The organism is Streptomyces sp. NPDC051064, assembly GCF_044455985.1.
GTDB lineage: Bacteria > Actinomycetota > Actinomycetes > Streptomycetales > Streptomycetaceae > Streptomyces.
This window is the reverse complement of the sequence record NZ_JBITFK010000010.1, coordinates 110,328-222,752: the sequence shown is the minus strand read 5'-3', so window position 1 is coordinate 222,752 and position 112,425 is coordinate 110,328. Positions and strand designations below refer to the sequence as shown.

General features: G+C 70.1%; 103 protein-coding genes, 3 tRNA genes and 6 pseudogenes (2 of these 112 running past the window's edge). 46 read left to right on the top strand and 66 right to left on the bottom strand.

Going from position 1 to position 112,425, the window contains the following annotated elements; genetic code table 11:
• From ACIBCU_RS31795 to ACIBCU_RS31765, 7 genes are all read left to right on the top strand, one after another.
• A protein-coding gene (locus tag ACIBCU_RS31795) for a hypothetical protein (protein ID WP_399235659.1) crosses the window boundary here: on the top strand, positions 1–797 show its 3' portion. The gene continues 67 nt to the left of window position 1, outside the view; only the last 797 of its 864 coding nucleotides appear in the window; its start codon lies off the left edge, out of view; it ends in the stop codon at positions 795–797.
• A gap of 15 nt (positions 798–812) precedes the next feature.
• Positions 813–884, top strand: a tRNA-Gln gene (locus ACIBCU_RS31790).
• Between the two features lie 107 nt (positions 885–991).
• On the top strand, positions 992–2,440 hold the full coding sequence (gene glmU / locus ACIBCU_RS31785; protein WP_399235656.1) for a bifunctional UDP-N-acetylglucosamine diphosphorylase/glucosamine-1-phosphate N-acetyltransferase GlmU: 1,449 nt from the start codon (positions 992–994) through the stop codon (positions 2,438–2,440).
• A 120-nt stretch (positions 2,441–2,560) separates the two neighbouring features.
• Positions 2,561–3,538 (top strand): ribose-phosphate diphosphokinase, encoded by a 978-nt coding sequence (locus ACIBCU_RS31780; protein WP_099177314.1) that lies wholly within the window; start codon positions 2,561–2,563, stop codon positions 3,536–3,538.
• A 199-nt stretch (positions 3,539–3,737) separates the two neighbouring features.
• Positions 3,738–4,316 (top strand): 50S ribosomal protein L25/general stress protein Ctc, encoded by a 579-nt coding sequence (locus ACIBCU_RS31775; protein WP_362927829.1) that lies wholly within the window; start codon positions 3,738–3,740, stop codon positions 4,314–4,316.
• A 114-nt stretch (positions 4,317–4,430) separates the two neighbouring features.
• Positions 4,431–5,024 carry an aminoacyl-tRNA hydrolase gene (gene pth, locus ACIBCU_RS31770; RefSeq protein ID WP_399235652.1) on the top strand — a complete coding sequence of 198 codons (594 nt, stop codon included), beginning with the start codon at positions 4,431–4,433 and terminating at the stop codon, positions 5,022–5,024.
• Positions 5,025–5,099: 75 nt separating this feature from the next.
• Positions 5,100–5,570 (top strand): hypothetical protein, encoded by a 471-nt coding sequence (locus ACIBCU_RS31765; RefSeq protein WP_362927831.1) that lies wholly within the window; start codon positions 5,100–5,102, stop codon positions 5,568–5,570.
• 24 nt (positions 5,571–5,594) lie between these two features.
• On the opposite strand, the gene ppc is transcribed toward ACIBCU_RS31765, so the two are convergent.
• Positions 5,595–8,324: a phosphoenolpyruvate carboxylase gene (gene ppc / locus ACIBCU_RS31760; RefSeq protein ID WP_399235650.1), complete on the bottom strand. Its 2,730-nt coding sequence runs from the start codon at positions 8,322–8,324 to the stop codon at positions 5,595–5,597.
• Between the two features lie 327 nt (positions 8,325–8,651).
• On the opposite strand from ppc, the gene ACIBCU_RS31755 reads away from it, so the two are divergent.
• From ACIBCU_RS31755 to ACIBCU_RS31745, 3 genes are all read left to right on the top strand, one after another.
• The gene (locus tag ACIBCU_RS31755) at positions 8,652–9,638 is read left to right on the top strand and encodes a fatty acid desaturase (RefSeq protein WP_362927833.1); all 987 of its coding nucleotides are present in this window, start codon (positions 8,652–8,654) and stop codon (positions 9,636–9,638) included.
• Positions 9,635–10,321 (top strand): TetR/AcrR family transcriptional regulator, encoded by a 687-nt coding sequence (locus ACIBCU_RS31750; RefSeq protein ID WP_362927834.1) that lies wholly within the window; start codon positions 9,635–9,637, stop codon positions 10,319–10,321. The genes ACIBCU_RS31755 and ACIBCU_RS31750 overlap by 4 nt, the downstream gene beginning before the upstream one ends.
• 100 nt (positions 10,322–10,421) lie before the next feature.
• On the top strand, positions 10,422–10,862 hold the full coding sequence (locus ACIBCU_RS31745) for a Uma2 family endonuclease (RefSeq protein ID WP_399235648.1): 441 nt from the start codon (positions 10,422–10,424) through the stop codon (positions 10,860–10,862).
• Positions 10,863–10,866: 4 nt separating this feature from the next.
• Here the strand turns inward: ACIBCU_RS31745 and ACIBCU_RS31740 are convergent, their stop codons facing one another.
• Entirely contained in the window at positions 10,867–11,664 is a 798-nt protein-coding gene (locus ACIBCU_RS31740) for a trans-aconitate 2-methyltransferase (RefSeq protein ID WP_399235646.1), read from the bottom strand.
• 88 nt (positions 11,665–11,752) lie between these two features.
• Here ACIBCU_RS31740 and ACIBCU_RS31735 point away from each other — a divergent pair, with 88 nt between their 5' ends.
• Positions 11,753–12,250 (top strand): MarR family transcriptional regulator, encoded by a 498-nt coding sequence (locus ACIBCU_RS31735; RefSeq protein WP_362927836.1) that lies wholly within the window; start codon positions 11,753–11,755, stop codon positions 12,248–12,250.
• Here ACIBCU_RS31735 and ACIBCU_RS31730 read toward each other — a convergent pair.
• The 4 genes from ACIBCU_RS31730 to galT all read right to left on the bottom strand — a co-directional run bounded on the left by ACIBCU_RS31730 (position 12,209) and on the right by galT (position 16,598).
• Entirely contained in the window at positions 12,209–13,015 is an 807-nt protein-coding gene (locus ACIBCU_RS31730; RefSeq protein WP_362927837.1) for a response regulator transcription factor, read from the bottom strand. The two genes, ACIBCU_RS31735 and ACIBCU_RS31730, sit on opposite strands and share 42 nt — an antisense overlap.
• Before the next feature lie 390 nt (positions 13,016–13,405).
• Positions 13,406–14,581, bottom strand: a complete 1,176-nt coding sequence (gene galK, locus ACIBCU_RS31725) for a galactokinase (RefSeq protein ID WP_399235643.1) — start codon at positions 14,579–14,581, stop codon at positions 13,406–13,408.
• Positions 14,578–15,558 (bottom strand): UDP-glucose 4-epimerase GalE, encoded by a 981-nt coding sequence (gene galE / locus ACIBCU_RS31720; RefSeq protein WP_399235641.1) that lies wholly within the window; start codon positions 15,556–15,558, stop codon positions 14,578–14,580. The genes galK and galE overlap by 4 nt, the downstream gene beginning before the upstream one ends.
• A complete protein-coding gene (galT, locus tag ACIBCU_RS31715) occupies positions 15,555–16,598 on the bottom strand; it encodes a galactose-1-phosphate uridylyltransferase (RefSeq protein WP_399235639.1) in 1,044 nt (347 codons plus the stop codon). Before galT ends, galE begins: the two co-directional genes overlap by 4 nt.
• Before the next feature lie 238 nt (positions 16,599–16,836).
• On the opposite strand from galT, the gene ACIBCU_RS31710 reads away from it, so the two are divergent.
• Both ACIBCU_RS31710 and ACIBCU_RS31705 read left to right on the top strand, forming a co-directional pair.
• Positions 16,837–18,507 carry a sodium:solute symporter family protein gene (locus ACIBCU_RS31710; RefSeq protein WP_362927841.1) on the top strand — a complete coding sequence of 557 codons (1,671 nt, stop codon included), beginning with the start codon at positions 16,837–16,839 and terminating at the stop codon, positions 18,505–18,507.
• Positions 18,508–18,522: 15 nt separating this feature from the next.
• A complete protein-coding gene (locus ACIBCU_RS31705) occupies positions 18,523–18,810 on the top strand; it encodes a hypothetical protein (RefSeq protein WP_362927842.1) in 288 nt (95 codons plus the stop codon).
• Between the two features lie 35 nt (positions 18,811–18,845).
• Here ACIBCU_RS31705 and ACIBCU_RS31700 read toward each other — a convergent pair whose 3' ends face one another.
• The 6 genes from ACIBCU_RS31700 to ACIBCU_RS31675 all read right to left on the bottom strand — a co-directional run bounded on the left by ACIBCU_RS31700 (position 18,846) and on the right by ACIBCU_RS31675 (position 27,982).
• Positions 18,846–19,541, bottom strand: coding sequence for a LuxR C-terminal-related transcriptional regulator (locus ACIBCU_RS31700; RefSeq protein ID WP_362928011.1), 696 nt, complete (start codon positions 19,539–19,541; stop codon positions 18,846–18,848).
• 248 nt (positions 19,542–19,789) lie between these two features.
• A complete protein-coding gene (locus tag ACIBCU_RS31695; protein ID WP_399235636.1) occupies positions 19,790–21,628 on the bottom strand; it encodes a PQQ-binding-like beta-propeller repeat protein in 1,839 nt (612 codons plus the stop codon).
• A 58-nt stretch (positions 21,629–21,686) separates the two neighbouring features.
• Positions 21,687–23,552 (bottom strand): PQQ-binding-like beta-propeller repeat protein, encoded by a 1,866-nt coding sequence (locus ACIBCU_RS31690; RefSeq protein WP_399235634.1) that lies wholly within the window; start codon positions 23,550–23,552, stop codon positions 21,687–21,689.
• Positions 23,553–23,862: 310 nt separating this feature from the next.
• The gene (locus ACIBCU_RS31685; protein ID WP_399235632.1) at positions 23,863–24,153 is read right to left on the bottom strand and encodes a hypothetical protein; all 291 of its coding nucleotides are present in this window, start codon (positions 24,151–24,153) and stop codon (positions 23,863–23,865) included.
• Between the two features lie 273 nt (positions 24,154–24,426).
• Entirely contained in the window at positions 24,427–25,923 is a 1,497-nt protein-coding gene (locus tag ACIBCU_RS31680; protein ID WP_399235630.1) for a PQQ-binding-like beta-propeller repeat protein, read from the bottom strand.
• A 241-nt stretch (positions 25,924–26,164) separates the two neighbouring features.
• A complete protein-coding gene (locus tag ACIBCU_RS31675; RefSeq protein WP_362927847.1) occupies positions 26,165–27,982 on the bottom strand; it encodes an ABC-F family ATP-binding cassette domain-containing protein in 1,818 nt (605 codons plus the stop codon).
• 147 nt (positions 27,983–28,129) lie between these two features.
• Here ACIBCU_RS31675 and ACIBCU_RS31670 point away from each other — a divergent pair, with 147 nt between their 5' ends.
• Positions 28,130–28,780 (top strand): lipoprotein, encoded by a 651-nt coding sequence (locus ACIBCU_RS31670; RefSeq protein ID WP_399235628.1) that lies wholly within the window; start codon positions 28,130–28,132, stop codon positions 28,778–28,780.
• Between the two features lie 14 nt (positions 28,781–28,794).
• Here the strand turns inward: ACIBCU_RS31670 and ACIBCU_RS31665 are convergent, their stop codons facing one another.
• The 7 genes from ACIBCU_RS31665 to rsmI form a co-directional block, all read right to left on the bottom strand.
• Complete coding sequence (locus ACIBCU_RS31665) at positions 28,795–30,108, bottom strand: acyltransferase (protein WP_362927849.1); 1,314 nt, start codon at positions 30,106–30,108, stop codon at positions 28,795–28,797.
• Between the two features lie 73 nt (positions 30,109–30,181).
• Positions 30,182–31,081 (bottom strand): 4-(cytidine 5'-diphospho)-2-C-methyl-D-erythritol kinase, encoded by a 900-nt coding sequence (locus ACIBCU_RS31660; protein WP_362927850.1) that lies wholly within the window; start codon positions 31,079–31,081, stop codon positions 30,182–30,184.
• Positions 31,078–31,950 (bottom strand): 16S rRNA (adenine(1518)-N(6)/adenine(1519)-N(6))-dimethyltransferase RsmA, encoded by an 873-nt coding sequence (gene rsmA / locus ACIBCU_RS31655; protein ID WP_104786588.1) that lies wholly within the window; start codon positions 31,948–31,950, stop codon positions 31,078–31,080. Before rsmA ends, ACIBCU_RS31660 begins: the two co-directional genes overlap by 4 nt.
• Positions 31,951–31,959: 9 nt before the next feature.
• A complete protein-coding gene (locus tag ACIBCU_RS31650; protein ID WP_399235625.1) occupies positions 31,960–32,541 on the bottom strand; it encodes a ubiquitin-like domain-containing protein in 582 nt (193 codons plus the stop codon).
• A 116-nt stretch (positions 32,542–32,657) separates the two neighbouring features.
• Positions 32,658–33,524 (bottom strand): TatD family hydrolase, encoded by an 867-nt coding sequence (locus ACIBCU_RS31645; RefSeq protein ID WP_362927852.1) that lies wholly within the window; start codon positions 33,522–33,524, stop codon positions 32,658–32,660.
• A gap of 31 nt (positions 33,525–33,555) precedes the next feature.
• Positions 33,556–33,951 carry a hypothetical protein gene (locus tag ACIBCU_RS31640; protein ID WP_362927853.1) on the bottom strand — a complete coding sequence of 132 codons (396 nt, stop codon included), beginning with the start codon at positions 33,949–33,951 and terminating at the stop codon, positions 33,556–33,558.
• Between the two features lie 172 nt (positions 33,952–34,123).
• Positions 34,124–35,020 (bottom strand): 16S rRNA (cytidine(1402)-2'-O)-methyltransferase, encoded by an 897-nt coding sequence (gene rsmI, locus ACIBCU_RS31635; protein ID WP_399235622.1) that lies wholly within the window; start codon positions 35,018–35,020, stop codon positions 34,124–34,126.
• 53 nt (positions 35,021–35,073) lie between these two features.
• On the opposite strand from rsmI, the gene ACIBCU_RS31630 reads away from it, so the two are divergent.
• Both ACIBCU_RS31630 and ACIBCU_RS31625 read left to right on the top strand, forming a co-directional pair.
• The gene (locus ACIBCU_RS31630) at positions 35,074–36,840 is read left to right on the top strand and encodes a dolichyl-phosphate-mannose--protein mannosyltransferase (RefSeq protein ID WP_399235620.1); all 1,767 of its coding nucleotides are present in this window, start codon (positions 35,074–35,076) and stop codon (positions 36,838–36,840) included.
• Between the two features lie 69 nt (positions 36,841–36,909).
• Complete coding sequence (locus ACIBCU_RS31625) at positions 36,910–38,124, top strand: TetR/AcrR family transcriptional regulator (RefSeq protein WP_399235617.1); 1,215 nt, start codon at positions 36,910–36,912, stop codon at positions 38,122–38,124.
• Positions 38,125–38,205: 81 nt separating this feature from the next.
• Here the strand turns inward: ACIBCU_RS31625 and ACIBCU_RS31620 are convergent, their stop codons facing one another.
• Positions 38,206–39,414 (bottom strand): oxygenase MpaB family protein, encoded by a 1,209-nt coding sequence (locus ACIBCU_RS31620; protein WP_362927857.1) that lies wholly within the window; start codon positions 39,412–39,414, stop codon positions 38,206–38,208.
• Between the two features lie 336 nt (positions 39,415–39,750).
• Between ACIBCU_RS31620 and ACIBCU_RS31615 the strand changes: the two genes are divergently transcribed.
• The 3 genes from ACIBCU_RS31615 (at position 39,751) to ACIBCU_RS31605 (ending at position 42,896) form a co-directional block, all read left to right on the top strand.
• Positions 39,751–41,385, top strand: a complete 1,635-nt coding sequence (locus ACIBCU_RS31615) for a penicillin-binding transpeptidase domain-containing protein (protein ID WP_399235613.1) — start codon at positions 39,751–39,753, stop codon at positions 41,383–41,385.
• 153 nt (positions 41,386–41,538) lie between these two features.
• A complete protein-coding gene (locus ACIBCU_RS31610) occupies positions 41,539–42,048 on the top strand; it encodes a YbaK/EbsC family protein (protein WP_399235610.1) in 510 nt (169 codons plus the stop codon).
• A complete protein-coding gene (locus tag ACIBCU_RS31605; protein ID WP_399235608.1) occupies positions 42,045–42,896 on the top strand; it encodes an EamA family transporter in 852 nt (283 codons plus the stop codon). Before ACIBCU_RS31610 ends, ACIBCU_RS31605 begins: the two co-directional genes overlap by 4 nt.
• Positions 42,897–42,913: 17 nt before the next feature.
• Here the strand turns inward: ACIBCU_RS31605 and ACIBCU_RS31600 are convergent, their stop codons facing one another.
• The 5 genes from ACIBCU_RS31600 to ACIBCU_RS31580 all read right to left on the bottom strand — a co-directional run bounded on the left by ACIBCU_RS31600 (position 42,914) and on the right by ACIBCU_RS31580 (position 47,531).
• Complete coding sequence (locus ACIBCU_RS31600) at positions 42,914–43,708, bottom strand: SDR family NAD(P)-dependent oxidoreductase (protein WP_399235606.1); 795 nt, start codon at positions 43,706–43,708, stop codon at positions 42,914–42,916.
• Positions 43,705–44,865, bottom strand: a complete 1,161-nt coding sequence (locus ACIBCU_RS31595) for a serine hydrolase domain-containing protein (protein WP_399235783.1) — start codon at positions 44,863–44,865, stop codon at positions 43,705–43,707. Before ACIBCU_RS31595 ends, ACIBCU_RS31600 begins: the two co-directional genes overlap by 4 nt.
• Positions 44,866–44,942: 77 nt before the next feature.
• Positions 44,943–45,713: an energy-coupling factor ABC transporter ATP-binding protein gene (locus tag ACIBCU_RS31590; RefSeq protein ID WP_399235603.1), complete on the bottom strand. Its 771-nt coding sequence runs from the start codon at positions 45,711–45,713 to the stop codon at positions 44,943–44,945.
• Positions 45,710–46,471, bottom strand: coding sequence for a cobalt ECF transporter T component CbiQ (gene cbiQ, locus ACIBCU_RS31585; protein WP_362927863.1), 762 nt, complete (start codon positions 46,469–46,471; stop codon positions 45,710–45,712). The genes ACIBCU_RS31590 and cbiQ overlap by 4 nt, the downstream gene beginning before the upstream one ends.
• 1 nt (position 46,472) lies before the next feature.
• Positions 46,473–47,531: an energy-coupling factor ABC transporter permease gene (locus tag ACIBCU_RS31580; RefSeq protein ID WP_399235601.1), complete on the bottom strand. Its 1,059-nt coding sequence runs from the start codon at positions 47,529–47,531 to the stop codon at positions 46,473–46,475.
• Between the two features lie 177 nt (positions 47,532–47,708).
• Here ACIBCU_RS31580 and ACIBCU_RS31575 point away from each other — a divergent pair, with 177 nt between their 5' ends.
• Entirely contained in the window at positions 47,709–48,068 is a 360-nt protein-coding gene (locus ACIBCU_RS31575; protein WP_399235599.1) for an SsgA family sporulation/cell division regulator, read from the top strand.
• 124 nt (positions 48,069–48,192) lie between these two features.
• On the opposite strand, the gene ACIBCU_RS31570 is transcribed toward ACIBCU_RS31575, so the two are convergent.
• Complete coding sequence (locus ACIBCU_RS31570) at positions 48,193–50,409, bottom strand: MMPL family transporter (RefSeq protein WP_399235597.1); 2,217 nt, start codon at positions 50,407–50,409, stop codon at positions 48,193–48,195.
• Positions 50,410–50,527: 118 nt separating this feature from the next.
• The gene (locus ACIBCU_RS31565) at positions 50,528–51,100 is read right to left on the bottom strand and encodes a TetR/AcrR family transcriptional regulator (protein WP_362927867.1); all 573 of its coding nucleotides are present in this window, start codon (positions 51,098–51,100) and stop codon (positions 50,528–50,530) included.
• A 178-nt stretch (positions 51,101–51,278) separates the two neighbouring features.
• Here ACIBCU_RS31565 and ACIBCU_RS31560 point away from each other — a divergent pair, with 178 nt between their 5' ends.
• Complete coding sequence (locus tag ACIBCU_RS31560; RefSeq protein ID WP_399235594.1) at positions 51,279–54,686, top strand: S41 family peptidase; 3,408 nt, start codon at positions 51,279–51,281, stop codon at positions 54,684–54,686.
• Positions 54,687–54,921: 235 nt separating this feature from the next.
• Here the strand turns inward: ACIBCU_RS31560 and ACIBCU_RS31555 are convergent, their stop codons facing one another.
• From ACIBCU_RS31555 to ACIBCU_RS31540, 4 genes are all read right to left on the bottom strand, one after another.
• Entirely contained in the window at positions 54,922–55,131 is a 210-nt protein-coding gene (locus tag ACIBCU_RS31555; protein ID WP_362927869.1) for a hypothetical protein, read from the bottom strand.
• Positions 55,132–55,217: 86 nt separating this feature from the next.
• Positions 55,218–56,102, bottom strand: coding sequence for an SDR family oxidoreductase (locus ACIBCU_RS31550; protein WP_362927870.1), 885 nt, complete (start codon positions 56,100–56,102; stop codon positions 55,218–55,220).
• Positions 56,099–57,055: an alpha/beta fold hydrolase gene (locus ACIBCU_RS31545; protein WP_362927871.1), complete on the bottom strand. Its 957-nt coding sequence runs from the start codon at positions 57,053–57,055 to the stop codon at positions 56,099–56,101. Before ACIBCU_RS31545 ends, ACIBCU_RS31550 begins: the two co-directional genes overlap by 4 nt.
• A complete protein-coding gene (locus ACIBCU_RS31540) occupies positions 57,052–58,572 on the bottom strand; it encodes a flavin-containing monooxygenase (protein WP_399235591.1) in 1,521 nt (506 codons plus the stop codon). Before ACIBCU_RS31540 ends, ACIBCU_RS31545 begins: the two co-directional genes overlap by 4 nt.
• A gap of 168 nt (positions 58,573–58,740) precedes the next feature.
• On the opposite strand from ACIBCU_RS31540, the gene ACIBCU_RS31535 reads away from it, so the two are divergent.
• Positions 58,741–59,373 (top strand): MerR family transcriptional regulator, encoded by a 633-nt coding sequence (locus ACIBCU_RS31535; RefSeq protein ID WP_362928013.1) that lies wholly within the window; start codon positions 58,741–58,743, stop codon positions 59,371–59,373.
• Between the two features lie 56 nt (positions 59,374–59,429).
• On the opposite strand, the gene ACIBCU_RS31530 is transcribed toward ACIBCU_RS31535, so the two are convergent.
• On the bottom strand, positions 59,430–60,245 hold the full coding sequence (locus ACIBCU_RS31530; RefSeq protein ID WP_362927873.1) for an exodeoxyribonuclease III: 816 nt from the start codon (positions 60,243–60,245) through the stop codon (positions 59,430–59,432).
• 50 nt (positions 60,246–60,295) lie between these two features.
• On the opposite strand from ACIBCU_RS31530, the gene ACIBCU_RS31525 reads away from it, so the two are divergent.
• Positions 60,296–60,784, top strand: a complete 489-nt coding sequence (locus ACIBCU_RS31525) for a GNAT family N-acetyltransferase (protein ID WP_362927874.1) — start codon at positions 60,296–60,298, stop codon at positions 60,782–60,784.
• On the opposite strand, the gene ACIBCU_RS31520 is transcribed toward ACIBCU_RS31525, so the two are convergent.
• The 5 genes from ACIBCU_RS31520 to ACIBCU_RS31500 all read right to left on the bottom strand — a co-directional run bounded on the left by ACIBCU_RS31520 (position 60,781) and on the right by ACIBCU_RS31500 (position 66,099).
• Positions 60,781–61,566: an SAM-dependent methyltransferase gene (locus ACIBCU_RS31520; RefSeq protein WP_362927875.1), complete on the bottom strand. Its 786-nt coding sequence runs from the start codon at positions 61,564–61,566 to the stop codon at positions 60,781–60,783. The genes ACIBCU_RS31525 and ACIBCU_RS31520 overlap by 4 nt on opposite strands.
• Positions 61,567–61,800: 234 nt before the next feature.
• Positions 61,801–62,619: a hypothetical protein gene (locus ACIBCU_RS31515; RefSeq protein WP_362927876.1), complete on the bottom strand. Its 819-nt coding sequence runs from the start codon at positions 62,617–62,619 to the stop codon at positions 61,801–61,803.
• Positions 62,620–62,778: 159 nt separating this feature from the next.
• The gene (locus ACIBCU_RS31510) at positions 62,779–64,002 is read right to left on the bottom strand and encodes an HTTM domain-containing protein (RefSeq protein WP_399235588.1); all 1,224 of its coding nucleotides are present in this window, start codon (positions 64,000–64,002) and stop codon (positions 62,779–62,781) included.
• Complete coding sequence (locus tag ACIBCU_RS31505; protein ID WP_399235586.1) at positions 63,992–64,684, bottom strand: DUF5819 family protein; 693 nt, start codon at positions 64,682–64,684, stop codon at positions 63,992–63,994. Before ACIBCU_RS31505 ends, ACIBCU_RS31510 begins: the two co-directional genes overlap by 11 nt.
• A gap of 176 nt (positions 64,685–64,860) precedes the next feature.
• The gene (locus ACIBCU_RS31500) at positions 64,861–66,099 is read right to left on the bottom strand and encodes an ice-binding family protein (protein ID WP_399235584.1); all 1,239 of its coding nucleotides are present in this window, start codon (positions 66,097–66,099) and stop codon (positions 64,861–64,863) included.
• 409 nt (positions 66,100–66,508) lie between these two features.
• On the opposite strand from ACIBCU_RS31500, the gene ACIBCU_RS31495 reads away from it, so the two are divergent.
• Positions 66,509–66,991, top strand: coding sequence for a hypothetical protein (locus ACIBCU_RS31495; RefSeq protein WP_399235582.1), 483 nt, complete (start codon positions 66,509–66,511; stop codon positions 66,989–66,991).
• A gap of 242 nt (positions 66,992–67,233) precedes the next feature.
• Here ACIBCU_RS31495 and ACIBCU_RS31490 read toward each other — a convergent pair.
• From ACIBCU_RS31490 to galU, 7 genes are all read right to left on the bottom strand, one after another.
• Positions 67,234–67,307: transfer RNA gene (locus tag ACIBCU_RS31490), tRNA-Ala, on the bottom strand.
• An 87-nt stretch (positions 67,308–67,394) separates the two neighbouring features.
• Positions 67,395–68,546 (bottom strand): gephyrin-like molybdotransferase receptor GlpR, encoded by a 1,152-nt coding sequence (gene glpR / locus ACIBCU_RS31485; RefSeq protein ID WP_399235580.1) that lies wholly within the window; start codon positions 68,544–68,546, stop codon positions 67,395–67,397.
• Between the two features lie 124 nt (positions 68,547–68,670).
• Positions 68,671–69,300 (bottom strand): GNAT family protein, encoded by a 630-nt coding sequence (locus ACIBCU_RS31480; protein WP_362927880.1) that lies wholly within the window; start codon positions 69,298–69,300, stop codon positions 68,671–68,673.
• 17 nt (positions 69,301–69,317) lie between these two features.
• On the bottom strand, positions 69,318–69,842 hold the full coding sequence (locus ACIBCU_RS31475; RefSeq protein ID WP_399235577.1) for a molybdenum cofactor biosynthesis protein B: 525 nt from the start codon (positions 69,840–69,842) through the stop codon (positions 69,318–69,320).
• Positions 69,839–70,339, bottom strand: coding sequence for a cyclic pyranopterin monophosphate synthase MoaC (gene moaC / locus ACIBCU_RS31470; RefSeq protein WP_362927882.1), 501 nt, complete (start codon positions 70,337–70,339; stop codon positions 69,839–69,841). Before moaC ends, ACIBCU_RS31475 begins: the two co-directional genes overlap by 4 nt.
• Before the next feature lie 126 nt (positions 70,340–70,465).
• Positions 70,466–71,776, bottom strand: coding sequence for a gephyrin-like molybdotransferase Glp (gene glp, locus ACIBCU_RS31465; protein WP_362927883.1), 1,311 nt, complete (start codon positions 71,774–71,776; stop codon positions 70,466–70,468).
• Positions 71,777–71,780: 4 nt separating this feature from the next.
• Positions 71,781–72,683, bottom strand: coding sequence for a UTP--glucose-1-phosphate uridylyltransferase GalU (galU, locus tag ACIBCU_RS31460; RefSeq protein ID WP_362927884.1), 903 nt, complete (start codon positions 72,681–72,683; stop codon positions 71,781–71,783).
• A 106-nt stretch (positions 72,684–72,789) separates the two neighbouring features.
• Between galU and ACIBCU_RS31455 the strand changes: the two genes are divergently transcribed.
• A complete protein-coding gene (locus ACIBCU_RS31455; protein WP_362927885.1) occupies positions 72,790–73,383 on the top strand; it encodes a 5-formyltetrahydrofolate cyclo-ligase in 594 nt (197 codons plus the stop codon).
• Here ACIBCU_RS31455 and ACIBCU_RS31450 read toward each other — a convergent pair.
• Positions 73,380–76,124 (bottom strand): penicillin acylase family protein, encoded by a 2,745-nt coding sequence (locus ACIBCU_RS31450; RefSeq protein WP_399235574.1) that lies wholly within the window; start codon positions 76,122–76,124, stop codon positions 73,380–73,382. The genes ACIBCU_RS31455 and ACIBCU_RS31450 overlap by 4 nt on opposite strands.
• Before the next feature lie 217 nt (positions 76,125–76,341).
• On the opposite strand from ACIBCU_RS31450, the gene ACIBCU_RS31445 reads away from it, so the two are divergent.
• From ACIBCU_RS31445 to ACIBCU_RS31420, 6 genes and pseudogenes are all read left to right on the top strand, one after another.
• Positions 76,342–77,955 carry a potassium/proton antiporter gene (locus tag ACIBCU_RS31445; protein WP_399235780.1) on the top strand — a complete coding sequence of 538 codons (1,614 nt, stop codon included), beginning with the start codon at positions 76,342–76,344 and terminating at the stop codon, positions 77,953–77,955.
• A gap of 313 nt (positions 77,956–78,268) precedes the next feature.
• A complete protein-coding gene (locus ACIBCU_RS31440; RefSeq protein WP_399235572.1) occupies positions 78,269–79,549 on the top strand; it encodes an MFS transporter in 1,281 nt (426 codons plus the stop codon).
• A 66-nt stretch (positions 79,550–79,615) separates the two neighbouring features.
• Positions 79,616–79,966, top strand: a complete 351-nt coding sequence (locus ACIBCU_RS31435) for an FmdB family zinc ribbon protein (protein ID WP_362927888.1) — start codon at positions 79,616–79,618, stop codon at positions 79,964–79,966.
• 87 nt (positions 79,967–80,053) lie between these two features.
• The gene (locus ACIBCU_RS31430) at positions 80,054–80,902 is read left to right on the top strand and encodes an S-methyl-5'-thioadenosine phosphorylase (protein ID WP_362927889.1); all 849 of its coding nucleotides are present in this window, start codon (positions 80,054–80,056) and stop codon (positions 80,900–80,902) included.
• Positions 80,903–81,083: 181 nt separating this feature from the next.
• On the top strand, positions 81,084–81,644 hold the full coding sequence (locus tag ACIBCU_RS31425) for an RcpC/CpaB family pilus assembly protein (protein WP_362927890.1): 561 nt from the start codon (positions 81,084–81,086) through the stop codon (positions 81,642–81,644).
• 119 nt (positions 81,645–81,763) lie between these two features.
• Positions 81,764–81,970: pseudogene (locus ACIBCU_RS31420) on the top strand (MscL family protein); the annotation flags it as partial.
• Between the two features lie 57 nt (positions 81,971–82,027).
• Here the strand turns inward: ACIBCU_RS31420 and ACIBCU_RS31415 are convergent.
• The 7 genes and pseudogenes from ACIBCU_RS31415 to ACIBCU_RS31385 all read right to left on the bottom strand — a co-directional run.
• Positions 82,028–82,255 (bottom strand): hypothetical protein, encoded by a 228-nt coding sequence (locus ACIBCU_RS31415; RefSeq protein ID WP_356709782.1) that lies wholly within the window; start codon positions 82,253–82,255, stop codon positions 82,028–82,030.
• Between the two features lie 21 nt (positions 82,256–82,276).
• Positions 82,277–82,681, bottom strand: coding sequence for a hypothetical protein (locus tag ACIBCU_RS31410; RefSeq protein ID WP_362927891.1), 405 nt, complete (start codon positions 82,679–82,681; stop codon positions 82,277–82,279).
• The gene (locus ACIBCU_RS31405) at positions 82,678–83,373 is read right to left on the bottom strand and encodes a ubiquinol-cytochrome c reductase iron-sulfur subunit (protein ID WP_399235569.1); all 696 of its coding nucleotides are present in this window, start codon (positions 83,371–83,373) and stop codon (positions 82,678–82,680) included. The genes ACIBCU_RS31410 and ACIBCU_RS31405 overlap by 4 nt, the downstream gene beginning before the upstream one ends.
• The gene (locus ACIBCU_RS31400) at positions 83,370–83,972 is read right to left on the bottom strand and encodes a 4Fe-4S dicluster domain-containing protein (RefSeq protein WP_104786667.1); all 603 of its coding nucleotides are present in this window, start codon (positions 83,970–83,972) and stop codon (positions 83,370–83,372) included. Before ACIBCU_RS31400 ends, ACIBCU_RS31405 begins: the two co-directional genes overlap by 4 nt.
• A gap of 7 nt (positions 83,973–83,979) precedes the next feature.
• The gene (locus tag ACIBCU_RS31395) at positions 83,980–86,304 is read right to left on the bottom strand and encodes a molybdopterin oxidoreductase family protein (protein WP_362927893.1); all 2,325 of its coding nucleotides are present in this window, start codon (positions 86,302–86,304) and stop codon (positions 83,980–83,982) included.
• Positions 86,301–87,458 carry an MFS transporter gene (locus ACIBCU_RS31390; RefSeq protein ID WP_399235566.1) on the bottom strand — a complete coding sequence of 386 codons (1,158 nt, stop codon included), beginning with the start codon at positions 87,456–87,458 and terminating at the stop codon, positions 86,301–86,303. The genes ACIBCU_RS31395 and ACIBCU_RS31390 overlap by 4 nt, the downstream gene beginning before the upstream one ends.
• Before the next feature lie 155 nt (positions 87,459–87,613).
• Positions 87,614–87,751 (bottom strand): annotated as a pseudogene (locus ACIBCU_RS31385) (ATP-binding cassette domain-containing protein); the annotation flags it as partial.
• Positions 87,752–87,925: 174 nt separating this feature from the next.
• Here ACIBCU_RS31385 and ACIBCU_RS31380 point away from each other — a divergent pair.
• Positions 87,926–88,999, top strand: coding sequence for a P1 family peptidase (locus ACIBCU_RS31380; protein ID WP_399235564.1), 1,074 nt, complete (start codon positions 87,926–87,928; stop codon positions 88,997–88,999).
• A 152-nt stretch (positions 89,000–89,151) separates the two neighbouring features.
• A complete protein-coding gene (locus tag ACIBCU_RS31375; RefSeq protein ID WP_399235562.1) occupies positions 89,152–89,898 on the top strand; it encodes a DUF6227 family protein in 747 nt (248 codons plus the stop codon).
• 14 nt (positions 89,899–89,912) lie between these two features.
• Here the strand turns inward: ACIBCU_RS31375 and ACIBCU_RS31370 are convergent, their stop codons facing one another.
• On the bottom strand, positions 89,913–91,487 hold the full coding sequence (locus tag ACIBCU_RS31370) for an MFS transporter (RefSeq protein ID WP_399235560.1): 1,575 nt from the start codon (positions 91,485–91,487) through the stop codon (positions 89,913–89,915).
• Positions 91,488–91,548: 61 nt separating this feature from the next.
• On the opposite strand from ACIBCU_RS31370, the gene ACIBCU_RS31365 reads away from it, so the two are divergent.
• The gene (locus ACIBCU_RS31365; RefSeq protein WP_399235558.1) at positions 91,549–92,538 is read left to right on the top strand and encodes a helix-turn-helix transcriptional regulator; all 990 of its coding nucleotides are present in this window, start codon (positions 91,549–91,551) and stop codon (positions 92,536–92,538) included.
• A 135-nt stretch (positions 92,539–92,673) separates the two neighbouring features.
• On the opposite strand, the gene ACIBCU_RS31360 is transcribed toward ACIBCU_RS31365, so the two are convergent.
• A complete protein-coding gene (locus tag ACIBCU_RS31360; protein ID WP_399235556.1) occupies positions 92,674–93,675 on the bottom strand; it encodes an RNA polymerase sigma factor RpoD/SigA in 1,002 nt (333 codons plus the stop codon).
• Positions 93,676–93,861: 186 nt separating this feature from the next.
• On the opposite strand from ACIBCU_RS31360, the gene ACIBCU_RS31355 reads away from it, so the two are divergent.
• Entirely contained in the window at positions 93,862–94,404 is a 543-nt protein-coding gene (locus tag ACIBCU_RS31355; RefSeq protein ID WP_399235778.1) for a GNAT family N-acetyltransferase, read from the top strand.
• Here ACIBCU_RS31355 and ACIBCU_RS31350 read toward each other — a convergent pair.
• Positions 94,352–95,134, bottom strand: a complete 783-nt coding sequence (locus ACIBCU_RS31350; RefSeq protein ID WP_362927900.1) for a class III extradiol ring-cleavage dioxygenase — start codon at positions 95,132–95,134, stop codon at positions 94,352–94,354. The two genes, ACIBCU_RS31355 and ACIBCU_RS31350, sit on opposite strands and share 53 nt — an antisense overlap.
• Positions 95,135–95,315: 181 nt before the next feature.
• Here ACIBCU_RS31350 and ACIBCU_RS31345 point away from each other — a divergent pair, with 181 nt between their 5' ends.
• A complete protein-coding gene (locus tag ACIBCU_RS31345; RefSeq protein ID WP_362927901.1) occupies positions 95,316–95,828 on the top strand; it encodes a MarR family transcriptional regulator in 513 nt (170 codons plus the stop codon).
• Between the two features lie 33 nt (positions 95,829–95,861).
• On the opposite strand, the gene ACIBCU_RS31340 is transcribed toward ACIBCU_RS31345, so the two are convergent.
• On the bottom strand, positions 95,862–97,382 hold the full coding sequence (locus ACIBCU_RS31340; protein WP_362927902.1) for an MFS transporter: 1,521 nt from the start codon (positions 97,380–97,382) through the stop codon (positions 95,862–95,864).
• Positions 97,383–97,576: 194 nt separating this feature from the next.
• Positions 97,577–98,239, bottom strand: a complete 663-nt coding sequence (locus tag ACIBCU_RS31335) for a TetR/AcrR family transcriptional regulator (RefSeq protein WP_362927903.1) — start codon at positions 98,237–98,239, stop codon at positions 97,577–97,579.
• Positions 98,240–98,493: 254 nt separating this feature from the next.
• Here ACIBCU_RS31335 and ACIBCU_RS31330 point away from each other — a divergent pair, with 254 nt between their 5' ends.
• Positions 98,494–99,771, top strand: a complete 1,278-nt coding sequence (locus tag ACIBCU_RS31330) for a M6 family metalloprotease domain-containing protein (RefSeq protein WP_362927904.1) — start codon at positions 98,494–98,496, stop codon at positions 99,769–99,771.
• A gap of 6 nt (positions 99,772–99,777) precedes the next feature.
• Here ACIBCU_RS31330 and ACIBCU_RS31325 read toward each other — a convergent pair.
• Both ACIBCU_RS31325 and ACIBCU_RS31320 read right to left on the bottom strand, forming a co-directional pair.
• Positions 99,778–101,449, bottom strand: a pseudogene (locus ACIBCU_RS31325) (class I adenylate-forming enzyme family protein).
• Positions 101,450–101,547: 98 nt separating this feature from the next.
• A complete protein-coding gene (locus ACIBCU_RS31320) occupies positions 101,548–103,023 on the bottom strand; it encodes an MFS transporter (RefSeq protein ID WP_399235553.1) in 1,476 nt (491 codons plus the stop codon).
• A gap of 172 nt (positions 103,024–103,195) precedes the next feature.
• Here ACIBCU_RS31320 and ACIBCU_RS31315 point away from each other — a divergent pair, with 172 nt between their 5' ends.
• Both ACIBCU_RS31315 and ACIBCU_RS31310 read left to right on the top strand, forming a co-directional pair.
• Entirely contained in the window at positions 103,196–103,597 is a 402-nt protein-coding gene (locus ACIBCU_RS31315; RefSeq protein WP_362927907.1) for a helix-turn-helix domain-containing protein, read from the top strand.
• A 283-nt stretch (positions 103,598–103,880) separates the two neighbouring features.
• Positions 103,881–103,956, top strand: a tRNA-Arg gene (locus ACIBCU_RS31310).
• Positions 103,957–104,098: 142 nt separating this feature from the next.
• Here ACIBCU_RS31310 and ACIBCU_RS31305 read toward each other — a convergent pair.
• The 3 genes and pseudogenes from ACIBCU_RS31305 to ACIBCU_RS31295 form a co-directional block, all read right to left on the bottom strand.
• A pseudogene (locus tag ACIBCU_RS31305) lies at positions 104,099–104,481 on the bottom strand (tyrosine-type recombinase/integrase); the annotation flags it as partial.
• Between the two features lie 435 nt (positions 104,482–104,916).
• Positions 104,917–105,399 carry a hypothetical protein gene (locus ACIBCU_RS31300; protein ID WP_362927908.1) on the bottom strand — a complete coding sequence of 161 codons (483 nt, stop codon included), beginning with the start codon at positions 105,397–105,399 and terminating at the stop codon, positions 104,917–104,919.
• A gap of 185 nt (positions 105,400–105,584) precedes the next feature.
• Entirely contained in the window at positions 105,585–105,923 is a 339-nt protein-coding gene (locus ACIBCU_RS31295) for a cyclic-phosphate processing receiver domain-containing protein (RefSeq protein ID WP_362927909.1), read from the bottom strand.
• Between the two features lie 236 nt (positions 105,924–106,159).
• On the opposite strand from ACIBCU_RS31295, the gene ACIBCU_RS31290 reads away from it, so the two are divergent.
• Complete coding sequence (locus ACIBCU_RS31290) at positions 106,160–106,549, top strand: DUF6281 family protein (RefSeq protein ID WP_362927910.1); 390 nt, start codon at positions 106,160–106,162, stop codon at positions 106,547–106,549.
• 461 nt (positions 106,550–107,010) lie between these two features.
• Here the strand turns inward: ACIBCU_RS31290 and ACIBCU_RS31285 are convergent, their stop codons facing one another.
• Positions 107,011–107,373, bottom strand: a complete 363-nt coding sequence (locus tag ACIBCU_RS31285) for a hypothetical protein (RefSeq protein WP_399235776.1) — start codon at positions 107,371–107,373, stop codon at positions 107,011–107,013.
• On the opposite strand from ACIBCU_RS31285, the pseudogene ACIBCU_RS31280 reads away from it, so the two are divergent.
• Positions 107,320–107,457 (top strand): annotated as a pseudogene (locus ACIBCU_RS31280) (IS3 family transposase); the annotation flags it as partial. The gene ACIBCU_RS31285 and the pseudogene ACIBCU_RS31280 overlap by 54 nt on opposite strands.
• Positions 107,458–107,469: 12 nt before the next feature.
• Positions 107,470–107,691: a transposase gene (locus ACIBCU_RS31275; protein ID WP_399235774.1), complete on the top strand. Its 222-nt coding sequence runs from the start codon at positions 107,470–107,472 to the stop codon at positions 107,689–107,691.
• Positions 107,692–108,675: 984 nt separating this feature from the next.
• Here ACIBCU_RS31275 and ACIBCU_RS31270 read toward each other — a convergent pair.
• Positions 108,676–109,272, bottom strand: coding sequence for a CGNR zinc finger domain-containing protein (locus ACIBCU_RS31270; RefSeq protein ID WP_362927912.1), 597 nt, complete (start codon positions 109,270–109,272; stop codon positions 108,676–108,678).
• Positions 109,273–109,337: 65 nt separating this feature from the next.
• On the opposite strand from ACIBCU_RS31270, the gene ACIBCU_RS31265 reads away from it, so the two are divergent.
• Positions 109,338–110,189, top strand: coding sequence for an alpha/beta fold hydrolase (locus tag ACIBCU_RS31265; protein WP_399235549.1), 852 nt, complete (start codon positions 109,338–109,340; stop codon positions 110,187–110,189).
• Positions 110,190–110,261: 72 nt separating this feature from the next.
• Positions 110,262–110,549 carry a tetratricopeptide repeat protein gene (locus ACIBCU_RS31260; protein ID WP_362927914.1) on the top strand — a complete coding sequence of 96 codons (288 nt, stop codon included), beginning with the start codon at positions 110,262–110,264 and terminating at the stop codon, positions 110,547–110,549.
• Between the two features lie 183 nt (positions 110,550–110,732).
• Here ACIBCU_RS31260 and ACIBCU_RS31255 read toward each other — a convergent pair.
• Both ACIBCU_RS31255 and ACIBCU_RS31250 read right to left on the bottom strand, forming a co-directional pair.
• Positions 110,733–111,164, bottom strand: a pseudogene (locus ACIBCU_RS31255) (PP2C family protein-serine/threonine phosphatase); the annotation flags it as partial.
• Positions 111,165–111,246: 82 nt separating this feature from the next.
• Complete coding sequence (locus tag ACIBCU_RS31250) at positions 111,247–111,669, bottom strand: arsenate reductase ArsC (RefSeq protein WP_399235547.1); 423 nt, start codon at positions 111,667–111,669, stop codon at positions 111,247–111,249.
• Between the two features lie 93 nt (positions 111,670–111,762).
• Here ACIBCU_RS31250 and ACIBCU_RS31245 point away from each other — a divergent pair, with 93 nt between their 5' ends.
• Both ACIBCU_RS31245 and arsB read left to right on the top strand, forming a co-directional pair.
• Positions 111,763–112,071 carry an ArsR/SmtB family transcription factor gene (locus tag ACIBCU_RS31245; RefSeq protein ID WP_399235545.1) on the top strand — a complete coding sequence of 103 codons (309 nt, stop codon included), beginning with the start codon at positions 111,763–111,765 and terminating at the stop codon, positions 112,069–112,071.
• Positions 112,068–112,425, top strand: partial view of an ACR3 family arsenite efflux transporter gene (gene arsB / locus ACIBCU_RS31240; RefSeq protein ID WP_399235543.1) — the start only. Its footprint extends 773 nt past the window's final position; the window shows 358 of its 1,131 coding nt (coding positions 1–358); it begins with the start codon at positions 112,068–112,070; its stop codon lies off the right edge, out of view. Before ACIBCU_RS31245 ends, arsB begins: the two co-directional genes overlap by 4 nt.

Below are 112,425 nucleotides of genomic sequence, written 5' to 3'. Positions count from 1 at the left end.
GGGAGGGGCTCAGCCGACGCCAGATCCGCGACCGTCTATACGTCGACAACAACGACATCCTGAACCGCCTCCTGGAGGGCGAGCCCGCCCCGGAGTGGACGAAACGCCCCAACGCCAAGGACGACCTACGCGCGAAGGCCCGGGAGCTGCGACTCAAGGGGATGACCTACGACCAGATCCAGGTGGAGCTGGGGTGCTCGAAGGGGTCGATCTCGCTGTGGGTGCGTGACCTTCCGAAGCCGGAGCGCAGCCGAAGCGCCGTCGAGCAGGCACGGCTCGCCGGGCGCATGCGCTGGGATCACGAACTGGCCGTGCGCGACGACGAGCGGCAGCGGACAAAGGCCGCTGCGAAGGCGGAGATCGGCGACCTCACGGACCGGGAGCTTCTGCTTATCGGCGTGGGTCTCTACTGGTCCGAGGGAACGAAGGACAAATCGTACGACCGCCGAGAGAACCTCACGTTCGTCAACAGCGACCCGGGCATGATCGAGACCTATCTGGCCTGGCTGGCCGTGGTGGGGGTCACGCCCGACCGCATCTGCTTCCGGGTCATGATCCACGAGACAGCAGACGTCGAGGCCGCCGAACGCTACTGGGCGGAACTCGTGGGCATCGACGCCTCCGCCCTCCGCAAAACAACGCTGAAAAAGCACAACCCCAAGACCTCACGGAAGAACACCGGCGAGACGTATCGCGGGTGTCTGGTGATCCGTGTTTCCCGAGGTGCGGAGTTGTACCGTCGAGTTGAGGGCTGGTGGCGCGGAATCGTGGAACAGGCCCAACTCCACCTCAGGTAGGGTCTGACGCAGTGATCCGCCGTGGGGTAGCGGCATCCCGCAGGCCTTTGGAGCCTTGAGACGCTGGTTCGAATCCAGCCGGCGGAGCCCACGCATCGGGCCCCGACCTCACGGTCGGGGCCCGCGCTCGTTTCCTGCACAAAAGCCCCCGGTATCCTGCGGATGTCCACCACCCGAAGCCGAAGGGCACATCCGTGAGCGCCACCAGCCCGGCAGCCGTCGTCGTCCTCGCAGCGGGTGAGGGCACCCGCATGAAGTCGAAGACCCCCAAGGTCCTGCACGAGATCTCCGGGCGCTCGCTCGTCGGACATGTCGTCGCCGCCTCCCGTGAGCTCGACCCCCAGCACCTCGTCGTCGTGGTCGGCCACGCCAGTGAGCAGGTCACCGCGCACCTCTCCGCCGGGGACACCCCCGTACGGACGGCCTTCCAGGCCGAGCAGAACGGCACCGGCCACGCGGTCCGGATGGGCCTGGAGGAGCTCGGCGGCTCCGTGGACGGCACCGTCATCGTCGTGTGCGGGGACACCCCGCTGCTCTCCGGCGAGACGCTCTCCGCGCTGGCCGCCACCCACACGGCCGACGCGAACGCCGTCACCGTGCTGACCGCCGAGGTCCCGGACTCCACCGGCTACGGCCGGATCGTCCGCGACGCGGCCACCGGCGCGGTCACGGAGATCGTCGAGCACAAGGACGCCACCGACGCGCAGCGCGCGATCCGGGAGATCAACTCCGGGGTCTTCGCGTTCGACGGCCGGCTGCTCGGCGAGGCGCTCGGCAAGGTGCGTACGGACAACAGCCAGGGCGAGGAGTACCTCACCGACGTGCTGTCGATCCTGCGCGAGGCGGGTCACCGCGTCGGCGCCTCGATCGCCGGCGACCACCGGGAGATCCTGGGCATCAACAACCGGCTCCAGCTGGCCGAGGCAAGGCGTCTGCTCAACGAGCGACTCCTGGTGCGCGCCATGCTGGCGGGCGTGACGGTCGTGGACCCGGCCTCGACGCTGATCGACGCGACGGTGACGTACGAGCGTGACGCGGTCGTGCACCCGGGGACGCAGCTGCTGGGCGCGACGCACCTCGCCGAGGATGCCGAGGTGGGCCCGAACTCCCGGCTGAAGGACACGGTCGTCCACGCGGGCGCGCGGGTGGACAACACGGTCTCGGACGGCGCCGAGGTGGGCCCCGGCGCGTCGGTGGGGCCGTTCGCGTATCTGCGGCCGGGGACGCGGCTGGGCGCGAAGGCCAAGGCGGGTACGTACGTCGAGATGAAGAACGCGACGATCGGTGAGGGCACGAAGGTGCCGCACCTGAGTTATGTCGGGGACGCGACGATCGGTGATCACACCAACATCGGTGCGGCGAGCGTGTTCGTGAACTACGACGGGGTGGCGAAGCACCACACCACGATCGGGTCCCACTGCCGGACCGGGTCGGACAATATGTTTGTGGCGCCTGTCACGGTCGGGGACGGCGTTTACACGGCTGCCGGTTCGGTCATCACCAAGGATGTGCCGGCGGGTTCGCTGGCCGTCGCACGGGGCCAGCAGCGGAATATCGAGGGCTGGGTCGCCCGGAAGCGGCCCGGGAGCGCAGCGGCTCAGGCCGCTCAGGCCGCGTCGCAGGAGTCCGACGGCGAAAGCTGACCGGAAACAGGTGCGCCAAAGGCGGCGTACCGTGATACATGCTCACCCATTTCGGCTGGCTCGTCGCACATCGGGACACATGCTGCGCGGGGCCAGATACACGTCTGAGGAGACTGTGCTGTGACCGGGATCAAGACGACCGGCGAGAAGAAACTGATGTTCTTCTCCGGCCGCGCCCACCCCGAGCTGGCCGAGGAGGTCGCGCATCAACTGGGTGTCGGCCTCGTGCCGACGAAGGCCTTCGATTTCGCCAACGGTGAGATCTACGTGCGTTTCCAGGAGTCCGCCCGTGGCGCCGACTGCTTCCTGATCCAGAGCCACACGGCTCCGATCAACAAGTGGATCATGGAGCAGCTGATCATGCTGGACGCGCTGAAGCGCGCGTCGGCCCGGTCGATCACGGTGATCGTGCCGTTCTACGGTTACGCCCGCCAGGACAAGAAGCACCGTGGCCGTGAGCCGATCTCGGCTCGCCTGATCGCGGATCTGATGAAGACGGCGGGTGCGGACCGCATCCTCACCGTGGATCTGCACACGGACCAGATCCAGGGCTTCTTCGACGGTCCGGTCGACCACCTGTTCGCGCTGCCGATCCTGGCGGACTACGTGGGTGCGAAGGTCGACCGTTCGAAGCTGACGATCGTCTCTCCGGACGCCGGCCGTGTGCGTGTCGCCGACCGTTGGTGCGACCGGCTGGACGCTCCGCTGGCGATCGTGCACAAGCGTCGTGACAAGGACGTGCCGAACCAGGTCAGCGTCCACGAGGTCGTCGGTAACGTCGAGGGCCGGGTGTGCGTGCTGGTCGACGACATGATCGACACGGGTGGCACGATCTGTGCCGCTGCGGACGCCCTGTTCGCGCACGGTGCCGAGGACGTCATAGTGACCGCCACGCACGGTGTGCTGTCGGGTCCGGCCGCGGACCGTCTGAAGAACTCGAAGGTCTCGGAGTTCGTCTTCACGGACACTCTGCCGACCCCGGGTGAGCTGGAGATCGACAAGATCACGGTGCTGTCGATCGCGCCGACGATCGCGCGTGCGGTGCGTGAGGTGTTCGAGGACGGTTCGGTGACGAGCCTCTTCGAGGAGCAGGAGTGATCACCTGCGGGTGATCGACTTGGGGCGCGGCCTCCCCGCCGGGTAGACTGGATTAGTTGCTCGGCGAGGGAGGCCGTTCTCATGCGCAGGCGTGGGGCCGGTTGTCCGTTATCGACGCGCTCTTCGTAGCAGGCCTGTCGTGGGCCGGGTGACCATCGGTTTTTCATCACCTTTCGAGTCACCCTACGAGGAGTGCAGCATGGCTGAGATCAAGCTCGACGCAACGGTCCGTACGGAGTTCGGCAAGGGCGCTGCCCGTCGTACGCGTCGTGCCAACCTGGTTCCCGGGGTCGTCTACGGCCACGGTGCTGAGCCGGTTCACATCAGCCTTCCGGGCCACGAGCTGCTTCTCGCTCTGCGTACCGCGAACGTCCTGATCGGTCTCGAGATCGACGGCAAGGACGCGCTGGTGATCCCGAAGGCCGTGCAGCGTAACGCCATCAAGGGCAACATCGAGCACGTCGACCTCCTCACGGTGAAGCGTGGCGAGAAGGTCGAGGTCGAGATCGCGGTGCACGTCGAGGGTGAGCTGGCCCCGGGCGCCAACCTTCTCGAGTACGTGCAGAACACGCTGCTCGTCGAGGCCGAGGCGACGCACATCCCCGAGTCCGTCACGGTCTCGATCGCGGGTCTGGACGCCGGTGACTCGATCCTGGCCAAGGACATCCCGCTGCCCAAGGGCTCTGTGCTCGCCGGTGACGAGGAGGCCGTCGTGCTCCAGATCGTCGCCGCTCAGGCCGAGGAGGCCCCCGCCGAGGAGGCTCCGGCCGAGGCCTGATCCTCGCCGCACCTGCTTGACTGACGGGGTGGCGGTTCCCTTCCGGGGGTTCCGCCGCCCCGTTTCCCTGTGTTTCGACCTGTTCCGTGCGCACTGCGAGGAGACCGAGCTCTGATGTCCGACGTCACCGACCCCTGGCTGATCGTGGGTCTCGGCAATCCTGGCCCTGGGTACGCGGCGAACCGGCACAACGTCGGGTTCATGGTCGCCGATCTACTGGCGGAGCGGATCGGTGGGAAGTTCAAGCGGGCGCAGAAGGCGCAGGCGCAGGTGCTGGAGGGGCGGGTGGGTCCGCCTGGTCCGTCGAGTCGTCGTGTGGTGCTGGCGAAGCCGATGTCGTACATGAATCTGTCGGGTGGTCCGGTGACGGCGTTGCGGGATTTCTACAAGGTGCCGTTGGATCATGTCGTGGCGGTGCACGACGAACTGGACATCGATTTCGGGATGTTGCGGGTGAAGTTGGGTGGCGGTGACAACGGGCACAACGGGCTGAAGTCGATGACGAAGGCGATGGGTCCGGGTTATCACCGGGTGCGGTTCGGGATCGGCCGGCCGCCGGGGCGGATGCAGGTCGCTGATTTCGTGCTGAAGGATTTCTCGTCGGCGGAGCGCAAGGAGCTTGCGTATCTGGTGGACCGGTCGGCGGATGCGGTGGAGTCGTTGTTGGAGGAGGGTTTGGAGCGGGCTCAGTCCGCGTACAACTCCTGACATTTCTGCTGCTTCTTGGGTGTTTTTCGGCCCTAGGTTGACCGCCGGCTGGGCTCTGCCCAAGGATCGGCCCCCATGAAGCGGAGTTCCTCCCACCGGCTGGTGGCCCATGGCCGTACGTTCGCGGCGGGCTGTGTCGTCCTGTTGCTGCTGGTGGCGGGTGTGTGGTCGTCGTGGGAGAGCGCGCACCACATCGTTCTGGCGAAGGGCCGTGAGCACGGGACGATGGCGGTGACGTCGTGCGGTGAGGACGCGTGCACGGGGTCGTTCTCGCCGGACGCGGATGCGCGGAAGCGGTCCGAGGTGACGATCGAGCGGTCCGTGGCGGTGAAGAAGGGGGCTCGTTTCCCCGTTGTGGTGAAGCCCGGCACCGGTGATGTCGTACGCACCGGGACGCCGGGTTTTCTGCATGCCTGGGTGCCGTTGGGTGGTGCGCTGGTGCTGGCCGCCCTGGTGATCGGTGGGGGTATGCGGCTGACGCGGACGGCGTGGGGTGCCGGGTTCGCGGGTGCGGTCCTGTTGCTGGCGACGTTCATCGCGCTCTGACAGGACCGCACCCGCTCATGGGGGTCAGCCGGTGTTGCGGAGGCCTGCGGCTACGCCGTTGACGGTGAGCAGCAGGGCGCGGGCGAGCAGCGGGTCGGCTTCCTCGCCGCGTTCGGCGGCCTGGCGCTGGCGGGCGAGGAGGGATACCTGGAGGTAGGAGATCGGGTCCAGGTAGGCGTCGCGGATGGCGAAGGTCTGCTGGAGCACCGGGCTGGTGCCGAGGAGTTCCTTGCTGCCGGTGACCTTGAGGACTTCCTGCACGGTGAGTTCGTGTTCGGCCTCGATGTCGGCGAAGACGTGCTTGAGCTCGTCGGGGACGAGGGTGTCGACGTAGTGCCGGGCGATGCGCAGGTCGGTCTTGGCGAGGGTCATCTCGACGTTGGAGAGGAAGTTCTGGAAGAAGTGCCACTGGTCGTGCATTTCTTCGAGGACGGTGCCGAGGCCGGCTTCGCGCAGGGCCTTGAGGCCGGAGCCGACGCCGTACCAGCCGGGCACGATCTGCCGCGACTGGGTCCAGCCGAAGACCCAGGGGATGGCGCGCAGGCCGTCGAGCGAGACGCCCGAGCCGGGGCGGCGGGAGGGCCGTGAGCCCAGGTGCAGGTCTGCGAGCTGGTCCACCGGGGTGGAGGCGAGGAAGTACGCGGGCAGGTCCGGGTCCTCGACGAGCTTGCGGTAGGCGGCGTGGGCGGCGTCGGAGACGGTGTCCATGGCCGCGTCCCAGCGGGCGAGGGCTTCGTCGGACTGGCGGGGCGCGGTGTGCAGTGCGGAGGCCTGGAGGGTGGCCGCGACGGTCAGTTCCAGGTTTTCGCGGGCGAGGGCGGGGATGAGGTACTTGTCGGAGATGACCTCGCCCTGCTCGGTGACCTTGATCTCGCCTTCCAGGGTGCCCCAGGGCTGCGCGAGGATCGCGTCGTGGGAGGGGCCGCCGCCGCGGCCGACGGTGCCGCCGCGGCCGTGGAAGAGGCGCAGGCGTACGCCGTAGCGGTGGGCTACGTCGCGGAGGCGGCGCTGGGCTCGGTGGATCTCCCATTGGGAGGTGGTGATGCCGCCGAACTTGGAGGAGTCGGAGTAGCCGAGCATGACCTCCTGGACGTCGCCGCGGAGGGAGACGAGGCGTCGGTAGGAGGGGTCGGCGAGCATCTCGTCGAGGATGACGTCGGCGGCCTTGAGCTCGTCGGTGGTCTCCAGGAGCGGGACGATGCCGATCTTGGCCCAGCCGCCGTGGAGGTCGAGGAGTCCGGCTTCGCGGGCGAGGACGGCGGCGGCGAAGACGTCGTCGGCGCCTTGGCACATCGAGATGATGTAGGACTCGATGACTTCGGGGCCGAAGCGCTCGAAGGCCTGCTTGATGGTGTGGAAGACGCCGAGGGTCTTCTCGCCGGCGGCGTCGAGCGGGGCCGGGGTGGGGGCGAGGGGGCGGCGGGAGCGGAGCTCCTTGGCGAGGAGCTTCTGCCGGTAGTCGCGGGGCATGTCGTTGTAGCGCCAGGATTCTTCGCCGAGGCGGTCGAAGAGCTGGCCGAGTGCGTGGTGGTGGGCGTCGGCGTGCTCGCGTACGTCCATCGTGGCGAGCTGCAGGCCGAACGCGGAGAGCGTGCGGATCGTGCGGTCCATCCGGCCGTCGGCGACGATGGCGCCCTTGTGCTCGCGCAGTGAGGTCTGGATGAGGGCCAGGTCGGCGGTGAGCTCGGCGGTGCCGAGGTAGTCGCAGCCGGGGCGGTGCGGGGTGCCGGAGGCGAGGCGCTCGCGGGTGTTGACGAGCTTCTGCCGGATGCAGGTGGCCTTGAGCCGGTAGGGCTCTTCGGCGTTGAGCCGCTTGTAGCGGGGGCTGATCTCGGGGAGTCGTTCCAGGTCGGTCTGGAGGGAGGTGAGGAGCTCGTCGGTGGCTCCGGTGTAGCGGATGGAGTTGGAGAGGAGTCCGCGCAGTTCGTCGACGAGTTCGAGGGCGTCGGTGATGCCGTGTTCGTGCTGGAGGATGAGCACGTCCCAGGTGACGGCGGGCGTCACGTTGGGGTTGCCGTCGCGGTCGCCGCCGATCCAGGTGCCGAAGGTGAGGGGGCGGGTGCCGGCGGGCAGTTCGACGCCGACGCGCTCCAGCTCGGCGGCGAGGTCTTCCAGGACGTCGCCCACGGCGTTGGCGTGGAGCTCGTCGAGGTAGTAGATGGCGTTGCGGGCTTCGTCGGCGGGCTCGGGGCGGACGACGCGGAGCTCGTCGGTCTGCCAGATGAGGTCGATGTTCTCGGCGAGCCGGATGTCCTGGCGGCGCCGGTCGGCCTCGATGACGGGGGTTTCGAGGAGTGCGGCGATGCGGCGGAGCTTGTTGAGTACGGAGCGCCGTGCGGCTTCGGTGGGGTGTGCGGTGAAGACGGGCCGGACGTTGAGGTTCTTGACCGTCTGGCGCAGGTGCTCGGGGTCGGCGTCCTTGAGGCGGTCGGCGGTGCGGGCGAGGAGCCCGCCTTCGGCGGCCCGGCGGTCGCGCATCTCGTGGGCGCGGTGGACCTGCTCGGTGACGTTGGCGAGGTGGAAGTAGGTGGAGAAGGCGCGCACGAGCTGTGCGGCGGTCTCCAGGTCCGTGTCGCCGAGGAGCTCGGCTGCTGCCTCGCCGTCGGTGCGGGTCAGGGCGCGGACGCGTTCGACGAGGTCGAGGAGGTGCTGGCCCTCCTGGCGTACGAGGGTCTCGCCCAGGAGGTCGCCGAGGCGGCGGATGTCGGCCCGCAGTTCGGTGGTGGCGGCAGGGGTCTGGTCGGCACTGCTCACAGTGTGCGGCTCCTTGCAGTGGTTGAGCACGTCTGTCAGGGGGGCCGGGGCGCTCGCGGTGCTGACGGGTCACCCCGGTTGTGCGGAGTGCGGACCGCGCTGTCCGACGCTCCCAGGATAGGTGTCCGGGGGTTCGGCGTGCTCGCTGCCCTGCTGGGTGGTCCCGATCGGGGGTACACGAAGGGCGGAGGCCGGTTCGCACAAGGGTTGCCACGGTGGTGTCCTCGTGTTGCGGGCCTCTTCGCTGCCATACTTACGTTGCCGTAGGTTACGGAAGCGTAGCCCGCTCATACCGTCATATTTCCTCACCTCACGGGGGACTCCCCAATGCCCACCAGCCCCGATGTGATCGACGACGGCCTGCCGACCGCGGCAGGCGACTCCGCACTCTCCTCCGCCACGCTCGGCGGCGACAAGAAGCGTTCGGTCGAGCAGATCGCGCTGCTGCTGTTCATCGTGGTGCCGTTCGCGGCCCTGGTCGCGGCGGTGCCGCTGGCCTGGGGCCGCGGTGTCAGCTGGCTCGATCTGGGTCTGCTGGTCGTCATGTACTACTGGGGCTGCCACGGCGTGACGATCGGTTTCCACCGTTACTTCACGCACGGTTCGTTCAAGGCGAAGCGTCCGCTCCGTATCGTCCTGGCCGTCGCGGGTTCGATGGCGGTGGAGGGTCCGCTGGTGCGCTGGGTGGCCGACCACCGCAAGCACCACCGGTTCTCCGACGCGGAGGGCGACCCGCATTCGCCGTGGCGGTTCGGTGAGAACTTCCCGGCGCTGCTGAAGGGGCTGTGGTGGGCCCATATCGGCTGGATGTTCAACGAGGAGCAGACGCCGCAGCAGAAGTACGCCCCGGACCTGGTCAGGGACCCGGCGATCCGTGCGATCTCGCGTCACTTCCTCAGCTTCACCATTCTCTCGCTGGCGATTCCGCCGCTGGTCGGCGGTCTGGTCACGATGTCGTGGTGGGGTGCGTTCACCGCGTTCTTCTGGGGCTCGCTGGTCCGGGTCGCGCTGCTGCACCACGTGACGTGGTCGATCAACTCGATCTGTCACGCGGTCGGGAAGCGGCCCTTCAAGTCCCGCGACAGGTCGGGGAACGTGTGGTGGCTGGCGGTGCTCTCGTGCGGTGAGTCGTGGCACAACCTGCACCACGCGGACCCGACGAGCGCGCGGCACGGGGTGATGCGGGGCCAGATCGACTCGAGTGCGCGTCTGATCCGCTGGTTCGAGAAGCTGGGCTGGGCGCACGACGTCCGGTGGCCGGATGCTTCGCGTATCGCCTCCCGGCGCAAGGCCGCGGCCGCCGACCCGGCATGATTGACGACGTGGCGACCGACGGAAGTACCAGCGGCGAGAAGAGCAGGACTGCCCCGACGAGAAGAGCCCGGCGGGTCCGGATGACGGGCAAGGAGCGCCGCGAGCAGCTCCTGGACATCGGCCGCACCCTGTTCGCCGACAAGGGCTTCGAGGGCACGTCGGTGGAGGAGATCGCGGCGCGTGCCGGGGTCTCCAAGCCGGTGGTGTACGAGCACTTCGGCGGCAAGGAGGGCCTGTACGCCGTCGTGGTCGACCGTGAGATGCGCCAGTTGCTGGATCTGGTGACGGGGGCGCTCACCGCGGGTCATCCGCGTGAGCTGCTGGAGCAGGCGGCGTTCGCGCTGCTCGACTACATCGAGACGTACACGGACGGTTTCCGGATCCTGGTCCGTGACTCGCCGGTCGCGCAGTCCACGGGCACCTTCGCGTCGCTGATCAGTGACATCGCGACGCAGGTCGAGGACATCCTCGGCCTGGAGTTCAAGGCCCGGGGCTTCGACCCGAAGCTGGCGCCGCTGTACGCGCAGGCCTTGGTGGGGATGGTGGCGCTGACGGGCCAGTGGTGGCTGGACGTACGGAAGCCGAAGAAGGCCGAGGTCGCCGCCCACCTGGTGAATCTGGCGTGGCACGGGCTGGAGAACCTGGAGTCGAAGCCGCGGTTGATAGGCCACCGGAAGAGCTGATCGCACCGGTCAGCGCGTGATCACTCGTTGTGATGACGGAGTCGCGAACCGGCCTTTACTGTGGTGGTGCAGGACCAGAATCCCGTCCGTGGGAGGAACCATGACCGCCGAGCCGATCACCGGGCGCAGCAGCCGCCGGCCGGTGCCGCCCCAGGACGGATACGCCGTGGACGACCTGTTCACGCTGCCCGATCTCCCGCCGCACACGGAGTTGCTCGACGGAGACCTGGCCCTTGCGAGCCCGCAACGACTGACCCGTTTCGAGGCGGCGGACGTCCTCCTCGCCGTCGAGGTGGTCTCCCCGGACTCCGAGGCGCGCGACCGCGACACCAAGCCGCAGAAGTACGCCTCGGCGGGCATCCCGAACTTCTGGCTGGTCGAGATGGCAGGCAGCGACCGGCACCCGGTGGTGCGGGTCTACGAGCTGGACCCGGTGAACAAGACGTACGCCCTGACGGGTATCCACCACGACCGGCTCAAGACCGGCGTTCCGTTCCCCGTCGACCTCGGCATCTCGCCGGAAGCTCTCGATCGGCTCTGAGCGGTCATCCGGCGGTCCTGGCCACCGCGAAGATCCGGCGGAACGGGAAGACCGTGCCGTGCGGGCCGGCCGGGTAGGCGGTGCGCAGCAGGTCGCGGTATTCGGTGAGGAACGCGTCGTGGGCCTCGGGGTCGTCGGCGAGGGCGTCGAGGACGGGGCGCAGGCCGGTGCCCTTGACCCAGTCGAGGACGGGGTCCTCGCCCTGGAGGAGATGCAGGTAGGTGGTCTCCCAGACGTCGACGGCCCGGCCGGGTGCGGTGAGGTGCTCCAGGTAGTCGGCGGGGGTGTGCACGGCGTCCGAGTGGCGCAGGAGGCCGCCGAGGCGGTCGTGCCAGCGGGGTGAGTCGGCGAGTTCACGCATGAGGGTGTGGCTGGGGGCGTCGAAGTTGCCGGGGACCTGGAAGGCGAGGGTGCCGCCGGGGGCGAGGGCGTCCAGCCAGTGAGGGAAGCGGGCGGTATGGCCGGGGACCCACTGGAGCAGGGCGTTGGAGACGATGAGGTCGTACGTCTCGGTGGGCTCCCAGGTCGCGGCGTCGGCTTGGGCGAAGTCGAGGTGGGGCCCGGCGTGGGTGTGGGCGCGTTCGAGCATCTGGGGTGAGCTGTCGTAGCCGGTGATGCGGGCGCCCGGCCAGCGGTCGCCGAGGAGGGCCGTGACGTTGCCGGCGCCGCAGCCGAGGTCGGCGATCCGGGGTGCGGGTTCGTGCGGGAGGGGTCCGGTCCGGGCCAGGAGGTCGTGGAAGGGGCGGGTGCGGTGGTCCGCGTGGCGGAGGTACTGCCGGGGGTCCCAGGTGGGTGCTGTCATGAGGTCAGGATCACCAGGAGAATCTCTTGATGTCAAGACACTTGAATTCAAGAGACTTCATGTCGAGGGACCCTCTACACTGATCGACATGGAGGACGAGGTCGACCGACTGGTCGCTGCATGGCGCCGCGAGCGCCCCGACCTCGACGTGGAACCACTCGAGGTTCTGAGCCGCGTCTCCCGCCTGGCCAGGCATCTGGACCGGGCCCGCAGGATCGCCTTCGCGGAGCACCAGCTGGAGCCCTGGGAATTCGACGTACTGACGTCCCTGCGCCGCGCCGGCGCCCCGTACCAGCTCTCCCCCGGCCAGCTCCTGACCCAGACCCTGGTCACCTCGGGCACGATGACGAACCGCATCGACCGGCTGACCAAGAAGAATCTGGTGGAGCGGCTGCCCGACCCGAGCGACCGCCGTGGTGTCCTCGTCCGGCTGACGGAGCTCGGCCGCGACAAGGCCGACCAGTCGCTGGCCGGGCTGCTGGACCAGGAGCGGGCCATCCTGGGCGAGCTCTCCCGCCAGCAGCGGTCCGAACTGGCCGGACTGCTACGCCAGTTGACCGCCCCGTTCGACAACATCCCCGGTTAGCGCGGCGGGGCCCACCCCGGCCCGCCGGGCCAGCGCCACGGCCGCCAGCGTCGAGTGCACGCCCAGCTTCCCCAGCACGTTCTGCATATGCGTACGCACCGTGTGCGGGGAGAGGAAGAGCCGCTCCGCGACCGCCTTGCGGCCCAGGCCCGCCACCATGCAGCGCAGCACCTCGCGCTCGCGCGGCGTCAGCGACTCGACGAGCTGCTCGCTCTCGGTGCGGTGCTTACGGGCGGCGGTCAGCTCCCGCAGGACACCGGTCAGCAGCGCGGCCGGCAGATGCGTCTCGTCGCGCAGCACACCCCGTATGACCGTCAGCAGCCGCTGCAGCGAGCAGTCCTTGGCGACCCAGCCCGAGGCGCCGGCCTGCAGCGCCATCGCGGCCCGGCGCGGGTCGTCCCTCTCGGCGAGCACCACCGTACGGATCTGGGGCTGGCCCGAACGCACCCCCGCCACCAGCGATATGCCGTCCACCGGACCGGCGGCGGGCGTACCGGCGGGCGCGCCGTCCGGCGCTCCGCGCGGCGCGGGGACGGTGCGGGTGCCGCCTGTGGCGAGGACGCCCAGTTCGGCGTCGACCAGCATCACGTCGTAGCGGCGGCCCTCGGCGGACGCACGCTCCAGACACCGCAGCGCGGCGGGGCCACTGCCCGCCGCGGACACGTCGACGTCCGGTTCGGCCGCGAGGGCCGCCGCGAGGGACTCGGCAAAGATGCGGTGGTCGTCGACCACCAGAACCCGGATACGAGCCACAGACACCCCCATGCTGTGTGAGCTCCTGGGGCGTCCCGTTCATGGCCGACCCCGACGGGGACGGACCACGGCGGATACGGCGCCCGGAGCACTCGGGTGGACCCGTCGGCGCACGGCCGCCGCCGTGTGCCGGCCGGCCACCCGCTCCGGGCGCCGTATCCGACTGTCTCGTCCCCTGAAACGGCACCGGCCCCCACCGGTGCTGCGCATCAGCCTACGGCGGGCGGTGGGCGGCGGAAGGCGATTGGCAGAACTGACCGCCCTAGGTGTTCAGGGTGTTGTTCATGTTCCGTCTTGAGACCGAAGTAGACAGAGAACGTCGCATTCCGCTGGGTTCGGCCTCGACTCGCGGCTGCCCGCCGAGGCGGAGCGCCTCGGCGGGTGTCGCGGATTTCATCCTGCTCAAGCAGCCGGAGCGATCCGCCGGCCCCCCGCCGAGGGAACCGCGGGGAAGATTCCCGGGGCGGCGTGACCGGCCGAGGTGAAGGCCTCGGAGACGGCCTTGGCGACGGTGTCCTCCATCGCCTCCTCCACCAGCACGATCGCCGAGCCGCCGAAGCCGCCCCCGGTCATCCTGGCTCCGAGCGCCCCGGCGTCGTTGGCCGCGGAGACCACGAGGTCCAGCTCCGGGCAGGAGACCCGCAGGTCGTCGCGGAGCGAGACATGGCCCTCGTTGAGGACCGGGCCCGCCGCGCGCACCTCACCCGCGTCGAGCAGCGCGATGACCTGCTCCACCCGGTGGTTGTCGCTCACCACATGGCGGACGTAGCGCACGACCGACTCGTCCTCGCCGGCCGCCGCGAGGGTCTCCAGCGCGGCGTCCAGATCCTCGTACGGAAGGTCACGGAGGGTGCCGATGCCGAGCGCGCGGGCTCCCGCCTCGCAGCCGGCCCGGCGTTCCGCGTACGCGCCGTCGCCCAGGGCGTGCTTGACGCGGGTGTCGACGACCAGCAGCTTCAGCCCGTGTGCGGCCAGGTCGAAGGGGACCTGGCGCAGGGTGAGGTCGCGGGTGTCGAGGTGCAGCGCGTGGCCCTCGGTGCAGCACGCGGAGGCCATCTGGTCCATGACGCCGCAGGGCACACCGACGAACGCGTTCTCGGCCCGCTGGCCGAGCACGGCGATCTCGGGGGCGCTCAGGCCCAGCTGGAAGAGGTCGTTCAGGGCGAGCGCGGTGACGACCTCCAGGGCGGCCGAGGAGGAGAGGCCTGCGCCGACCGGGACGGTGGAGGTGAGCTGGATGTCCGCGCCGGTGACGTCGTGGCCGGCCTCGCGGAGCGCCCAGACGACGCCGGCGGGGTAGGCGGCCCAGCCGTGGCCCGAGTGCGGAGCCAGTTCGTCGACGCGCAGGGAGACGACTCCGCCCGGTACGTCGGTGGAGTGCAGGCGCAGCTGCCCGTCGGTGCGGCGGGCGACGGCCGCGCGTGCCGTGTGCGGGAGGGCGAGCGGCATGACGAAACCGTCGTTGAAGTCGGTGTACTCACCGATCAGGTTCACCCGTCCGGGTGCTGCCCAGATCCCTTCGGGGGCGGTCCCGTAGAGCTCGGTGAAGGAGGCGGTGAGCTCGGCGTTGTCGGTCATGGTGCGGTGGGCTCCTCTCGGCGGGCGAACGTCCACGCGTCGGCGACGATGGCGGCCAGGTCGGCGCGCGACGGCTGCCAGCCGAGCCGCTCCCTGGCGGTGGCGGCGGAGGCGACGAGGACGGCCGGGTCGCCTCCGCGCCGGGGTGCGGCGGTCTCCGGGACGGGGTGGCCGGTGACCTGGCGGACGGTCTCGATCACCTCGCGTACGGAGAAGCCGTTGCCGTTGCCGAGGTTGCAGATGAGGTGTTCGCCCGCGGTGGCCGCTTCGAGGGCCAGCAGGTGGGCCTCGGCGAGGTCGGCGACGTGGATGTAGTCGCGTACGCAGGTGCCGTCGGGGGTCGGGTAGTCGTCGCCGTAGACGGAGATCGACTCGCGCCGCCCGAGGGCGACCTGGAGGACCAGCGGGATGAGGTGCGACTCGGGGTCGTGGCGTTCGCCGTGGCTGCCGTAGGCCCCGGCGACGTTGAAGTAGCGCAGGGAGACCGCTGCCAGGCCGTGTGCGGCGGCCTCGCCGGTGATCATGTGGTCGACGGCGAGCTTGGAGGCGCCGTACGGGTTGGTGGGCGCGGTGGGGTCCGACTCGGTGATGGGGCTGGAGACGGGTTCCCCGTACGTCGCCGCGGTGGAGGAGAAGACGAGCGTGCGCACCCCGGCGTCGCGCATGGCGGCGAGGAGGGCGGTGGTGCCGCCGACGTTGTTGACCCAGTACTTCTCGGGGTCGACGACGGACTCGCCGACCTGCGAGAAGGCCGCGAAGTGCAGCACTCCGTCGTAGCTGGCGTCCAGCCACTTCGCGGCGTCCTGGATGCGGCCCTCGATGAACTCGGCGCCCTGCGGGACGCCCTCGCGGAAGCCGGTCGACAGGTCGTCGAGGACGGTCACGGTGTGACCGGCCTCCAGCAGGTGTGCGGCGACGACACCGCCGACGTATCCCGCGCCCCCCGTCACCAGGTACTTCTTGCCGGTGTTGCTCACTCGCTCGCTACCTCTCGCAGTCGCTGGGCCGCGGCCTCCGGCGGCACGTCGTTGATGAAGACGCCCATGCCGGACTCGGAGCCCGCGAGGAACTTCAGCTTGCCGGTGGTCCGCCTGATGGTGAAAAGCTCGAGGTGCAGCCCGAACTCCTCACGCCCGGGGACCCTGAAGGGTGCCTGGTGCCAGGCCGAGATGTACGGGGTCGGCGGCTCGCCGGGGCCGAAGATCCGGTCGAATCGCCTCAAGAGTTCCAGATAGAGCTGTGGGAATTCCGTGCGTGCGGCCTCGTCGAGTTCCCGCAGGTCGGGGACGCGGCGGCGCGGGTGGAGGTGGACCTCGTACGGCCAGTGCGCGGCGTACGGCACGAAGGCGACCCAGTGCTCGCCCTCCAGGACGATCCGGTCGCCGTCGGCCAGTTCGCGGGCGACGACGTCGTCGAAGAGGTTGCGGCCGGTTTCGGCGCGGTGGGCCTCCATCGAGCGGAGCATCTGCTCGGTGCGCGGGGTGACGAAGGGGTAGCCGTAGATCTGCCCGTGCGGGTGGCCGAGGGTGACGCCGATCTCGGCGCCCCGGTTCTCGAAGCAGAACACCTGGGTGACCTGCGGGAGCTCGGCGAGGTCGGCGGTGCGGTCGGTCCAGGCCTCCAGGACCAGGGCCGCCTGGTCCTCGGTGAGGCCGGCGAAGGAGACGTCGTGGTCGGAGGTGAAGCAGACGACCTCGCACCGGCCGGAGTCGCCGGCGAGGGAGGGGAAGCGGTTCTCGAAGACGGCGACGTCGTAGTCGGTGTCGGGGATCTCGCTGAGCCTGCCCTCCCGTGAGGGGCAGAGCGGGCACTCGTCGGCCGGCGGGTGGTAGGTGCGCCCCTGCCGGTGCGAGGCGATGGCGACCGAGTCACCGAGCAGCGGGTCGCGGCGGACCTCCGAGGACGTCGAGACGGCATCCAGCGGCCGCAGGTCGGCGGCGTCGCGGACGGTGTCGTCAGCGGAGTCGTAATAGATCAGCTCACGGCCGTCGGCGAGGGTCGTAACCGTCTTCTTCACCAGGCTCCTCCATATAACGCCCTCCAAACATAACCGCACATAACAAATCACAACTCAACACGACAGTCAATGCTGATGAGATCTGTGGACTGCGTGTGCGTTGGGACGGGCGAAACCGGGACATTTCATCCCGTGCGATCACGATCGAACAAAGAACGTCACGTGACCTGTTCATTTTCTGAACACATAGGCGTAGGTTCCGACGGGTTCAGTTCGCGCAACGAAGCGAGTACCCCCCATGCAATACCTGGCCGAAGGGCTCCGGCTCCCTACGAACGGGCTCGATTACACAATCCTGGCGATCTACTTCGTCGTGGTGCTCGGCATCGGCTTCGCCGCCCGGGCCAGTGTGAAGACGAGTCTCGACTTCTTCCTGTCCGGACGGTCCCTGCCTGCCTGGGTGACCGGTCTGGCCTTCGTCGCGGCGAATCTCGGGGCGACCGAGATCCTGGGAATGGCGGCGACCGGCGCGCAGTACGGCGTCGCGGTCGTCCACTGGTACTGGATCGGCGCCATCCCCGCCATGGTCTTCCTCGGCCTGGTGATGATGCCCTTCTACTACCGGTCGAAGGTCCGCTCCGTACCGGAGTTCCTGCTCCAGCGCTTCGACAAGTCGGCGCACCTGCTGAGCTCCATACTCTTCGCCTTCGCGGCGATCCTGATCGCGGGCGTGAACCTCTACGCCCTCTCGATCGTCGTGGAGGCCCTGCTGGGCTGGGACCGCTGGGTCGCGATCGTCGTCGCCGGCGTGTTCGTCCTGCTCTACATCACCATCGGCGGCCTCTCCTCGGCGATCTACAACGAGGTGCTGCAGTTCTTCGTCATCCTCGCCGCGCTGATACCCCTCACCCTGCTGGGCCTCAAGCGCGTCGGCGGCTGGGACGGCCTCAGCGGCTCGCTGGAGAAGCAACACGGTGCGGACTTCCTGTCCGCCTGGGGCGGCACCGGCATCGGTGACGCCAACCCGCTCGGCGCCAACTGGCTGACGATCATCCTCGGCCTCGGCTTCGTGCTCTCCTTCGGCTACTGGACCACCAACTTCGCCGAGGTGCAGCGCGCCCTGTCCGCGAAGAACCTCTCGGCCGCCCAGCGCACCCCGCTGATCGCCGCCTTCCCGAAGATCTTCATCGTCTTCGTGGTGATGATCCCGGGCCTGGTCGCCGCCGTCGTCGTCCCGAACATCGGGTCGAAGTCCTCGGGCCTCACGTACAACGACGCCATCCCGCTGCTGATGCGGGAACTGCTTCCCAACGGTGTGCTCGGCATCGCGGTGACCGGTCTGCTGGCCGCTTTCATGGCCGGTATGGCCGCCAACGTCTCGTCGTTCAACACGGTGTTCACCACGGACATCTGGCAGCGGTACGTGAAGAAGGACCAGTCGGACGCGTACTACCTGCGATTCGGCCGGCTGATCACCGCCGTGGGTGTGCTCGCCTCGATCGGCACGGCGTTCATCGCCGCCAGCTTCTCCAACATCATGACGTACCTGCAGACCCTGTTCTCGTTCTTCAACGTCCCGATGTTCGTCGTCTTCATCATCGGCATGTTCTGGAAGCGTGCGTCGATGAAGTCGGGTGTCTGGGGCCTCGTCGCGGGCACCACGGCCGCGATGGTCAACTACTTCGTCATCTACAAGCAGGGCATCATCGACATCCCGTCCGACCAGGGCGCCAACTTCGTCTCCGCCATCGTCGGATTCGTCGCCGGCGCGGTCGTCATGGTCGCCGTCACCCTCTTCACCGCCCCCAAGCCGGAGGCCGAACTGGCCGGCCTGGTCTACGGGACGGAGTCCCCCGACGCCGACGAGGTCCCGGACGAGGGCGACAGCGCCTGGTACCGCAAGCCCGCACTGCTCGGCTGGGGCGCCATGGTTCTCGCCGCCCTCTGCTACCTGCCCTACTCGCTCTGATCGGAGGCACTCACCATGTCCGACCTGCACAAGGAAGTCTCCGAGCTGGAGCGCAAGTCCGCGACCGCGGCCCGGCTGTTCGACATCCGGCGGATCATCGGCGGTCTCTTCGTGGTCTACGGAGTGATCGTCACCATCGCCGGGATCAACCCCTCCGACGCCGACCTGAAGAAGGCCGAGGGCGTCCACATCAACCTCTGGACCGGCCTCGCCATGCTGGCGCTCGGGCTGTTCTTCCTGATCTGGATGAAGCTGCGCCCGACCCAGGTGCCCGACGAGGCCCCCGGCACGCCGGAGAGCTGACCCCGGCACCCCGCGGGGGCCGGACGATCACGCGTTCACGCGAGACCGTCCGGCCCCTGCGGCGTTCCCGCCGCTGCCCGCTCGAGCAGCCCCGTGCGGGCCGCGAGCGCGGCGGCCTCCAGCCGGGACCCGACGCCGAGCTTCATCAGCACCCGCTGCACATGGGTCCGCGCGGTGCTCGGCGCGATCCCCATCCCGGCCGCGATCAGCCGGGTGTCCTCGCCCTCGGCGACCCGCACCAGCACCTCGACCTCGCGCGGGGTCAGCATCCGCAGCAGCCGCTGCCCCTCGTCGTCCGGCTGGGCCGCCGGATGCAGCAGCTCGGCGAAGGCGCCCCGCAGCAGCTGGGGTGCGACCGCGACCTCTCCCGCCCGGGCCTTGATCATGGCGCGCTCGACGCCCTCTATGCGCTCGTCGTGCCGGACGTAACCGGCCGCTCCCGCCGCGAAGGCCGCAGCGATCCCCCGCGGGCTCGGCACCGGGCCCAGCACCACCACGGCCACCTGCGGGCGCTCCCGTCCGATCCGCACGATCGGGTCGAAGGCCCCGGGTTCGGCGGGCGCCGCCGTGCCGAACAGGCAGACCTCCGGCGCCCTGCTGACGACCAGTTCCGCGGCCCCGGACGTCGGCGCGGCTGCCGCGAGCACGCGGTGCCCACGCAGTTTCAGTGCCGAGGCCAGTGCCTCGGCGAGCAGTCGGTGGTCATCGACCACCATGAGCCGCACGCCCATCGAGATAGCCCCCATGTGTGCAGCGCACCGGCGCTGCGTAACCCTGAACAGGCCCCCCGGCCCCTCTGACCCGGCAAGTTACACGCTTGTTCGACGCCGCGCGCCCCCTACCGGGCAGAAGCCCCCCAGAATGCCGAATTCTGTGTCATCGGGGGCCGCTTGCCCGTGGAAAACGATCGGCCCTGCCGGTCGGATGATCAACCGGCAGGGCCGTCGCCGCATCCCCGCGAACGGGCCGGGCGGGTGGGTCAGTTGGTGCTGAAGGAGACGACGAGGTACTGCTTGTCGTCCACCGAGCTGGACTTGCTGGGCTCACTGACCATCTGCTCGGAGATGAACAGCCGGCCCTTCTCGTAGATGAACTCGGCGTAGTCGACGGAGAAGCTCGTCTCCGCGTCGCGGACCGACTCCTCGTCCGGGTTGACCATCAGCACGGTCTGCTCGAAGGTCGAGCCGTTGATGGAGACGATCTGGCCGCCCTTGTCGTAGGGGGGCGCCTTGTACGCGATGACGTTGGAGCCGTCCATGCGCAGCGGGGTCAGCGCGTAGCGGTCACCCGCGTCCGCCCTGCCGCCGACGAGCTTGCCGGTGGTGAGATCGAAGGCGACGATCTCGTTGGTTTCGCCGTACTCGCCACCGCCCTCGTGACTCTCGGTCGGCACGTAGAGCTTGTTGTTGCCGACGGCCAGGGCGGTGCACTCCTCGACCTCGGTGGAACCGCAGTCCGCGGCGTACTTGTCCGCGTCGGCCGAGATCCGGACGATGAGCTTGCCGGTGGCCGCGTCGATGGAGAAGAAGTCCGAGATGCTGCTGCCGTCGCCGGCGGTTTCCCCGACGTCGGCCGCGACGACGAGCGGCTTGGTGGAGACGATGCTCGCGTACTCGACGCCGGCCGGCATGTTGTACGAGGAGAGCGGTGCCCCGGTGGTCGGGTTCAGCGCCTGGATGGTCAGCTGCGGTTCGTCGTAACTGCCGCACTTGCGGACCACGGCGAGGGCCTCGCCGCCGCCGTAGCCCATGTCGTAGCAGTTGTTGGTGTCGGCCTTCGGCTTCCAGAGCTCGGCGCCGTTCGCGAGGTTGAAGGCGGCGCCGCCGCTGGTGCCGCCCGCGGCGACCGTGGCTCCGCTGAGCGTGACCTCGTTGAACCTGACGGCCTCGTCACCGCTGGACGCGGAGGTGACGGACTTGCTCCACATCAGCTTGCCGGTGGCCAGGTCGAGCGCGCCGATCTGGGTGCAGGAGGGGTACTTGTCCTCGGCGCTCGGCTTGCCCTCCTCGAAGGCGATGGCCGTCTTGTAGTCCTTGCTCATGTGCCGGGAAGCGGCGCAGACCTGGCCGGTCAGCGGGATCGTCCAGAGCTTGGTGCCCTTGGCGAGGTCGTAACCGACGATCTCGTACACGCCGGTCTTCACGTACACCTTGTCCGTCACCCAGGAGCCGGCGACGACCGTGGTGTCGGTGACCTTCGGGTGGGGAAGCTGGAAGCCGACCTTGGACTTGGTGTCGGCCGGGGCCTTCTCGGTGCCGCCGGCCAGGCCGCCGCCTTCGCCGCCCTTGCCCTCGCCGCCCTTGCCCTCGGTTCCGGCCGAGGACGCCTCGTCCTGCTTGCCGTCGTCACTGCCGCTGGAGGCGTAGAAGATCCCGCCGCCGACGATGAGCACCACGGCCACGACCGCGGCGACGATGATCTGCATCTGGGTGTTGAACTTCTTGCCGCCGCCCGGCTGAGGTGCGACGTACTGCGGCTGCATCGGGGCGGTCGGATAGCCGTACCCCTGCTGCGGAGGCATTCCGGGCTGTCCGGGCGGGGGCCCCTGCGGGAAGCCGTAGCCGGGCTGGGCCGGCGGCTGGCCGGGGGGCGGCGCCTGCGGGTAGCCGTACGCGGGATTCTGGGGCGGCTGCTGCCCGGGCGGGGGCGGGCTGCCGTAGCCGCCCGCGGGCGGGGTGGGCGGCGCGGGCGGGGGCTGCTTGCCGAACGGGTCGGCCGGCGGCGGGGTGGGCGCGCCGAATCCGCCGGGCGGCGGGTCCTGCGGGGCGCCGAACCCGCCCTGGGGCGGTTCGTTGGGCGGCTGGGGCGGCTGGGTCATGGCGTACGTACCTCTGCGGAGTCTGAGAAGGAAGGGCTGGGGATGCCGTCGTCGGCCGTCACTTGCCGAAGGCCATGATGGTCGTCTCGCCCTCCGAGTCGTCGTTACCGCTGACACGGTCGCTGACGACGAAGGAACGGCCGCCCGCGTAGACGGTCTTGGAGGAGTAGAAGTTCTCGATCTGCGCGGTCGAGTCCAGGTGCTGGAGCAGCACCTTCGGCGCGCCTCCTGTGGGTGCGATCGTCGCGATCGCCCCGCCCTCCTCGTACGAGGGCTCCATGTAGACGAGGACGTTGCCGCCCTCCATGCGGAGCGGCTTCATGGTGCGCTCGGCGGGGGCGGGGGCCTTCCACTTGACCTTGCCGGTGTTCAGGTCGAACGCGACGACCTTGTTGGTACGGCTGGTACCGCTGGTGTCGTCCTTGGTCATCATGTAGAAGGTGTTCGCGTCGGCGGCCAGGCCGCCGCAGCCTTCGAGCGTGTCGGCGAAGTCGACGATGCCGCCACCGCACTCGACGGTGACCTTGTCCTCGTCGTCACCGGCCAGCTGTGAGCGGAGCGTCCCGTTCTCCTCGATCGCGACGATGGCCCACTTCTTCTCCTCGTACTGGGTCAGCGAGACGACGAGGGGGCTGACCGAGTAGACCTTGTCGACCTCCCAGCCGCGCTTGACCTGGTACGTCCACTTGGCCTTCCCGGTGGTCGGGTCGAGCTCCTGGACCTGCTGCTGCGGGTTCTCCACGTCGCCGGTGCTGCAGTTGACCGCGGCGATCAGCTTGGGGCCGCCGGCGAACGCGTACGGCTTGCAGTTGCCGTCCGGGTTGCCGAACAGTTCCTTGCCGTCGCTGACCCGATAGGCGCTGGAGTTGCTCGTACGGCCGACGGTCACGGTGTCGCCGCTGATCGCCAGACCGATGTTGGTCAGCAGGTCCCAGGTGCCGTTCTTGGTGACCGTCTTCTTCCACCCGGCCTTGCCGGTGTTGAGGTCGATCATCTGGAGCACCGAGCAGTTCGCCTTGTCGGTGGTGCCGCTCATCACGCCGACGACGATCTTGCCGTCGGCCGTGGCCGTCGCGGGTGCCGAGCAGATGTCCGCGGGCAGCGGGAGGCTCCACTTCTGCTTGCCGTCGCCCACCGAAATGCCGACGACCGAGCGGTACATGCCCTTGACGAGCGTGTCCCCGACGATCCACGGGCCGTACACGTCCGCGCCGTTGCGCGGGAGGTCGATGTCGTTCGCCGTGGTCCAGAGGACCTTCGCCTCGCCGTCCTTGCGTCCGGCGTTCAGGTCGTCGTTCGCCTCACGCCCGTCCCCCTTGCCGTCGCCCTGGTCGACGCTGGGCGAGCCGCTCGGGTCCGGGGCGCCGCTGCTGGACTTGGCGACGGGCTTCTTCGGGTCGTCGTCGCCACCGCTCGTGGCGAAGAAGATGCCGCCGCCGACGACGAGGAGCACGGCGAGCGCCGCACCGATGATGACGGCGGGCTTGCCCTTGAAGGGACTGCCGCCGGAGCCGGGCGTGGGCGCGGGAGCGCCGGGGTACTGCTGCTGCGGGTAGCCGTAACCGGGCTGCTGACCGTAGGGGCCGGGCTGTTGGGCGTAGGGGCCGGGCTGCTGGGCGTACGGGCCGGACGGGGCGCCGTAGGGGCCGGGCTGCTGGGCGTACGGGCCGGGAGCCGCCTGGCCGGGGGCCTGCCCGGGTGCCTGGGGGTAGCCGTAGCCGGGCTGCGCCCCGGGGGCCTGCGGGTAGCCGTAGCCCGGCTGCGCGGGCGGAGACGTCTGCGGTGCCCCCGGCGGCGGAGTCTGCGGCGGTGCGGGCGGCATCTGCGGCGGAGTGGCGGGTGGCGTCGGCTGAGGAGTGCCCTGCGGATCCTGCGGAGCCCCGAAGCCCCCCTGCGGCGGTTGCTGGCTGGGCGGCTGGGTCATCAGCACGTCCCCCTTCGTGCGGTCCGGTGCCCGGTCCGGTCTCCCCCGCGATTCCGCTGGGCTCAGAGGATCAGGTGCAAGAAATCTCTGAATTCCCCCCGGAAAGGAGCGAATCGGGCATGGCTTCCGCGGCGTTACGACAGTCGAGCGGGGCTTCTTTGTACCACCGCACCACACCGGGCACCGGATCGGTCCATCCCCTGTTCCCAAGGGAGAACCGGGTCGTGATGCCGCCGTTACGCGCCTGCGGCGGCCGCCCGGGGGCCCTTGCCCCCGACGCTCCGTCAACTGCGTCCGGCAGGTGTGGCTTTCACAGGATCCGCGCAGGTGCGCCCTCGGATACGCCCTCTTCACCGAAGACCAGCAGCGCGGTCGTCGTCGTCTCCTCCTCGTCGTCCACGCTGATGCGGGTCGCCAGCAGTACGGAACGGCCTCCCGCGCAGGCGACTTCCGGCTCGAGGAGGGAGCTCTCGGTCCCGGCCGCCGACGCCGGATGCTTCAGCAGTGTCCGGAGCTCCCCACCGGTCGGCGCGAGCGTGGGGATCGAACCGGCCTTGCGGTAGGACGCCTCCACGTGGACGAGCACGTCCGTGCCCTCCATGCGCAGCGGCCATACCAGCCGGAGGCCGGGTGCGGCGGCGAATCCATACGGTCCTGCCGGTGGCCAGGTCGAAGGGGACGACCTTGTCGGCCTCCGCCGGCTGATGAGCCCCCGGCGGAGGGTCGTACGTGGCCCCGAAGATTCCCTCCGGCGGTTGCGGGCCGCGGCTGGGTCATCAGCACGTCCCCCTTCGTGCGGCCCGGTGCCCGGCTCGTTCACACGGCCGGGCGGAGTTCTCTGCGTCGTCCGCCGCGCGACGGGCGGGCTGCCCGCTCACTCGCCGAAGGCAAGCATCGTCTGCATGCTCATCTCGGCCTCGTCGTCCTCGGCGGTGCCGACCAGCGGCAGGGTGAGGAGGGAACGGCCGTCCTCGTAGTCGACCTCGGCGGCGGTCATGCCCGCCTCGATGGCCGCCGTCGACGCCGGATGGGTGAGCAGCGTCCGCGGCTCACCACCGGTGGGTGCGAGCGTGGCGATCTCGCCGCCCCGTGTCCTGGTGGCGGCCACGTGGACGAGCAGTGTCCCGCCGTCCACACGCATCGGTTCCATCCTCCGCCCGAGCGGGGCGTCGGCCGCCCACTTCTGCCGGCCGGTATCGAGGTCGAACGCGACGATCCGGTTGTCGATGTCGAACTCGACGTGCTTCCGCTTGGTGGAGATGTAGAAGGTGTCGTCGTCCGCGGCGACGCCCTCGCAGTCGTCCCTGTTCCGGGAGACGACCAGGTAACCGCCGCACCTCACCTCGTAGCCGGCGAAACCGAGGTCGACGTCCCGGGTACCCAGATCGATCCCCGAACGGTAGGTGCCGTCGTCCCGCAGGGCGACGAGCCGCCATGCGTCGTCCTTCCCCATCGCCACCACCAAGGGGCTGACCGAGTAGACCTGTTCGACGGACCAGCCCTTCTCGACGGCGTACCGCCACTTCAGCTTCCCGGACGCCGGGTCGAACTCCTGGACCTCGTGGCCCTCCGCGCAGTTCGCGAGGGCCACCATCCGGGGCCCGCTCACGAAGGAGTAGGACTGGCAGCCGCGTGGCTGTGCGGCGAACAGCTCCTGCCCGTCCTCCGCCCGGTAGGTGTGGACCTGTCCGGGACGCGCGAACGTCACCGTGGCGCCGTTCGCCGCCACGGCGGGCCGCCTCTGGGTATCAGGGTTGTCCGGCATGGACTTCGTCCAGCCCGTCTTCCCTGTCCGCAGGTCGATCATCTGCATGACCGAGCAGTCCGCGCCGGTGTCGGTCTTCTCCCCCTCGGTCACGACGACGATCTTGCCGTCCGTGGTGGGCAGCGTCGGCGCTCCGCAGATGTCCTCAGGCAGTCGCAGACTCCACCGCACCGCTCCGTCGGACATCGAGTAGCCCGACACGGTGCGGTAGAAGGCCCTGGCGACGATGTCGCCGGCCCTCCACGGCCCGTACACGCCCATGGCCCGGGCCGGGAGGTCGACGCCCAGGCTCTGGACCCAGCGGACCTTCGCCTCGCCCGGCTCGCGGAGGCCGTCGAGCCGCTTCGCCAGTTCCGCGTCGCTCTCGCCCTTGCCGTCGCTCTTCCCGTCGCCCTGGCCGGCCGTGGGCGCGGGTCCGGCGGCCGGCTTCTTGCCGTCGTCGTCACCGCTCAGGGCGAACCAGACGCCGCCCCCGGCGACCAGGACCAGGGCGAGCACGGCGCCGACGAACGCGCCGGTCCTGCCCTTGAAGCGGCCACCGCCGCCGGGCCCGGCCGGTCCCGTGACGCCGGGCGGCTGCGGCGGATGGCCGTAACTCCCCTGCAACGACGGCCCGTACGGCCCGGGATGCGGGGCGTACGGGGTCGGCGGGTAGCCGTATCCAGGGGCGCCCGGCGGCGGATCGTACGGTGCGCTGAAGCCTTCCTGCGTTGCCGGCCGGCAGGCTGAGTCATCGGCGGAGTCCCCCTCGTACGGTCATGGTTCCGCAGGGGTCACGCCAACCCGGGCGGGCCTACTTTCTACCACCCGCCCGGGCGCGGCCTCCGGGCCGTACCGGGACCATCCGTCAGGCGTCCTCGGCCAGTTCGAGCCAGCGCATCTCCAGCACGTCCCGCTCGGCGACCAGTTCACGCAGCTCGGCGTCGAGCGCGGCGACCTTCTCGAAGTCGGTGGCGTTGTCGGCGATCTGCGCGTGCAGCGTCGTCTCCCTGGTCGACATCTTGTCGAGCTGCCGCTCGACCTTCTGGAGCTCCTTCTTCGCGGCACGCGCGGCCTGCGGCGAGACGGCCTCGGCCGGCGCCGCCTTGGGCGCCGAGGACCCGGCGGCGGACGCCGGCGTCGCCGTCTCCTCCATGCGCTGCCTGCGCTCGATGTACTCGTCGATGCCGCGCGGCAGCATCCGCAGCGCACGGTCGCCGAGGAGCGCCATCACCTTGTCCGTGGTCCGCTCGATGAAGAACCGGTCGTGGGAGATCACGATCATCGACCCGGGCCAGCCGTCGAGGAGGTCCTCCAGCTGGGTCAGCGTCTCGATGTCCAGGTCGTTGGTGGGCTCGTCGAGGAAGAGGACGTTGGGCTCGTCCATCAGCAGCCGCAGGATCTGCAGCCGCCTCCGCTCACCACCGGACAGGTCGCCGACGGGTGTCCACTGCTTCTCCTTGGCGAAGCCGAACTGCTCGCAGAGCTGGCCGGCCGTCATCTCGCGTCCCTTGCCGAGGTCGACCCGGTCGCGCACCTGCTGGACGGCTTCGAGCACGCGCAGGTTCGGGTTGAGCTCCGCGACCTCCTGGGAGAGGTAGGCGAGCTTCACGGTCTTGCCGACGACGACCTTCCCGTCCGCGGGCTGCACGTCGCCCTGGCTGCGGGCCGCCTCGGCGAGCGCCCGCAGCAGCGAGGTCTTGCCCGCGCCGTTCACGCCGACCAGGCCGATGCGGTCACCGGGGCCGAGCTGCCAGGTGAGGTGGGTGAGCAGGGTCTTGGGCCCGGCCTGGACGGTCACGTCCTCCAGGTCGAAGACGGTCTTGCCGAGCCGGGCGTTGGCGAACTTCATCAGCTCGCTGGTGTCGCGCGGCGGCGGCACATCGGCGATCAGCTCGTTGGCGGCCTCGATGCGGTAGCGCGGCTTGGACGTACGGGCGGGGGCGCCCCGTCGCAGCCAGGCCAGCTCCTTGCGCATCAGGTTCTGCCGCTTGGACTCCTCGGTCGCGGCGATCCGCTCCCGCTCGGCCCGCGCGAACACGTAGTCGCTGTAGCCGCCCTCGTACTCGTGGACGGCTCCCCGCTGGACGTCCCACATGCGGGTGCAGACCTGGTCCAGGAACCACCGGTCGTGGGTGACGCAGACGAGCGCGGAGCGCCGGGTCCGCAGGTGTCCGGCGAGCCAGGAGATGCCCTCGACGTCGAGGTGGTTGGTGGGCTCGTCAAGGACGACCAGGTCCTGCTCGGCGATGAGCAGCTTCGCCAGCGCGATCCTGCGCCGCTCGCCGCCGGAGAGCGGGGCGATGACGGTGTCCAGGCCGTGTTCGAAGCCGGGGAGGGCGAGGCCGCCGAAGAGCCCGGTCAGCACGTCGCGGATCTTGGCGCTGCCGGCCCACTCGTGGTCCTCGAGATCGCCGATCACCTCGTGCCGGATGGTGGCCCCGGGGTCCAGCGAGTCGTGCTGGGTGAGGACACCGAGGCGCAGCCCGCCGTTGTGGGTGACCCGGCCGGTGTCCGCCTCCTCGAGCTTGGCGAGCATCCGGATGAGCGTCGTCTTGCCGTCGCCGTTGCGGCCGACGACGCCGATCCGGTCGCCCTCGGACACCCCGAGGGATACACCGTCGAGCAGGGCACGGGTGCCGTACACCTTGCTGACCTGCTCGACATTGACCAGATTGACGGCCATTTCACTCCTGCCTCGGGGGTCCTTGCGTCGGGGACCGCTCGATGTCCCAGAGTAGTCGCCACGCGGGGTGCGATAGCGTGCGGCGATCGATCATGGGGAGTAACCCCAGGTCGGAGCGGTTCGGAACATCTCTGGGGTGGGGACTTCATGATGCGTGGTGCGGGGCGGACCCTGGTTTCGGCGGTCGTGGCGACGGTGGCGCTGGCCGGCTGTTCGTCGTCGTCCGGCGGCGGCGGAACGGGCGCGGATACGGGAAAGAACGGGGACACCGCCCCCTCGAAGGCCGCGGGGAGCGCCGCCGCGGAGAAGGGCGTCACGCTCGGGGGCGCGGGTTCGGCCTGCGAGCTTCCGGTGACCTTCGATCTGGCGGCGGACTGGAAGCCGGCGGCCGTCGAGGTCGAGCCCGGCTCCGACCTGGCCGCGCTGGGCGAGCAGGGCCCGGTCACGATGGTCTGCGAGGTGGACGCGAAGCCGGCGGGGAACATCGGCTACCTCCGGGTGTGGCAGGGCAAGCCGTCCGACGACGCCCCCCGCGCGGTGCTGGAGGCCTTCGTGACGGCCGACCCGAACGCGGGCAAGGCCACGTACACCGATTTCCGCGCGGGCTCCCTGGCCGGGACCGAGGTCGGCTACACCGTGGACGGCGAGCTGCTGGACGAGCCCAAGGCCGAGCGCGCCTTCGCGGTCACGACGCCCGACGGCCCGGTCGTGGTGCACCTGGGCGGGCTGGACTCCCAGGAGCACCGGGAGATGCTCCCGGCGTACGAGCTCGCGAGGAAGACTCTGAAGCCGGTCTGATGGAAACGGGCCGGTCACCGCCCCGCCCGTTCGACCAGGAGCCAGCCGCCGAGCGCCATCGCGACGGCCGCGGGGGCGCTGACGTGGACGGCGATCAGCAGGGCGGTGTGCCCTTCCAGCAGTCCCGCGTAGCCCACCATGGACAGACCCAGCACACCGAGCAGTGCGAGGGTCACACCGATCGCCGAGACGGCTCCCGCGCCGATCGCGGCACGGCCGGGGACGACGCGGACCGGCCGCTCGAACGTACGGAAGGCCGCGACCAGGGCCGCGGTGACCCCGGCGGCGACCACCATCCGCAGCGGCACCTGCGCCCACCAGGCGCCGGTGGCCGGCTCGGGCAGCGGGACGCCGAGGGCGAGCATCGCCCCGTACACGCCGAGCATCGCGGTGAGGTGCCAGAGGAACGCGCTCATGGCGACGCCGTTGGCGGCCACGACCGCGCGCCAGACCCGGGGCCGGGCCACCAGCCGGGCCCCCGGAGCGCGCAGCAGCTCCACCGCGCCGACGAGCCAGAGACCGTGGCAGAGCAGTGCGAGGGTGGGCGGCGCCATGTTGCTGATCTTCTCGCCGGGCATGCCGACCATGGACAGCGGATACGGGCCGAGGGCCACCAGCGCGGCCGCGGCGGCCAGTCCGCCGCCGGCGAGGAGCGCGGGGCGGCGGATCCGGCCGTCGGCGCGCAGGAAGCCGAGCTGGTGCACGGCGAGCCAGACGAACGCGAAGTTGAGGAATTCGAGGTACGGCGCCCCGGCGGCGAACCTCAGCACGTCCACCACGGCGGCTCCCCCCGCGAGCGCGGCGAACGCGCCCCAGCCGTAGCGGTCGTGCAGCTTCAGCAGGGGCGGGGTGAAGGCCACCATCGCCAGGTAGATCCCGATGAACCAGAGCGGCTGGGTCACCAGGCGGAGCGTGACACCGGTCAGCCCGCCGCCCCCGCCCAGCAGTTGGACGAGCAGCGCGGCGGCTCCCCACACCAGGACGAAGACCATGGTGGGACGCAGCAGCCGCTGCAGCCGGGCCCGCAGGAACGCCGCGTAGACGGAGTCCGTGGAGCCCTCGGGCCGCTCACGGAGCAGCGAACGGTAGGACAGGGCGTGGGAGAAGCCGCCGACGAAGAAGAAGACCGGCATGACCTGGAGCACCCAGGTCAGCGGTTGCAGGCTGGGGACGACGGCGAGGAGGTTGCCGACCCCGTCGGTGGTGACGGCGGCCATCAGCCAGTGGCCGAGGACGACCGTTCCCAGCGAGGCGACCCGCAGCAGGTCGATGTAGCGGTCCCGGGTGGCGGGCGTCGCCCCGGCCAGTTCACGAACACTTGATCCCATGGGAGTACGGTCGCGTCGAGCGGCGTGGCCGCGGCAGCGCGACCGTACTCAATTCCCGTCTGAGTACCGGCTGTCAGACGACGGTGGCGCCCGCCGCCGGGGACACCGCCACCCGCGCGTTGCGGCAGGTGCCGGACGCCAGCAGCGCGTCGGCCACCTTCCGCGCCGACTCCTCGTCGGCGGTCAGGAACGCGGTGGTCGGCCCGGACCCCGAGACCAGTGCGGCCAGGGCGCCGGCGGCGGTGCCCGCCGCGAGGGTGTCGGCCAGCGAGGGGCGCAGGGAGAGGGCGGCGGCCTGGAGGTCGTTGCCGAGGGCGCCCGCGAGTGCGTTGGTGTCCCCCTTGCGCAGGGCGGCCAGGAGTGCGGGGGAGGCGGCCGGCTCCGGTACGTCGGTGCCGGCGGTGAGCCGGTCGAACTCGCCGTAGACCGCGGGGGTGGAGAGTCCGCCGTCGGCGACGGCGAAGACCCAGTGGAAGCTTCCGCCGACCTCGACGGGCGTCAGCTGCTCACCGCGTCCGACACCGAGTGCCGCCCCGCCGATCAGGCTGAACGGCACGTCGCTGCCCAGCTCGGCGCAGAGCTCCAGGAGTTCCCCCTGGGTGGCGCCGGTGGCCCAGAGCGCGTCGCAGGCCAGCAGGGCGGCGGCGCCGTCGGCGCTGCCGCCCGCCATGCCTCCGGCGACGGGGATGTCCTTGGCGATGTGGATGTGCACATCGGGGGCGATGCCGTGCCGGGCGCCCAGCGCGATCGCGGCGCGGGCCGCGAGGTTCGTGGCGTCCAGCGGGACCTGATGGGCGTCCGGCCCGGAGCAGGTGACGCGCAGGGCGTCGGCGGGCGTGACGGTGACCTCGTCGTAGAGGCCGACGGCGAGGAAGACGTTGGCCAGGTCGTGGAAGCCGTCGGGGCGGGGGGCGCCCACCGCGAGCTGCGCGTTGACCTTGGCGGGTACGCGGACGGTGACGCTGCGGGTCATGCGGAGGGCTCCGGCTTGTTCTCGGCGATGGCGGCGAACTCCTCGACGGTCAGGGCCTCGCCCCGCGCCTGCGGCGAGATCCCCGCGGCGGTCAGGGCGGCCTCGGCGGCCGGTGCGGAGCCCGCCCAGCCCGCCAGGGCCGCGCGCAGCGTCTTGCGGCGCTGGGCGAAGGCGGCGTCCACGACGGCGAAGACCTCGGTCCTGCTGGCGGTGGTACGGATCGGTTCCGTGCGCCGGACGAGGGACACCAGGCCCGAGTCGACGTTGGGCGCGGGCCAGAACACCGTGCGGCCGATCGACCCGGCGCGCTTGACGTCGGCGTACCAGTTGGCCTTGACCGACGGCACGCCGTAGACCTTGTTGCCGGGCCGGGCGGCCAGCCGGTCGGCGACCTCGGCCTGCACCATCACGAGCGTCCGCTCGATGGTGGGGAAGCGCTCCAGCATGGTGAGCAGGACCGGCACGGCGACGTTGTACGGCAGGTTGGCGACGAGCGCGGTCGGTGCGGGGCCGGGCAGCTCCGTGACCAGCATCGCGTCCGAGTGGACCAGGGCGAAGCGGTCGGCGCGCTCCGGCAGCCGTGCGGCGACCGTGGCCGGCAGGGCGCCCGCGAGCACGTCGTCGATCTCCACGGCGACGACCCGGTCGGCCGCCTCCAGCAGGGCGAGCGTCAGCGAGCCCAGGCCGGGCCCGACCTCGACCACCACGTCGTCGGGCCGCACCTCGGCGGTCCGTACGATCCTGCGGACCGTGTTGGCGTCGATGACGAAGTTCTGACCGCGCTGCTTGGTGGGGCGTACGCCCAGCGCTGCGGCCAGCTCGCGGATGTCTGCGGGGCCCAGGAGGGCGTCGGGCTCTGTGGTGCTCACCCGTTAAGCCTACGGCCGCCGCGGCAGCCAGGAGGCGCCGCCCGGCACCGGGCCGAAGCCGCGTGCCTCCCGGAGGACGACGACCTCGTCGCCGTCGTCCAGGGCCGTGGCGGGGGCGGGGGCGACGGTGTCACGGGTGCCGACCGTGACGCCCTCGGCCTCCAGGAGCTCCCCGACGTCGTCCGCGAAGGTGTGCAGGGTGCGTGATGTCCCGTCGACGTCGACGCGGACGGCCTTGTCCTGGGCGAGGAATCCGGCGGTGCCGCCCGCCAGGACGGCGACGACCAGTGCGCGCGGGACGATCCGCCGCAGGCTCTCCGGAGCACCGGCACCCACCGCGCGCCGGTGGCGCCGGGCCCCCCGGTGTCCGCCGGTCTCCCTCCGCGGGGCCGGCTGCCGGGGCACCAGCGGGGTGTCCAGCACGGTGGGGTCGTGGACCGGCGGGGGTCCGGTCCGGAGCCCGGCGACGATCGTCCGCTCCTCGTGGAGGGAGCGCGGCGGCGCCGGGGGCGGGGAGGGGGGCCGCGCCGGGGCCTGCCTCGTACGCCGACTGCCGCGCGCCGCGCGGTGACTGCCCTGTGGATGGCCCACGACGCTCCAGACGTTCCGCCCTGCCGTCCCCGTTGCGCGGGCACGATAGCGGACCCCTCATAACCGTACAAAATCGTACGATTACCCGATGTGCCGGCCGGAGCCCCCGGCGCCCCTCAGAAGTCGAACGCCCGTGCGGTGTTGTCGTAGACGGCGGCGGCCAGGGTGTCCTCGTCGGTGCCCCTCACCTCGGCCATAGCACGGAGCGTGACCGGAATCAGGTAGGGCGCGTTGGGCCGTCCGCGGTACGGGGCGGGGGTGAGGAAGGGGGCGTCCGTCTCGACGAGCACGAGCTCGGCGGGGGCGACGGCCAGCGCGTCGCGCAGCGGCTGCGCGTTCTTGAAGGTGACGTTGCCCGCGAAGGACATGAAGTATCCGGCCGCCGCGCAGATCCGGGCCATGTCGGCGTCCCCGGAGTAGCAGTGGAAGACGGTCCGCTCCGGCGCCCCCACCTCGGCGAGGATCCGCAGCACGTCCGCGTGGGCCTCGCGGTCGTGGATGACCAGGGCCTTGCCGTGCCGCTTGGCGATCTCGATGTGGGCGCGGAAGGACTCCTCCTGGGCGGCCATGCCCTCGGGGCCCGTACGGAAGTGGTCGAGGCCGGTCTCGCCGACCGCGCGTACGTGGCCGAGGGCGGCCAGGGCGTCGATCTCCGCGAGCGCCTCGTCGAGCGCGGCCTTCCCGCCCGGCCCGCGCGCACCCTGACGGGACCAGTTGTCCGGGTCCCCGTGCACGATGCGCGGCGCCTCGTTGGGGTGCAGGGCGACGGAGGCGTGCACGGACGGGTGCGCGGCGGCGGTCTCGGCGGCCCAGTGGGAGCCCTTCACGTCGCAGCCGACCTGGACGACGGTGGTCACGTTGACCGCCGCGGCCCGGGCCAGCCCCTCCTCGACGGTTCCGTCCTGCATGTCGAGATGGGTGTGCGAATCGGCGACCGGAACCCTGAGGGGTTCGGGGAGCGGCGGGGCTTCGGTACGGCTCATGCCTCGACTCTACGAGGGCATGAACCCTCTCTCACCGCCGGTGGAAGGGGCGGAGCAGATCGGACAGCTGCCAGTGGTGCGATCCGGAGCCGGCCGCCGGGACGGCGGTGGCCACGGACATCTCCTCAGGGACCTCGTCCCCGCCCGCCATCAGGGGACGTGCCACTTCCCGGGGCCTGAGCAGCTGCTGGACGGTGGAGACCCGGCCGGCGCGCATGATCCGCACCACGTGGCCGCCGCAGTTCGCGCAGGTCGGGGTGGACAGCGGCGACGGCACGCGCATCCCGTCCGCCTTGTACACCACGAACGCGTTGCCCGAGCCGTCGACGTGGTGCTCTATCTCGTAGGCCTGTTCCCAGCCGTGCCCGCACCTCATGCACGCGAAGGCGTACGCCTCGTGCACGGTGCCTGCTGCGATCTCACTCATGCCTGCTCCTCTTGTCCGCTGGACAAGCACTCCGGACAAGCACTCCGGATGGTGCGTTCCACCCTCAAGTGGACGCCTTCGCCGACGGCGATGCACCAGGTCTGCCGAGTGTTGGAACGCTTTTGGCCTATTCGTGGCCGAACGGCCCGGTACGCGGCTCAGGCTTTACATTTCAGGTTAGTCCTTTGCCCTGCTCCTGGCCGGTCCGAGCCGCGTTCTTTGCCGCGACCACCGCATCGAACACCTCGCGCTTGGGCAGCCCCGCCTCGGCGGCGACCGCGGCGATGGCCTCCTTGCGCCGCTCCCCCGCCTCCTCGCGCACCTGCACCCTGCGCACCAGCTCGCCGGCGTCCGGTCCCTCGTCCCCGGAGTCCGTCGCACCCTCGACCACGACGGTGATCTCGCCGCGCACGCCCTCCGCGGCCCAGACCGCCAGCTCGCCCAGCGGGCCGCGCTTCACTTCCTCGTACGTCTTGGTCAGCTCCCGGCACACGGCGGCCCTGCGGTCCGCCCCGAACGCCTCGGCCATCGCGGCCAGGGTGTCGTCCAGCCGGTGCGGGGCCTCGAAGAAGACCATCGTGCGGCGCTCGTCCGCGACCTCGCGCAGCTTCCCCAGCCGCTCGCCGGCCTTGCGCGGCAGGAAGCCCTCGAAGCAGAAGCGGTCCACGGGCAGCCCGGACAGCGCGAGCGCGGTCAGCACGGCCGACGGGCCCGGTACGGCGGTGACCTTGATGTCCTGCTCCACGGCGGCGGCGACGAGCCGGTAGCCGGGGTCGGAGACGGACGGCATCCCGGCATCCGTGACCAGCAGGACACGCGCGCCGCCGACCAGGGCCTCGACGAGTTCGGGCGTACGCGCCGACTCGTTGCCCTCGAAGTAGGACACGACACGCCCCGTCGTGCGGATGCCGAGCGCCTGGGTGAGCCGGCGCAGCCGGCGGGTGTCCTCGGCGGCCACGACATCGGCCGTCTCCAGCTCGGCGGCGAGCCGTGGCGGGGCGTCCGCCACGTCGCCGATGGGGGTCCCTGCGAGTACGAGCGTTCCAGTCGTTCCAGTCACATCGGCCATCCTCCCAGCCCGGGCGGCACCGCTCGCACAGATGCGTTCCCTACGATGGCGCGGTGACGAGTACTGCGCCCGAAGCCCAGCAGGGCAACGACGCCGGGGATCACACCGGCGACCAGCCGCCTTCCTGGCAACAGCGGCTGCGCCGCTTCGGCCATTCCCCACGGCCGGAGACGGGGCTGCGCGAGCGCCTCGATCCGCCCTACGCCCGCCCCGGCCGCCAGTTCTGGAAGGTGCTCGCCGTGCCGCCGGCCCTCGCCGGCCACCTGGTGCGCTGGTCCGCCTGGGGCGGGCCGCTGCTGGTCGCCCTGGTCGCCGGGGTGCTGCGGTTCTGGAACCTGGGCAGCCCGAAGGCGGTGATATTCGACGAGACGTACTACGCCAAGGACGCCTGGGCCCTGGTCAACCAGGGGTACGAGGGCTCCTGGCCCAAGGACGTCGACAAGCTGATCCTCAGGGACCCGTCCTCGGTGGACATTCCGGTGGACCCGGGTTACGTCGTCCATCCGCCGGTCGGCAAGTGGATCATCGGGTTCGGCGAGCAGCTGTTCGGGTTCACCCCGTTCGGCTGGCGCTTCATGGTGGCGCTGCTCGGCACCCTCTCGGTCCTGATGCTGTGCCGCATCGGCCGCCGGCTGTTCCGCTCGACGTTCCTGGGCTGCCTGGCGGGCACCCTGCTGGCCGTGGACGGGCTGCACTTCGTGATGAGCCGCACCGCGCTGCTCGACCTGGTGCTGATGTTCTTCGTGCTGGCGGCCTTCGGCTGCTTCCTCCTCGACCGCGACCGGTCCCGCCGCAGACTGGCCGCGGCGCTCCCGGTCGACGAGGAGGGAGTCCTGCGTCCGGACGCCCACATCGCCGAGACGCTCCGCCTCGGGTGGCGTCCTTGGCGGATCGCGGCCGGCCTGATGCTCGGTCTGGCCTTCGCCACGAAGTGGAACGGGCTCTACATCCTGGCCGCGTTCGGTGTGATGGCGGTGCTCTGGGACGTCGGCGCACGGCGCACGGCGGGCGCCGTGCAGCCGTACCGTGCCGTGGTCCTCAGGGACCTGCTGCCCGCGTTCGTCTCCACGGTGCCGGTCGCGATCGGCACGTACCTCGTCTCGTGGACGGGCTGGATCGTCACGGACAAGGGGTACTACCGCAACTGGGCGGCCACCGAGGGCAAGGGCGGCCGCTGGACGTGGCTGCCGGACTGGCTGCGCAGCCTCTGGCACTACGAGAACCAGGTCTACGAGTTCCACGTCGGCCTGACCTCCGGCCACACCTACCAGTCCAATCCGTGGAGCTGGATCGTGCTGGGCCGCCCCGTCTCGTACTTCTACGAGGAGAAGACGGGCTGCCTGGAGTCCAGCAGCGGCAAGTGCGCCCGCGAGGTCCTGGCGCTCGGTACCCCGCTGCTCTGGTGGGCGGCGTGCGTGGCCCTGCTGTACGTGCTGTGGCGCTGGGCCTTCCGCCGCGACTGGCGGGCCGGAGCGATCGCGTGCGGGGTCGCGGCGGGCTGGGTGCCCTGGTTCTTCTACCAGGAGCGGACGATCTTCCTCTTCTACGCGGTCGTGTTCGTGCCGTTCCTGTGCCTGGCGGTCACGATGATGATCGGCGCCCTCCTGGGCCCCGCGGCCGGCACGGGTACCAAGCACCGTCTCGGCATGGACACCGCCGATCCCACGGGTGAGCGCAGACGCACGCTGGGCGCGATCGCGGCGGGCGTCCTGGTGCTGCTGATCGTCTGGAACTTCATCTATTTCTGGCCGATCTACACGGGCACGTCGATCCCGGACCACTCCTGGCGCGACCGGATGTGGCTGGACACCTGGGTGTAGCGGGGCCGTTGCGGACCGGGGTCCTGCGGTACGGCGCCGACGGAGCCCGGTCCTCGTGTGCACGTGTGATTGACTCCTCCGCATGGCCCCGTCTCCGCTTGCGCCGGTCCGGCCGTGACCGATCCGGCCGCGGCCACCCGGCCCCGCAACCGCAAGCAGCTCATCGTCGAGGCGGCCGGCCGGGTCTTCAGCGAACACGGGTACCACGCGGCGTCCATGGAGAAGATCGCGGCCGGCGTGGGTATCACCGCGGCGGCCCTGTACCGGCACTTCCCGAACAAGTACGCGCTGTTCGCCGAGTGCGCCGACGTCACGGCGGGGCGGCTCGTCGCCGCGCTCGACGAGGTGCCGTCCGGGGCCCCCTTGGCGGAGGTCGTCCACGCCGTCACCCGCGTCACTGTCGCCCATCGCGCGTCCGGCGGCGTGTACCGGTGGGAGGCCAGGTACCTCGAGGCCGAGGACCGCCGGCGCCTCATGGCGAAGTTCGGGCACGTCGTCGGACGGGTCGACGAGGCCGTGCGGCGCGCGTACCCACTGCCCGGCGGGCGCCTGCGGGCCATGGCGGCCCTCGGTGCGATCGCGTCCATCACGATGCATCACACCTCGATCGCTCAACGCCGGGCCGAGGACCTGCTGTCGGCGTCCGCCCTGCGTGTCGCCGCGACCGCGACCGACACCGCGGAGGCCCGGAGGAGCGGCGCACGCCCCGTCGAACTGCCCGCCCGGACGGTGCCGCGCACGCGGCGCGCGGAGATTCTCGCGGCCGCCGTCCCGCTGTTCGCACGGGACGGGTTCGCCAGCGTCACGAACGGGCAGATCGCGGAGGTGGTGGGGCTGGCGCCGTCGGCGCTCTACCGTCACTACGACGGCAAGGTCGGCATCCTGGCGGCGGCGTGCCTCCAGGCGGCGGGACTTCTGGCCCAGGGTGTGGAGCAGAGCCTTCACGGGGTGGCCGGCCCGCACGACGCCGTAGCCGCGCTGGCGGCGACGTACGTGGCCTACAGCTTCGAGTACACCGCGCTCAACAGCGTCGCCGAGGCCGAGCTCGTCGGCCTGCCGGACGAACTGCGGCGGTCCTTGGTCCTCGCACAGCGTGAACACATCGCCGTCTGGGAGCAGCAGCTGCTGCTGGCCCGTCCGGAGCTGGACCCGCGCCAGGCCCGGGTGCTGGTGCACGCGGGGTTCGGGGTTGCGGTCGAGGCCGGGCGCGCGCTGCGGTGGCGGGACGGTCAGGACCGCCGTGACGCCGTGACCGCCCTGGTCCTGGGTGCCCTGGGCGTCTGAGGGGACCTCGGTGGGCGCCCGGGGGCGCCCACCCCTCGGCGCTGCCGCCGAGGGGTGAAGACCTGTGGGGCCGGGGGCGGTTCAGCTCGTCGGCCTGTTCCCGGTCGGGATCGTGATCGGGGTGGTCGTCCCGGACTCGCCCTTGTTGAGGAACAGCATGGCCAGGGCGCGCAGGAACTGGTCGAACATGTAGAAGGCGCCGGGCATGACGGGCGACAGCCCCTCACGGAACAGGATGAAGGCCGGCCACGCGGTGCGGACCAGGGCCGCTGCCGCGTAGTCGCGCGGCAGTTTCAGCCAGTCGCCGACCTCGTTGCTCAGGGCGTAGCGCACGAACTCGTTCAGGAAGCCGCGCGTGACACCGAGATCGATCTCCGCGGTCAGGCCGAGCAGCACCTCGGCCAGGTCGAGGCCCTCGGGCGTCGGGGCGAGGATCGGGGTGAGCACCTGCGCGGACTGCGCTTCCGCGGCCGCCCAGGTCTTCGGGATGTACTCGGTCGGCACCCCGAGCAGGTAGGTGGCGACCTGCCAGGAGTGCAGGAACGCCTCCTCGTCCGCGGCCGACATCGGGATCTTCCAGTCGCGCATCTTCCTGTGCACGTAGGTGCCCAGGCTGTGGAAGGTGACCAGGATGTCGGCGACGCTGATCGGGATGGTCTGGTCGGCGCCGTTCTTCCAGTGCGGCGACTGCGGCAGCAGGTGACGCACCGCTCCGTGCACCAGCCGTGTCTTGTTGGCGGTGACGATGAACTGCCCGGTCGGCTCGAAGGCGTGCAGCTGGGACAGGTCGTAGCCGAAGGTGAACGTCTTGGCCGCGCGGTCCTTCATGTCGGCGCCGCCGAAGGACCAGTAGACACTTCTGGCCTCCCGCGGGATCACGGTGCTCATGATCCCGCTGCCGAGACCGTAGAGCATGAACAGGTAGGTGTCCTTGCGGCGGTTGAAGTCGGCGGCACGGGTCAGCTTCGCGGTGTCGGCCCAGGCGGGCAGCTTGTTGAAGGTCCGCAGGTGCGTGGTGAGGGCGGCCGGCAGGCCGCTGGGCAGCGGGTCACCGTTGTTCACCCACTTCTCCATCGCGGTGTTGACCGAAGGGATCTGGCCGTTCTCGAGCAGCGACACCATGAGAGGGTCCGTCGCGCTGTCCCAGACGTACTCCGGATCGGCTCCCGAGCCGGTTCCGGCCACCGAGTCCGCCGACGCCCACGCCCATGCCTTGGCGGGGGCCGCCACACCCACGAGGCCGAGCGCGGCACCGAGGGACAGGATGCTTCGCCTGTTGAGATCGTGCATTCACTTACCCACTTCCCAGCTGGGCCAGACGGCGCTATGCACCTTTTCTGGCTTGCGAGTTGCACTGCCACCACGTTCCGGATCATGCCGAGTATTGTGATTCCCGATTAACATAGCGAGGGGCTCCACCGTGGGCAATGGTCGTGACCGACACCGTGCGACCGGACCTCGGCGACGCGCGTCCACACCGAGGTCAGGGCGCCGGGGCGAGGCCTCCGGGACGCATCCCGGTCCGGTAACAACCCCCTCAGGGCTCACTCCCGTCCCGTAAAGTTCCGAGGGAACGCTCTTCTTGAACGTGTTCAAGAAGAGCTCCTGGGGAGGGGGACTGCACAGATGCGCAGTGGAGCGAAGGTCGCCGTGGTCGGCGGAGTGTTCGTGCTGGTGGCCGGAGGGCTCGGCTACGGCGTGTACGAGGTGGTGCTCGGAGGGAGCGAGTCCGGGGGTCTGGGGAACACCTCCGAGTCCTCCGAGGTGAAGACGGGGCCGCCGGGCAAGGAGGAGATCGAGGAGACCGCCAAGGACTTCCTCGAGGCGTGGGCGTCGGGTGACGCGTCGGCCGCCGCCCTGCTCACGAACAACGAGTCCGTCGCCGAGCCGCTGCTGGCCGGTTACGCCGACGGGGCCCACGTCACGAAGGCGGTGATCACGCCGGGCGCCGCGGTCGGCACGAAGGTGCCGTACACGGTCAAGGCGACCGTCTCCTACGACGGGAAGACCAAGCCCTGGTCGTACTCCTCCGAGCTGACCGTGGTGCGCGGCCTGACCACCGGCAAGGCGCTCGTCGACTGGCAGCCCGCGGTGATCCATCCGCAGCTGACCGAGGGGGCGTCGCTGAAGACCGGCGAGTCCTCCTCGGCGGCGATCGAGGCCGTCGACCACAACGGCAAGGTGCTCGACAAGGAGACGTACCCGTCGCTGGGGCCGATCCTGGACACCCTGCGTGAGAAGTACGGCGACAAGGCGGGCGGTTCACCGGGGATCGAGACCTGGATCGACCCTGCCGACGAGCAGCTTCCGGACACCACGCTGCTGACGCTCGCCAAGGGGAGGCCCGGCAGACTGCAGACGACGCTCGACGCGGGCGCCCAGGCGGCGGCGGAGAAGGCGGTCACGCAGTTCAGCGGGGCGTCGGTGGTCGCCGTGAAGCCGTCCACGGGCTCCATCCGCGCCGTCGCCAACAACCCGGCGACCGGCTTCAACGCGGCGATGCAGGGCAAGCAGGCGCCCGGCTCCACGCTGAAGATCATGACTGCGGCGATGCTCCTGGAGAAGGGCCTGGTCACGGCGGGCGGGGCGACGGAGTGCCCGAAGAAAGCGACCTGGCAGGGACGTACGTTCCACAACCTGAAGAACTTCGAGCTTCCCGCCTCCAGCAGCTTCACCACCAGCTTCGCCCGCTCGTGCAACACCGCTTTCATCAAACTGATCGACGACACCAAGGACGACGCCGCACTCGCCAAGGAGGCCCGGGACGTCTTCGGAATCGGCCTGAACTGGCAGACCGGCGTGGTCTCCTACGACGGCAGCGTGCCCGAGGAGACCGGCGGCGAGGCGGCGGCGCAGTACATAGGCCAGGGCACCGTCCAGATGAACGCGCTCAACATCGCGTCCATCACGGCGACCGCCCGCACAGGAACGTTCCACCAGCCCGTGATCGTCCCGCAGTCCCTGGACGACCGCCAGCTCGCCACCGCGTCCCGTTCGCTCTCGCAGAACGTCACCGGGCAGCTGAACGACATGATGCGGGCCACCGCATCCTGGGGCACCGGCAAGGCGGCCATGGCCTCCGTCGGCGGCGACAAGGGCGCCAAGACGGGCTCCGCCGAGGTCGACGGGCAAGGCACGTCCAACAGCTGGTTCACCGGCTTCAGCAACGACCTCGCGGCAGCGGCGGTCGTCCAGTCCGGCGGCCACGGCGGCGACGCGGCCGGCCCGGTGGTGGCGGCGGTGCTGCGCGCGGGTTCGTAGCGGACGTCCGGACGGCCGGGCCGGAGGCGGGGTCACGCCTCCGGCCCGGCCTGCTGCCAGACTTTCCGGCCGCGTGTCCGGCACGGGTGAGGATCGGCACAGCCGGGGGAAACGCTGTGGTCCGCCACCACGACCGTTCAGTAACGTGCGGATATGAGCACTCCCGGGACCACCCCCTCCACGACCTCGTCCGATGCCCACCCCCGGTTCGCCGAAGCACTGCGGGAGCTGGGCCTCGACGTCGAGGTACGCCGCTTCCCCGACGCCACGCGCACCGCGGTCGAGGCCGCCGCGGCGATCGGCTGCGAGCTCAGTCAGATCGTCAAGTCCCTGATCTTCGAGGCGGACGGTGTGCCCGTCCTGGTCCTGATGGACGGCTCGTCCCGGGTGGACGTCGAGCGCGTGAGGGCCGAGCTCGGCGCCGGAAAGGTCAAGCGGGCCGGAGCCGATCTGGTCCGGGAGACCACCGGGTACGCGATCGGCGGGGTCCCGCCCTTCGGGCACCGTACGAAGACCCGGGTGCTGGCCGACCGGGGCCTGCTGGACCACACGACGGTCTGGGCGGCCGCGGGCACCCCGCACACGGTCTTCCCGCTCGATCCCGGGAGCGTGGTCGAACTCTCGGGCGGCACTCTCGTGGACGTCCGCGAGCGAACCGCGTGACCCCTCTGGTGGCGGTGGCCGTCCTGGCCGCCGCGATCATGCACGCCAGCTGGAACGCCATCGCCCATGCCATACGTGACCAGCTGGTGTCCTTCACCCTGATCTCCGGCGGAGGCGCGCTGATCGGGCTCGTGCTGGCCTGCTTCGCCCCGCTCCCGGCCGCCGGCGCCTGGCCGTACCTGCTCGTCTCCGCGGGTCTGCACGTGGCGTACATGCTGCTGCTGATGCGCTCGTTCACCCTGGGCGACTTCGGCCAGATGTATCCGATCGCCCGGGGCACGGCCCCCCTCGTCGTGACGGTCCTGGCCGCCGTGTTCGTCGGGGAGCGCCCGGACGGCTGGGCGACGGCGGGTGTCGCCGTGGCCTCGGCGGGGCTCGTCGGGCTGGCGCTGTGGGGCATCCGGGGCTCCGGCAAGCGCCCCCACCGGCCGGCGATCCTGGCGGCCCTCGCGACGGGTCTGGCCATCGCCGGCTACACGACGGTCGACGGTGTGGGGGTGCGCGCCTCGGGAACACCGATCGGCTACATCGCCTGGCTGATGATCCTGGAGGGGATCGCCATCCCCGCCTACGCGTTCTGGCGCCGCCGGGGTGAACTGGTCCCCCAGCTCACCCCGTTCGCCGCGCGGGGACTGCTGGGCGCGGCCCTGTCGGTCGCCGCCTACGGTCTCGTCCTCTGGGCGCAGACGAAGGCGGCGCTCGCTCCGATCGCCGCCCTCCGCGAGTCCTCGATCATCGTGGGCGCCGCGATAGGGACCCTGTTCTTCAAGGAGCGGTTCGGGGCTCCGCGGATCGCTGCGGCCGGGCTGATGGTGGTCGGCATCGGCCTGATGCTGCACACGAGTTGAGCGGGCCGGGGACCCGGCTACCGGGTCTCCCGGTCCCCGTTCATCGCCGCGCGGAAGGCCGTGTTGACGGCGAGCAGGCCGCCGTCGACCCGCAGCGTGGTGCCGGTGATCCAGGCCGCGTCCCGCGAGGCGAGGAAGGCGACGGCGGCCGCGATGTCGTCCGGTTCGCCGACCCGCCCGAGCGGGTAGAGCGCGGCGGCGCGCTCCAGCTCGGCCTCGCGGCCCGCCCAGGCGTCCGTACGGATCGTGCCGGGCGCGACGAGGTTGACGCGGACGCCGCGGGGTCCGGCGTGGCCGGCGAGCGTCCGGGTCAGGCTGGCCAGCCCCGCTTTCGCGGCGCTGTAGGCGTGGCCGCCGAAGTCCTGTTCGCCGTTGACCGAGCCGATGTTGACGACGGAGCCCCGGCCGGAGGCCACCAGGTGCGGCAGCGCGGCGCGGGAGCAGCGGTAGGGGCCGCCGAGCGTGATGTCGAGGCTGCGGGCCCAGGGTTCGTCCGCCTCGTCCTCGAAGAGCGGGGCGTCCACATGGTCGGCGTAGGCGTTGTTGACCAGGACGTCGAGCCTCCCGTGGACGGCGACCGCGTGGGCCACGGCCGCCTCGACCGCCGCCCGGTCGCCCACGTCGCAGGCCAGGGCTTCGGCGGTGCCGCCCGTCCCGCGTATCCCGGCGGCCGTGCGCTCGGCACGTCCGGCGTCCAGGTCGGTGACGAGGACGGCCGCCCCCTCGGAGGCGAGCCGGCGGGCGGTGGCCGCCCCGATGCCCTGCCCCGCGCCTGTGAGGAGGGCGGCGTATCCGTCGAGGCGAGGAGTCATAGCGCCGACCGTACTGCCCGGACCAGGGCCTGGGCACGGGGATCGGCGGTAACTCCCTTCTGCAGACCGTTCGTCACATAGCCGAGCGCTATGCCCGTTTCGGGGTCGGCGAAGCCCAGCGAACCGCCGCGGCCGGGGTGCCCGAACGACCCCGGGCCGAGCAGCGGTGCCGCCGGACCGTGCAGCATGTAGCCGAGGCCGAAGCGGGTGCTGACGACCAGCACACGGTCCGGCCCCGCGGACTCCTCGGTGCGGGCCAGGGTGAGGGTGGCGGGGGCGAACAGCCGCTCCCCGTCGACCTGGCCGATCATCGCGGCGTAGCAGCGGGCGAGCCCGCGCGCGGTGGCGACGCCGTTGGAAGCGGGGAGTTCCGCCGCGCGGTAGTCCGGGGCGTTCTCGTCGGGGAAGGGGTCGATCGCTCCGAAGGCGCGGCGGGTCAACGAGGCCGGATCGGCGTAGGCGTCGACGACGGAGCGCTTGGGGCGCATGCGCAGTGCACCGCTGCCCTCGGCCGGCGGGGGCTCGACGGGACCGATCCGCCCGATGCGGTGCGCCTCGTCGGCCGGGAGCCCGAACCAGAAGTCCAGGCCGAGCGGGCGCGCGATCTCCTCCGCGACCCAGCGGCCGATGGTCCGCCCGGTGACCCTGCGCACCAGTTCGCCGACGAGCCAGCTGTAGGTCTGGGCGTGGTACCCGTGGTCGGTGCCGGGCACCCACTGGGGCCGCTGGGCGGCGACGGCCGCGGCTCCGGTGGTGCCGTCCGCCGCCTCCCGGGGCGTCAGCGCCCGGTCGAGGGCGGCCAGCCCGGCCCGGTGGGCCAGGATGTGGCGTACGAGGACGCGCTCCTTGCCGTTCGCCTTGAACTCCGGCCAGTACGTACCGACGGGGGCGTCGAGGTCCACCTGTCCGCGCTGGTGCAGCAGCAGCGGCACGGCGGCGGCGACACCCTTCCCGGCGGAGCGGACGATCTGGACGGTGTCCACGGCCCAGGGTTCGGTGCCGTCGACGTCTCTCGTACCGGCCCACAGGTCCACGACCTTGCGGCCGTGCCGGTAGAGGGCGACGGCCGCCCCCCGTTCGCCGCGCTGTTCGAAGTTACGGACGAAAGCGTCCCGTACCGCCTCGAATCCCGGCGCCACCGTGCCCCGTACGTCCACACCTGCTACCGCGCTCCCGCTCATCCCCCCATGGTGCATCGCGCCGCAGGTGGAACGGGTGGCGGGTCACCACCTGTTCACGAACGCGGTACGGACACGGAACGCGGGTCGAAGCCGAAGGGCAGCTCCAGCCGGTGCCTGCGCATGAGGCCTTCGTCGCACAGGAGGTCGTGCGTGCGGTCGTCGGCGGCGATCACCCCGTCGCTGAGGATGACGGCGCGCGGGCAGAGTTCGAGGGCGTACGGCAGGTCGTGGGTGACCATCAGCACGGTGACGTCCAGGGAGCGCAGGATGTCGGCGAGTTCACGCCGGGAGGCCGGGTCCAGGTTCGAGGAGGGCTCGTCCAGGACGAGGATCTCCGGCTCCATGGCGAGGACGGTGGCGACGGCGACCCGGCGGCGCTGGCCGAAGGAGAGGTGGTGCGGGGGCCGCGCGGCGTACTCCACCATGCCGACCTGCTTGAGCGCGGTCATGACCCGCTCCTCCAGCTCGGGGCCGCGCAGTCCGGCCGCCGCGGGCCCGAAGGCGACGTCCTCGCGGACGGTCGGCATGAAGAGCTGGTCGTCGGGGTCCTGGAAGACGATGCCGACACGGCGGCGGATCTCGGCGAGGTGCCGCTTCTCCACCGGCAGCCCGGCGACCCGGACGGTGCCGGCGCCCGCGTCGAGAATGCCGTTGAGGTGGAGGACGAGGGTGGTCTTGCCCGCGCCGTTGGGGCCGAGCAGTGCCACGCGTTCACCGCGGGCCACGGTCAGATCGACGCCGAAGAGGGCCTGGTGGCCGTCGGGGTAGGCGTAGGCGAGGCCGCTGACCTCGAGGGACGGGGCGGGGGCGGTGGGCAGGCTCATACGGTCCATCCCAGCAGACATACGACGAGGGCGAGCACGGGGAGTGCCGCGGCGTGCGCCCACTGGGTGCGGGAGGCGGTCACCTCGTCGATCACCGGCATGGTGCCGGTGTAGCCGCGGCTGACCATCGCGAGGTGGACGCGCTCGCCCCGCTCGTAGGACCGGATGAAGAGGGCGCCCGCCGTCTTGGCGAGGACACTCCAGTGCCGCACCCCGCTCGCCTCGAAGCCCCGGGAGCGCCGTGCGATCGACATCCGGCGCAGCTCGTCGGTGATGACGTCGCCGTACCGGATCATGAAGGACGCGATCTGGACGAGCAGCGGCGGCAGCCGGAGCCGCTGGAGGCCGAGCAGCAGGGAGCGCAGCTCGGTGGTCGAGGCGAGGATCACCGAGGCGGCCACGCCGAGGGTGCCCTTCGCGAGGACGTTCCAGGCGCCCCAGAGGCCGGGGACGCTGACGGAGACGCCGAGCAGCTCGGTCTGCTCCCCCGGCACGACGAACGGCATGAGCAGCGCGAACGCCACGAACGGCACCTCGATGACCAGCCGCTTCAGCAGGAACCCGGCGGGGATCCGGGCCACCGCGACGACGGCGGCGAGCAGCACGGCGTACAGGCCGAAGGCCCAGACGGCCTCGCGCGGGGTGGAGACGACGACCACGACGAAACAGAGGACGGCGGCGAGCTTGCAGTGCGGCGGCAGGGCGTGGACCGGTGAGTGCCCGTGCCGGTAGAGCTTGTGCGCGTGACCTGTGCCCATGTCAGACGGACTCGGTGGTGCGGGACTCGGTGGCCTCCGGCGTACGGCGCCGGCGCACGGCCCGGAAGACGCCGCTGCCGACGGCGACGGTGACGCCGACGCCGATCACTCCGGCGAGGCCGCCGGAGACGCGGGCGTCGCTGATCTCCTTGACGCCGTAGTCGGCGAGCGGGGAGCCCGCCGCGTCGTGTTCCTGGACCTTCTCGTCGATGCCCTTGTCGGCGGCGACCTTCTCCAGGCCGTCGGGGTCGGCGGAGGCGTAGAAGGAGACGAAGCCCGCGAGGACGAGCGCGGCGGCCAGGCCGGCGGCCCAGACCCTGCGCGTGGAGCGGGCGGCGGCGGGTGGGGGCGAGGAGGCCGGTGCGGCCGGTGCGTCGACGAGTTCGCCGTCGACACGGAGCTTGAGCGGGGCGGCGAGTCCGCGCGCCCCGTGCACCAGGTCGGGACGCACAGCGATCACGGCACCGACGGTCAGCGCGGTGATCGCCGCCTCCCCGATGCCGATCAGGACATGGACGCCGACCATCGCGGTGAGCACCTTGCCGATGGGTACGTCGGTGGTGCCGCCGATCGCGTATATGAGGGTGAACGCGACGGCGGCGGCCGGCACGGAGACGAGCGCGGCCACGAAGGCGGCAGCGGTCGTCGAGCGGCGGGTGCGGGGCAGCACACGGGTCAGTCCGCGGAAGAGTGCGTAGGCGACGACGGTGGTGACGACCCCCATCACCGTGATGTTCACGCCGAGCGCGGTGAGGCCGCCGTCGGCGAAGAGGATGCCCTGCATCAGCAGGACGACCGCTATGCAGAGCAGCCCGGTGTAGGGGCCGACCAGGATCGCCGCAAGGGCCCCGCCCAGGAGGTGTCCGCTGGTGCCGGCCGCGACCGGGAAGTTCAGCATCTGCACGGCGAAGATGAACGCGGCCACGAGCCCTGCCAGCGGCGCCGTCCTCTCGTCCAGCTCACGCCGGGCGCCGCGGAGACCCACGGCGACCGCGCCTGCGGCGACGACACCTGCGACGGCGGAGACGGGTGCGTTGATGAAACCGTCGGGTACATGCATGGAGTGGCTCCGCTTCGGGCGTTACTGCTGGCGGGGTCGGGAAACGCTCCATGATAGAGCCCTGTTGCAAATAGTTCGCAAGAGCGCAGGGATGACAACTATGCCAACCCTCAATATGCCCAAATGGGAATATATGGGACATTAGGGGGAGAGATTTTCACACAGGAGGAGCCGGCCATGTCCCTCGTGATCCAAGAACACGCCCGAGCCCGGCTCATCACCGACGGCCCGGACCCCCGGCGGGTCCCCGTCGAACTGCGCTACGACCCGGAGGAGCCGAAGACCGTCCACGTCCGGCTCCCCGGCGGCGCCGACTGGACCTTCGGCCTCGACCTGCTGGAACGCGGGCTGCGCTCCCCCGTCACCCGCGGCGACATACGGATATGGCCGTGCGGCCGGGCCCAGTTGATCCTGGAACTGCACTCGCCGGACGGTGTCGCCGTCTTCCAGTTCGACATCGCCCCCGTCATCCGCTTCCTGTCGCGGACCCGCGCACAGACGGCGAAGCGCCCGCCGGCCGCCACCACCCCCGCCTGAGCAGGGATGAGCCCCCGTGCCGCGTGCACGGGGGCTCATCATCGCCCCGGCCCCCCGTCCCCACAGGTAACCGGCGCTCCGGGGCCGCGCTCCGCTCGGACGCGCGCCCCGGGGTCTCGGTGTGTCAGACGCGGACCAGCTCCCGCTCCCCGCCGCCCTCGGCCGGGCCGCCGTCGGAGAGGTCCTTGCGCAGACCCTCGCCCTCGACGTCCACGTTGGGCAGCGCACGGTCCAGCCAGCGCGGCAGCCACCAGGCACGCTTGCCGAGCAGGGCGAGCACCGCCGGCACGATGGCCATCCGCACGACGAAGGCGTCGAAGAAGACGGCGATGGCGAGCGAGAAGCCGATCATCTTGATCATCTGCTCCGAGGAGCCGATGAAGCCGGCGAAGACGGCCATCATGATCACGGCGGCTGCCGTGACCACCCGGGCCCCGTGCTTGAAGCCGGTGACGATCGCCTGTCCGGGCGACTCCCCGTGGACGTACGCCTCACGCATCCGGGTGACCAGGAAGACCTCGTAGTCCATCGCGAGGCCGAAGACCACACCGACCATGAAGATCGGCATCATGCTCATGATCGGACCCGTCTGCTCGACCCCGAAGAGCGAGCCGAGCCAGCCCCACTGGAAGACGGCGACGACGGCACCGAGAGCCGCGACCACCGAGAGCAGGAAGCCGAGGGCCGCCTTCAGCGGAACGAGGACCGAGCGGAAGACCACCATCAGCAGCAGGAACGCCAGGCCGACGACGAGCGCCAGGTAGGGCAGCAGCGCGTCGTTCATCTTCTGCGAGAAGTCGATGTTCATGGCCGTGGCGCCGGTGACCAGCACCTCGGCACCGGTGTCGCTCTTGACGGTCTCACCCGCGTCACGGATGGCGTGGACCACGTTCTCCGTCTCGACGGAGCTCGGCCGGTCCTTGGGAATGACCGTGATGGTCGCGGTGTCGCCGGCCTTGTTGAAAGTGGCCGGGGTGACGGCGGCGACGCCGCCGGAGCCTTCGATCTCGTCGGAGACCCTGTTCACCGCGGCCTTGCCGTCGGAGCTGTTCCTGGTGTCGACGACGACCATCAGCGGACCGTTGAACCCGGGACCGAAGCCGTCGGAGAGCATGTCGTACGCCTGGCGCTGCGTGGTCGACTTCGGCTGGGCGCCGTCGTCCGGCAGACCCATCTCCAGCGAGGCGGCCGGTACGGCGATGGCGCCGAGGCCGATGACGCCGGCCAGCAGGACCCACACCGGCCTGCGCAGCACGAACCGTGCCCAGCGGGTGCCCATGTTCGGCTTCGCCTCGGGCTTGTTCTCCGCCTCGGCGGCCTTGCGCGCCCTGCGCCCCATGACCCGCTTGCCCGCGAAGCCCAGCATCGCCGGCACGAGGGTCAGCGCGATGAGGACGGCGATGGCGACGGTGCCCGCGGCGGCGAAGCCCATCTTGGACAGCATCGGAATGTTCACGACGGCGAGGCCGACCAGAGCGATGACCACGGTGAGGCCCGCGAAGACCACCGCGGACCCGGCCGTTCCGACGGCCCGCCCGGCCGCTTCCTCACGCTCCCGGCCCTCGGCCAGTTCGGCGCGGTAGCGGGAGACGATGAAGAGCGCGTAGTCGATGCCGACCGCGAGGCCGATCATCATCGCGAGGGTCGAAGTGGTGGAACCCAGGTCCAGGACGTTGGCCAGCGCGGTGATCGAGGAGACCCCGATGCCCACCCCGATGAGGGCGGTCAGCAGCGGCAGCCCGGCAGCGATCAGCGAGCCGAAGGTGATGACCAGGACCACGGCGGCGATGGCGACGCCGATGATCTCGGTGGCACCCGTCTCCGGCATCACCTGGAGCGCGTCACCGCCGATCTCGACCTGCATGCCGCTGCTCTGCGCGTCGTGACCCGCGTCCTCCAGCGCCTCACGCGTCCCGTCGGTGAGCTCCATGGAGCTGACCTTGTAGGAGACGGAGATGTACGCGGTCGAACCGTCCTTGCTGACGGCGTTCGCCGTGTACGGGTCGGCGACCGAGGCGATCTGTTCCGAGCCGGACTTCAGCTCGCCGACGATCCCCTGGATCTCGGCCTTGTTGGCCGCCGTGGTGACCTTCTCGTTCTCGGGTGCCTTGAAGACGACCCGGGCGGTCGCGCCGTCGGCGCTCCCTCCGGGAAAACGTTCCTCCAGCAGGTCGAAGGCCCGCTGGGCCTCCGTGCCGGGGATCGAGAAGGAGCTGGAGGTGGCGGTGGCCGCGGAGGTGGCCCCGAATCCGGCCAGCGCCAGCAGAGCCACCCAGATGAGGGCGACGTAACGGCGGCGCCGGAAGGCGAGCCGTCCCAGTTTGTACAGGAATGTAGCCACGGAGGGGTACTCCCGGTCAGGTCGTTGAGTGGAAGAGGGCGTGAGGAACCAGCCCGACGACGAGAGCGGCGTGTCAGGTGGAGCGTCGGGGAGACAGGTCGTACGGGAAAAGGGGACGTCAGACGCCGAGGGCGGGGAACACCACGGCTTCCGCGTAGTCGGTGAGGAATGCCTGATCGACAGGCCGTTCCTCGACCAGCTCACGAGCGGCGAAGGCGCCGATCATCATGTGCGGTACAAAGGGAAGCGCCGGATGGTCCGCACGCACTTCCCCTCTGTCCACGGCTCGCTGGAGCATCGCCCCGAGGCCGGTGATCTCCGGCTCGATCAGCAGCTCGCGCAGCGCCTGGAACAGATCGGGGTTGTTGTGGATGGCATGGCTCAGACCCCGCAGCAGTGCGGAGTTCTTCTCCATCTTGCAGTCGTCGGTCTGCCCCATCACGGCGAGGAAGTCACCGCGGAGCGAACCGGTGTCGACATCGGCGAGGTGCACCGGCTTGTCGTTCCGGAGTGCCTTGACGACCAGCTCGGGCTTGCTCCCCCACTGGCGGTAGAGGGTGGCCTTGCTGGAATGGGTGCGGGCGGCAACGGCGTCCATGGTCAGGGCTTCGTAGCCGACCTCGCCGAGCAGGTCGAGCACGGCGGAGTACAGCTCGCTCTCGCGTTCGGGCGTGAGCCGGCTGCGTGCCATGGGTCGACCTCCTCTTCCTCGCGTCCGCTGGATCGTACGTCAGCCGAAGATCAACTAACGGAACGAAACTGTTTCGTACACCTTGACCGTACTCCTCTCCTCAAGCGAAACGAAACAGTTTCGCTTGTGTCCTGCACCACAAGTTGCCGCGGGCCCGTCACACCGAAAGCATTGGAGGGTGAGTGACGACGTCGCGTATCTCCGTTTTCCGCACCTCCACAAGGACTTGCTCTGCTTCGCGGCGGAGGACGACCTCTGGGTCGCCCCTCTCGCCCCGCATGGGCAGCGGCCCGGCCGGGCGTGGCGGCTGACTGTCGACCGGACCAGGGTCAGTCATCCGCGCTTCTCGCCCGACGGGGGCCGTATCGCCTACACGACCTGGCGCACGCTCGATCCGGAGATCCACCTCGCCCCCGTCGACGGCGGGCCCGCCCGCAGACTCACCTACTGGGGGTCGACCGACGCCCGGGTCTGCGGCTGGAGCCCCGATCCGGGGGACTCGTCCCAGATCCTCGCCGTGTCCTCGCACAATCAGCCGTTCTCGTACTTCTCATGGGCGTACAGCGTCCCCACCGACGGCAGCCCCGGCGGCAAGCTCCCCTGGGGGCCCGTCTCCGACATCGCGGTCGCCGACATCGACGGCGAGCGCCGCACCCTCCTGCTCACCGGGAAGCCGCCGCACGAGCCGGCGGCCTGGAAGCGGTACCGGGGTGGTGCCACCGGCCGGCTCTGGCTCCACGGCGAGCGGCTGTTGCCGGACATCGGCGGGCACCTGGACGCGCCGATGTTCGTGGGGCGCCGGATCGCCTTCCTCTCCGACCACGAGGGCGTCGGCAATCTGTACTCCTGCCTGATGGACGGCAGCGACCTGCGCCGGCACACGGACCACGACGCGTTCTACGCCCGGCACGCCTCCAGCGACGGCAGCAGGGTCGTCTACCAGTGCGCCGGTGATCTGTGGCTGGTCGAGGATCTGGAGTCGCCGGACGCGGTCCCCAGGAAGCTGGAGGTGCGGCTCGGAGGCCCCCGCACGGGCCGGCGTACGTACCAGGTGCCGGCGTCCAGCCATGTCGACTCGCTGTCCGTCGACGAGACGGGCCGGGCCAGTGCCGTCTCCGTGCGCGGCAGCCTGTACTGGCTCACCCACCGTGACGGCCCCGCCCGTACGATCGCCGACACCCCGGGGGTGAGGGTCCGGCTGCCGGAGATGCTCGGCAGCAGCGGCCAGGTCGCGTACGTCACGGACGCGGAGGGGGAGGACGCGGTCGAGATCGCCTACCTCCCCCGGGCCAGCGGCGACCGCCCGCCCCGCCGGCTGGCCGCCGGGCGGCTGGGCAGGGTCCACGAGCTGATCTCCGACCCGGAGGGCGAACGGCTGGCCATCGCGTCGAACGACGGCCGGCTGCTGCTGCTGGACACGGCGGAGGAGGCGGAGGCCGGGGTCGTCGAAGTCGTCGAGGTCATCGAGGACCTCGAGAGCGGGCGCGTCGAAGGCAGCATCGTGGAGGCCAAAGCCGGGGACACCGGAGCCGCGGACACCAGGGCGGGGGGCTCCGGGGCGGGGGTCACCGAGCTCATCCGGTCCGTGAACGGCCCCGTTCGCGATCTGGCGTTCTCCCCTGACGGACACTGGCTGACCTGGTCGCACCCCGGTGTCGGACGGTCGCTGCGGCAGATCAAGCTCGCCCGGATCACCGGCCCGGACGCCCCGGTGATAGTCGATGTCACCAACGGCCGCTTCGAGGACGAGAACCCCGTCTTCACGGGCGACGGCCGCTATCTCGCCTTCCTCTCCTGGCGCGGATTCGACCCGGTGTACGACGTCCACACCGGCGACCTCTCCTTCCCGCTGGGCTGCCGCCCGTATCTGGTCCCCCTCACCTCGGCCACTCCCTCCCCCTTCGCCCTGCTCCCGGACGGCAGGCCCGCGGCGGGCGGCCTGGACCCGGTGGACATCCCCGAGGGCACGGTCGAGGGGTCGACGGTCATGGTGGAGTTCGAGGGGCTGGAGAACAGGGTGACCCCGTTCCCCGTCTCGGCGTCGAAGTACTCGGGGCTCCAGCCGGTCAGCGGCGGCGGCCTCGTCTGGCTGCGCTGGCCGATCTCCGGCGCGCTGGGCGAGACCTTCGCGAACCCGGCGGACATGTCGGGCCGGCCCACGCTGGAGCACTTCAACATCGCCAAGGCCCGCAAGACCGAACTGGTCGGCCACCTCGACTGGTTCGCGGTCAGCGGGGACGGGACGCGGCTGGTCGTCATGGACGACGGCGAGCTGCGCGCCGTGCCGTCCAACGAACCCGGCGACAACGACACGACGGTCTTCCTCGACCTGCGCCGCATCCTGCACGACGTCGACCCGGCGGCCGAATGGCGCCAGGCGTACGGGGAGGCGGGGCGCATCATCCGGTCCTACTTCTGGGAACCGGACATGTGCGGCATCGACTGGGAGGGCGTACTGGAGCAGTACCGCCCGCTGGTCGAACGGGTCGCCTCCCCCGACGAGTTCGCCGACCTGCTGCGCGAGGTCCTGGGCGAGCTGGGCACCTCCCACGCGTACGTCTCGCCGGCCCGCCGCAACGAGGGGCCCCCGCACTACCAGCGCGCGATCGGGCTGCTGGGCGCCAACCTCGTGTGCCGGGACGGCGACTGGACGGTGCAGCGGGTCCTGCCCGGCGACTCCTCCGACTCCAAGGCCCGCTCACCGCTGGCCGGTACGGGGGTCCGGGAGGGCGCCGTACTCACCCATGTCGACGGCCGGCCGGTCGACCCGGTGGCGGGGCCGTACCCGCTGCTGACGGCTGCGGGCGGCACCACGGTGGAGCTGACGTTCCGCCCGGCCGGGGGCGAGTGCGGCGGCCGGTCGCGTCGTGTCGCGATCGTCCCCCTGGTCGACGAGCGTCCGCTGCGCTACCAGGACTGGGTGGCCAAACGCCGTGAGGTCGTACGGGAGTTGAGCCACGGCAAGTGCGGGTATCTGCACATCCCCGACATGGGCGGCTCCGGCTGGGCCCAGTTCAACCGCGATCTGCGGCTCGAGGTGTCGCGCCCGGCGCTGATCGTGGACGTACGGGGCAACGCGGGCGGCCACATCAGCGAGCTGGTCGTCGAGAAGCTCACCCGCACCATCCTCGGCTGGGACCTGACCCGCAACGCCCAGGCGGTCTCGTACGCGTCCAACGCGCCCCGGGGGCCTGTCGTCGCCCTCGCCGACGAGGCCACCTCCTCCGACGGGGACATGATCACGGCTGCGTTCCGGCTGCTGAATATGGGGCCCGTGGTGGGCCAGCGCACCTGGGGCGGCGTGGTCGGGATGACCGGCCGGCACAAGCTCGGCGACGGGACTGTGATCACGGTGCCGATGAACGCGGCCTGGTTCGACACGTACGGCTGGTCCGTCGAGAACTACGGCGTCGAGCCCGACCTGGAGGCCCTGCGCACCCCGCTGGACTGGGCGGAGGGCCGCCACGCGGTGCTGGACGACGCGGTGAGGGTCGCCCTGGACCTCCTGGCCGCCCACCCGGCATCCACGCCCCCCACCTACGACACGGCCCCGAACCTACGCAGGCCCCCACTCCCCCCGAGGTGACCCCGGGGCGCTCCCGGCCACTTTCCACCCCAGTTGCGCCATAATCCGCCCCGCCAGGCCGCACCCAGCCCCTGCCGAGCCCCTATCCAGCCCCTCTTGCGCTTGAGGAGCGGGGTCCGGGACAGAGCCACGAAAACCAGCACCGCGCTCGCCCGCACGCACCGCACACGCGGAAGGGGCGTACCCGGCACCCGGGTACGCCCCAACAGACCACAGACGCTAGACGCGTCGGCCGTCAGCGCTCAGAACGCTCACGCGTCTGGTCCGCCGCGTCCTGCGCCCGGTCCCGGGCGCCGGGCCGACGGCCCTGCGCCTGCTCCGAGGCACGGTCCTGGCGGCCCGAGGAGCGCTCACGCGCCTCGTCCCGCTTGCCGCCCGCCTTCTGCTGCTTGGCCTGGTCGGCGAGCTCCTGCGCCTTGTCCTTGAACTGGTCTGCGATGCCCATGCTGTTCACTCCTATGTGGGTGCGTGGGGTCGGCCCCGGTGGGGCCTCGATCAGACTTACACACCCGGACATTCACCGCATTTCGATCATCCGCGCTGCACTCGCGCCTTCCGGTCGGCCTCGCCGCCCGCCCCCACGAGCCCCTTGCTGACACCGTCCAGCCGGGACCCGAAGCGCTTCATCTCGCGCTGTCCGACGGTCCCGATCACCGCCGGGAGGTACCCCCGGACCGACTGCATCCCCCGCAGCCACCACTGGGCGTACACATGCGCGGAGCGCCGTTCGATCCCGGCCACGATGCGGTCGACCGCCGGGCCGAGGGGGTACGTGCGGTTCGTCGGCCACGGCAGCCGCTGCCTCAACTCCCGCATGACGTCGTCCTCGTCGGCGCCGCGGACCATGTCCGTGTCGGTCCAGGACAGGTAGCCGACCCCGACCTTCACGCCCCGGTAGCCGACCTCGCCGCGCAGGCAGTGCGCGAACGCCTCCACGCCCGACTTGGACGCGCAGTACGCGCTCATCATCGGCGCCGGGGTGATGGCCGCCAGCGACGCTATCTGGAGGAAGTAGCCACGGCTCTCGATGAGCACCGGCAGGAACGCCCGCGCCGTCACCGCGCCGCCTATCAGGTTCACCTCGATGACCCTTCGCCACGCCTCCGGGTCGGAGCCCACGAAAGGACCTCCGGTGGCGACGCCCGCGTTGGCGACGACGACGTCGATCTTCCCGAAGCGCGCCTTGACCTCGTCGGCGACCCGGCCCATCGCCTCATGGTCGGTGACGTCCGCGTGCCAGTGGTCGCTCGGGGAGTGCAGCCGCTCCGAGACCTTCTTCAGCTCGTCCGGCTCCAGGCCGACGAGCGCCAGCGTGGCGCCACGCGCCGACAGCTTGCGGGCCAGCAGCTCACCCACGCCCCGCGCCGCACCCGTGACGACGACGACCTGTCCTTCGAGACTCCGCCTGCCGCTCATGCGACCTCCTCCTCGCTCACGGCTTCCGCCGTACTGCCCGCACCGTCCACAGTGACGTACGAGGCCACCAGCTCGCGTAGCTTCGCCGTGACCGCCTCGGGCGCCTCCACGGGCGTCATGTGGCCCATGCCCGCCAGTTCGGTGAGCCCGAGGCTCTGCGGCAGCGCGGCCTCGACGGCCCTCGCGTGCACGGACGGCGTAAGCCGGTCCTCCGTGCCCGCGATCACCGCGGTCGGGAGCCGCAGTTCCCGTAGACGCGCCTCGAGGTCGAGCTCCGCGAGCACGTGCCCCCAGGCGACGCGTGCCCCGCGAGGACACGCGTGGACGATCCTGGCACAGGCTTCCACCCGTTCCGGGGCAGAACCACGCCCCATCGTGGCGTACTTGAGGATCGCTTTCGACACCGCGTTGACCGGACCGAGCGGCGCGCGCGCACCGAGGACCGCGGCGGTCAGACGGGTGCGGAGGGCGCCGGCCCGCAGCGGGAGCACCAGCGACTCCGCCGTGAGGCGCGAGCTTCCGGTGCTGCACAGCAGCACGGCCGCCCCGTGCTCCCGTACGGCGGCGCGTCCGGCCGCCGCCATCAGCGTCATCCCGCCCATGGAGTGTCCGCCGAGCACGGCCTTCTGCCCCGGGGCGAGCGTGGCCTTCAGCACCGCCTCCAGGTCGTCGGCCAGCGCCCGCGTGCTGTACCCGCCGGGGCCGGGCTCGGGCGTACGCCCATGGCCCCGCTGGTCGTAGACGACGACCCGGTGGTCCACGGCGAGGTCCCGCACCTGGGCGTCCCAGAAGCGGGTGTTGCAGGTCCAGCCGTGGACCAGGACCACGGCGGGGGCGCCCTCGGGTCCGTGCAGTTCGACGTGGATGCGCGAGCCGTCGGCGGAGACGACGCTCAGTTCGCGTGCGGCCACGGGTATGAGCGGGGTCTCCGCCCGCTGGGTCAGCCTGCTCATCGTGCGGCCTCCTCGGTCACGGCCTGCGCCGCGGAGTGGATGACGGGGGGACGGATGACGTCGTACTCACCCAGGTCGACCGATCGGGTGGCCCGCCGGAATTCGGCCGTGGTGCCCGGCCAGACCGTGGTGTTGCGCCCGTTGGCGTCGAGGTACCAGCTGGTACAGCCGCCGGTGTTCCAGACGGTCCGCTTCATCCGTTCCTGGACCCGGTGGTTCCAGGCGCCCACGGCGGCGGGCCGCGCGTCGAGCGCGACGCGCCCGCCCAGGACGTGCAGCTGGCGCATGAAGTCGGCCATGTAGTTCAGCTGGGACTCGATCATGAGGATCATCGAGGAGTTCCCGAGCCCCGTGTTGGGGCCGATGATCGTCATCCAGTTCGGGAAGCCGGCGGCGGTCGCACCCCGCAGCGCCTGCATCTCGTCCTTCCAGGACTCGGCGAGGGTGATGCCGTCGGCGCCGACGACCCGGGTCGCGATCGGCATGTCCGTCACATGGAAGCCGGTGCCGAGGATGATCACGTCGGCCTCGGTCTCCGTGCCGTCCGACCCGACCAGCGTGGAGCCCCGCACCTCGGAGAGGCCGGAGTCGACCACGTCCACATTCGGCTGTGCGAGCGCCGGGTAGTAGGCGTTGGAGAGCAGGATGCGCTTGCACCCGATGCGGTACGAGGGGGTCAGCTTGGCCCGCAGCGCGGGGTCCTTGATGGCCCGCGCCATGTTCGACCTGGCTATCGTCTCGACCAGCCCGAGCTGGTTCGGGTGCTTGGTGAAGGCGCCCACCTGCAACTCCCGGATGCCCCAGAGGAGGCCGCGCCGCGCGGTGGCCGTGAAGGGCAGCGCCCGGTGCAGCCACTTCTCGGCGCCGCTGATGGCGCGGTCCATGCGGGGCATGACCCAGGGCGGGGTCCGCTGGAAGAGGGTGAGCCGGCCGGCCTTCGGCTGGATCTCCGGGACGATCTGGATCGCGGAGGCACCGGTGCCGACGACGGCGACGCGCTTGCCGCTCAGGTCGTAGTCGTGGTCCCACTGCGCGGAGTGGAAGACCTTGCCGGGGAATGCGGCGAGCCCCGGTATGTCCGGCAGCTTCGGGTCGGAGAGCGGGCCGGTGGCGGACACGACGGCGTCGGCCGTGATCGTGGCGCCGTTCGCCGCCTCGATCACCCAGTGCAGCTCGTCGTTGTCCCAGCGCATGACCGTGACTTCGTGGTTCAGCCTGATGTGGGGGCGCAGCCCGAAGGTGTCGGCCACGTGATCCAGGTAGGCGCGGATGTGCCGCTGCCCGGAGAAGGTGCGCGGCCAGTCGGGGTTGGGCGCGAACGAGAACGAGTACAGATGGGACGGGACGTCGCAGGCGCAGCCCGGGTAGCTGTTGTCCCGCCAGGTGCCGCCGACGGCACCGGCGCGTTCGAGGACCAGGAAGTCGGTGATGCCTTCGCGGCGGAGCCGGACCGCGGCTCCGAGGCCCCCGAATCCGGATCCGATCACCGCCACTCGTACGTGCTCGTGCTGGGCCATGCTGCCGCCTCCCCGCGGTACGTGCACAACTCTGCCAGCAATCACTGGCGCTGTTGGGAGAGTAGGGCAGCTCCGTACCGATGGGTAGGGGGCGTACCAAGGAAAGTTACCGGCGGTACAACATAGGGTGCGGGTGTGGCTGAAGGACGCGAGCACCGTGAGTACCGCATGGAGGAGCTGGCCAAGGAGGCCGGCATCACCGTGCGCACCCTGCGCTTCTACCGGGAGCGCGGCCTGATCCAGCCACCTCGCCGCGAGGGGCGCATCGCCTGGTACGACGACCACCACCTGGCCCGGCTGCGCACCGTCACGGGCCTGCTGGAGCGGGGCCACACCCTCAACGGCATCGCCGACCTCGCCAGCACCTTCGACAGCGGCCGCGATGTCGCCGAGGTGCTGGGCCTGGGCGAGCCGACCGAGGAGACCCCGGTCCGGCTCACGCCCGAGCAGCTCGCCGACTACTTCCAGGACCAGGCGACGGCGGAGAACCTCGCCGCCGCCATGGAGCTGGGCTATCTCGGCATCGACGGCGACGAGATCGTCCACATCAGCCGCCGGCTGCTGGAGGCGTCCTCCGAACTGGTGCGGGCCGGGGTCCCGCTCGACGCGGTGCTCACCGCGGGCCGCCAGGTCCGCGAGCACGCCGACGCCCTCGCCGACCTCTTCGTACGCGTCCTGCGCACCCACACATCACAGACCGAGCCGGAGCAACTGCGTACGCTCGCCCAGGCGGTGGTGGACGCCGAGCTGTCGATGGCCCTGGACCGGCGGCTACGACGCGAGGACGACCAGCACTCGTAGCCGACGGCCGCCGACCCGAGGACGACCAGCACTCGTGGCCGCCGGCGCGAGGACGATCAGCGCTCGTACGTGACCGTCACCGGCGCGTGGTCACTCCACCGCTCTCCGTGCGTGGCGGCGCGCTCCACCCACGCCTTCGCCGCACGCCCGGCGAGGCCGGGGGTGGCCACCTGGTAGTCGATGCGCCAGCCGGCGTCGTTGTCGAACGCCCTTCCTCGATAGGACCACCAGGAGTAGGGCCCCTCCTCCTCCGGGTGCAGCGCTCGGACCACATCGACGTACGTCGCCTCGTCGAACACCCGGGTCAGCCACTCCCGCTCCTCGGGGAGGAAGCCGGAGTTCTTCTTGTTGGCCTTCCAGTTCTTGAGGTCGGCCTCGCGGTGGGCGATGTTCCAGTCGCCGCACACGACCACCTCGCGCCCCTCCGCCGCCGCCCGCACCTTCAGGCCCTGGAGATAGGGGAGAAAGGCCGCCATGAAGCGCTCCTTCTCCTCCTGCCTCTCCGTGCCGACCTCGCCGGACGGCAGGTAGAGGCTGGCGACCGTCACGCCCGGCAGGTCCACCTCGACATAGCGGCCGGAGGTGTCGAATTCCTCACACCCCGGCACGTCGAACCCACCGAACCCGGTCTGGACGCGCTCCGGCGCGTGCCGGGTGTAGACGGCGACCCCCGCGCGCCCCTTGGCTGCGGCCGGGGCGAACACGACGTGCCAGCCCTCGGGCTCACGCACCTCTTCAGGGAGCTGCTGCGCTTCGGCGCGGACTTCCTGGAGGCAGATCACATCGGCCTCGGTCTGCCCCAGCCACTCGACGAAGCCCTTCTTCGCGGCAGCACGGAGCCCGTTCACGTTCACGGTGGTAACAGTCAGCATCCGGGTACAGTACCTACACATAGCGGATGCATACATGTACTATGGCGCGCATGAATATCCACCCTCGGCCTTTCGACCACCCCGACGCCGTGAAACTCAACGACCAGGTGCAGCTCGAATACGCCGAGCGCTACGGCGACGAGGGCGACATCACACCGCTCGACGCCACCATGTTCGATCCGCCTCGCGGACTGTATCTGCTCGCCTACGACGAGCAGAACCGTCCTGTGGCCACCGGCGGCTGGCGAAGCCAGGAGCAGAACGACGAGGGCTACTCCGACGGTGACGCCGAGATCAAGCGGATGTTCGTCATCCCCGAGGGCCGTGGCCGGGGACTCGCGCGCCGTATCCTCGCCGCCCTGGAGGACGACGCCCGCGCGGCCGGCCGCACACGTATGGTCCTGGAGACCGGCGACCAGCAGCCCGAGGCGATCGCGCTGTACACGTCGAGCGGCTACACGCTCTGCGAGAAGTTCGGGCACTACCGCACGTACGACAGCAGCATCTGCATGGCGAAGCCGCTGGGGCTGCCCTCCTAGGGAACCCGCGCCACACCCACGTAGAACCCGCTCCGCTCGTACACCGGCGCGGGCCTCTCCTGGTACCACTCGGGAGCCGTGACCAGCCCCGGCTCGATGAGTTCCAGCCCCTCGAAGAACGGCTCGACCTCCGCGCGGGTACGCATACGCAGCGAGATCTCACCCTTCCTGTACGCGGACTCCGTCTCCTGCTTGAGCTCCGGGTGCTGATCGGCGGTCCCGTGCGACAGAACCAGGTAGCTCCCCGACGGGAGCGCCTCGACCAGCGTGCGGGTGATGCCGTACGGATCCTGCTCGTCGGGCAGGAAGTGCATCAGCGCGATGAGGGACAGCGCGACGGGCTTCGCGAAGTCGAGCGACCGCGCCGCCTGTTCGAGAATCGCCTCCGGCTGCCGCACGTCCCCGTGGATGTAGTCGGTCGCGCCCTCGGGGTGGCTCACCAGCAGCGCTTCCGCGTGACGCAGCACGATGGGGTCGTTGTCCGCGTAGACGACCCTGGAACTCGGGGTGACGGCCTGGACGATCTGATGGAGGTTGGGCGAGGTGGGGATGCCGGTCCCGATGTCCAGGAACTGACCGACGCCCTGCCGGGCCAGCCAGGCGGAGACCCGGTGCATGAACGCCCGGTTACGCGCCGCGTTGGCCCGCGCCTCGGCGGGCAGCTTCTCCGCGACCTCCTGGTCGACCGGGTAGTTGTCCTTCCCGCCGAGCAGCCAGTCGTAGACCCGTGCCGGGTGCGGCTTGCTGGTGTCGATACGGGAGCTGGGTATACCGGCAGTCACAGGACGCCCTCCATACGGAACCACGAACAGGCACCCCCGCCACCTGACCCGCGCAGCTCTCAACAGCGGTCACCGGCAGGGCGGGTGAGCGAGGAAGGCCCAGGCTACCGGCTGGTCGCCAGGCCCGGATCACGCAGTCGGCGTCCACTCCGCGCGCGAACCAGGCCGCGGCCAGGCTCTCCAGGGCTGCGGCGTACCGAGCTTCGGGACTCGGGCCCCGAAGGATCGCGCGCCTCAGCCGCGCCACCGGTCGCGAAGGTGCCAGGCCAGCCGCTCGCCCAGGTGGTGCCGCCACAGCCACCACGGCAGTCGGCGGTGCGGAACGTAAGCCCACAGATCGTCGTCGGCCTCGTTGCCTCGCGGATGGGATCGCAGGAGTTCCAGGCAGCGGCGGTCCACGGTGCGGTGCAGCCGGGCGACGTGGGCCAGGGCGACGCGGCCCTGCTGGCGCAGTCCGGCGTCCGGCGATTCCAGCGCCCTGGCCACCCTGGGCAGGATGGTTTCCGCGTCGGGGTGCTGCAACGCCAGGCCGATCACCGCGACCCCGAGGAACTCCTCGCCCCGCTCGAAGGCCGCGTCGACCTCCTCGGGCCGGTCGGTCCCCAGCAGCGCGGAGACGCTCTGCCAGTTCATGCCCTGCCCGGAAGCGGCACGACCGAGAAGGAACTCCTCCCGCCCGTCAAGGCCCTCCCCGACAGAGCCACCGCCATCCGACTCCCCGAGCGGCCGGACCCGCTCCTCACCGGAACGCGAACGGGCCCAGCTCGCCGCCAGATACGCCCAGACCCGACCGGCGCCCGCATCCTCGCCGGCCAGCCGACGGCACAGCACACCGAGTTCGGGGGCTGCCGGCTCCAGCCCGGCGATGAGGTCGAAGCCCCCTGCGCGCTCACGCAGATCACACCGCCGCAGAAAGGCGAGCCGGACGGCGTCCTCCGCACTCAGCCACCCGGACACATACCCGTGCGCGACCTCCGCCGGCTCCAGAGCGCCGGCGTACCGGACGAACTCTGCGGGGATACGGAAGAGCGCGGCACCGGTTTCGTCGGACACAGCGGCCGACCCTACAGAGCCCCGGCTGCCCACAAGCAGCCGCGGTCCGTCCCGGCGTGGTCCGGCTGCCCGGAAACGCCGCCCGGCCTGCCTCTCTCCTGCGTGATGGCGCCAGAATCGCGGAGACTTGTTATGCGGGGCACCTGAGTACCAGGAGACTCAGCGCGGGTCCGACGCCAACTGATCCCTGCACGGATCATCCGGGCCCCCTCGTCCCGGAGCGGTCGGCTGCCCGGTGCCGGGCAGGCCTCCCCTGAGCTGCGGAGGCACTGATGCCGCCCCCGCCCCTCCTGGGGGAGCCGGCCGTCGCAGACCCATTCGCACGGCCACTTGCCGGCCCGAACGAGCCAGGAAGACGTAGAAGCGGTCAGGAAGGAACGCAGCGTCCGCCACAATCATGGCCCCGGAGAAGAGGGGGAGCCCCATGAGCACCGCGATACCGATGTGCATGCCCAACAGCATCCCGAGAACGGGGTACTTCAGCCTGCCGAAGAGCACGAACGGGAAGGCGACCTGCAGGAGCACCGTGACGTAGCTGGCGATCGCGATCAGGGTCGCGTACTGGTCCACCAGATGCGAGAGCGCCGGCCAGGGCTGGAAGAGTTCGAGGTTCAGAACGTAGTGGAGGGCGGTACCCCCACCCCAGGACGGGCCCTGGACTTTGTACAGGCCGGCTGCTCCGTAGAGGAGACAAACCTGTGCCGCGATGACGAAGAGACCGCAATTGTGGGTAACAGTCGTCAAGGTGCTTCGCGTGTCGATCAGTTGCTGCAGCCAATAGCTCCTCCCTGGTGTCGGCCTCCGGTCCGATCGCACCGCGGCCCGCCGCCTTCTGCGTGCGTCCAAGGACCAGCGTCGACCGCAGGCGGTGAAGACGAGATAGACGGCCATCAGCAGGATCAGGTTGTCGCCCCCGTCCGTCATGAAAATCGCCCTCGCGTGGAACGAGACCACCACCAGGGCGAAGAGGATGGACACCGCGCGGGTCCGCCAGCCCAGCATGAACAGGGCGGACGTGAGGAGAGCCGTCACGTAGCAGAGCTCGAAGTAGGTACGGCCGCCGGACAGAGTCAGGATGCTGTTCCAGCCTGACTGGTCGAAGAGCTGTTCTGCCAACTCTGGTGTCCACGGCGAGCCGGGGCCCCAGATCTCGTCTCGATGCGGAAACTCGCGCAGGAGGAAGACAAGGTACAGCGCCCCGTAACCGATGCGCAGAACCGCGGCCGCGTACAGGGACACAGGCCGATCAGTCACAAGCGCCCAGAACGCACCTGCCCGGTCGGAGAGCCACCGGACCGGTCCGGTGGCCGTCTCCTTCTGCCCGGTCGGCCGTTCCGGGGTCACTGCTGGGGACGGAATCGGGGGGACCTGATCAGTTCCCATGGGGGGCCACCTTCCACCAGGGCAGGAGTCGGTTCTCGACCGGGACGGGCGGGCGGTTGGCAGCCTCTGTGCCGGGCGCGGCGATGGGCAGCGTCATGACTCGAAGCTGGATGAACTCGAACGTGCCGCCGTTGTGGTCCGCGACGCGGGCCGCGGCGATATTGCGCAGGTACTCCTGCATCATCACGGCGCGTTCCGATCGCGCCTCGTCGTCTCCGCCGTGCAGTTCGACGTAGATGGTCCAGGCACGACGCAACAGGTTCTGCGTCGTGTGACTCGGAAACGCGTTGTGCTCGACTGCCGAAGAATCCACGGCAGCCAGGTCGAACCAGTCACTCACCCGGACCGATCCGTCGGAGGCCGTGTGTGAAGTTCGCGCCAGAATCCGCCGGTTGGCGGAGTCGGGATCCGGGGCGAACAGGCGCCAATTCTGCTCGAACAGGGGGTACACCCATGCATTTACCTGAGGGCTGTACCGCTTCGAAATCGGGTTCGCGGGTGCGACATGGAGGAAGACCATGACGACATGGGTCAAGGCTGTTGCCATGCACATGAATACGACGACGGACAAACCCGTGTGCAGCATCCTCGCACTCCGGGCACGGTTGCCCGTGGCGGTCTCTCCGTTGCGGCCGTCGCCGGGCGGGCCAGAATCGGGCCGTCGTGCTTCTTCCGTGTCCATTGCTTGAATTCCGCCCGACACCGCCCACCCACTTTTTCTCATGTCAATCTCGCGTCCATACCATTGGCGGAAATGGCGCTGACGGCCTGCGGCGGAAATTGGGTTCCACCGCATGCCGTCAGGCCGTCATTCCGTCATTTCGTCATTCCCTGAGCGCGCTCGGCGCGTTCCGAGACCTAGCCGGCGTGACCTTCGGGGCCACCCTGCTCGTCAGGCTTGTCCCCGTAGCCGTGGTGCTCTCCGGGCTTTTCGTCAGGACTGTGGCCCGGCTTGCCCTCAGGGCCATGCCCGGGCTTGCCCTCAGGGCCATGCCCGGGCTTGCCCTCGTGCCCCTGGTCCGGCCCGCCGCCGTGGCCAGGCCCTTCGCCGTTGTCCGGCCCGCCGCCGTGGCCAGGCCCTTCGCCGTTGTCCGGCCCGCCGCCGTGGCCAGGCCCTTCACCGTTGCCCGGCCCACCGTGGCCAGGCCCGCCGGGCTGGCCACCGTTACCACCGGTGACGTTCCCTGCCGTATCACCGCCGGTCGTGTTGCCCGCGACGTTCCCGGAGGTATTGCCGGAGATGTTGCCGGACGTACCGCCCGTCACCGTTCCGGCGATCGGCCCGCCGAGGACGCCGCCCCCGGTCGAGACTCCGCCGAGAACCCCGCCGAGCACGCCCCCGATCGCGCCGCCCGTGGTCGGGCCACCGTTCGTCGCTCCGCCAGTGGTCGTGGGCGAGCAGTTGCCCTGGGAGATCCTGTTGTTGTTGAGGGTCACGGAGCCATTACTGGCCAGCGCCCGCCCCTGGATGTTCGTCCCCTGGTCCACAGTGATCGAGGTCCCGGCCATGAGGGTGCCCACGAAGGTGGAGGTGGTACCGAGAGTCGCCGTCACGCCGATCTGCCAGTACACGTTGCACGCCGAAGCGCCGTCCGTGAGGAGGATCCGGCTGTTGGACGCCGTCGTCAGCGACTCAGGAACCTGGAAAACCCATACAGCGCTGGAGTCGCCGTCTGCGTCCAGGATCAGGTCCCCGGTGATTCCGAGACCGACGGAGGCGTGGTGGACCCCCGGAGCCAGCGTTTGCCCTGCGCCGATTCCCGGCGCGAGCGCGAAGTCCGGGGCTTGACCGGCCGCGTTGTTGAATCCTACGAGCAGATCGCTCTTGGCCTGGAGGGCCGGGGCGTCCGCCGGGTGCACGGCACCCTGCACCACGCCGGGCGGGAACCCGGTGATGGCTGGATTCGGGTGCGTTCCGAGGCTCTGGCCGAGCACGGAGTTACCGGTGTTAGTGACTCCCTGACCGGACAGAACAGAATAACTGGCGGCCGTGCCCAGGGGTACGGGCAGCGCGATGGCCGACGCCGGCGTCGGCGTCACGGCGACCATCACAGCGGCAGCCGTTGCGGCGACGGCCGAGGCCAGCGCGCCTGACATAAAGCGACGTCGTGCCGCTAGAGGATACTTCAGCTTCATCGAGAGGCCATTTCCTATGGGAGGGAGCCGTGGCATACCGGGCTCTACCGAATTGCCCGGGAAGCCTTCACGTTGTCGCCGTATATTACGCAGTCACTTGCCCGCTTCAGCGAGGGATGTTCACAGCCACCGGAATGTTGACATGCCGATACAAAGGAAAACCCTTATTACATGCAATTGACTATACGAGTATTCACCCGGATGCGTCGGTCGCGTGACTCACGGGAGGCGTAATTTCTGCCCCCAACCGACAGGAAATCCACAACATGACGGAGGCGTGCCGCCGTCCAGGTGACGTCACACAATTGCTGCGGTACCGGCGTGGCGACCGACGGTCCGCAGGACTCAACGGAGCAGTGCGACATCCACGTTGACCCGGCGCAAGCGCAACCCCGACGGCGCCGGCACGATCACCAAGCGCAAGGACAGCCGCTACCAGGCCGCTGTCCACGTCCTCCAGCCGGGCGGCACCCGGGCCCGCAAGTTCGCCTATGGCAAGACCTGGGCCGAGTGCGACACCGAGCGCCGTGAACTGCTCGCCAAAGTGGACCAGGGCGTGCCCGCAGGAGACCACCGCAGAACCGCCAAGGAATCTCACCGTGTCCTGCGTACCGCCCTGACTGCTGCCTGCCACGAAGAGCTGGTCATGCGGAACGTAGCCACCCTTGTGGAACCGCCCTCGGCCGGTTGTGTTCGTCGCGATGGAGCCGAAGCTCAAGGTGATCAACAAGGAGACGGGCGAGATCGCGGTCGACCGCGAGACGAAGGCCAGAATGACGACGGTCGGCCCGATGGTCGTGGGGCTCTGCGTTCCGCCGGCAGGCTCAGGGATCGCCAAAAGGGCGGCTGGTGAACTGTGGGCCGATTCGGACTTCGTGTTCACGACGCGGTACGGAACCCCGATCGAGCCGCAGAACTTCAACCGGTCCTTCGCCGCGCGGTCGGCTGCTGCGGCTGATCGCAAGATCCGCCTGCACGACACCCGGCACCCACATCCCGTCCGAGGCCACGCGCCATGCTCTCAAGAAGCTGGGCAACCACTACGACGCCAAAGAGCCCCCACCGGATTTCCCCGGTAGGGGCTCTGAGCTGCGGTGGACCTGTGGGGATTTGAACCCCAGACCCCCTCGATGCGAACGAGGTGCGCTACCAGACTGCGCCACAGGCCCTTGCAACGAGTGAAACTCTAGCACCCTCATCGGGGTGCTCGGAAATCCGTATCCCGGCAGGTCACCGAGTCGGGTTCCCCGCCGGACTCACTCGTTGGCCGCGCGCGGCCGGTCCTCGTCGTCGTACTGGTCGAAGAGGGGCGTACGGCCGCGGTCACGGGTGCGCTTGGCCGGGTTGCCGCGGCGGCGGGGGGCCGGTTCGGCGTCGGGCGAGGCGGACTCCTGCGTGCCCGTCCGGGTCGGCTCCGCCGGGCTGGAGCGGGCCGCGCTCCAGGTCTCCGGGTCGCCGACCTCGACCCCGCCCGTGGCGCGCGGGGCGACCGGAGCGGTGACGTAGGTCGGAAGCGGGACCGGCACCGGCTCCCAGCTGTCGCCCTGGGCGGGTCCGCGTTCGCGCTGCTGGTCGACCCACTCGGCGTGGTCCGTCTGCTCGACGAGGGCGCGGCGGCCCGCCTCCTGGGGGGAGACCGTGGGGACGGGGACGGCCGCTTCGGGCTCCTCGTCGGCCTCGGCGGGAGCCGAGGACGCGGGCTGGTGCCTGCGGGGCCGGTTCTCGCGCAGCCGCTGCGCGGCCACCTCGGCCCGTCGCCGGTCCATGGTGAAGACGAACCGACGGCGCTCCTGGGCCCGCAGATGCACGATGTACGTGCTCAGCAGCACGGCCGGAACGGCCGGCGCCCAGAGGAAGCGGAGCCCGCCCACCGCCGCGACGACCGCGCCGAGCGTGAACGCCATGAAAAGGATCGTGGTGGTACGCCGACGGCGCGCCAGGACCTGCGAGCGCCGGCGGCGCTCGCGCTCGAACTCGGCGCCGGAAGGCCGCCGCCCCTCCCGCCGGACGGGCTCCGGACGGGAGGCCCGGTCCTGCGGGCGCTCATGGTCCGGCCGGCCGGGGGCCGGGAGACGCAACCGCGCTTCCGTATGTGCCGGGGGCGCGGAAAAGGCCCGGACGTCGACGGACTCCAATCGGTCCGTGACGGCATCCGGGTCCACGTCGCCAGGCGCCTCCTCGGCATCCCGCTCCCGCAGCTCCTTGGCGTAACGGCGCTCCATGGCCGCCCGTCCGGACAGCAGCCGGATGGCGGTGCTGAAGCGTTCCGTCGGACGGGCTTCATTGAGCTCGTCCTGCCTGCGGAGCCACATCGGCACCAAGTAGGCGGCCCATGCACCGACGATGACTGCGTAGATGAGGCCGCTGCTGCTCACGCTCACACCGTAGAGGGGTTTGCACGGCGGCATCCGCCAATTGGCCCGGTGTGTCGCACGATCCGGCTGATATGACGGACTTTTTTTGCGATTGATCGGGTCAACAGTCGTCGAAAGTGAGGTTCATTACCGTCAGAGAGCGATCGAATTCGAACACTTATTTCATTTCCCTGGGTGTGCGTGGCGTTCCCGGAGTACCCGGCCGCATCCTGCGCCAACGCCGCAGCAGTCCGTCGGGCACTTCCTCGGCGGTGAGGGCGAAGATCAGATGATCCCTCCACGCACCGTCGATGTGCAGATATCGTGGACGTAGTCCTTCCGCACGGAATCCGAGTTTCTCCACGACCCTTCGGCTGGGGGCGTTCTCGGGCCGAATGCACACCTCGATCCGGTGCAGCCCGACTGTACGGAAACAGTGGTCGACGGCGAGAGCCACCGCGGTCGGCATCACACCGCGGCCCGCCACGTCCTGGTCGACCCAGTAGCCGACATGGCCCGAGCACATCGAGCCCCAGGTGATGCCCGCCACCGTCAACTGCCCGACGAGACGCCCCTCGTACTCGATGGCGAAGGGCAGCATGCGCCCGGCGTTCGCCTCGGCACGCAGGTGACGGATCATCTGACGGTAGGTGGGGCGCTGGGCCACCGGGCCGCCGGGGGCGGGCGGCGGGACGGTCGCCTCCCAGGGGCGCAGCCAGTCGCGGTTACGGCGGTTGACCTCGCGCCACATGCTCTGGTCACGCAGCTTTATCGGGCGGAGGGTGACGGCGCCGTCGGTCAGGATCACCGGCCAGGTCCGGACGTTCAGCTCGGGCTCCCCGGTCGGGGGTGATCGCCGCCGCGCAGCTGGTCGACGGCGTGCACCAGGAGCCTGCTCAGGACCGCGAGTCCGTCGCGTACGCCACCGGTCGAGCCGGGCAGGTTCACGACGAGCGTGCGGTCCGCGATGCCCGCGAGGCCGCGGGAGAGTGCCGCGGTGGGGACCTTGTCGCGGCCCTCGGCCCGGATCGCCTCGGCGATGCCCGGGATCTCACGGTCCAGGACGCGGCCGGTGGCCTCGGGCGTGCGGTCGGTGGGCGAGATGCCCGTACCGCCGGTGGTGACGATCACGTCGTAGCCCGCGGCCGCTCCGGCCCGGAGGGCCGCTTCCACCGGATCTCCGTCGGGCACGACCTGGGGGCCGTCGACGGCGAACCCGAGAGCGGTGAGGGCCTCGGCGATGACGGGGCCGCCCTTGTCGGCGTAGACACCGGCGGAGGCACGGTTGGAGGCGGTCACGACGAGGGCGCGGTATCCGCCGGTGGCAGGGTCGCTGCCGGGCGCGGTCATACGTCCGCCCCCTCCGGTGCGGGGCGCCGGTAGTCGCCGGACTTGCCGCCCGATTTCGCCTCGACCCGTACGTCCGTGATCACCGCGCTCTTGTCGACCGCCTTGATCATGTCGATCACCGTGAGCGCGGCGACCGACACGGCGGTCAGGGCCTCCATCTCGACGCCCGTGCGGTCCGTGGTCTTCACGGTGGCCAGGATCTCCACCGCGTCGTCGGCGACGCTCAGGTCGACCTTCACACCGGAGACGGCGAGCGGGTGGCAGAGCGGGATCAGGTCCGGGGTGCGCTTGGCCCCCATGATCCCGGCGATGCGCGCGGTGGCGAGCGCGTCGCCCTTGGGGACGCCTTCGCCCCTGAGGAGTTCGACGACACGCGGTGACACGAGGACCCGGCCGCTCGCCCGGGCGACACGTGCCGTGACGTCCTTCTCCGACACGTCGACCATGCGGGCGGCACCCGCCTCGTCGATGTGCGTCAGCCTGTTCTGCGTACTCAACTCACTCCGCCTAGCGGTAGGGCGCCGGTTGCCCGCCCGTCCCGCACCGTGGCGCGGACCGAGGGGACCGGGGGGCTTCCCCCGGTAAGGCACAGCGCCAGACACCGTACCGCCACCGCGCCGAAGTCAGCGGAGGAGGATCACCTCGGCCTCCGTGCCGGGCTCGGCGGAGGTGACGTCCTCGGGCAGCACGATCAGCGCGTCCGCCTGGGCGAGAGCGGCGATCAGATGCGATCCGGGCCCCCCGACCGGAGTCACGGTGCCCGCCTCGGCGTCGTAGGTCCCGCGCAGGAACTGGCGCTTGCCGGACGGCGAGGCGAGTGCCTCGTCGGTGCTGAGCGTGGCCCGAACCTTCGGGCGGTGGACGTCGTCGAGGCCCATCAGCGTCAGGATCGCCGGCCGGACGAACAGCTCGAAGGAGACGTACGAGGAGACCGGGTTGCCGGGCAGCGCCAGCAGCGGCGTGTGGTCGGGGCCGATCGAGCCGAAGCCCTGCGGCTTGCCCGGCTGCATGGCCAGCTTGCGGAAGTCGATGCCGCCGCCGGGCTCGTCCTCGTCGCCCACGGAGGACAGGGCCTCCTTGACCACGTCGTACGCACCGACGCTCACACCGCCCGTGGTGACGACGATGTCGGCGCGGATCAGCTGGTCCTCGATCGTGGCCCGCAGCGTCTCGGCGTCGTCCGCGACCGCGGGCACGCGGTAGGCGATGGCGCCGGCGTCCCGGGCCGCTGCGGTCAGCGCGAAGCTGTTGGAGTCGTAGATCCGGCCGCCGGTCAGCTCCTCGCCCGGCTGCGCCAGTTCGCTGCCGGTGGACAGCACGACGACGCGCGGACGGGGCCGCACCCGCACCGTCGAGCGGCCGATCGCGGCGAGCAGCCCGATCTGAGGCGGTCCGACGACCGAACCCGCGCGCAGTGCCAGGTCGCCAGGCTGTACGTCGCTGCCCTTGGCCCGGACATGGGCGCGCGGCTTGACGGGGCGGTGGACGCGGACCTCACCGCTCGCCCCCTCCGGGGCGTCGCTGTGGGCGCGCATGGCGGAGGCGGGGCCGCCGCCCGTGCCGCCGTCGGTCCACTCGACCGGGACGACCGCCTCGGCGCCCGCGGGCAGCGGAGCGCCGGTCATGATGCGGGCGGCCTCGCCGGGGCCGACGGACCGGCCGTCGGCCAGGCCGCCGTCGCCAGCGGCGACGTCGCCGATGACGGTGAGGACGGCGGGGAACTCCTCGCTGGCGCCCTCGACATCGGAGATCCGGACGGCGTATCCGTCCATCGAGCTGTTGTCGAAGGGCGGCAGGGCGACCTCCACCACGACGTCCTCGACCAGGACGCAGCCCTGGGCGTCCGGCAGTTGCAGCTCGATGGGTTCGAGCGGCTTCACCGCGGCGAGGATGTCGTCCAGGTGCTCGTCCACCGACCAGATCGTGCTGCTCAAGCTGTTACAACTCCTCGTCGACGTAACTGCGCAGCCAGGTCCGGAAGTCCGGGCCCAGGTCTTCACGTTCGCACGCGAGTCTGACAATGGCACGGAGATAGTCACCGCGGTCACCGGTGTCGTAGCGGCGGCCCTTGAAGACGACACCGTGCACCGGGCCGCCGATCTTCTCGTCCTCGGCCAGCAGCTGGAGGGCGTCGGTGAGCTGGATCTCGCCGCCTCGGCCGGGCTCGGTCCGGCGCAGTATGTCGAAGACCGCGGGGTCCAGGACGTAGCGGCCGATGACGGCGAGGTTGCTGGGCGCCTCGGCCGCGTCGGGCTTCTCCACGAGCCCGGTGACCCGGACGACGTCGCTGTCGTCGGTCGCCTCCGTGGCCGCGCAGCCGTACATGTGGATCTGCGACGGGTCGACCTCCATCAGGGCGACGACACTGCCGCCCTCGCGCTCCTGGATCTCGACCATCCTGGCCAGAAGAGGGTCGCGCGGGTCGATGAGGTCGTCACCGAGGAGCACGGCGAACGGCTGGTCACCGACATGGGGGGCGGCGCAGAGGACGGCGTGGCCGAGGCCCCGCGGGTCGCCCTGGCGCACGTAGTGCATGGTGGCCAGGTCGCTGGACTCCTGGACCTTGGAAAGGCGTTCGGCGTCTCCCTTGCGGGTCAGCGCGGACTCCAGCTCGTAGTTCCGGTCGAAGTGGTCCTCCAGGGGACGCTTGTTGCGACCGGTGATCATCAGTACGTCGGAGAGGCCCGCGTCGACGGCCTCCTCGACGACATACTGGATGGCGGGCTTGTCGACGACAGGCAGCATCTCCTTGGGAGTGGCCTTGGTGGCCGGCAGGAACCGGGTGCCGAGACCTGCAGCTGGGATGACAGCTTTGCTGATCCTGGGGTGCGACTGAGTCATGCGTAGAACTGTATCCGTTACGTATGGGCGGAAGATGAGCGTCCGGTTAACTTCGTTCTCATACATCCACATAAAAGAACTATGTGAGCACCCGTTGAACCATGACATGTCCCGAAAGACAACACTGCGGCGTGAACTGCTCGCCGCGCGGAGGCTCCTCACCTCGGAAGACGTCAGAAGGACCGCCGCGGTTCTCGCCTCGGCCGCCGCGGATCTCCCCGAGCTGACCGGCGCCCGGACCGTCGCGGCCTATGTGTCCGTGGGGCGCGAACCGGGAACGCACGCACTCCTGGACGCCCTGCGGGCGCGGGGCGTACGCGTACTGCTCCCGGTCCTCATGCCGGACAACGACCTGGACTGGGCCGTGTTCGAAGGCGCGGAGCACCTGGTGCCCGCCGGCCGGGGCCTGCTGGAGCCGGACGGCACGCCTCTCGGCCCGCAGGCGGTCCTGGACGCGGACGCGGTCCTGCTGCCCGGCCTGGCCGTGGACGGGCGCGGAATGCGGCTGGGACGGGGCGGGGGCAGCTACGACCGGGTACTGGCCCGGCTCGCGTCGGCCGGGGCGCACCCCGCCCTGATCGTCCTGCTGTACGACGACGAGGTGGTCGCACGGGTTCCTGATGAACCGCACGACCACCCCGTGGATGCCGTGGTCACACCCGCCGGAGCGCGGCGCTTCCCGCCCAGGGACCGGGCCTAGGGTTTCTTGAGCGTCAGGCTGTCGACGGTGGACTGCTTCACGGCGTCCGCCCCGAAGGACCAGTCGAGCAGTTCGCCCTCGACCCACTTGTCGGTCTGATCGGTGTAGTGCGCGCTGAACGCGTGCCCCGAGGATCCGGTGAGGTTGATCCACCGGGACTTGTCCCAGTCGCCGACGTTGACGACCATCCGCATCGACGGGACCCAGATGACCTCGTAGCCGCCCGCCGCGTTCCAACCGGTCGCGTTGACCGCCGCCTCGCCGCCTCCGAGGTCCCAGGGGCCCCGGTTGAGGGCCCGCTGCAGAAGGTCGGGCCCATCGGTGCCCAGCGTCTGGTTGCGCAGGGTCAGCTGGTGCAGCCTGCCCCAGCTCCAGGTGGACATGTCCTTGCCCAGCTCCGCGGTCAGCTCCCAGCGCGCGTCCTCCATGGCACGGGCGAAGAGCTCGTCACGGCTGTCGATGGCCTCCTCGCGCCCCTTGGCCGGGACCTTCCACCACGCGTTGTCCTGGTCGTCCAGGATGCTCTCGACCACCTCGTACCAGCGGTCGCCACCGTCCGGCTGCGCCGCGTCCGGGTCGCGCTGACCGCATTCGCGTACGAGCTTGTCCTGCTCGTCCACGGGCCCGGTGCCGGGGACCGGCTTCACATAGACGCAGTCGCCCTCGGCCCGCATCTCCTTGGGGAGCTTGTCGCCGAACGCCAGCTTCAGGATGTTGCGCCAGACACCGTTGAAGTACGCGGCGGCGGCCGAGTCGGACTCCTGGGTGTAGTCCCAGCCCTCCAGCAGCTTCTGCGCCTCGCGGACGTTCTTGTCGGCGATGCCGATCTTCTTCAGCTCCGGCACCAGCTTCGCGGCGATCGCGCTCTGGTTGTCCATCTGCATCGTCTGCATGTCGTCGGTCGAGATCTTCTCGCCGCCGTCGATCTTCTTCTGGATCAGGTCGTTGATCCGCTGGCTGCGGGTGCCGTAACCCCAGTCCTTGGTGAGCATGTGCTCGTAGTCGTCACCGATGACCGCCTGGTTGGCGGTGACGATGTAGCCGCGGTCCGGGTCGTACTCGTACGGCAGCTCGTCGAACGGGATGGGGTCCTTCTCCCAGCCGTACGCGGCGGACCAGCCGGGGCTCGGCGTCGTGCCGTCACCCTTGAGGCGGACCGGGATCTTGCCGGGCGCCTGGTAGCCGATGTGGCCCTCGGTGTCCGCGTAGATGAGGTTCTGCGACGGCACCTCGAAGTGCGCGGCTGCCTTGCGGAAGCTCGTGAAGTCCTTGGCCCGGTTGAGCTCGAAGACCGCGTCCATGGACTTCCCCGGGTCCAGCGCCGTCCACTTCAGGGAGACCCCGTACCCGTCGCCCCGGTCCGGCGCCGAGGTGGTGACGGGAGCCTTCTTGCCGACCTTCTCCAGCTCAGCACTGCGGTCGGAGACCAGCGGGCCGTTGTTGGTCTCACGGACGGTGATCGTCCTGCTCTTCCCGCCCGCGACCTTGATGGTCTCCTCGCGGGTGATGAAGGGCTCGGTCCTGCCGTCGTACTGGTAGCCGTCGGCCGAGACCTTCTCCAGGAAGAGGTCGGTGACGTCCGCGCCGAGGTTGGTGAAGCCCCAGGCGATGTCCTGGTTGTGGCCGATGATCACACCGGGCATCCCGGAGAACGTGTAGCCGGCCGTGTCGTACTGGCACGACTCCGAGAGCTGACGGCAGTGCAGCCCCATCTGGTACCAGAGCGACGGCAGTTGCGGCGCCAGGTGCGGGTCATTGGCCAGCAGCGGCTTGCCCGTCGTCGTGTACTCGCCGGAGACGACCCAGGAGTTCGATCCGATGCCGTTGCCGTTGGGGCCGAGCAGCGCCGGGATCTCGTCGAGGCTCTCGGAGAGCGCGGAGAGCTGGGTGTTCAGGCCCTCGGTCGCGCCCTCGACGGTCCCCGAACCGATGCCGCCCGACGGCTCGGCCTCGGGGTCGTACTTACCGGTGACCGGGGAGACCGCGCCCTGCTCGACGATCGGCTTGTTCTTCTCGTACGGGTAGTCCGGGTAGAGGTCCTTGATCTGCTTCGCGCTGAGCCTGCTGGCCATCAGCGAGCGGTCGATCTCGTCCTGCATGTTCCCGCGCAGGTCCCAGGCCATCGCCTTCAGCCAGGCGACCGAGTCGACCGGGGTCCACTCGGTGGGCTTGTAGTCGTTGGTCAGGCCGAGCGCCGCGTACTCGACGGAGATGTCCTTGCCGTCCTTGCCGTCCAGATACGCGTTCACCCCCTCCGCGTACGCCTGGAGGTTCTTCTTGGTGTCCTCGTCCAGGACCTCGTCGTACTCCTGTTGCGCGACCTTGCGCCAGCCCAGCGTGCGCAGGAAGGAGTCGGTCCCGACCTGGCCGGCGCCGAACATCTCGGAGAGCCGTCCCGAGGTCATGTGACGGCGTACGTCCATCTCCCAGAAGCGGTCCTGGGCCTGGACGAAGCCCTGGGCGCGGAACAGGTCGCTGTCGGTGTCCGCGTAGATCTGCGGGATCCCGTAGTCGTCGCGTTTGACGTCGACGTCGCCGGAAAGGCCCTTGAGTTCGAGCGAGCCGGTGGTCTGCGGGTACGAGGCCCGGACTGTGGAAACGGACCAGTACGCGCCGTATCCGACACCCGCGACAAGCGCCAGCACCAGGACGATCACGATCAGGCGGGCGCGTCGCCCCTTCTTCCTGCCGGTCTTCTTCGCATCGGAAGACCCGGAAGGGGCGGTTGTGTTGGCGGGCATCGCTGTCCTTCGAGGGGCAGGGTGGTCCTGGGAGTGCAGGAGCAACCATAGGCGCCCCGCCGAAGCCACTCGGACGCGGTATGGGGATGCATCCATTTGCGCACCGGTTCGCACGAACACTCGAAGGCGTCAAGAAGACGTTAAAGATTAGGTAAGGTAACGAAGTACTGGCCACCGGAGGACGATCCGGAAGGCGTACGCAGGGAAGGAACGGACCCTGACTGTCCACGCGCTCAACGAACTTCTGCTCGTCTGCTCACTCGTCCTGCTGGTCGCCGTCGCGGCCGTTCGCATTTCGTCCCGCAGCGGGCTTCCCAGCCTGCTCCTGTACCTCGGCATCGGCATCGCCATGGGGCAGGACGGCATCTTCGACGTCAAGTTCGACAACGCCGAGCTGACCCAGGTGATCGGTTACGCCGCCCTGGTCGTCATCCTGGCCGAGGGCGGCCTAGGCACGAAGTGGAAAGAAGTGAAACCCGCGCTGCCGGCGGCAGCCATGCTGTCGACCATCGGCGTGGGCATCAGCGTGGGCGTCACCGCGAGCGCGGCGCACTATCTCGTCGGCCTCGACTGGCGGCAGGCCCTGATCATCGGAGCCGTCGTCTCCTCCACCGACGCCGCGGCCGTCTTCTCCGTCCTGCGCAAGGTCCCGTTGCCTTCCCGCATCACCGGTGTCCTGGAGGCCGAATCCGGCTTCAACGACGCCCCCGTGGTGATCCTCGTGGTGGCGTTCTCCGCCGTCGGCCCCGTGGAGCACTGGTACGTCCTGGTCGGCGAGATAGCCCTGGAGCTGGCCATCGGTGCCGCGATCGGCCTCGCGGTGGGCTGGCTGGGCTCCTACGGGATCCGCCATGTGGCACTGCCCGCCTCCGGGCTCTACCCGATCGCCGTGATGGCCATCGCGGTGTCGGCGTACGCGGCGGGCGCCATGGCCCACGGCAGTGGCTTCCTGGCCGTCTACCTGGCCGCGATGGTCCTCGGCAACTCGAAGCTCCCGCACTGGCCTGCGACCCGGGGCTTCGCCGACGGGCTCGGCTGGCTGGCGCAGATCGGCATGTTCGTCCTGCTCGGCCTGCTGGTCACCCCGCACGACCTGATCGACGACTTCTGGCCCGCCGTGGTCGTGGGGCTGGTCCTCACCGCCGTCGCCCGGCCGTTGTCCGTCTTCATCAGCCTGGCGCCGTTCCGGCTGCCACGGCGCGAGAAGGCTCTGATGTCCTGGGCGGGCCTGCGTGGCGCCGTCCCCATCATCCTGGCGACCATCCCCATGGTGTCCGGGATCGAGGGGAGCACCCGGGTCTTCAACATCGTCTTCGTGCTCGTGATCGTCTACACGCTGATCCAGGGACCGACCCTGCCCTGGCTGGCGAAGGCCCTGAAGATCTCCGACGACCCGTCGGAGACCGCCGACCTCGGCATCGAGTCGGCACCCCTGGAACGGCTGCGCGGCCATCTGCTGTCCGTCGCGGTCCCAGGCAAGTCCAGGATGCACGGAGTGGAGGTCGCGGAGCTGCGGCTGCCCGCCGGGGCCGCCGTCACCCTCGTCGTACGGGACGGCAAGAGCTTCGTCCCCGCACCCTCGACCGTGCTGCGCCGCGGGGACGAGCTGCTGGTCGTCGCGACCGATCCGGTGCGCGACGCGGCGGAGGCCCGGCTGCGGGCGGTCGGACAGGGCGGCAAACTGGCCGGCTGGCTGGGGACGGGTGGGGCGGACCGGTCCGACGAGGCCACGGTGGGCATGCCGCACCTCCCGAAGCTGGCCCGGAAGCTGGGCAAGGGCGGCGAGAGCCGTCCGGCGGACAAGGCGGACAGCGGCCGGGCCCCTCACTGACAGGAGAGGCGGCGAGGGGCACCCGCGCACAATCGCAGGTGTGCCGGGGACAAGGCCTGTAAGATGAAGGACTGGATCTTCTGATCCACACGATGTGAACGTGATCGACCAACCCTGATCGACCAACTCTGTCTGATGCAGAGCTGGCGCGACCGTATGGCGGTCGTGGCGTCCTTCGCCTCTGGAGCGAGCGCCCGGCATCTACCGCAGTTCCGCGCGAAGAGGACAGCTCTCGGCAGCTCCCGCACGCTCCCCGCACCCCGGTGCGAGGCGTCCCGGGACACGGCCACCAGGCGGCAGAAAGGCATGGACCGTGGCGTCCACGGTCTCCGACCGCCCCGGTTACGGGCAGTTGCTGCGCACCCCGGGTGCGTGGACCTTCCTCCTCCCGGGCTTCGCGGCCCGGCAGCCCTTCGCCATGCTGACCATCGGGATCGTGCTCCTGGTTCAGCACACCACCGGCTCGTACGGCAGTGCGGGCGCCGTGGCCGCCGTCTCCGGCGTCTCCATGGCGCTGGTCGCGCCGCAGAGCGGCAGGCTCGCCGACCGGTTCGGTCAGCAGGCCGTGCTCCTGCCCGGCGTCCTCATGCACGCCGTCTCCGTCGGCGGCCTCACGGCACTCGCCCTGGCGGACGCGCCGCTGTGGGCGCTGTTCCTGGCGGCGGTGCCCACCGGGGCGTCCATCCCGCAGATCGGGCCGATGGTGCGGGCGCGCTGGGCGGCCCGGCTCGGTGCCGCCCCGGGGCGTCCGGCCTCCCCGCTGATGACCACGGCCGCCGCCTTCGAGTCCGTGACGGACGAGTTCACCTTCGTCGTCGGGCCCGTGCTCGCGACCGCGCTGTGCACCGGCGTGCACCCTGCGGCCGGACTGATCGCGGAGGCGGCGCTGACACTGCTGGGCGGCATCCTGTTCGCCGCCCAGCGCTCCACCCAGCCCGCTCCCCGGGGCGCCACCACGGCGGACGGACCGCACCGCTCGGCGCTCTCCGTGCCCGGAGTGCGCGTCCTCGCGATCACCTTCCTGGGCATCGGCGCCGTGTTCGGCGGTATGCAGGTCTCCCTGACGGCGTTCTCCGAGGAGATCGGCCGGCCGGGCGTGAACGGGCTGCTGTACGGGATCTTCGCGGCCGGCAACATGCTGGCAGGTATCGCCTGCGGGGCCATCGCCTGGAAGAGCAGCCCGCGCCGCCGGCTGATCGTCGGCTACGTGGCCCTGACGCTGACCGCTTCCGGTCTCTGGGCCGTGCACTCCGTACCGCTGCTGGCGGGGCTCGGACTGCTGGTCGGACTGTGCATCGCACCCGCACTGATCAGCGGCTACACCCTGGTCGAAGCCCTGGTGCCCGCGTCCGCCAGGACCGAGGCCTTCACCTGGCTGACGGGCGCCGTGGCGCTGGGTCAGGCGGCGGCCGTCACGGTGGCCGGACAGCTCGCGGACGCCCATGGCGCGAGCACGGGTTTCGTGGTCCCACTGGCCGGCACGGCGCTGGCCCTGGCGACCCTGCTGGCCCTGCGTTCACGGCTGATGCCGAGGGCCGGAGGACGGACGGTGGCACGTGGGATCGGTCACCGCGAGCCGGTCACGGTGGACTGATCGCTCGGAATAGGTCAGTATGGAGCGTCGTTAGCACTCATTGAGTGAGAGTGCCAGGAGGAGCAAGTGCCGACCTATCAGTACCAGTGCACCGAATGCGGCGAGGGCCTCGAAGCGGTGCAGAAGTTCACCGATGATGCCCTGACCGTGTGCCCGAACTGCGAGGGACGCCTCAAGAAGGTGTTCTCGGCCGTCGGCATCGTCTTCAAGGGATCCGGTTTCTACCGGAACGACAGCCGCGGCTCCTCGTCGAGCAGCACGCCGGCCACGTCGTCGTCCGCGAAGACATCCGATTCTTCTGCCGGGTCGGCCTCCGGGTCCTCCTCGGCGAAGTCGGACGCGAAGCCGGCCGCCTCGGCCGCGTCCTCGACCTCCTCCTCGGCTTCTTCCTCGTCGAGCGGTACGTCGGCCGCCTGAGGCACCCGCACACCACATGTTCCACCCCGGACCCCGCTGATCGACTCGGCGGGGTCCCGGTCGTGCGCGCCCGGTTAGTGTGACCGCATGGTGAACGCAGAGACGGCTACAGCGGAAATCGGTGTCATCGGCGGATCGGGCTTCTACTCCTTCCTGGAGGACGTCACCGAGATCCAGGTGGACACCCCGTACGGAGCGCCGAGCGACTCCCTCTTCCTGGGTGAACTCGCGGGCCGCCGGGTGGCCTTCCTCCCGCGACACGGCCGCGGCCACCACCTCCCGCCGCACCGGATCAACTACCGCGCCAACCTCTGGGCCCTGCGTTCCGTCGGCGTACGCCAGGTGCTCGGCCCGTGCGCGGTCGGCGGTCTGCGTCCGGAGTACGGCCCCGGCACCCTGCTCGTACCGGACCAGATGGTCGACCGTACGAAGGCCCGCACGCAGACGTATTACGACGGTGAGCCCCTGGCTGACGGCACCGAGCCGAACGTGGTGCACCTCGGCTTCGCCGACCCGTATTGCCCCCAGGGCCGCAAGGCGGCCCTGGCCGCGGCCCGCGGTCGGGACTGGGAGCCGGTGGACGGCGGAACCCTGGTCGTGGTCGAGGGCCCGCGTTTCTCGACCCGCGCCGAGTCGCGCTGGCACGCCGCGATGGGCTGGTCGGTCGTCGGGATGACGGGACATCCGGAGGCGGTGCTCGCCCGTGAACTGAACCTCTGCTACACGACGCTGACGCTGGTGACGGACCTCGACGCGGGGGCCGAGGCCGGTGAGGGTGTCAACCACGCCGAGGTGCTCGAGGTGTTCGCGGCCAATGTGGACCGGCTGCGGTCGGTGCTCTTCGACGCGGTGGCCGCTCTGCCCGCGAACGAGGGCCGTGACTGCGTGTGCGCGCACGCGCTGGACGGGATCGATACGGGGATCGAGCTGCCGTAGCCCGGCACGTCACGGGCGCCCAGCTCGCGCTCTGCCCGCTTCCTGCCCCGTACGGGTGGCCGGGTTATCCACATCGTGAGGGCTGTCCACAGGGCCGGGCGGGATTTCCGCGGAGGGTGGATCGTGAGGGGGTCCGGCGGGGCCTCCCGCGGGACTCCCCTCACGGCAGGTGGTGTTGGCCATGTTCCCGTCGGTGCCCGATACACGTCCCGCGCCTCCCGCACCGTGCGGGGTCCCGTCCTTCGGGCCCCTGCGCGTGCGGGGCGGCGGCGGGCGGCGTCTCCGGCGGGCGCTGCGGGGGCAGCGCCGGGCGCTGGCCGCGGGCTTCGCGCTGGCCTCGGCCGTGCTCGCCGCCTCAGGGCTGGGCGGGGAGAGAGGGGCGGCTGCCGTCGGCGGGGACGCACCGCCGGGGCCCGACCGGCCGGCCGTACGTCTGGTGTCCGCTCCGGTGCGGATCGCCGACGCGGCGACGGTGGGGCTGCTGCGGCGGGGCGACCGCGTCGACGTGATCGCCGCGGCCGACGGGGAGCCCCGGGCCAGAGTGGTGGCACGGGACGTGCGCGTGGCGGAGGTCCCGCACGGTGCGGGCGACGCGGAGGCGCCTTTCCCTGCGGCCGACGGCGGGGCGGGCGTGGGACATGGCGCCCTGGTGGTCCTGTCCGTGGAGCGGGAGACCGCGGCGGCTCTGGCGGGCGCCGGTGCGTCGGGGCGGCTCGCGGTGGCGGTGTCCCATGCCGAATAGAACTGGTACCGCGTCAACTCACCCGTGCGACGTACCCGATTGGACAGTGTGGTCTTCTGCCGCCTTATGTGGCGGGGCGGTTCGCTCCCTCTACGGCACGCACAGAGGAAGGCTCACCTGTGAGCGAGAAGAAGGTCGGCCTTCTGGAGGGCTTCAAGGCCTTTCTGACGCGCGGCAATGTGATCGACCTCGCGGTCGCCGTCGTCATCGGTGCCGCCTTCACGAACGTGGTGAACGCGGTCGTGAAGGGAATCATCAATCCGGTGGTCGGTGCGTTCGGCACCCAGGACCTGGAGAAGTACACATCCTGCCTCCAGGGGCCCTGCGCGGGGCCAGGCCTGAGGGCGTCTCCGCACGGCCGGCCCCCTGCCCGGCAGGCCGCCTCAGATGTGGTGGGGCGGCTTCTCGTCGAGGAAGCGGGCGAGGTCGGCCGCGCCGCCGCCGGCCGGAGCCCGCTCACCCCACCCCTGGTCCGTGTCGTCCGCGGACTGCCGGTCCAGCGGATCGTCGAAGACCAGAGCCGACGGCTTGGGCCCGGACTCCTGCGGGGGCCGCTGCTGGGGCTGCGGCGGCTTCGACTCTCGCGGTCCGGGGGCGGGGGCGGTACTCATGCCTCCAGGATACGGCCGGGCTCAGCGATCCTTGGGATCGAGCAGCCACAGTCCCAGCACGACGAGGAACGACAGGCACAGAAAGCCGGCGCCCCACCAGGCCGTGCCCGTGTCGCCCTCCATCCACACGTTGACGACCTCCGTCAGAGCCCACAGCTGGCCGATGACGACGCTCATCGCCAGCACCAGCCGGGCCGTCAGCTTCGCGGAGCGCTCGGGTTCCTGCTCGGAGCCCGCTCCCGGCCCCGGACCGGTGTGGCGGACCCGGGGGTCGGCATAGCCACTGGTGGGCCGGATCTGGGGGTAGCGCTCATGGAGGGGGCGGTTCAGCTCGGCCCGCTCGCTGCCGGGGTGGTAGTCGGGATACCGCGTGCCGGCGGGGCTGGGGGCCCGCGGCGGCTCGATCGGGTCCAGGGGTTCGGTCATGACTGTCTCCCCGTGGGGGCGGCGTCGGACGGAGCCGGCGCGGGTGGCGCCTCCGCCCCGCCTCCGGTGCCGGGGCAGCCGATCCGTGCGGCGAGGTCGGGGCGGTCCTCGCCGAGCTGGCGGCACAGCCCTGCTTCGGCGCTCTCCCCGGAGCGGGTGGTCCCGACGGCCCAGATACTGCCGTCCTCCAGCTCGGTCAGCACCACCTTGGGCAGCCCGCGGGGCGGCGGGCCGGCCGTGACCTCACCGGTGCGGGCGTCGAAGACTCCCTCGTGGCAGGGGCAGTAGAGCTCGCCGTCCGTGCCCCGGTCCTTGCGCCAGAGCACGCCGCAGGCCAGATGGGTGCAGACGGCGGAGTAGCCGACGAGGGTGCCGTCGTCCATCCGCACGGCGACCGCCCGGTCCTCGTCGCCGGGGTAGCGGAAGGCGAGGGACTCGCCGGGCGGCAGCTGCGCGGCGATCCTCTTCGGGGACGGTGCCTTCCCGTCCTCCGTCTCGCCGTGCCGGTGGAGGATGCCGCCCGCCACGGCCAGACCGCCCACGGCGAGGCCGCCGGACACGGTGGCGACGATCCGGAGGTAGTCGCGGCGGGTGGTCAGCGAGTCGGCGGCGATCCGGTCGTGCAGGGCTTCGCGGGGGTCGCTCCCAGAGCCGTGGTCGGGGCCCGGCTGCTGCTGTTCGGTGACGCTCATCGGCGGACGTCCTTCCCGTTGATCTCGACGACGGGGAGTCCGCCGGGTACCGGCCACTGGACCCGCTCCGCGGGCACGACCATGGCCACGCCGGTGCGGACCTCGCTCTCGCCGAAGACGAACGTGTCGGCGACCTGCACACCGGGGCGCTCCGCCTGGAGTTCCTCGACGGTGCCGTAATAGAGGGCACCGGTGGGGCAGACGGTGGCGCACATGGGGGCGAGTCCGTAGGCGGTGCGGTCGTAGCAGAGGTTGCACTTCATCTGCAGCTTCGCCTGGAGGTCGATCTTCGGGACACCGAAGGGGCAGGCGTTGACGCAGTTGGCGCAGCCGATGCAGCGGGTGGTGTCGGCCTGCTGCACGACGCCGTCCGCGGTGACCAGGATCGCGTCGGCCGGGCAGACCTCGGCGCAGGGGGCCACCGGGTCCTCGCAGTGCATGCAGACCGTGGGGAGGGAGGCGACGGATGAACCCTCGTCGGTGTAGTCGAGGTGGATCATCGACTTGCCTCGGTGCGAGTCGCATTCCCGGCAGGCGGAGACACAGGCCTGGCAGCCGATGCAGCGCCCCGGGTCGATGAACATCGTTCTGCCCATCATCCGGGCATCAGCTCCTTTCCGAGGTGCCGCGGCCCTGCGGGGCCGTGGGCGGCAGCGGGTCGGTGCGGGAGACCTGGGTCTCGGGATAGGCGACATGGCCGGGTGCGACGGGGGGCGCGGGGACCTCGTCGATCGCCTCGGCGTGCTCGATGCGGCAGGCGCAGACCTTGTACTCGGGGATCTTGGAGCGGGGGTCGAGGGCGTCGATGGTCAGGGCGTTGGCAGCCGTGGGGACGGGCCAGTGGTAGGGGATGAACACCGTGTCGGGACGGATCGCCTCGGTGACCAGCGCGGGGAAGACCTCGCTGCCGCGCCGGGTGACGACGCGGACGGGTTCGCCGTTGTGGAATCCGTGGGAGGGGTGCACCTCGGCCCAGGGCCGCGGGGTCTGCTCCACGAGGGCCCCCAGCCGACGGGTCTGGTTGCCGGAGAGGTAGTGGGCGACGGTGCGCCCGGTCGTCAGCGTCATCGGGTGCTCGGCGTCGTACGGGTCCGCCGGCGGGTGCCACTCGACGACCTGCATGTGGATCTTGCCGTCGGCGTGGTAGGTCGTGCCGTCCTCGAACAGCCGGGGGGTGCCGGGGTGGTCGGTGGACGGGCAGGGCCAGGAGATTCCGCCCGTCTCCTCGAGCCGTTCGTAGGTGATTCCGGAGTAGTCGATGATCGTGCCCGCGGAGGCCCTGCGCAGTTCGTCGAAGACCTCGCGGGAGCTGCCGAAGGCGAACTTGTCGCCTTCTCCGAGGCGGCGGGCGATCTCGCACATCACCCAGGTGTCGGTCCGCACGCCGGACGGCGGTTCCTGCGCCTTGTTGTGCTTGACGACGCGTGCCTCCGCGTTGGCCATCACCCCTTCGTCCTCGGCCCAGATGGTGACGGGGAAGACGACGTGCGCGTTGGCGGCGGTCTCGGAGAGGAAGAAGTCGAACTGGGCGTGGAATTCGGTGGTGTCGTACCCCTCCTTGACCACGGCGTAGTTGGGGAGCGACACGAAGGGGTTGTTGCAGATGCCGATGAGACCGCGGATCTCCTGGCGCTGCATCTGCCAGACCATTTCCATCATCGAGGTTCCGGCGGCCGGGAGTTCGGACTCCTCGATGCCCCAGACCTCGCAGATCTGCCGACGGTGCTCCTCGTTGAGGATCGAGCGGCCGCCGGGAAGGAGGTCGGCCTTCTGACCGTGTTCCCGGCCGCCCTGGCCGTTCCCCTGCCCGGTGAGGGTGCCGTATCCGGCGCCGGGCTTGCCGATGTGGCCGGTGGCGGTGCAGAGGTTGATCACGCTGAGACAGTTCTCGACGCCCTGCGTGTGATGTTCGATGCCCCGGGCGTGGAAGGCCATGGCCTTGGGCGCGCGGGCGAAGGCACGGGCGACCTGGACGACCTGCTCGGCGGGGATCCCGCAGATCTCGGCGGCGCGGGACGGGGGGTACTGGGCGACGTTGGCCTTGACCTCCTCCCAGCCGGTGGCATGGGCCGCGAGGTAGGCCTCGTCGGTGAGCCCCTCCTCGATGACCACGTTCAGGACGGCGTTGAAGAAGGCCGAGTCGGTCCCCGACTTGAGTGCGACATGGATGTCGGCGGTGCGCGCGACCGCCGTCTCACGCGGGTCGACCACGATCAGAGTGGCGCCGCGGTCCCGGGCCCCCCAGACGTACTGGGTCAGCACGGGGAAGCACTCACCGACGTTGGCCCCGGCGAGCAGGAGGCAGTCGGTGAGCAGGATGTCGGAGAAGGGGTTGCCGGCCCGGTCGATGTTGAAGGCGAGCTTGTTGGCACCGGCGGCGCTCACCATGCAGAGCCGGCCGTTGTAGTCGACGTGCTTGGTCTTCAGCGCCACCCGGGCGAATTTGCCGACCAGATACGTCTTCTCGGAGAAGAGGCTGGCCCCGCCGAGGACGCCGAAGGCGTCCCGCCCGTGCTCCTGCTGGATGCGCCTGATCTCGGAGACGGTGAAGTCGAGCGCCTCGTCCCAGGAGACCTCCCGCAGTTCCTCGTCGCGGGAGCGGCGCATGAGAGGTGCGGTGAGCCGGTCCGGGTGGTTGACCTGCTGGTAGGCGTTGATGCCCTTGGGGCAGAGCCGCATGCGGTTGATGTCGTGGTTGCGGGGCTCCACGCCGAAGACCTTGCCGCCGCGGTCCACGCGGAGATACATCCCGCACTGGACACCGCAGAAGCAGCAGTGGGTGGGGACGAGCGTCTCGCCGTTCTGGTCGGCGTGCCACTGGTCGGCCGGGATGCCGCCCGCGTCGCGGAAGCCACGGGTGCCGGGCGGGGCGAGGGAGGGGTCGAGGGGGACGGTCGTGCGGCTGTCGGCTGCGCGTGGGTCCGCGGTCACTTGAAGCCCTTCTTGACCTGGGTGAGATAGGCGTTGCCGCGCAGTACCCGCTTGCAGCGCGGGCAGTATTCGGCCCATGCGTCGAAGCCGAGTTCGAGGTCACGCATGGTGGCGCGCAGATTCTCGACGTACGGGCCGGTGTCGATGGCCTCTCCGCAGCGGCGGCAGGCGAAGACCTCGTCGTCCTGGCGCCCGGTGTACTTGAAGAGCTGCATGCCGACCGCTGCCGGGCGCTGCACGATGTGGAAGAACTTCCCGAACGGGATGTAGATGAGGGTGAAGACCACCGACACCATGTGGAGAATCGCCAGGAACTCGTAGCCTCCGCCGTGCAGGAAGATCGAGGAGAAGGTGAGCAGCAGACCCGTCACGGAGATGATGATCAGAGCGAGCAGCGGCACCATGTCGTAGGCGAACCGCTGACCGGTGATGGCCCCCCGGTCCTTCATACGGCGCCAGAGGAAGTACCCCGCGCCGGGGATGACGAGCACCGCGGCGATGTCCAGGCCGTGGAACATCAGCCAGCCGATGATGTTCAGGGAGTCGAAGCCGAGGACCTTGAGGCCCCAGATGCGCATCTCGTAGCCGGGCCCCGACCCGGTGTCGGAGGTGAAGGTGAACCAGCCCCAGGTCAGCGGGAAGGTGATCAGTGCGGCGAGGATGCAGCCCCAGAAGATCAGCTGGTGGGCTGCCCAGCGTGCGTGGGAGCGGGCGCCGAGGAATTTCTGGAAGCCCAGGTAGGTCGCGATCATCTTCGGCAGGGCGGTGGGCGCCTTGCGGAAGTTCTCGGCCGAGAACAGGCTGCGCCAGCCGTTCTTGAAGAGCCGTCGGGCGCCGGGGGCGGACACCCAGACCGTGTAGCGGTAGGTGACCCCGAAGGCGAGGAAGACGGTGGCGACGGCGTACGGGAGCAGCGCCGAGTCGAAGTCGTGCAGCAGGCGGCTGCCGAACACGATCGCGAGGATCAGCAGGCAGGAGACCACGGCTCCGGCCAGCGCCGCGCGGCCGGAGACGGATCGCGGAAGGTTCCGGGCCGCCCTCGCGGCGACGGAGGGCCCCTTGCCGGGGTGCCGGCCGTCCGTCCCACCGGACGTGGCGGTGCGGACACCGGTCTCGGGCTGCTCGGCTGCGACGGGTTCTGGTGGCTCGGTCACCCGGCCACCGTAGGGCCGCAATGGGCGTTTGGTCCCGTTATATGCCCCGATGGTGTGAGCGCGTCGCCCAGGTGGCCCGAGCCCCGGCTCTTCCCGGATCCCCGCGCGAGCCCATCACCGGTCGCAACGCGGCAGCCGAGGGGGTTACTCGTCGGCGCCGGTTCGTCCGAGGAACCGCCGGGGGCGCCGAGCCTCACCCGGCCGCCGTCGACCCGGTGCAGCCGCGACAGCGCGCGCAGCAGCGTGGACTTCCCGCTGCCGTTCGGGCCCCGCCGCGTAGAGATCCGCGCGGGACGGTGGGTCAGCAGCGACTCCGGCAACGGCGTCATCGCGATCGCCGCGGCTCCTCGAACGCGAACGGCGCGCGAACGGGGGGCGAAGAAGGCCTCGTAAATACCCCCGCTCCCCCGTCCGCCGCCTGTACGTTCGCCCCTGCACGGCGACCCCGCACTCTCGAGGAGCTCTCCATGACCGAGGAACAGCCCGGCCAGGGCCCGCTGGACGCGCTGACGGACGTGGCCGGCATCCGCGTCGGCCACGCCGGGGTGCCGGGCGAGGGCGCGCTGAGCGGGACCACCGTCGTCCTGGCCCCCGAGGGGGGAGCGGTGGCGGCCGTCGACGTACGCGGCGGCGGCCCCGGCACCAGGGAGACGGACGCCCTCGATCCGCGCAACCTGGTGCAGCGGATCGACGCGGTCGTCCTGACCGGCGGCAGCGCGTACGGGCTCGACGCCGCGTCCGGCGTAATGGCCTGGCTCGAGGAGCAGGGGCGCGGCGTCCGGGTCGGCCCGGACCCCTCCCAGGTGGTCCCGGTGGTGCCGGCGGCCTGCCTCTTCGACCTGGGGCGGGGCGGGGAGTGGCGGGCCCGCCCCGACGCGTCGACCGGCCGCGCCGCCGTGGAGGCCGCCGCCGCCTCCGAGCCGGGCACGCGGGTGCCCGAGGGCTCGGTGGGCGCAGGTACGGGAGCGGTGGCCGGGCAGCTCAAAGGGGGTGTCGGCACGGCGAGCGTGCGCCTGCCCTCCGGGGCCACGGTCGCCGCTCTCGCCGTCGTCAACGCGGCGGGCTCCGTCCTGGATCCACGGACCGGGGTGCTGTACGGGGAGTACGGCGCGGGAGAGCCGACCGCGCACCCCGCGCCCGCGGTGCACGAAGCCGCGCGCCGGCGGCTGGCGGAGATCCGGGACGCGCGGGCGGACCGGACGGAGGTGACCGGCGGCGCCTTCAACACCACGATCGCCGTCGTCGCGACCGACGCCGTCCTCACCCGGGCCCAGGCGCAGAAGCTCGCGGGCACGGCGCACGACGGGCTGGCGCGCGCCGTCCGGCCGGTCCATCTGCTCACCGACGGGGACACCGTCTTCGCCCTCTCCACCGGCCGCCTGCCGTTGCCCCAGGAACCCGTCGCCGCGCTCAACGACATCCTGGCGGCGGGGGCGGACGCCCTGGCCCGCGCCATCGTGAAGGCCGTCAGGGCGGCGCGGGGCGCCGACGGCCCCGGAGGCACATTCCCCTCGTACAGCCAGCTCTACGGCACATCCTGAAGCTGCCGGGAACCTCTTGCGCGGTATCCCGAACAGCAGGAACTTTCTGCGTGCGCGGTACGTTTTTTGCGAACCCCGGTCACGATGTCAGACCCAGGGACTACGTTATGCACGCATCGGGTAACACGCGGCGACGGCCTGGAGACAGCACCTTGAGCGATCCGTACGAGACAACCGAGCAGCACCTCGAGCGACTCCTGCGATGCGCCCTCAACTCCTTCGACCTGTCCGACACGACGGTCGACCGGCTCGGGACAGCGCTGGCACACAGCAGTTCCCTGCACTCTTCCCACCACAGTTCCGTACTCCACCGCGAAACCTACCGGCACACGTATCTGCTCTCCGACGGCACCACGCTCACCCTGTGGGAGCTGGTCCACGGCGGCGGCAGGGACATCCCGGCCCCTCGCAGCCACGAGCTGTACGACGACGAGGGCGACGCCCAGCTCGCCGCCGCACGCCTCGCCGGCAGCTTCTGGGACACCCCCGCCCTCGGTGACGACAGCCTGCGGGAGGACCTGGATGCGCTCACCCTGCTCATGAGCGTCCCCCCGGCCCCCCTGCCCCGCATGTACGCCCCGGACAATTCGGCGGACCACGCCCGCCGCGTCCTGCGCCGCGCGGAGAACGGCGACCGGCCGGGCGCCGCGACGGCCGGACTCCTCCGGGCCGCCTTCGCCCACCACATCACGCAGGTCTTCGGCCGCCAGTACCACGTCGACGGACGGGATGCCGGTTTCACGCTCTACGAGCACGCCTTCCTCCTCCTGGACGGCAGCGAGACGAGCCTGTGGGAGGTCGAGCACACGGCCACGCCCGACGGCCGGCACATGTGCGAGGTGTACGACGACGAGCAGAGCGCCCGCATGGCCATGGAGAACCGCACCCGGATCTGTTGACCCGGCCGTCCGGTTCAGCTCGTCAGCACGGGCTCCTTCCGGACCTCGCCGTCCTGCGGCTCTCCGGGGCCCGTGTCCTCGGCGACGCCGCCCTCCAGATGCACCTGGGGCCTGGCAGGCAGGGCGAACATCACGAGGAAGATCACCGCGAGTACCCCGGCCACCCACCACAGCGACTGCTGGAACGCGTCCACGAACGCCGCACCCATCGCTTCCGGCGGCAGCCGGTCACTGATCGAGCCGAAGAAGACGACCGAGACGAGGCCGAGCCCGAGCGCTGTGCCCATCTGCTGCACCGTGTTGATCAGCCCGGATGCCGAGCCGGAGTGCGCCTTCGGCACTCCGGAGAGCACCGCGTCCGTCAGCGGGGCCACGATCAGCCCCATGCCCACGCCCATGACCACCAGCGGGAGCGCCATCTGCCAGGGGCTGATGGCCAGTCCGTAGCGCCCGGCCTCCCAGATGTAGAGCAGCAGCCCGGCGATCATCAGCAGGGCGCCGGCCTGCAGCACCTTGCGGCCGAAGCGGGGCACCAGCTTCTGCACGGAGATCCCCGCCGCGGCCGAGACGGCGACCGAGAACGGGATCCCGGTCGAACCGGCGCGCAGGGCGCTCCAGCCGAGTCCCATCTGCAGGTAGAGCGTCCAGACCAGGAAGAAGATGCCCAGGGCGATCCCGAAGGTCAGCTGCACGGCGGTGCCCGCGGCGAAGCTCTTCACCCGGAACAGCGAGAGTTCGATGAGCGGCGAGCGGTCCCGGTCCGCCTTCCTGCGCTCGAACACGATGAGCGCCGTGAACACCAGGAGGCTGGCGGCCATCGACAGATGGCCCCACAGCGGCCAGCCCAGCTCGCGCCCCCGGGTCAGCGGGTACAGCAGCATGAGGAGGCCGAGCGTCACCAGGGCGACGCCGGTCAGGTCCAGCCGGAGTGCCTTCGGCGCCTTGGACTCGCTGATGAACTTCCGCCCGAGCACCAGTCCGGCGATGCCGACGGGCAGGTTGATCAGGAAGATCGGCCGCCACTCCAGGCCGAAGAAGTTCCACTCGGTGAGCAGGGCGCCCAGCAGCGGCCCGGACACGGCGCCCAGACCCACGATCGCGCCGAACAGCCCGAAGACCTTGCCGCGCTCGTGCGCCGGGAAGGTGGCGTGCACGATCGACAGCACCTGCGGCACCATCAGCGCGGCCATACCGCCCTGCAGGATGCGCGAGGCGACCAGCATCTCCGGGTTCACGGCGAAGCCGCAGAGGGCCGAGGCGATCGTGAAGCCCCCTATGCCGACGAGGAAGAGCCGCTTGCGGCCGTAGACGTCACCGAGCCGGCCGCCCGTGATCAGACCGGCCGCGAAGGCCAGCGCGTAACCGGCGGTGATCCACTGGATCGATGTGAACGAGGCGCCGGTGTCCCGCGTGATGCTCGGGATGGCGATGTTGACGATCGTGACGTCCACCAGGTCCATGAAGGCCGCGGTCATCACGATCGCGAGCGCGAACCAGCGGCGCCTGTCCGCCGGGTCCTGCGGCGTGGCCGGCCCTGTCGACGCCGTGCGGGCGGCTGCCGTGACCGGCAGAGATTCGGATGAAGTCATGAGAGGAAGCTAGAGGTGCAACAGGTCAGAGAGTGACCTAATGGATGGGCATGCTGTACCCATGACCGACACCCCGGCACGACTGCTGAAACTGCTGTCGCTCCTCCAGACACCTCGCGAGTGGCCAGGCAGCGAGCTGGCCGAGCGGCTCGACGTCACCGCGCGCACCATCCGCCGCGACATCGACCGTCTCCGCGACCTCGGCTATCCGGTCGAGGCGTCGCGGGGTTCGGTCGGCGGCTACCGCCTGGTCGCGGGCACCGCCATGCCGCCGCTCCTCCTGGACGACGAGGAGGCGGTGGCCATCGCGGTGGGCCTGCGGGCCGGGGCCGGTCACGCCATCGAAGGCGTCGACGAGGCGTCCGTACGGGCTCTGGCCAAGCTGGAGCAGGTGCTTCCGTCGCGGCTGCGGCACCGGGTCTCCTCCCTGCAGAACGCCACCGTGCCCCTCACCCGCGGCGACGGTTCGACCATCGACCCCCGCACGCTCACGGCGATCGCCTCGGCGGTCACCGGGCGGGAACGGCTGCGCTTCGCGTACCGCTCGGGGGACGGCACCGCGTCCAGGCGGCAGGCCGAGCCGTACCGGCTGGTGAGTACCGGCAGCCGCTGGTACCTCGTCGCGTACGACCTGGACCGCGAGGACTGGCGCACCTTCCGGGTGGACCGGGTGAGCGAGCCCTTCGCCACCGGATCCCGATTCACCCCGCGCGAGCTGCCCACCAGCAGCGGGGACGCGGCGGAGTTCTTCGCCGCGTCGATGTCGCGCACACAGCCCGAGCTGCACCTCGACGTGACCTTCCGGGCCCCGGCGGGCTTCGTGACGGCACGGCTGCCCTCGACGCTCGGCCCGGTGGAGCCGACGGGCGAGCAGAGCTGCCGGCTGCGCACGGCCTCCTCCGACTCGATGGAGTGGGTGGCGCTGCGGCTGGCACTCGTGGAATGCGAGTTCGAGGTGCACGGGCCCCCGCACCTCGTGGAGCACCTCAGCGTCCTGGGTGCCCGCCTGACCCGCGCCGCGTCACCCCGGCCGGCGGCGGGGAGGACGTGAACGCTGCGGGGCGGACATGAATGAGCCCCGGCGCCGGGGGGGGTGGGCGCCGGGACTCAGCTCAGGGGACCGGAAAGGAGACCGGTCGTCGGGCCGGTGCGAACCGGCTTGATGGGGAGATTACGGGTTATCGGCTCACGCCGCAGCGTCAAAGCCCGTGTCGTGAGCCATTCGCTTCAATTCGAGCAATGCGTGCTTCTCGATCTGGCGGATCCGCTCCCGCGTCAGACCGTGCTGCTTGCCCACCTCGGTGAGGGTCCGCTCGCGGCCGTCCTCGATGCCGTACCGCATCTTGATGATGGAGGCGGTGCGGTTGTCGAGCTTGGAGATCAGGTCCTCGAGCTCCTCGCTGCGCAGCAGCGTCATCACGGACTGCTCGGGCGACACGGCGGAGGTGTCCTCCAGCAGATCCCCGAACTGCGTGTCGCCGTCGTCGTCCACGGACATGTTCAGGCTGACGGGGTCACGGGCCCAGTCCAGGACGTTGCCCACGCGCTCGGTGGTGGAGTCGAGCTCGGCGGCGATCTCCGCGTGCTCCGGGTCGCGCCCGTGCTCACGGTTGAACTCACGCTGCACACGTCGGATCCTGCCGAGCTCCTCCACGAGGTGGACGGGGAGCCGGATCGTGCGGGACTGGTCGGCGATGGAACGCGTGATGGCCTGCCGGATCCACCATGTGGCGTACGTCGAGAACTTGAAGCCCTTGGCGTAGTCGAACTTCTCGACCGCGCGCACCAGGCCCGCGTTCCCCTCCTGGATCAGGTCGAGCAGGGGCAGACCCGCCCTGGGGTAGCGCCTGGCCACGGCAACGACGAGCCGGAGGTTGGAGCGGATGAATATGTCCTTGGCGCGCTCGCTCTCGGCGACCAGCGCCTCCAGCTCCTCACGCTTCGCTCCGCCGGCCTCGCTCTCCACCACTCCGCCGAGGATCTGCTGGGCGTAGACGCCCGCCTCGATCGTCTGCGAGAGCTCGACCTCCTTGGCGGCGTCGAGCAGCGGTGTGCGAGCGATCTCGTCCAGGTACATGCCGACCAGGTCGCGATCGGCGATCTCCCCGCCCACGGCGCGAACACTGCTTGCCCGGTCGGTCCCGCCGGTGCTGGCGGACGAACGACGGGCGACGGCACGGGTTGCCATGCGTGCTCCCTTGCTGAGTAGGTCGCGACACCCTCCCGGGTGCCCTGCATCCGATGGAAACAACGACTGGAATCCGGACAGAATTCCCACGGGGGCCATTCGCTTTCGAGATCATGCAGTACCCTGTCGCCCCCAATGCAAGGACACAAGGTGCAGATACCCACAGAAGTGCAGGTCAGGCCCGGTATGGAAGCCGACCTGGAGGCCCTGACGGACATCTACAACCATTACGTCCGTGAGACCGCGCTCACTTTCGACACGGTTGCCTTCACCCCGGAGGAGCGCCTGCCGTGGTTGCGCTCCCATCCGGAAGACGGCCCCCACCGGCTCCTGGTTGCTCTGGACCCGAGTACCCGGCACAACGCTCCGCATGTCCTCGGCTATGCCACCAGCGGCCCGTTCCGCCCCAAGGCCGCCTACAGCACCTCGGTCGAGGTGAGCGTGTACTGCGCCCCCGACGCGACGGGCCGCGGCATCGGCACGCTCCTGTACAAGGCGCTGTTCGAGGCTCTGGCCGACGAGGACATCCACCGCGCGTACGCCGGGATCGCACAGCCGAACGAGGCCTCGGCCCGGCTGCACCACGCCTTCGGCTTCCGGCACATCGGCACCTACACGGAGGTGGGCCGGAAGTTCGGCCGGTACTGGGACGTGGCCTGGTACGAGAAGCCGCTGCTCAGCCGAACTGCACGGAGCGCTTCGCCAGACCCATCCAGAAGCCGTCGATGACACTGCGCCCCTGATCGAGTTCACCCTCGGCCGCGCCGAGGGTGACGAACAGCGGAGCGAAGTGCTCGGTGCGGGGATGGGCCAGCCGGCCCGCCGGCGACGCGTGCTCGAAGTCCAGCAGGGAGTCGACGTCCTGCGCCTGGAGCGCACGGTGCCCCCAGTCGTCGAACTCCGCCGACCAGCCGGGCGTGGAGCCCCCGGAGTGCCGCAGCGCCGCCAGGTTGTGCGTGAAGAAGCCGCTCCCGACGATCAGCACACCCTCGTCGCGCAGCGGCGCGAGCTTGCGCCCGATGGCCATCAGCTTCTGCGGGTCGAGCGTCGGCATCGAGATCTGGAGAACGGGGATGTCGGCGCCCGGGAACATCTCGACCAGCGGCACGTACGCCCCGTGGTCGAGGCCCCGGTCGGGGATGTCCTGGACCGGGGTCCCGGCGCCGCGCAGCAGCTTGCGGACGTCGTCCGCGAGCTTCGGGGCCCCCGGGGCGGCGTACCTCACCTGGTAGTAGTGCTCGGGGAAGCCCCAGAAGTCGTAGACCAGCGGGACGGCCCGGGTGGCGCCGAGAGCGAGCGGGGCCTCCTCCCAGTGCGCGGAGACCATCAGGATCGCCTTGGGCCGCGGCAGCCCCGCCGACCAGGCGGCGAGCTCGCCGGGCCAGACCGGGTCGTCGGCGAGCGGCGGCGCACCGTGGGAGAGGTAGAGAGCGGGCATACGTTCCGCGGCGGTTGTCATGACGCTCCCATTCCTCTGCTGATCAAGGTATGTGTGTTCACTACAGGTACCGGGAACTGGCATCTGCGCGAGCACCGGGGATTCGCGACCGGCTCTTGGGAACCGAGTCTTTGAATCTTCAAGTTCCAACTACCGGAGACCTTAGCCTTATCTAGTTCAACTTTCAAGAAAAGGTCGTACAGTGGAGTACATGACCACGGCATCCCCCGGCGGGCCTCGGTGGCTCACCGACGAAGAACAGAGCGTGTGGCGCGCCTATCTCCACGCCACCACGCTCATGGAGGACCATCTCGACCGCCAGTTGCAGCGCGACGCCGGCATGCCGCACGTCTACTACGGACTGCTCGTCCACCTCTCCCAGGCGCCCCGGCGGCGGAAGCGCATGACCGAGCTGGCCAAGGACGCCAAGATCACCCGGTCCCGCCTCTCGCACGCCGTCGCCCGGCTGGAGAAGAACGGCTGGGTCCGCCGCGAGGACTGCCCCTCCGACAAGCGCGGCCAGAACGCGATCCTCACCGACGAGGGCTACGCCATGCTGGCGCGGTCCGCGCCGGGGCACGTCGAAGCCGTACGCCAGGCGATGTTCGCCCGGCTCAGCCCTCAGCAGGTGCAGAGCCTCGGCGAGATCATGCAGGTCATCGCCACCGGCCTGCAGCCGGAGGGCACGGACGCGGATCTGCCCTGGCTCCGCTGAGCGGAACCAGGGCAGACGCACGGGGCCGTGCGCTCAGTGCGCGACGACCGGGATCTTGAACTCGTCATCGATCCCGTCCGCCAGGTCCCCCGAGCCGCTCGCGGCGCCGGTGCCCGGACGCCCGGTGTTGATCAGGACCACCGCGATCGCCGAGGCGGCGGCCAGGATGCCGACCGCCCACCAGATGGCGCTCGCGAAGCCGGCGACCATGGCCTGCAGCTGGAGCAGCTTCGGGTCGCCCGCACCGGCGGCGTGATCGGCGATGTACGCGGTGGTGGCACCGGCGGCGATGGTGTTGAGCAGCGCCGTACCGATGGCCCCGCCGACCTGCTGCGAGGTGTTCACCATCGCGGAGGCCACACCCGCGTCACGCGGCTCAATGCCGTGCGTGGCCAGCGACATGGCCGGCATGAACGCCGTGCCCATGCCCAGGCCGAGCAGCAGCTGGCCCGGCAGGATGACGGCCGCGTACGAGGTGTCGATGTCCAGCTGGGTCAGCAGCAGCATGCCGACGGCCGCCACCAGGAACCCGGGGCCCATCAGCAGCCTCGGCGGGACCCGGGTCATCAGCCGGGCCCCGATCTGCGTGGAACCGGTGATCATGCCGACGATCATCGGCATGAACGCGAAGCCGGTCTTGACCGGCGAGTATCCCTTGACCACCTGCAGGTAGTACGTCAGGAAGAGGAAGAGCCCGAACATCGCGATGATGGCGAGGCCCAGCGAGAGGTAGACCCCTCCACGGTTGCGCTCGGTCAGGACGCGCAGCGGCAGCAGCGGCGACTTCACACGCGACTCGGTGATGACGAAGGCCAGCAGCAGCACCGCGGCCGCGACGAACATGCCGATGGTCAGCGAGTCCGACCAGCCGGCCGACTCGGCACGGGTGAAGCCGTACACCAGCGAGACCAGGCCCAGCGTGGACAGGACGACGCCGGGGATGTCGAGCGCCGAGCGGTTGCGGCCGCCGGCCGGCTCACGGATGACGAAGTAGGCACCCGCGGCGGCGACGATCGCGAACGGGATGTTGACGAAGAAGGTCCAGCGCCAGTTCAGGTACTCGGTCAGGAAGCCGCCCAGGATCAGGCCGACCGCGCCACCGCCACCGGCGATGGCCCCGTAGATACCGAAGGCCTTGGCGCGCTCCTTGGCGTCCGTGAACATCACGGCGAGCAGGGAGAGGGCCGCGGGGGCGAGCAGGGCGCCGAAGACACCCTGCAGTGCGCGGGAGCCGAACATCATCGCCTCGCCCTGGGCCGCGCCGCCGAGCGCGGAGGCCGCGGCGAATCCGAGCAGGCCCACGACGAAGGTGCGCTTACGGCCCCACAGGTCGGCGATGCGTCCGCCGAAGAGGAGGAGTCCGCCGAACGCGAGGGCGTAGGCCGTGATGACCCACTGCTTGTTGCCCTCGGAGATGCCCAGGTCGGTCTGGGCGGAGGGCAGGGCGATGTTCACGATGGTCGCGTCGAGCACGACCATCAGCTGGGCGAGGGCGATGAAGGCCAGCGCTTTCCAGCGGCTGGGATCCGGAAGGGTGCCGGCTGTTTTCGACATGGGAGTAGCCACCTAAGGACACGAAGAGTTCCGGGTCCGGCGCACGGGCCGCGAACGGACCGCGTACGAAACCGGAAAAGGGCGAACGGGGCCGACGGCCGGACCATGAGGTCCGGGCCGGCTTTCAGGGCGGGTGCGGCCGCCGAGGGCTGCTTACCGAGGGCTGTGGGTCGGGGTTCTCCGGTGCGCGGGTGTCAGCACCCGCTGCGCAGGTCCTCCAAGGTCGCCGCCGATCCGGGCAGCTCGGAGCGGGCCGGGGCTTCCAGACCGTCCAGGAACAGCTGCAGATGGCGGTGGGTGAACCGGTCTATGTCCAGGCAGGCGATGCCGGGCAGCGGCCGGGTGAGCTGGGAGAGGGCGACGAGTACGTCACCGACGGCGATGTCGGCGCGCAGCCTCCCTGCGGACATGGCACGCTCCACGAGCCCTTCGACGGCCTCTTCGAGGCGTCGGCGCTCGGCGAGCAGTTCGGGATGGTCGGTGTCGAAGCCGCCGGACAGCATCGGGCACAGGGCGCCGATCCGTTCGTCGGCCGCCGCGTGCACGAAGCGGCTGAGGGCGGCGAAAGGGTCGGACTCGGCCGCGACGGCCTCCTCCACCCGGTCGGTGGTGCGGGAGGTGACGGCGAGGACGACCTCGTGGATCAGGGCCGCCCGGTCGGGGAAGTTCCGGTAGAGCGTGGCGTTGCCGACTCCTGCCCTCCGCGCGACCTCGTCCAGCGGCACATCCGGGCCGAACTCGACGAACATCTCGCGCGCGGCCGCCACGATCCGCTCCCGGTTGCGCAGCGCGTCGGCCCGCGGGCGGGACGTACGGCGCTGTGCGGCGCAGGTGGCGACGGAGGCGACGGACTTCACGGCTTCCCTTTCCGGTGGATGACCGGCCCTCGCGTCAACCGGGGACCGTTTCCCCGTTTCGCGGGGACACAGGTGCAAACGGGGAGAGGATCCCCGGTTATTTCCCGGCCTCATGTGACCTGCATCACATGGATGCCGTGCCGGAAACCCTCCATCGGCGCACCCAGCGAGCGGTCCCCCACGACCCGGCAGAGGCTGATCGCCAGAGCGCAGTGCAGGACCGGCTGGCTGCCGCGGACCGAAGGCGACGCCCTATGCAGCAGCCCCGCCACCGGATACGCGGACACCGCCGCCCCCTCGCGCTCGCCGGAGCGACGGCCCTGGTCATCGCCACGATGGCATCGGCCAGCTCCACCCTCCCCATCGCCAGCCGCGCCTCCGCCGGACCGGCCGCCACCCCTCGGGGCACCGGCCTCGCACCGTGCCGAATACCCACGGCCATGGGCGTGCAGATGTCGGAGGGCATGCCGACGGCCCCCGGCTACGCACGCTCCACCGGCCGGATCAAAGCACTCAACCTGATGATCGACTTCCCCGACGCGCAGGCGACGGAACCGGCCGGGGACCGGCTCGCGGAATTCTTCCCGCAGACCTCCGACTGGTTCCGCACCAGCTCCTACGGCCGGCTCACCTACCTGCCCGAAACACCCGTGAAGGACTGGCTGCGGATGCCGCTGCCGTTCTCCGAGTACGGCATCGAGCGCGGCTCACCGTACGAACCGGGCTACCGCAAGATGGTCAAGGACCTGGTGACCGTCGCCGATCCGAAGGTCGACTTCTCGGCGTACGACCTGGTCAACGTACTGGTCACCCCCAACGCCGGCCCTTCGGCGCTGGACACCGTCCTCTCGGTGACCTTCTCCGGCAACGACGACGCCCCGTTCGCCGACGGCACCCCGCTCGCCAACACGTCCTTCGTCTACAGCCGCCAGGACGACGGCTCGGGCTCGTACGCGGAGACCGGTTACCGGGTGCTGCCCCACGAGAACGGCCACGTCTTCGGGCTGCCCGACCTCTACACGATGGAGGGCGGGGGCTCCGTGGGGCACTGGGACATCATGTCCGAGGACTGGGGGGCCAACAACGACCTCCTGGGCTGGCACAAGTGGAAGCTCGGCTGGCTGGCCGACGACCAGATCAGCTGCGCCGCCATGCCCGGCACCAGCGAGCACGTCCTCGGACCGCTGGCCACGACGGGCGGCCCCAAGCTGGTCTTCGTGCCGGTGAGCGCGGAGTCCGGCTACGCGGTGGAGGTGCGGACCGCGGAGGGCAACGACGAAGCGGTCTGCCGGCCCGGCGTCCTCGTCTACAAGGTGAGCTCCGACGTCGACACCGGCCAGGGCCCGGTCTCCGTCGAGGACAGCACCGAGGACAGCGGCGGCTGCACCCGGCGGCCCAATGTCCACGCCGAGCTCTCCGACGCCCCGTTCGAACCCGGCGAGACGTTCACCGACCGGGCGGACGGCATACGCATATCCGTACGGGAGAAGGACCCCGACGGGAACTACCGGATACGGATCACCCGGCCGTAGACGGCCCTAGAAGCCCTGCCGCGCGTGCTCCTGGACCACGCCGCGCAGCTCCCGCTTGAGGATCTTCCCCGTGGCGTTCCGCGGCAGCGGCTCCCTCGTCACCAGCACATGGGCGGGGACCTTGAATGCCGCCAGGCTCCGGCCCACGTGCTCCCGCAGCGCGTCCCGTGACGGCGGAGGCCGGGCTCACCCGGACGACCGCCGCGACCTCCTCGCCCAGGACCGGGTGCGGGACGCCGAGCACCGCCGCGTCCTCGACGTCGGGGTGATCGTGCAGTGCGGCCTCGACCTCCACGCAGTACACGTTCTCGCCGCCCCTGATCACCATGTCCTTGATCCGGTCCACGACGGACACCCGCCCGTCCCGGACGACGGCGAGGTCCCCCGTACGGAACCAGCCGCCGGTGAACGCCTCGGCCGTCGCCGCCTCGTCACGCCAGTAGCCACGGACCAGGGACTGGCCGCGCAGCCACAGCTCGCCGGTCTCGCCGTCCGGGAGCGCCTCGCCCGCGGGTCCGGCGATCCGCACCTCGGTGACCGGCGTCGGGGTTCCGACGGAGTCCGGGTGCGCCCGGTAGGCGGCGCCGAAGACGGCCAGCACGCCGCCGCTGGTCTCGGTCAGGCCGTAGCCGTTGCGCGGCTCGATCCGCTCGCCGTGCCGGGCCGTGAGCCGGGCGACCAGATCCGGCGGAGCCGCGGCGCCTCCGGTGTTCAGCCCCTTCAGGCTCTCCAGACCGTCGCCCGCGCGGTCCGCCGCCGCGAGCAGCTGGAGCGCGGTGGCCGGGACGCCCGCGTAGTGGGTGACCCCGTGCCGGCGGATCAACCGCAGGGCCTCCTCGGCATCCCACTTCTCCATCAGGACGAGGGTGCCGCCCGCCGCCATCGCCGCGTACAGGCCGGTGAACGCGGCGACGTGGAAGAACGGGAACGTCATCAGCGTGACCGGCGCCGGCCCCTGCCCCGGGACCACTCCACGCCGCAGCGCCGAGGCTGCCGCCTGGTAGCGCGGGTTGAGGGCCGCTCCCGCCTGCGCGAGGTGGGTGGCCACGGCCCCCTTGGGCCGCCCGGTGGTGCCGGAGGTGTAGATGATCGTGGAGTCGTCCTCGGGCCTGATCTCCACCTCGGGCGGCGCGGCGTACGGATCGGGCTCCGGCAGATCCGCGTACCTCTCGGCCCCGGGCGGCAGCTCCCCCTCGCCGTGGAAGACGACGAGGGGCGCCCCCGTCCTCCGGCACCGGTCCGCCACCTTCGGCACCTGCTCCCCGTCGACCAGCAGCACCGCCGGCTCGCAGTCGTCGAGGGCGTAGCCGAACTCCGCCTCGGTCCACCAGGTGTTGAGCGGTACGGCGACGAGACCGGCGAGCTGCGCGGCCCAGAACGCGATCTGCCACTCGGGGTGATTCCGCATCGCCACCACGGCCCGGTCACCGGGGCGGAGCCCGTACGACTCGGTGAGCCGCCGGGCGAGCGAGGAGGCGGCCGCGAAGAACTCGCCGTACGAGCACATCCGTTCGCCGGAGATCAGGAACGGCTGGTCACCGAAGGCCCAGGTGGTCTCCACGAACTCCCGCAGTGTGCGCGGGCCGTTCGCGTAGACCAGGGGCCCGTGCTCGGCGCGCACCACGGCGAACGGCGCCCCGGGACCGGTCAACGCCTCGATACGGGCGGAGGCGTCCAGGTCCGGCGAGCGGCCGGGGTCGTCTGTGTGCGACACGAACGGCCTCTCCACGTACGGACTCAGCGACCCGGCGACGCTATGCCCGCACCCTGCCCGCGTCAACCGGCCACCACCGGCTTGGCCTTGGTCAGGGGCAGCATCACCAGGGTGACCAGGAGGGCGGCGGCCGCGAAGCCCGCGCTGATGAGGAAGGCGTCGTGGAAGACCGTGGTGCGGGCCTGGTCGACCAGTTCGGGCACACCCTTGCTCCGCGCCTCCAGTTCGTCGACCCGGCGGAAGGCGTAGGTGGCGGCGACGGCGAGGCCGAGGGCTCCGCCGATTTCCTGGGAGGTGTTGATGAGGCCGGCGGCCAGACCCGACTCGTGCTCCTCGGAGCCTGCGAACGCGGAGATCTGGAGTGGCACGAAGGAGGCGCCCAAACCGAGTCCGCAGATGATGAACGCGGGCAGCAGGTCGACGGGGTAGGCCGCGACGGACGGCGCCCTCCACAGCAGCAGCATGCCGGTGCCGACCAGGGTGAGCCCGGTCATCAGGACCGGCTTGGCGGCGACCTTGGTGATGACCTGCGAGGCGACGCCCGCACCGACGGCGGTGGTCAGGGCGAGCGGGACGTACGCGAGACCGGTGGTGACGGCCGAGTAGTCGAGCACCTGCTGCATGAAGAGGCTGGCGAAGAAGAACAGGCTGACGCAGGTGCCCAGGAGCAGGATCGCGATGACGTTGGCGGCGCGCAGGGACGGGCGGCGGAAGACGCCGAGCGGCACCAGCGGGGCCGCCGCGCGGCGCTCGATGAAGAAAAAGCCGGCCAGCAGCAGGGCGGAGAGGGCGAACCCGCCGTAGATACGGGTCATGGGGACGTCGGAGTCGTCGACGGTCTGGCCGAGGGTGAAGATCAGCAGGATCAGGCCGGCGGTGAGGACGACGGCCCCCGCGATGTCGAAGCCGCGGGGGCGCTCGGCGGCGCGGCTCTCACCGACGACCATCGGGGCGACCAGGGCGCCGATGAGACCGATCGGCACATTGACGAAGAAGATCCAGCGCCAGCCCGGCCCGTCGGTGAGCAGCCCGCCCAGGGTGACACCGGCGACGGCGGCGACCCCGCTGAGGGCGCCCCACACGCCGAGCGCCTTGTTGCGCGCCGGGCCCTCCTCGAAGTTGCCGGTCAGCAGGCTGAGTGCGGCGGTGGCCATGAACGCGGCGGCCAGGCCCTGGGCACCACGCGCGCCGATCAGCATGGCGGAGTTCTGCGCCAGCCCCGCGAACAGCGAGGACACGGCGAAGAGGACCAGACCGGTCCGGAGCATCCGGCGACGGCCGAGGGTGTCGGCGAGCCGGCCGGTCAGCAGCAGGAATCCGCCGAGCAGCATGCCGTACGTGGTGACGACGTACTGCAGAGCCGTCTGTGAGATGTGGAGATCGTCCTCGATGGTGGGAAGGGCGACGTTCACGATCGACACGTCGAGGAACGTCATGAAGCCGGCGAGGCAGAGGAAGGCCAGGATGAGGCCGGGGCGACGGGCGGGCCCGGCGTCCGGCTTCGCTGCGGATGGGCTCAGGGACTCTTGAACTGACATGACAACTCCTCGGAGAACGCGGAACGGATGAGGGGACGCGGCGAAGCCCCGTGGAGCGGGGAGAACGGCATGGCTGACGGCCGGTAACGGCGGTGCTCTGTGGCGTCTTCCGGGAAGCTAGCATCCTGAATAAAGTAGGTACCTAGAAGAAAGTGACTACCCGGAGGTTCGTATGAACACCAGCACCGCACGGCCGGGCGCCCGGACCGCCCCCGCTCAGGAAGTGACCTCGGAGCAGGCGTGCCCGATCGCCCCGGTGCTCGACATCGTCTTCAGCCGGTGGACGACGCCGATCCTCTGGACGCTCCATACCTTCGGGCGCCAGCGCTTCGTCGTGCTGCAGCGCACCATCGGCACCATCACTCCGAAGGTGCTCACCCAGCGCCTGCGGCAGATGGAGCGCGACGGGCTCGTGGTGCGCACGTACCACCCGGAGGTGCCCCCCAGGGTCGAGTACGAGATCAGCGAGCTCGGCAGCAGCCTGGCGCCGCTCTTCGCCCACCTCGCGGACTGGTCCGCGGAGAACCTGCCGCGTGTCGAGAAGGCGCGGCAGGATTTCGACCAGGCCGAGTAGACCGCCTCCGCCCGCTCCCCTGCGCAGCGGCCGGGTGGGCGGGGCGCGCCGACGGGAACACCGGCGCCCGGCGTTCGACAGCCGCGCCGGGCAGGAGCGCCGGCCGCAGCTGGGCACAGCCGCCGCCCGAGCCGCCCAGGACGGAGAAGCGCCCCGTCGCGGAACGCACCCACCCGCTACACTGATCCCGGTGCAGGGCCACGGCCCCGCACCGCACGGCTCACCGGAACCGAATGCCCGGGCCCAACTGGACCCGGACACACGTTTTCGGAGCCGCGCCTTCGCCTTCGTAGCTCAGGGGATAGAGCACCGCTCTCCTAAAGCGGGTGTCGCAGGTTCGAATCCTGCCGGGGGCACCAGGAAAGGGCCCGGACCGATCATGGTCCGGGCCTTTTTGACGGCACCGTTTGACGGCAGTCGTGCTTCAGGCGCCCGGCAGACGGCGCTTGAGCAGGCGGTCCATGTGGCTGATCGCCTCACGCTGCGTGTCGTGGACGACGTGGGTGTAGACGTCCATCGTGGCAGCGGAAGAGCCCGGCGGCGGCGCCCCTTGGGATCGTCGTCGTAGAGAACGCCGCGCCGGCGCTGAGTCTGCTGGCGGACGTAGAGGACTCGGTTCTCGAGGTCCACGTCAGTCCAACGAAGCCCGACCAGTTCCCCGCGCCGCAGGCCCATCGTGATGGCGAGGACGAACGCTGCGTACGTAGCACCCGGTGCGATTCTTTGGCAGTAGCCGCGGTGGTCTTGTTCTCCAGGTGGACGAGGAAGCGCCGGACATCAGCGACACCGAGCGACTCCAGCCGCTTCCCTCCGACCATGGGCACCGAGTACAGCCGGACATGTGCTTCGTATGTGTCGTAGGTGCTGAGCCTGCGCCGAGGCTTCGGCTGCGCCCGCGCTCCTGCCTTCGGCCCGCTCGGCGCTGCCGCCGCCGCCGACGCGCGCCCGCAGTGGGTAGGCCCGAGGGCATGAGACGAGAACCAAGCCCGCGGCTTCAAGACATGCCTCCGGCGGGGGTGCTCAGACTCCGGGACGGGAGGGGCGCCGTTCGCGGGTGCCGGCGGATTCGTGGTGAGCGTGGTGGGCTCCCATCCCGACCACCTCTGACCCAGGCAGAGCCGAGCAGCCCCGGCCCAGGGCGTCAAGGTCGTTCGTACAGTGGAGCGCTCCACCTTGACGCCCTGAACCACGCCCGCTCCACGGTGTGTGGGTCGAAGGCGGACGGGATGGGAGCTGGGGTGAGTGGCGGGTAACGGATGGTGGTGAAACTTCGGCTCGAAGGACGGGCACATGAGGCAGCCATCGCAGTCTCCGTCGAGCTAAGACCACCGCTTGATGATCTTTGCTGGGCTTTCCGGGGCCGCCCATACCTGGATACGGATCTTCTCAGTGGTCTCGGGGCTCTCGTGAGAGTCGACGTCGGCCTTAGACGCCCGAGCCAAGTTGCTCTGGGACACGCGGACGCGGTTCCAGCCTGGCGGGACCTCGAATGTCGCCGCCTCGGGGGCATAGTCCGTGCAGCCCAGAACCGCCAGGTGACCCAACGACACATCGAGGCCGGCCTCAACAACGTGATCGAATTCCGAGCTGTCATCACTCGGCTCCTGAGGAAGGACGACGACAGTGACGGATACGTTGACATTGACCACTGTGCCGATGCCAAGCGCATCCGGTGCAACCGCGAGGTGATCGGCAACGGCCTGTTCAGTCCACGCGTCGCTCAGATCACGGTCCGAATCCGCGTCGGATACGTGTATCTGGAAGTAGTCGGCGAAGAGGGTGAGTTCTGTCGTTGTCGTCATGGCGGCACAGTGCCATGCAGCACTGACAGCCAGGGTCGGATGCCTGACACCAACAGGGGCGGACCGCCGCGGTCGATGTCGAACCTCAGCGGACAGTCGGCCGAGCAACAAGGCGGGTTGGCCGACGTCGGCGACTCCCCATGATCGACCTGATAAGGATGAGGCCAGACCTCAAAATCAGATTCCTAGGCCGTCGCCCGCCGGACCTGGTAATTCCAGCGTGTGAGCGACCGGACTACGGTCTCGGCGCCAATGGGGTTGGCGCTGTGCACAAAGACCGTTCCGATTCGGAAAGGCCGTCCGTTGAAAGCGGCTTCTTCCATGAGGGTCACCACGGGCAAGATGCTGTCGTCGCCGCCGAGGTCGTGGTCGAGCCAGAGTTGGTCGATGAAGCTGCCGCGATGCTCTTGCAGGAGCTTGACACCTTCGCCGCTGGTGCGCGCGATCTGCGTGGCCCAGGGCAGCGACCGGAGGTCGTCAATGCCAAGGATGACGGGCGTCGGTGCGGGCGACTCTTCTTTCACCCGCCCATCATCACAGCACGACGAATACACGGCCTGACGTACCACCCATGGCCCCGGCGTAGTTGACCTTGAAAAACGCGCGGCAGGGGAACCTGATCCGAGGTGCCGACGTCGAAGGTCGGAACACGAGAGCCTCACCACGGGCGCGATCTCATTCCCGTGCTGAGTGATGGCGAGGTCACTCGGCAAAGAGGAGGCACTCCTCTTCTTTGCAGCATCTACTGAGGGGGACACACATGAGCTGGACCAGGCGATCCGGCGGCTTGCTAGTGGCGGCGGCCATGGTGACGTCAGTAGCCGCGTGCACGGCCGACAGCGGTGGCGGTGGAGCCTCCTGCGTCGCTCAGTACACCTACCAGGGCATAACGTATCAAGACGTGGGGAACGTGGAATTCACACTCGGGAAGAAGCTCGGAGTCGCCACCGAACCACCCTGCGAAGACACCGGCGGCCGGGGCAAGAGCGAGGAGCCGGCCGGTTTGACGGAGACTGCCTACGAAGTGGACGGCATCTCTCCCAAGGTCGCCATCGCCGTTGGGGACACGCCGGAGACAGCCACGTTCTTCGCCGTTTCCTCCGACTCGGAGCTCCCACCCGAGGTACAGAAACTGATCGACGGTTCCTGATCTGAAACGCGGGTTTCGGTGTGGTTCCAAGTCTGACGCCACACCGAACGTGACCAACCTCAGCCCGAAGAAGCAGGGCCTGCACGACCGGCTGGTCGACAGCAGCGTGGTCATGCGGAATCGGTGATGGTGCAGTCATAACGGGCGATCACGCACAGCAACCCGGACCGGACCGCTCCTATAAGCGCTCGAGGGCGGCCGCGGGCGAGTTCATATCGAGAGGTCGGTCCGTGCCACAGACGTGCCAGAAGGAGCGGGGACTTACGGGGAAGTGCGGCTACTGGCGAGGGCCACAGCCGGCAGACGCCGAAGTCGATATCCCGCAGGTCAAACCCCAACCCGCCCCACCACGCTCCTAAAGCGGGTGTCGCAGGTTCCAATCCTGCCGGGGCACAGGAAAAGGGCCAGCTCAGGAGGGTTTCCTCCCAGGCTGGCCCTTCGTTGTGTTCGGGGGTTGATCGCTACTCCGTGACGAAGGGGGCGTAGCCGTCTGGCACCTCGCTGACTTGCAAGTCCGAGAACAGCAGGGTGAGACGGTGTGCGTTGGTCTCGATGCGAACCTCATGGAAGTCGATCCCGACGGCTTGCGTCCAGCGGCGGGTCGCTTCCGACGCGGGGAGAACCTTCGCGCCTGGGTACAACACAGGCCGCTCGGGCACGTCGTAGCGGTCTGCGCCCTTGACCCGGCAGGGATTGCGGCGGATCAGTTCGTCGTCAACGGGACGGTCATCGACATCGCCTCCCTGCGCGTAGTCGGCTGGGCAACCGCCGATCACCTGCGAACCGAGCTGGTGGCCGAGGCGCTGACAGCCGCCTGCCGGCAGCGTCGCCCCACCCATTCCGTGATCTTCCATTCGGATCGCGGCTGTCAATACACGAGCCAGCAATTCGCCGTTCTGGCAGCCTAGTTCGAGGTCCGACTGTCGGTCGGCCGCACTGGTCAGTGCTGGGACAACGCGCTCGCGGAGTCATTCTTCTCGACCATCAAACGCGAACTGCTCGGCACCTCCGCCTGGCCCAGCCGGGCCACCGCCCGCACCGCGATCTTCGATTTCATCGAGGGCTGGTACAACTTGCACCGATTGCACAGCAGCCTCGGCTACCTCAGCCCCGCCGAGTACGAGACCGCACTCGCAGCCTGACCACCACACCAAAGGTGTCCGTCAAAGCGGAACAAGCTCAGAGGGCGTGCTGTACAGCAGTGGAGTACAGCAACCAGCTCGACCGTTCATGCACCCTGCGGGCTGTCTGGGCTGCACGCAAGAGAACGGCCCTGATTCACCTGGCCAAGGGCCGCTCATCTGCGGTGGGTGGCGGATGTGAACCCCCCGGTGACATCTCCTGACGCACCGGTTCCCAAGATCACTTAAAGATGAAATCCGCACAAGCGACGATCGCGGACAGCACCCCTACTGCGACACCCAGGGATGCACTCATCTGCTGCCTGTCCTGCGTAAGTACGGTGCTTGGCCCCTGCCCCTCCTCGCCTGCTCCACGCATTGCCTTCAAGCCCTGCCACTTGTGCTCCCGGATCCAGCAGCCGCGCAACAGGCCGTGAGCGTTGTTGCGGCATCTCCCCTGGCGGCCCATGGCTATGCACCTCAACGGCGCGGATAGCAGAAAGTAGAGGACCGATGCTCCTGCTACCACGACGAACACCACCGGCCCGATGACGTTCGCAGCCCAAGCCAAGATCCCCAATACGAGGATCACGACTCCCCAATGCTTCTTTAAGAAGTCCCATAACCCGCCCATACGCATGGACTGTAGGAGGTTCTTGGCGGTGCCGGTAGTGCGCCTGATGGGGCCGACTTGGCGCTCCGCCGGGCTTTGGACGCATGCCATAACCGAACGCGGGTCGTGCCAGGTGAGTGCCCAACTGCGTGACAACGCAGTCGGACGGAGGCGGACGCCAGCGCACGCCGAAGGACGATCGCAGCAGCTCACAGGGGGGCGGGCCCGAGGTCGAGCACTCCCCCAAGTTGCTTCGGGACGAAGCGGTCCAGTCCCTGTGCGGTGTCCACGAACGGCACGGCAGTGGGGCTCTCCGGGGCACGAGCCGCCGCGTTTCACGCTCCTCGGTAGCATCCCGGTCCCCTGAGGTTGTGGCCATGCCGAGGAGCAGGCTAGGTCCCGTCTTTCGGCGGGGTTGCTCGCAGACGGGCCCGGTGGCTGGCGACGTTGAGACGATTGCCGCATACCTCGGGCATGCAGTACCGCCGGCGTCCGGCCTTGCTCGTGTCCACGAAGACGCCCTCGCAGTCGGGTGAGCTACAGGGCCGGAAGCGGTCATGGTTCAGGGATTGCAACGTGCCGAGCAGTCCCGTGCCGATGACGGCGGCCATCCGGTCCGCGATCGAGGCGTTGGATGGCACGGCAACGCACCATTGCCAGCGGTTTGCAGCGTCACGGCAGAGGGTCGGGCCGCTCCCTGCTCTCCGGACGAGTGCAGTTGCGGCATCGACCATCTCGGCAGGTGTGGCTAGTTCCAGGACGTCTCGTACCTCCTGGCGGAGGACGTGCACCTGGTCCACGTCGCTGTCGGCCAGCTCTCGTTCGTGCGCCGCTTCATCTGCATCCATGCCGTGATCGTTGAGGAACCGCCCCAGGGCATCGGGGCTCGGAAGTGCCTCTCCGGTGCTCTTTCGCACTTGGGGCGAGGTATTGACGAGGTCGGTCGCCATCCCCGCCCCCAGCTTGTAATCGGAGAAATCGACGTACACACCTTACTCCTCTGCTACGGTAACCGGAGTAAGAAATTATACCCATTACGCTGGAGGGATCGACGGTGCGCACATCCATAGAGGCCGAGCATTGGGGACTACCCGACCGGATCCGCGTATCCGGCGGCGAGGTAGCGGCCAGAACCTTCGGAGAGGGGCCACCGGTCGTCCTCGTCCACGGCACGCCGGCCTGGTCGTACCTGTGGCGCAAGGTCGTACCGGTCCTAACTCGCCAACACACCGTCTACGTCTGGGACCTACTTGGCTTCGGCGACTCCCGAGCCGCCCCAGGTATCGCCCCCTCAATCGCCCAGCAGGCCCACACCCTGGCCGAACTCATCGAACACTGGGGCCTTCACGCGCCCAGCCTGGTCGGACATGACATCGGCGGGGGCATCGTGCTGCGAACCCATCTGATCGAACGGATCCCCGTCCACAGCCTCGCGCTCCTGGACGCCGCCGTACTCGGCCCGTGGAACACACCGTTCACCGAACACCAGCAGCGATACGAGGACGCCTACCGCACCATGCCGGCCCACATCTTCAGCGACATCATCTCCGCACGCCTGCATACCGCCGTCCACCAACCCATGGACGACGCCACCGCAACCGCCTACCTCGCCCCGTGGGCCGGCGAAACCGGACAGGCGCGCTGGCTCGACCAAGTGTCCGCCGTCACCTTCAGCGACACCATTGACGTCGTCGACCAACTGGACAGGATCTCCACTCCCACCCTCGTCCTCTGGGGTGAAAACGATGAGTGGCTCGCGCCGGCCACCGGGGACGAACTCACCGCCGCAATACCCGGTGCCTGCCAAGCCGCCATCGTCCAAGCGGGACACTTCCTCACCGAGGACAACCCACACGACGTCGCGCATGCGCTCCTACAGTTCCTCGGATCCACACCGCGGACATGACCACACTCAACTCCGACACGCGCACAAGCTGCCTTCGATTCAGGCGACATGCACTGCCGAAGACAAAGCAGTTTGGGCGGGCAGCAGCACGGCTGGCCGACGGGCGTCGGTACAGCAGCGAAGTACAGCAACCTCGCCGACCGTTGGCAGCCACAGGCCCCTGTGGTCATCGCTCGCGGCTCGGCCACGGTGGACAGCCGCAACAACCTCGCTGGCGCCTACGAGACGGCCGGGGACCTGGGGAAGGCCATCCCGCTGTGCGAGACCACGCTCACCCAGTGCGAGCAGGTCCTCGGCAACACCCACCAGAAACCGACAGCACCTCGCACCGTCCGCCTTAACCCGCACCGGCCTACATGACCTTCAATGGCCGATCTCTGTAGAGCTAGGGATCAGGAGGTCACCAGGTACAGCCGGACGTGCGCTTCGTACTTGTCGTACGTGCTGAGCTTCCGCCGAGGCTTCACCACATTGGCCAACCGATAGGGCAGCCACTCGGAGAGGCTGGACCCCTCGGGGGCGTGCCGTAGCGAAGGAAACGGCTCAGGGCAGCCATTGCGAGAGGTTCGGTTTCCCTACCTGACCTCGATCATCCGCTCGCACGTCGGCCGAGGCCGGCGGCGTACGCAGAACGAGCACCGCCATGTCGTCGTGGCCGTCACTCGGGTGATGATCGGCCAGGGCGGCACACAGTTCGTGGACCGAAGCCCGAGCGTGGCGGTTGGCGGTCGCGGCGAGTGAGTTCAGCCCTTGTTCCAGCGGCTCGTCGTGGTGCTCGACGACGCCGTCGGTGTAGAGGATGACGGTGCTGTTCGCCGGTAGCGCGAAGGAATGGTCAGGCCGTGGCAGCGTGGCGTCCACCCCGAGGGGCAACCCGGGATCCGCGTCGAGGTAGCGCGTGGTGCCGTCAGGCAGCAGGACGAGGGGCGGTGGGTGGCCGGCGCTGGACCAGTGCAGGGTCCAGCGCCGGCGGCCGCCTCAGCTGGGCGCGGGCGGTGTAGAGGGCGGCGGTACAGTCGGCGGGCCGGAGCCGATGATCAGGCGTCATGTATCTCGCTCACGCCGTGGCCTCCGGAGCGATCTCCTCGATCAGGCCCTCGACCAGTGCCTTGATCTCGTCGCGGATGGGGCGGACGGCTTCCACGCCCTGACCGGCCGGGTCTTCCAGCTTCCAGTCGAGGTAGCGCTTGCCCGGGAAAACGGGGCAGGTGTCGCCGCACCCCATCGTGATGCACACGTCGGACTCACGGACCGCGTCGATGGTGAGGATCTTCGGAGTCTCGGCCGAGATGTCGATGCCGACCTCGGCCATCGCTTCGACGGCGGCGGGGTTCACGGCGTCGCCGGGGTTCGAGCCGGCGGAGCGGACCTCGACGCGGTCCCCGGCCAGGTGAGTCAGCCAGGCGGCCGCCATCTGGGAGCGGCCGGCGTTGTGGACACAGACGAACAGGACGGACGACTTGCCGGAAGACTCGGCCATGATGATCGTTTCTCTCGTCGCACGGCGGGACCAACCGCCTATGACCTCAGTCCCCGCTGGTATCAGCGAGTGATGATGTGACAGTATCAGCGCATGCTGACTTCAGCCGATCCTGATCTGATCCGGGTGCTGGGCGATCCGCTCCGCCTCCGGATCGTGACCCTGCTGGCGCGCGAGACGCTCTGTACGACGCACCTGGTCGAGGAGACCGGCGCGAAGCAGACCAACCTGTCCAACCACATGAAGGTCCTGCGCGAAGCCGGCGTGGTGGAGACCGAGCCGTGCGGCCGCTTCACCTACTACAAGCTGCGCCCCGAGATCCTCGCCCGCCTCTCCGACCAGTTCGCGGCCCTCGCCGAGTCCGCTCGCACCGCTTCAGAGAACAAGAGGGCCTGCCCGTGACCTCCGCCGAGCCCACCACGGCCCCCACGGGCACATCACCGGAGGCCGGAGCGGACGACTCGGTCGTCAAGAAACTCTCCACTCTCGACCGCTACCTCGCGGTGTGGATCCTCATCGCCATGGCTGTCGGTCTGGGCCTGGGGCGCCTCGTCCCGGGCATGAACGACGCGCTGGCGAAGATCGAGATCGGCGGGATTTCCCTGCCGATCGCAATCGGCCTGCTCGTGATGATGTACCCGGTGCTGGCCAAGGTCCGCTACGACAAGCTCGACCGCGTGACCAGCGACCGCACGCTGATGGTGTCCTCGCTGGTCATCAACTGGGCCGTCGGCCCCGCCGTCATGTTCGCCCTGG

Bases quoted from the DNA above. Each gene is read 5' to 3' on its own strand.
- ACIBCU_RS31775 (WP_362927829.1), top strand. From the start codon at position 3,738: ATGGCTGAGATCAAGCTCGACGCAACGGTCCGTACGGAGTTCGGCAAG.
- pth (WP_399235652.1), top strand. From the start codon at position 4,431: ATGTCCGACGTCACCGACCCCTGGCTGATCGTGGGTCTCGGCAATCCT.
- ACIBCU_RS31765 (WP_362927831.1), top strand. From the start codon at position 5,100: ATGAAGCGGAGTTCCTCCCACCGGCTGGTGGCCCATGGCCGTACGTTC.
- ACIBCU_RS31755 (WP_362927833.1), top strand. From the start codon at position 8,652: ATGCCCACCAGCCCCGATGTGATCGACGACGGCCTGCCGACCGCGGCA.
- ACIBCU_RS31750 (WP_362927834.1), top strand. From the start codon at position 9,635: ATGATTGACGACGTGGCGACCGACGGAAGTACCAGCGGCGAGAAGAGC.
- ACIBCU_RS31745 (WP_399235648.1), top strand. From the start codon at position 10,422: ATGACCGCCGAGCCGATCACCGGGCGCAGCAGCCGCCGGCCGGTGCCG.
- ACIBCU_RS31740 (WP_399235646.1), bottom strand. From the start codon at position 11,664: ATGACAGCACCCACCTGGGACCCCCGGCAGTACCTCCGCCACGCGGAC.
- ACIBCU_RS31735 (WP_362927836.1), top strand. From the start codon at position 11,753: ATGGAGGACGAGGTCGACCGACTGGTCGCTGCATGGCGCCGCGAGCGC.
- ACIBCU_RS31730 (WP_362927837.1), bottom strand. From the start codon at position 13,015: ATGGGGGTGTCTGTGGCTCGTATCCGGGTTCTGGTGGTCGACGACCAC.
- galK (WP_399235643.1), bottom strand. From the start codon at position 14,581: ATGACCGACAACGCCGAGCTCACCGCCTCCTTCACCGAGCTCTACGGG.
- ACIBCU_RS31710 (WP_362927841.1), top strand. From the start codon at position 16,837: ATGCAATACCTGGCCGAAGGGCTCCGGCTCCCTACGAACGGGCTCGAT.
- ACIBCU_RS31705 (WP_362927842.1), top strand. From the start codon at position 18,523: ATGTCCGACCTGCACAAGGAAGTCTCCGAGCTGGAGCGCAAGTCCGCG.
- ACIBCU_RS31700 (WP_362928011.1), bottom strand. From the start codon at position 19,541: ATGGGCGTGCGGCTCATGGTGGTCGATGACCACCGACTGCTCGCCGAG.
- ACIBCU_RS31695 (WP_399235636.1), bottom strand. From the start codon at position 21,628: ATGACCCAGCCGCCCCAGCCGCCCAACGAACCGCCCCAGGGCGGGTTC.
- ACIBCU_RS31690 (WP_399235634.1), bottom strand. From the start codon at position 23,552: ATGACCCAGCCGCCCAGCCAGCAACCGCCGCAGGGGGGCTTCGGGGCT.
- ACIBCU_RS31685 (WP_399235632.1), bottom strand. From the start codon at position 24,153: ATGGAGGGCACGGACGTGCTCGTCCACGTGGAGGCGTCCTACCGCAAG.
- ACIBCU_RS31675 (WP_362927847.1), bottom strand. From the start codon at position 27,982: ATGGCCGTCAATCTGGTCAATGTCGAGCAGGTCAGCAAGGTGTACGGC.
- ACIBCU_RS31670 (WP_399235628.1), top strand. From the start codon at position 28,130: ATGATGCGTGGTGCGGGGCGGACCCTGGTTTCGGCGGTCGTGGCGACG.
- ACIBCU_RS31665 (WP_362927849.1), bottom strand. From the start codon at position 30,108: ATGGGATCAAGTGTTCGTGAACTGGCCGGGGCGACGCCCGCCACCCGG.
- ACIBCU_RS31660 (WP_362927850.1), bottom strand. From the start codon at position 31,081: ATGACCCGCAGCGTCACCGTCCGCGTACCCGCCAAGGTCAACGCGCAG.
- ACIBCU_RS31645 (WP_362927852.1), bottom strand. From the start codon at position 33,524: ATGAGCCGTACCGAAGCCCCGCCGCTCCCCGAACCCCTCAGGGTTCCG.
- ACIBCU_RS31640 (WP_362927853.1), bottom strand. From the start codon at position 33,951: ATGAGTGAGATCGCAGCAGGCACCGTGCACGAGGCGTACGCCTTCGCG.
- rsmI (WP_399235622.1), bottom strand. From the start codon at position 35,020: ATGGCCGATGTGACTGGAACGACTGGAACGCTCGTACTCGCAGGGACC.
- ACIBCU_RS31620 (WP_362927857.1), bottom strand. From the start codon at position 39,414: ATGCACGATCTCAACAGGCGAAGCATCCTGTCCCTCGGTGCCGCGCTC.
- ACIBCU_RS31615 (WP_399235613.1), top strand. From the start codon at position 39,751: ATGCGCAGTGGAGCGAAGGTCGCCGTGGTCGGCGGAGTGTTCGTGCTG.
- ACIBCU_RS31610 (WP_399235610.1), top strand. From the start codon at position 41,539: ATGAGCACTCCCGGGACCACCCCCTCCACGACCTCGTCCGATGCCCAC.
- ACIBCU_RS31600 (WP_399235606.1), bottom strand. From the start codon at position 43,708: ATGACTCCTCGCCTCGACGGATACGCCGCCCTCCTCACAGGCGCGGGG.
- ACIBCU_RS31590 (WP_399235603.1), bottom strand. From the start codon at position 45,713: ATGAGCCTGCCCACCGCCCCCGCCCCGTCCCTCGAGGTCAGCGGCCTC.
- cbiQ (WP_362927863.1), bottom strand. From the start codon at position 46,471: ATGGGCACAGGTCACGCGCACAAGCTCTACCGGCACGGGCACTCACCG.
- ACIBCU_RS31580 (WP_399235601.1), bottom strand. From the start codon at position 47,531: ATGCATGTACCCGACGGTTTCATCAACGCACCCGTCTCCGCCGTCGCA.
- ACIBCU_RS31575 (WP_399235599.1), top strand. From the start codon at position 47,709: ATGTCCCTCGTGATCCAAGAACACGCCCGAGCCCGGCTCATCACCGAC.
- ACIBCU_RS31565 (WP_362927867.1), bottom strand. From the start codon at position 51,100: ATGGCACGCAGCCGGCTCACGCCCGAACGCGAGAGCGAGCTGTACTCC.
- ACIBCU_RS31555 (WP_362927869.1), bottom strand. From the start codon at position 55,131: ATGGGCATCGCAGACCAGTTCAAGGACAAGGCGCAGGAGCTCGCCGAC.
- ACIBCU_RS31550 (WP_362927870.1), bottom strand. From the start codon at position 56,102: ATGAGCGGCAGGCGGAGTCTCGAAGGACAGGTCGTCGTCGTCACGGGT.
- ACIBCU_RS31545 (WP_362927871.1), bottom strand. From the start codon at position 57,055: ATGAGCAGGCTGACCCAGCGGGCGGAGACCCCGCTCATACCCGTGGCC.
- ACIBCU_RS31540 (WP_399235591.1), bottom strand. From the start codon at position 58,572: ATGGCCCAGCACGAGCACGTACGAGTGGCGGTGATCGGATCCGGATTC.
- ACIBCU_RS31535 (WP_362928013.1), top strand. From the start codon at position 58,741: ATGGAGGAGCTGGCCAAGGAGGCCGGCATCACCGTGCGCACCCTGCGC.
- ACIBCU_RS31530 (WP_362927873.1), bottom strand. From the start codon at position 60,245: ATGCTGACTGTTACCACCGTGAACGTGAACGGGCTCCGTGCTGCCGCG.
- ACIBCU_RS31525 (WP_362927874.1), top strand. From the start codon at position 60,296: ATGAATATCCACCCTCGGCCTTTCGACCACCCCGACGCCGTGAAACTC.
- ACIBCU_RS31510 (WP_399235588.1), bottom strand. From the start codon at position 64,002: ATGGGAACTGATCAGGTCCCCCCGATTCCGTCCCCAGCAGTGACCCCG.
- ACIBCU_RS31505 (WP_399235586.1), bottom strand. From the start codon at position 64,684: ATGGACACGGAAGAAGCACGACGGCCCGATTCTGGCCCGCCCGGCGAC.
- ACIBCU_RS31500 (WP_399235584.1), bottom strand. From the start codon at position 66,099: ATGTCAGGCGCGCTGGCCTCGGCCGTCGCCGCAACGGCTGCCGCTGTG.
- glpR (WP_399235580.1), bottom strand. From the start codon at position 68,546: ATGCCGCCGTGCAAACCCCTCTACGGTGTGAGCGTGAGCAGCAGCGGC.
- ACIBCU_RS31475 (WP_399235577.1), bottom strand. From the start codon at position 69,842: ATGACCGCGCCCGGCAGCGACCCTGCCACCGGCGGATACCGCGCCCTC.
- galU (WP_362927884.1), bottom strand. From the start codon at position 72,683: ATGACTCAGTCGCACCCCAGGATCAGCAAAGCTGTCATCCCAGCTGCA.
- ACIBCU_RS31455 (WP_362927885.1), top strand. From the start codon at position 72,790: ATGTCCCGAAAGACAACACTGCGGCGTGAACTGCTCGCCGCGCGGAGG.
- ACIBCU_RS31450 (WP_399235574.1), bottom strand. From the start codon at position 76,124: ATGCCCGCCAACACAACCGCCCCTTCCGGGTCTTCCGATGCGAAGAAG.
- ACIBCU_RS31430 (WP_362927889.1), top strand. From the start codon at position 80,054: ATGGTGAACGCAGAGACGGCTACAGCGGAAATCGGTGTCATCGGCGGA.
- ACIBCU_RS31425 (WP_362927890.1), top strand. From the start codon at position 81,084: ATGTTCCCGTCGGTGCCCGATACACGTCCCGCGCCTCCCGCACCGTGC.
- ACIBCU_RS31415 (WP_356709782.1), bottom strand. From the start codon at position 82,255: ATGAGTACCGCCCCCGCCCCCGGACCGCGAGAGTCGAAGCCGCCGCAG.
- ACIBCU_RS31410 (WP_362927891.1), bottom strand. From the start codon at position 82,681: ATGACCGAACCCCTGGACCCGATCGAGCCGCCGCGGGCCCCCAGCCCC.
- ACIBCU_RS31405 (WP_399235569.1), bottom strand. From the start codon at position 83,373: ATGAGCGTCACCGAACAGCAGCAGCCGGGCCCCGACCACGGCTCTGGG.
- ACIBCU_RS31400 (WP_104786667.1), bottom strand. From the start codon at position 83,972: ATGATGGGCAGAACGATGTTCATCGACCCGGGGCGCTGCATCGGCTGC.
- ACIBCU_RS31380 (WP_399235564.1), top strand. From the start codon at position 87,926: ATGACCGAGGAACAGCCCGGCCAGGGCCCGCTGGACGCGCTGACGGAC.
- ACIBCU_RS31370 (WP_399235560.1), bottom strand. From the start codon at position 91,487: ATGACTTCATCCGAATCTCTGCCGGTCACGGCAGCCGCCCGCACGGCG.
- ACIBCU_RS31365 (WP_399235558.1), top strand. From the start codon at position 91,549: ATGACCGACACCCCGGCACGACTGCTGAAACTGCTGTCGCTCCTCCAG.
- ACIBCU_RS31360 (WP_399235556.1), bottom strand. From the start codon at position 93,675: ATGGCAACCCGTGCCGTCGCCCGTCGTTCGTCCGCCAGCACCGGCGGG.
- ACIBCU_RS31355 (WP_399235778.1), top strand. From the start codon at position 93,862: ATGGAAGCCGACCTGGAGGCCCTGACGGACATCTACAACCATTACGTC.
- ACIBCU_RS31350 (WP_362927900.1), bottom strand. From the start codon at position 95,134: ATGACAACCGCCGCGGAACGTATGCCCGCTCTCTACCTCTCCCACGGT.
- ACIBCU_RS31340 (WP_362927902.1), bottom strand. From the start codon at position 97,382: ATGTCGAAAACAGCCGGCACCCTTCCGGATCCCAGCCGCTGGAAAGCG.
- ACIBCU_RS31330 (WP_362927904.1), top strand. From the start codon at position 98,494: ATGCAGCAGCCCCGCCACCGGATACGCGGACACCGCCGCCCCCTCGCG.
- ACIBCU_RS31320 (WP_399235553.1), bottom strand. From the start codon at position 103,023: ATGTCAGTTCAAGAGTCCCTGAGCCCATCCGCAGCGAAGCCGGACGCC.
- ACIBCU_RS31315 (WP_362927907.1), top strand. From the start codon at position 103,196: ATGAACACCAGCACCGCACGGCCGGGCGCCCGGACCGCCCCCGCTCAG.
- ACIBCU_RS31300 (WP_362927908.1), bottom strand. From the start codon at position 105,399: ATGACGACAACGACAGAACTCACCCTCTTCGCCGACTACTTCCAGATA.
- ACIBCU_RS31290 (WP_362927910.1), top strand. From the start codon at position 106,160: ATGAGCTGGACCAGGCGATCCGGCGGCTTGCTAGTGGCGGCGGCCATG.
- ACIBCU_RS31250 (WP_399235547.1), bottom strand. From the start codon at position 111,669: ATGGCCGAGTCTTCCGGCAAGTCGTCCGTCCTGTTCGTCTGTGTCCAC.
- ACIBCU_RS31245 (WP_399235545.1), top strand. From the start codon at position 111,763: ATGCTGACTTCAGCCGATCCTGATCTGATCCGGGTGCTGGGCGATCCG.